94 protein-coding genes and 5 pseudogenes (2 of these 99 running past the window's edge) are annotated in these 115,343 nt (G+C 72.4%); 47 read left to right on the top strand and 52 right to left on the bottom strand.

Annotation, left to right across the window (positions count from 1 at the left end; translation table 11 throughout):
- The 3 genes from zwf to AB0K02_RS10450 all read right to left on the bottom strand — a co-directional run.
- Positions 1-976, bottom strand: partial view of a glucose-6-phosphate dehydrogenase gene (gene zwf, locus AB0K02_RS10460; RefSeq protein WP_365991955.1) — the 5' portion only. It extends 425 nt beyond the left edge of the window; the window shows 976 of its 1,401 coding nt (coding positions 1-976); it begins with the start codon at positions 974-976; its stop codon lies beyond the left edge, outside the window.
- 37 nt (positions 977-1,013) lie between these two features.
- Complete coding sequence (locus tag AB0K02_RS10455) at positions 1,014-2,585, bottom strand: GMC family oxidoreductase (protein WP_365991954.1); 1,572 nt, start codon at positions 2,583-2,585, stop codon at positions 1,014-1,016.
- A 79-nt stretch (positions 2,586-2,664) separates the two neighbouring features.
- Entirely contained in the window at positions 2,665-4,590 is a 1,926-nt protein-coding gene (locus tag AB0K02_RS10450; protein WP_365991989.1) for a glycoside hydrolase family 15 protein, read from the bottom strand.
- 237 nt (positions 4,591-4,827) lie between these two features.
- Here AB0K02_RS10450 and AB0K02_RS10445 point away from each other — a divergent pair, with 237 nt between their 5' ends.
- Positions 4,828-6,939, top strand: a complete 2,112-nt coding sequence (locus AB0K02_RS10445; protein ID WP_365991953.1) for an FUSC family protein — start codon at positions 4,828-4,830, stop codon at positions 6,937-6,939.
- A gap of 204 nt (positions 6,940-7,143) precedes the next feature.
- Here AB0K02_RS10445 and AB0K02_RS10440 read toward each other — a convergent pair whose 3' ends face one another.
- Positions 7,144-9,987, bottom strand: a complete 2,844-nt coding sequence (locus AB0K02_RS10440; protein ID WP_365991952.1) for a LuxR C-terminal-related transcriptional regulator — start codon at positions 9,985-9,987, stop codon at positions 7,144-7,146.
- Positions 9,988-10,281: 294 nt separating this feature from the next.
- Between AB0K02_RS10440 and AB0K02_RS10435 the strand changes: the two genes are divergently transcribed.
- Positions 10,282-10,827, top strand: coding sequence for an ATP-binding protein (locus AB0K02_RS10435; protein WP_365991988.1), 546 nt, complete (start codon positions 10,282-10,284; stop codon positions 10,825-10,827).
- Positions 10,828-10,973: 146 nt separating this feature from the next.
- Here the strand turns inward: AB0K02_RS10435 and xylB are convergent, their stop codons facing one another.
- On the bottom strand, positions 10,974-12,455 hold the full coding sequence (xylB, locus tag AB0K02_RS10430) for a xylulokinase (RefSeq protein ID WP_365991951.1): 1,482 nt from the start codon (positions 12,453-12,455) through the stop codon (positions 10,974-10,976).
- Positions 12,456-12,623: 168 nt separating this feature from the next.
- On the opposite strand from xylB, the gene xylA reads away from it, so the two are divergent.
- On the top strand, positions 12,624-13,793 hold the full coding sequence (gene xylA / locus AB0K02_RS10425) for a xylose isomerase (protein ID WP_365991950.1): 1,170 nt from the start codon (positions 12,624-12,626) through the stop codon (positions 13,791-13,793).
- A gap of 188 nt (positions 13,794-13,981) precedes the next feature.
- Positions 13,982-15,484 carry an APC family permease gene (locus AB0K02_RS10420; protein WP_365991949.1) on the top strand — a complete coding sequence of 501 codons (1,503 nt, stop codon included), beginning with the start codon at positions 13,982-13,984 and terminating at the stop codon, positions 15,482-15,484.
- Between the two features lie 34 nt (positions 15,485-15,518).
- Here the strand turns inward: AB0K02_RS10420 and AB0K02_RS10415 are convergent, their stop codons facing one another.
- Positions 15,519-17,189 (bottom strand): helix-turn-helix domain-containing protein, encoded by a 1,671-nt coding sequence (locus AB0K02_RS10415; protein ID WP_365991948.1) that lies wholly within the window; start codon positions 17,187-17,189, stop codon positions 15,519-15,521.
- 93 nt (positions 17,190-17,282) lie between these two features.
- Here AB0K02_RS10415 and lysA point away from each other — a divergent pair, with 93 nt between their 5' ends.
- The 5 genes from lysA to AB0K02_RS10390 all read left to right on the top strand — a co-directional run bounded on the left by lysA (position 17,283) and on the right by AB0K02_RS10390 (position 22,414).
- A complete protein-coding gene (gene lysA, locus AB0K02_RS10410) occupies positions 17,283-18,587 on the top strand; it encodes a diaminopimelate decarboxylase (RefSeq protein WP_365991947.1) in 1,305 nt (434 codons plus the stop codon).
- Between the two features lie 353 nt (positions 18,588-18,940).
- Positions 18,941-19,279 carry an antibiotic biosynthesis monooxygenase family protein gene (locus AB0K02_RS10405; protein ID WP_365991946.1) on the top strand — a complete coding sequence of 113 codons (339 nt, stop codon included), beginning with the start codon at positions 18,941-18,943 and terminating at the stop codon, positions 19,277-19,279.
- Positions 19,276-20,178 carry an NAD(P)-dependent oxidoreductase gene (locus AB0K02_RS10400; protein ID WP_365991945.1) on the top strand — a complete coding sequence of 301 codons (903 nt, stop codon included), beginning with the start codon at positions 19,276-19,278 and terminating at the stop codon, positions 20,176-20,178. The genes AB0K02_RS10405 and AB0K02_RS10400 overlap by 4 nt, the downstream gene beginning before the upstream one ends.
- Positions 20,175-21,179: an amidohydrolase family protein gene (locus tag AB0K02_RS10395; protein ID WP_365991944.1), complete on the top strand. Its 1,005-nt coding sequence runs from the start codon at positions 20,175-20,177 to the stop codon at positions 21,177-21,179. Before AB0K02_RS10400 ends, AB0K02_RS10395 begins: the two co-directional genes overlap by 4 nt.
- Positions 21,176-22,414: a cytochrome P450 gene (locus AB0K02_RS10390; protein WP_365991943.1), complete on the top strand. Its 1,239-nt coding sequence runs from the start codon at positions 21,176-21,178 to the stop codon at positions 22,412-22,414. The genes AB0K02_RS10395 and AB0K02_RS10390 overlap by 4 nt, the downstream gene beginning before the upstream one ends.
- A gap of 171 nt (positions 22,415-22,585) precedes the next feature.
- Here AB0K02_RS10390 and AB0K02_RS10385 read toward each other — a convergent pair whose 3' ends face one another.
- The 5 genes from AB0K02_RS10385 to AB0K02_RS10365 form a co-directional block, all read right to left on the bottom strand.
- Positions 22,586-23,881 (bottom strand): ROK family protein, encoded by a 1,296-nt coding sequence (locus tag AB0K02_RS10385; protein ID WP_365991942.1) that lies wholly within the window; start codon positions 23,879-23,881, stop codon positions 22,586-22,588.
- 200 nt (positions 23,882-24,081) lie between these two features.
- Positions 24,082-25,524 (bottom strand): FAD-dependent monooxygenase, encoded by a 1,443-nt coding sequence (locus tag AB0K02_RS10380; protein ID WP_365991941.1) that lies wholly within the window; start codon positions 25,522-25,524, stop codon positions 24,082-24,084.
- On the bottom strand, positions 25,521-26,705 hold the full coding sequence (locus tag AB0K02_RS10375) for an MAB_1171c family putative transporter (protein WP_365991940.1): 1,185 nt from the start codon (positions 26,703-26,705) through the stop codon (positions 25,521-25,523). Before AB0K02_RS10375 ends, AB0K02_RS10380 begins: the two co-directional genes overlap by 4 nt.
- 3 nt (positions 26,706-26,708) lie before the next feature.
- Positions 26,709-27,239 (bottom strand): toxin-antitoxin system, toxin component, encoded by a 531-nt coding sequence (locus AB0K02_RS10370; protein WP_365991987.1) that lies wholly within the window; start codon positions 27,237-27,239, stop codon positions 26,709-26,711.
- A 79-nt stretch (positions 27,240-27,318) separates the two neighbouring features.
- Positions 27,319-27,951, bottom strand: a complete 633-nt coding sequence (locus tag AB0K02_RS10365; protein WP_365991939.1) for a helix-turn-helix transcriptional regulator — start codon at positions 27,949-27,951, stop codon at positions 27,319-27,321.
- A 255-nt stretch (positions 27,952-28,206) separates the two neighbouring features.
- Between AB0K02_RS10365 and AB0K02_RS10360 the strand changes: the two genes are divergently transcribed.
- On the top strand, positions 28,207-29,142 hold the full coding sequence (locus tag AB0K02_RS10360; protein WP_365991938.1) for a transcriptional regulator: 936 nt from the start codon (positions 28,207-28,209) through the stop codon (positions 29,140-29,142).
- A gap of 53 nt (positions 29,143-29,195) precedes the next feature.
- On the opposite strand, the gene AB0K02_RS10355 is transcribed toward AB0K02_RS10360, so the two are convergent.
- From AB0K02_RS10355 to AB0K02_RS10345, 3 genes are all read right to left on the bottom strand, one after another.
- A complete protein-coding gene (locus AB0K02_RS10355; protein WP_365991937.1) occupies positions 29,196-29,498 on the bottom strand; it encodes a hypothetical protein in 303 nt (100 codons plus the stop codon).
- A gap of 42 nt (positions 29,499-29,540) precedes the next feature.
- The gene (locus tag AB0K02_RS10350) at positions 29,541-29,927 is read right to left on the bottom strand and encodes a hypothetical protein (RefSeq protein ID WP_365991986.1); all 387 of its coding nucleotides are present in this window, start codon (positions 29,925-29,927) and stop codon (positions 29,541-29,543) included.
- Positions 29,928-30,010: 83 nt separating this feature from the next.
- The gene (locus AB0K02_RS10345) at positions 30,011-30,481 is read right to left on the bottom strand and encodes an ATP-binding protein (protein WP_365991936.1); all 471 of its coding nucleotides are present in this window, start codon (positions 30,479-30,481) and stop codon (positions 30,011-30,013) included.
- Between the two features lie 124 nt (positions 30,482-30,605).
- Here AB0K02_RS10345 and AB0K02_RS10340 point away from each other — a divergent pair, with 124 nt between their 5' ends.
- On the top strand, positions 30,606-31,466 hold the full coding sequence (locus AB0K02_RS10340; protein ID WP_365991935.1) for a helix-turn-helix transcriptional regulator: 861 nt from the start codon (positions 30,606-30,608) through the stop codon (positions 31,464-31,466).
- Entirely contained in the window at positions 31,467-31,703 is a 237-nt protein-coding gene (locus AB0K02_RS10335) for a DUF397 domain-containing protein (protein ID WP_365991934.1), read from the top strand.
- Here AB0K02_RS10335 and AB0K02_RS10330 read toward each other — a convergent pair.
- The 3 genes and pseudogenes from AB0K02_RS10330 to AB0K02_RS10320 form a co-directional block, all read right to left on the bottom strand.
- Entirely contained in the window at positions 31,696-33,615 is a 1,920-nt protein-coding gene (locus AB0K02_RS10330) for a M64 family metallopeptidase (protein WP_365991933.1), read from the bottom strand. The two genes, AB0K02_RS10335 and AB0K02_RS10330, sit on opposite strands and share 8 nt — an antisense overlap.
- 23 nt (positions 33,616-33,638) lie before the next feature.
- Positions 33,639-33,785: pseudogene (locus tag AB0K02_RS10325) on the bottom strand (anhydro-N-acetylmuramic acid kinase); the annotation flags it as partial.
- 104 nt (positions 33,786-33,889) lie between these two features.
- On the bottom strand, positions 33,890-34,492 hold the full coding sequence (locus tag AB0K02_RS10320; protein ID WP_365991932.1) for an NAD(P)H-dependent oxidoreductase: 603 nt from the start codon (positions 34,490-34,492) through the stop codon (positions 33,890-33,892).
- A 145-nt stretch (positions 34,493-34,637) separates the two neighbouring features.
- Between AB0K02_RS10320 and AB0K02_RS10315 the strand changes: the two genes are divergently transcribed.
- Positions 34,638-35,498 (top strand): helix-turn-helix transcriptional regulator, encoded by an 861-nt coding sequence (locus AB0K02_RS10315; protein WP_365991931.1) that lies wholly within the window; start codon positions 34,638-34,640, stop codon positions 35,496-35,498.
- A 94-nt stretch (positions 35,499-35,592) separates the two neighbouring features.
- Here AB0K02_RS10315 and AB0K02_RS10310 read toward each other — a convergent pair whose 3' ends face one another.
- Entirely contained in the window at positions 35,593-36,258 is a 666-nt protein-coding gene (locus AB0K02_RS10310; protein WP_365991930.1) for a metalloregulator ArsR/SmtB family transcription factor, read from the bottom strand.
- Positions 36,259-36,328: 70 nt separating this feature from the next.
- Here AB0K02_RS10310 and AB0K02_RS10305 point away from each other — a divergent pair, with 70 nt between their 5' ends.
- Both AB0K02_RS10305 and AB0K02_RS10300 read left to right on the top strand, forming a co-directional pair.
- Entirely contained in the window at positions 36,329-37,708 is a 1,380-nt protein-coding gene (locus AB0K02_RS10305; RefSeq protein WP_365991929.1) for an MBL fold metallo-hydrolase, read from the top strand.
- Positions 37,705-38,985, top strand: coding sequence for an MFS transporter (locus AB0K02_RS10300; RefSeq protein WP_365991928.1), 1,281 nt, complete (start codon positions 37,705-37,707; stop codon positions 38,983-38,985). Before AB0K02_RS10305 ends, AB0K02_RS10300 begins: the two co-directional genes overlap by 4 nt.
- A gap of 176 nt (positions 38,986-39,161) precedes the next feature.
- On the opposite strand, the gene AB0K02_RS10295 is transcribed toward AB0K02_RS10300, so the two are convergent.
- The gene (locus AB0K02_RS10295) at positions 39,162-40,508 is read right to left on the bottom strand and encodes a 6-phospho-beta-glucosidase (RefSeq protein WP_365991927.1); all 1,347 of its coding nucleotides are present in this window, start codon (positions 40,506-40,508) and stop codon (positions 39,162-39,164) included.
- Between the two features lie 208 nt (positions 40,509-40,716).
- On the opposite strand from AB0K02_RS10295, the gene AB0K02_RS10290 reads away from it, so the two are divergent.
- Positions 40,717-42,081 (top strand): MFS transporter, encoded by a 1,365-nt coding sequence (locus tag AB0K02_RS10290; protein ID WP_365991926.1) that lies wholly within the window; start codon positions 40,717-40,719, stop codon positions 42,079-42,081.
- Positions 41,984-43,243 carry an ATP-grasp domain-containing protein gene (locus AB0K02_RS10285; RefSeq protein ID WP_365991985.1) on the top strand — a complete coding sequence of 420 codons (1,260 nt, stop codon included), beginning with the start codon at positions 41,984-41,986 and terminating at the stop codon, positions 43,241-43,243. The genes AB0K02_RS10290 and AB0K02_RS10285 overlap by 98 nt, the downstream gene beginning before the upstream one ends.
- 3 nt (positions 43,244-43,246) lie before the next feature.
- Here AB0K02_RS10285 and AB0K02_RS10280 read toward each other — a convergent pair whose 3' ends face one another.
- Positions 43,247-44,983, bottom strand: a complete 1,737-nt coding sequence (locus AB0K02_RS10280; protein WP_365991925.1) for an FAD-dependent oxidoreductase — start codon at positions 44,981-44,983, stop codon at positions 43,247-43,249.
- A 161-nt stretch (positions 44,984-45,144) separates the two neighbouring features.
- Between AB0K02_RS10280 and AB0K02_RS10275 the strand changes: the two genes are divergently transcribed.
- A complete protein-coding gene (locus AB0K02_RS10275; RefSeq protein WP_365991924.1) occupies positions 45,145-45,579 on the top strand; it encodes a YchJ family metal-binding protein in 435 nt (144 codons plus the stop codon).
- 111 nt (positions 45,580-45,690) lie between these two features.
- Here AB0K02_RS10275 and AB0K02_RS10270 read toward each other — a convergent pair whose 3' ends face one another.
- Positions 45,691-45,948, bottom strand: a complete 258-nt coding sequence (locus tag AB0K02_RS10270; RefSeq protein WP_365991923.1) for a hypothetical protein — start codon at positions 45,946-45,948, stop codon at positions 45,691-45,693.
- 233 nt (positions 45,949-46,181) lie between these two features.
- Here AB0K02_RS10270 and AB0K02_RS10265 point away from each other — a divergent pair.
- A pseudogene (locus AB0K02_RS10265) lies at positions 46,182-47,253 on the top strand (AMP-binding protein); the annotation flags it as partial.
- Positions 47,254-47,360: 107 nt separating this feature from the next.
- On the opposite strand, the gene AB0K02_RS10260 reads toward AB0K02_RS10265, so the two are convergent.
- Positions 47,361-48,431, bottom strand: a complete 1,071-nt coding sequence (locus tag AB0K02_RS10260) for an ATP-dependent DNA ligase (protein ID WP_365991922.1) — start codon at positions 48,429-48,431, stop codon at positions 47,361-47,363.
- Between the two features lie 52 nt (positions 48,432-48,483).
- On the opposite strand from AB0K02_RS10260, the gene ligD reads away from it, so the two are divergent.
- A complete protein-coding gene (gene ligD, locus AB0K02_RS10255) occupies positions 48,484-49,497 on the top strand; it encodes a non-homologous end-joining DNA ligase (RefSeq protein WP_365991921.1) in 1,014 nt (337 codons plus the stop codon).
- Between the two features lie 97 nt (positions 49,498-49,594).
- Here the strand turns inward: ligD and AB0K02_RS10250 are convergent.
- A pseudogene (locus AB0K02_RS10250) lies at positions 49,595-50,058 on the bottom strand (glycosyl hydrolase); the annotation flags it as partial.
- Between the two features lie 228 nt (positions 50,059-50,286).
- On the bottom strand, positions 50,287-51,027 hold the full coding sequence (locus tag AB0K02_RS10245) for a pentapeptide repeat-containing protein (protein ID WP_365991920.1): 741 nt from the start codon (positions 51,025-51,027) through the stop codon (positions 50,287-50,289).
- Positions 51,028-51,561: 534 nt separating this feature from the next.
- Between AB0K02_RS10245 and AB0K02_RS10240 the strand changes: the two genes are divergently transcribed.
- From AB0K02_RS10240 to AB0K02_RS10230, 3 genes are all read left to right on the top strand, one after another.
- Positions 51,562-52,356 carry a VOC family protein gene (locus AB0K02_RS10240; RefSeq protein WP_365991919.1) on the top strand — a complete coding sequence of 265 codons (795 nt, stop codon included), beginning with the start codon at positions 51,562-51,564 and terminating at the stop codon, positions 52,354-52,356.
- Positions 52,357-52,415: 59 nt separating this feature from the next.
- Positions 52,416-52,685 (top strand): WhiB family transcriptional regulator, encoded by a 270-nt coding sequence (locus tag AB0K02_RS10235; RefSeq protein ID WP_365991918.1) that lies wholly within the window; start codon positions 52,416-52,418, stop codon positions 52,683-52,685.
- A 367-nt stretch (positions 52,686-53,052) separates the two neighbouring features.
- The gene (locus AB0K02_RS10230) at positions 53,053-54,405 is read left to right on the top strand and encodes an SDR family NAD(P)-dependent oxidoreductase (protein ID WP_365991917.1); all 1,353 of its coding nucleotides are present in this window, start codon (positions 53,053-53,055) and stop codon (positions 54,403-54,405) included.
- Between the two features lie 37 nt (positions 54,406-54,442).
- Here the strand turns inward: AB0K02_RS10230 and AB0K02_RS10225 are convergent, their stop codons facing one another.
- Positions 54,443-55,417, bottom strand: a complete 975-nt coding sequence (locus AB0K02_RS10225) for an acyl-ACP desaturase (protein ID WP_365991916.1) — start codon at positions 55,415-55,417, stop codon at positions 54,443-54,445.
- A 194-nt stretch (positions 55,418-55,611) separates the two neighbouring features.
- Positions 55,612-57,258, bottom strand: coding sequence for an ABC-F family ATP-binding cassette domain-containing protein (locus AB0K02_RS10220; RefSeq protein ID WP_365991915.1), 1,647 nt, complete (start codon positions 57,256-57,258; stop codon positions 55,612-55,614).
- Between the two features lie 341 nt (positions 57,259-57,599).
- On the opposite strand from AB0K02_RS10220, the gene AB0K02_RS10215 reads away from it, so the two are divergent.
- The gene (locus AB0K02_RS10215) at positions 57,600-58,424 is read left to right on the top strand and encodes an isocitrate lyase/phosphoenolpyruvate mutase family protein (RefSeq protein ID WP_365991914.1); all 825 of its coding nucleotides are present in this window, start codon (positions 57,600-57,602) and stop codon (positions 58,422-58,424) included.
- A gap of 19 nt (positions 58,425-58,443) precedes the next feature.
- Here AB0K02_RS10215 and AB0K02_RS10210 read toward each other — a convergent pair whose 3' ends face one another.
- Positions 58,444-58,860 carry an SsgA family sporulation/cell division regulator gene (locus AB0K02_RS10210; RefSeq protein ID WP_365991913.1) on the bottom strand — a complete coding sequence of 139 codons (417 nt, stop codon included), beginning with the start codon at positions 58,858-58,860 and terminating at the stop codon, positions 58,444-58,446.
- 188 nt (positions 58,861-59,048) lie between these two features.
- Here AB0K02_RS10210 and AB0K02_RS10205 point away from each other — a divergent pair, with 188 nt between their 5' ends.
- The gene (locus tag AB0K02_RS10205) at positions 59,049-60,152 is read left to right on the top strand and encodes an oxidoreductase (protein WP_365991912.1); all 1,104 of its coding nucleotides are present in this window, start codon (positions 59,049-59,051) and stop codon (positions 60,150-60,152) included.
- A gap of 10 nt (positions 60,153-60,162) precedes the next feature.
- On the opposite strand, the gene AB0K02_RS10200 is transcribed toward AB0K02_RS10205, so the two are convergent.
- On the bottom strand, positions 60,163-60,462 hold the full coding sequence (locus tag AB0K02_RS10200; RefSeq protein WP_365991911.1) for a YciI family protein: 300 nt from the start codon (positions 60,460-60,462) through the stop codon (positions 60,163-60,165).
- A 383-nt stretch (positions 60,463-60,845) separates the two neighbouring features.
- Between AB0K02_RS10200 and AB0K02_RS10195 the strand changes: the two genes are divergently transcribed.
- A complete protein-coding gene (locus tag AB0K02_RS10195) occupies positions 60,846-61,349 on the top strand; it encodes a hypothetical protein (RefSeq protein WP_365991910.1) in 504 nt (167 codons plus the stop codon).
- A gap of 57 nt (positions 61,350-61,406) precedes the next feature.
- Positions 61,407-62,105 (top strand): endonuclease V, encoded by a 699-nt coding sequence (locus AB0K02_RS10190; RefSeq protein ID WP_365991909.1) that lies wholly within the window; start codon positions 61,407-61,409, stop codon positions 62,103-62,105.
- A 482-nt stretch (positions 62,106-62,587) separates the two neighbouring features.
- Here the strand turns inward: AB0K02_RS10190 and AB0K02_RS10185 are convergent, their stop codons facing one another.
- Entirely contained in the window at positions 62,588-63,787 is a 1,200-nt protein-coding gene (locus AB0K02_RS10185) for a saccharopine dehydrogenase NADP-binding domain-containing protein (protein ID WP_365991908.1), read from the bottom strand.
- 231 nt (positions 63,788-64,018) lie between these two features.
- Here AB0K02_RS10185 and AB0K02_RS10180 point away from each other — a divergent pair, with 231 nt between their 5' ends.
- The 4 genes from AB0K02_RS10180 to AB0K02_RS10165 are packed head-to-tail and all read left to right on the top strand — an operon-like array spanning position 64,019 to position 69,763.
- Entirely contained in the window at positions 64,019-65,152 is a 1,134-nt protein-coding gene (locus AB0K02_RS10180; RefSeq protein WP_365991907.1) for a CaiB/BaiF CoA-transferase family protein, read from the top strand.
- Positions 65,149-66,291 (top strand): acyl-CoA dehydrogenase family protein, encoded by a 1,143-nt coding sequence (locus AB0K02_RS10175; protein ID WP_365991906.1) that lies wholly within the window; start codon positions 65,149-65,151, stop codon positions 66,289-66,291. The genes AB0K02_RS10180 and AB0K02_RS10175 overlap by 4 nt, the downstream gene beginning before the upstream one ends.
- 45 nt (positions 66,292-66,336) lie before the next feature.
- A complete protein-coding gene (locus AB0K02_RS10170; protein WP_365991905.1) occupies positions 66,337-67,551 on the top strand; it encodes an acetyl-CoA C-acetyltransferase in 1,215 nt (404 codons plus the stop codon).
- A 37-nt stretch (positions 67,552-67,588) separates the two neighbouring features.
- Positions 67,589-69,763 carry a 3-hydroxyacyl-CoA dehydrogenase NAD-binding domain-containing protein gene (locus AB0K02_RS10165; RefSeq protein ID WP_365991904.1) on the top strand — a complete coding sequence of 725 codons (2,175 nt, stop codon included), beginning with the start codon at positions 67,589-67,591 and terminating at the stop codon, positions 69,761-69,763.
- Between the two features lie 126 nt (positions 69,764-69,889).
- On the opposite strand, the pseudogene AB0K02_RS10160 reads toward AB0K02_RS10165, so the two are convergent.
- The 3 genes and pseudogenes from AB0K02_RS10160 to AB0K02_RS10150 all read right to left on the bottom strand — a co-directional run.
- Positions 69,890-70,056: pseudogene (locus AB0K02_RS10160) on the bottom strand (type 1 glutamine amidotransferase domain-containing protein); the annotation flags it as partial.
- 114 nt (positions 70,057-70,170) lie between these two features.
- Positions 70,171-71,097, bottom strand: coding sequence for an NADP-dependent oxidoreductase (locus AB0K02_RS10155; RefSeq protein ID WP_365991903.1), 927 nt, complete (start codon positions 71,095-71,097; stop codon positions 70,171-70,173).
- A gap of 76 nt (positions 71,098-71,173) precedes the next feature.
- Positions 71,174-72,673 (bottom strand): MFS transporter, encoded by a 1,500-nt coding sequence (locus AB0K02_RS10150; RefSeq protein WP_365991902.1) that lies wholly within the window; start codon positions 72,671-72,673, stop codon positions 71,174-71,176.
- Between the two features lie 152 nt (positions 72,674-72,825).
- Between AB0K02_RS10150 and AB0K02_RS10145 the strand changes: the two genes are divergently transcribed.
- On the top strand, positions 72,826-73,296 hold the full coding sequence (locus AB0K02_RS10145) for a MarR family transcriptional regulator (RefSeq protein WP_365991901.1): 471 nt from the start codon (positions 72,826-72,828) through the stop codon (positions 73,294-73,296).
- Between the two features lie 199 nt (positions 73,297-73,495).
- Here the strand turns inward: AB0K02_RS10145 and AB0K02_RS10140 are convergent, their stop codons facing one another.
- Positions 73,496-74,245, bottom strand: a complete 750-nt coding sequence (locus AB0K02_RS10140; RefSeq protein ID WP_365991900.1) for a MerR family transcriptional regulator — start codon at positions 74,243-74,245, stop codon at positions 73,496-73,498.
- Positions 74,246-74,358: 113 nt separating this feature from the next.
- On the opposite strand from AB0K02_RS10140, the gene AB0K02_RS10135 reads away from it, so the two are divergent.
- Positions 74,359-74,835, top strand: coding sequence for a macro domain-containing protein (locus AB0K02_RS10135; RefSeq protein WP_365991899.1), 477 nt, complete (start codon positions 74,359-74,361; stop codon positions 74,833-74,835).
- Positions 74,836-75,135: 300 nt separating this feature from the next.
- On the opposite strand, the gene AB0K02_RS10130 is transcribed toward AB0K02_RS10135, so the two are convergent.
- Positions 75,136-76,215 carry a S1 family peptidase gene (locus AB0K02_RS10130; protein WP_365991898.1) on the bottom strand — a complete coding sequence of 360 codons (1,080 nt, stop codon included), beginning with the start codon at positions 76,213-76,215 and terminating at the stop codon, positions 75,136-75,138.
- Positions 76,216-76,349: 134 nt separating this feature from the next.
- Complete coding sequence (gene sph / locus AB0K02_RS10125) at positions 76,350-77,339, bottom strand: sphingomyelin phosphodiesterase (RefSeq protein ID WP_365991897.1); 990 nt, start codon at positions 77,337-77,339, stop codon at positions 76,350-76,352.
- Between the two features lie 242 nt (positions 77,340-77,581).
- On the opposite strand from sph, the gene AB0K02_RS10120 reads away from it, so the two are divergent.
- Positions 77,582-78,469, top strand: a complete 888-nt coding sequence (locus AB0K02_RS10120) for an oxygenase MpaB family protein (protein WP_365991896.1) — start codon at positions 77,582-77,584, stop codon at positions 78,467-78,469.
- Here the strand turns inward: AB0K02_RS10120 and AB0K02_RS10115 are convergent.
- The 4 genes from AB0K02_RS10115 to AB0K02_RS10100 all read right to left on the bottom strand — a co-directional run bounded on the left by AB0K02_RS10115 (position 78,441) and on the right by AB0K02_RS10100 (position 83,142).
- The gene (locus AB0K02_RS10115) at positions 78,441-79,841 is read right to left on the bottom strand and encodes a GH1 family beta-glucosidase (protein WP_365991895.1); all 1,401 of its coding nucleotides are present in this window, start codon (positions 79,839-79,841) and stop codon (positions 78,441-78,443) included. The genes AB0K02_RS10120 and AB0K02_RS10115 overlap by 29 nt on opposite strands.
- 51 nt (positions 79,842-79,892) lie before the next feature.
- On the bottom strand, positions 79,893-80,705 hold the full coding sequence (locus tag AB0K02_RS10110; protein ID WP_365991984.1) for a carbohydrate ABC transporter permease: 813 nt from the start codon (positions 80,703-80,705) through the stop codon (positions 79,893-79,895).
- A 92-nt stretch (positions 80,706-80,797) separates the two neighbouring features.
- Entirely contained in the window at positions 80,798-81,745 is a 948-nt protein-coding gene (locus AB0K02_RS10105) for a sugar ABC transporter permease (RefSeq protein ID WP_365991894.1), read from the bottom strand.
- Positions 81,746-81,840: 95 nt separating this feature from the next.
- Positions 81,841-83,142, bottom strand: a complete 1,302-nt coding sequence (locus AB0K02_RS10100) for an extracellular solute-binding protein (protein WP_365991893.1) — start codon at positions 83,140-83,142, stop codon at positions 81,841-81,843.
- A gap of 256 nt (positions 83,143-83,398) precedes the next feature.
- Here AB0K02_RS10100 and AB0K02_RS10095 point away from each other — a divergent pair, with 256 nt between their 5' ends.
- On the top strand, positions 83,399-86,167 hold the full coding sequence (locus tag AB0K02_RS10095) for a glycosyl hydrolase (protein ID WP_365991892.1): 2,769 nt from the start codon (positions 83,399-83,401) through the stop codon (positions 86,165-86,167).
- 32 nt (positions 86,168-86,199) lie between these two features.
- Here the strand turns inward: AB0K02_RS10095 and AB0K02_RS10090 are convergent, their stop codons facing one another.
- From AB0K02_RS10090 to AB0K02_RS10075, 4 genes are all read right to left on the bottom strand, one after another.
- A complete protein-coding gene (locus tag AB0K02_RS10090) occupies positions 86,200-87,225 on the bottom strand; it encodes a LacI family DNA-binding transcriptional regulator (protein ID WP_365991891.1) in 1,026 nt (341 codons plus the stop codon).
- 498 nt (positions 87,226-87,723) lie between these two features.
- Positions 87,724-89,262 carry a M1 family metallopeptidase gene (locus AB0K02_RS10085; protein ID WP_365991890.1) on the bottom strand — a complete coding sequence of 513 codons (1,539 nt, stop codon included), beginning with the start codon at positions 89,260-89,262 and terminating at the stop codon, positions 87,724-87,726.
- A 475-nt stretch (positions 89,263-89,737) separates the two neighbouring features.
- Positions 89,738-90,088: a PRC-barrel domain containing protein gene (locus AB0K02_RS10080; protein ID WP_365991889.1), complete on the bottom strand. Its 351-nt coding sequence runs from the start codon at positions 90,086-90,088 to the stop codon at positions 89,738-89,740.
- 81 nt (positions 90,089-90,169) lie between these two features.
- Positions 90,170-90,349, bottom strand: a complete 180-nt coding sequence (locus AB0K02_RS10075; protein WP_365991888.1) for a hydrophobic protein — start codon at positions 90,347-90,349, stop codon at positions 90,170-90,172.
- Between the two features lie 331 nt (positions 90,350-90,680).
- On the opposite strand from AB0K02_RS10075, the gene AB0K02_RS10070 reads away from it, so the two are divergent.
- The 3 genes from AB0K02_RS10070 (at position 90,681) to AB0K02_RS10060 (ending at position 95,841) form a co-directional block, all read left to right on the top strand.
- Positions 90,681-92,657: a Xaa-Pro dipeptidyl-peptidase gene (locus tag AB0K02_RS10070; RefSeq protein WP_365991887.1), complete on the top strand. Its 1,977-nt coding sequence runs from the start codon at positions 90,681-90,683 to the stop codon at positions 92,655-92,657.
- A complete protein-coding gene (locus tag AB0K02_RS10065) occupies positions 92,654-93,961 on the top strand; it encodes a M14 family metallocarboxypeptidase (RefSeq protein ID WP_365991886.1) in 1,308 nt (435 codons plus the stop codon). The genes AB0K02_RS10070 and AB0K02_RS10065 overlap by 4 nt, the downstream gene beginning before the upstream one ends.
- Before the next feature lie 137 nt (positions 93,962-94,098).
- Positions 94,099-95,841 carry a BCCT family transporter gene (locus tag AB0K02_RS10060; RefSeq protein ID WP_365991983.1) on the top strand — a complete coding sequence of 581 codons (1,743 nt, stop codon included), beginning with the start codon at positions 94,099-94,101 and terminating at the stop codon, positions 95,839-95,841.
- Between the two features lie 180 nt (positions 95,842-96,021).
- Here the strand turns inward: AB0K02_RS10060 and AB0K02_RS10055 are convergent, their stop codons facing one another.
- A complete protein-coding gene (locus AB0K02_RS10055; RefSeq protein WP_365991885.1) occupies positions 96,022-96,981 on the bottom strand; it encodes an FAD-dependent oxidoreductase in 960 nt (319 codons plus the stop codon).
- Between the two features lie 97 nt (positions 96,982-97,078).
- Between AB0K02_RS10055 and AB0K02_RS10050 the strand changes: the two genes are divergently transcribed.
- Together AB0K02_RS10050 and AB0K02_RS10045 are read left to right on the top strand one after the other, a co-directional pair.
- The gene (locus tag AB0K02_RS10050; RefSeq protein WP_365991884.1) at positions 97,079-98,716 is read left to right on the top strand and encodes an ABC-F family ATP-binding cassette domain-containing protein; all 1,638 of its coding nucleotides are present in this window, start codon (positions 97,079-97,081) and stop codon (positions 98,714-98,716) included.
- A 603-nt stretch (positions 98,717-99,319) separates the two neighbouring features.
- Complete coding sequence (locus AB0K02_RS10045; RefSeq protein ID WP_365991883.1) at positions 99,320-99,976, top strand: DUF1326 domain-containing protein; 657 nt, start codon at positions 99,320-99,322, stop codon at positions 99,974-99,976.
- Between the two features lie 52 nt (positions 99,977-100,028).
- Here AB0K02_RS10045 and AB0K02_RS10040 read toward each other — a convergent pair whose 3' ends face one another.
- Both AB0K02_RS10040 and AB0K02_RS10035 read right to left on the bottom strand, forming a co-directional pair.
- Positions 100,029-100,865 carry a DUF2182 domain-containing protein gene (locus AB0K02_RS10040; protein WP_365991982.1) on the bottom strand — a complete coding sequence of 279 codons (837 nt, stop codon included), beginning with the start codon at positions 100,863-100,865 and terminating at the stop codon, positions 100,029-100,031.
- A 470-nt stretch (positions 100,866-101,335) separates the two neighbouring features.
- A complete protein-coding gene (locus AB0K02_RS10035) occupies positions 101,336-103,723 on the bottom strand; it encodes a Tex family protein (protein WP_365991882.1) in 2,388 nt (795 codons plus the stop codon).
- 224 nt (positions 103,724-103,947) lie between these two features.
- Here AB0K02_RS10035 and AB0K02_RS10030 point away from each other — a divergent pair, with 224 nt between their 5' ends.
- Positions 103,948-104,436: a hypothetical protein gene (locus AB0K02_RS10030; RefSeq protein WP_365991881.1), complete on the top strand. Its 489-nt coding sequence runs from the start codon at positions 103,948-103,950 to the stop codon at positions 104,434-104,436.
- 176 nt (positions 104,437-104,612) lie between these two features.
- On the opposite strand, the gene AB0K02_RS10025 is transcribed toward AB0K02_RS10030, so the two are convergent.
- A complete protein-coding gene (locus AB0K02_RS10025) occupies positions 104,613-105,479 on the bottom strand; it encodes a hypothetical protein (RefSeq protein ID WP_365991880.1) in 867 nt (288 codons plus the stop codon).
- Between the two features lie 123 nt (positions 105,480-105,602).
- On the opposite strand from AB0K02_RS10025, the gene AB0K02_RS10020 reads away from it, so the two are divergent.
- Positions 105,603-106,574: a GlxA family transcriptional regulator gene (locus AB0K02_RS10020; protein WP_365991879.1), complete on the top strand. Its 972-nt coding sequence runs from the start codon at positions 105,603-105,605 to the stop codon at positions 106,572-106,574.
- Positions 106,575-106,696: 122 nt separating this feature from the next.
- Positions 106,697-107,332 (top strand): DJ-1/PfpI family protein, encoded by a 636-nt coding sequence (locus tag AB0K02_RS10015; protein WP_365991878.1) that lies wholly within the window; start codon positions 106,697-106,699, stop codon positions 107,330-107,332.
- Here AB0K02_RS10015 and AB0K02_RS10010 read toward each other — a convergent pair.
- Complete coding sequence (locus AB0K02_RS10010; protein WP_365991877.1) at positions 107,319-108,095, bottom strand: enoyl-CoA hydratase/isomerase family protein; 777 nt, start codon at positions 108,093-108,095, stop codon at positions 107,319-107,321. The genes AB0K02_RS10015 and AB0K02_RS10010 overlap by 14 nt on opposite strands.
- 250 nt (positions 108,096-108,345) lie before the next feature.
- On the opposite strand from AB0K02_RS10010, the gene AB0K02_RS10005 reads away from it, so the two are divergent.
- Entirely contained in the window at positions 108,346-108,822 is a 477-nt protein-coding gene (locus AB0K02_RS10005) for an ATP-binding protein (RefSeq protein WP_365991876.1), read from the top strand.
- 83 nt (positions 108,823-108,905) lie between these two features.
- On the opposite strand, the gene idi is transcribed toward AB0K02_RS10005, so the two are convergent.
- The 4 genes and pseudogenes from idi to AB0K02_RS09985 all read right to left on the bottom strand — a co-directional run.
- A complete protein-coding gene (gene idi, locus AB0K02_RS10000) occupies positions 108,906-109,499 on the bottom strand; it encodes an isopentenyl-diphosphate Delta-isomerase (protein WP_365991874.1) in 594 nt (197 codons plus the stop codon).
- A 131-nt stretch (positions 109,500-109,630) separates the two neighbouring features.
- Positions 109,631-110,902: a bifunctional class I SAM-dependent methyltransferase/N-acetyltransferase gene (locus AB0K02_RS09995; RefSeq protein WP_365991873.1), complete on the bottom strand. Its 1,272-nt coding sequence runs from the start codon at positions 110,900-110,902 to the stop codon at positions 109,631-109,633.
- 218 nt (positions 110,903-111,120) lie between these two features.
- Positions 111,121-112,062 carry a cation diffusion facilitator family transporter gene (locus tag AB0K02_RS09990; RefSeq protein ID WP_365991871.1) on the bottom strand — a complete coding sequence of 314 codons (942 nt, stop codon included), beginning with the start codon at positions 112,060-112,062 and terminating at the stop codon, positions 111,121-111,123.
- Between the two features lie 142 nt (positions 112,063-112,204).
- Positions 112,205-112,473: pseudogene (locus tag AB0K02_RS09985) on the bottom strand (UDP-glucose 4-epimerase GalE); the annotation flags it as partial.
- Between the two features lie 286 nt (positions 112,474-112,759).
- On the opposite strand from AB0K02_RS09985, the gene AB0K02_RS09980 reads away from it, so the two are divergent.
- The 3 genes in view from AB0K02_RS09980 to AB0K02_RS09970 are tightly spaced (each overlapping or abutting the next) and all read left to right on the top strand, a layout consistent with a single transcriptional unit that may run on beyond the window.
- Positions 112,760-114,574, top strand: a complete 1,815-nt coding sequence (locus AB0K02_RS09980) for a DUF5941 domain-containing protein (RefSeq protein ID WP_365991981.1) — start codon at positions 112,760-112,762, stop codon at positions 114,572-114,574.
- Positions 114,571-115,308, top strand: a complete 738-nt coding sequence (locus tag AB0K02_RS09975; RefSeq protein ID WP_365991870.1) for a phosphocholine cytidylyltransferase family protein — start codon at positions 114,571-114,573, stop codon at positions 115,306-115,308. Before AB0K02_RS09980 ends, AB0K02_RS09975 begins: the two co-directional genes overlap by 4 nt.
- Positions 115,296-115,343 carry the 5' end (the start) of an iron-containing alcohol dehydrogenase family protein gene (locus AB0K02_RS09970; RefSeq protein WP_365991869.1) on the top strand. Its footprint extends 1,014 nt past the window's final position, so 48 of the gene's 1,062 nt are visible here — the first part of the coding sequence; it begins with the start codon at positions 115,296-115,298; the stop codon falls past the right edge of the window. The genes AB0K02_RS09975 and AB0K02_RS09970 overlap by 13 nt, the downstream gene beginning before the upstream one ends.

Here is a 115,343-nt window from a genome sequence, read left to right as displayed (position 1 = left end):
CCGTGGCCGTCATCGGCAGTTTCTTCCCCGCCCGGATGTACACGGGAACCCCGGACCAGCGCCACGAGTCCACCGCGAACCGCGCCGCCACGAACGTCTCGGTGCGGGAGCCCGCGGCCACGCCCTCGACGTCGTCGTACCCGTCGTACTGGCCGAACACGGTGTCGTGCGGGTCGAGCGGCCGCAGGGCCTCGATGACGCGTGCCCGGGAGTTCTGCCAGTCGGCGAGGCCCGGCCCCTCCGGCGGGTCCGCGGCCACGGTGGCGAGCACCTGCAGCAGATGGTTCTGCAGGACGTCCCGCACGGCTCCGGTACGGTCGTAGAAGCGGCCCCGGTCGTCCACGCCGAACGCCTCGGCCATCGTGATCTGGATGCTCTCGACGTAGGTGCGGTTGAGCAGTGGCTCGAGAACGGAATTCGCGAAGCGGACGAACATAAGGTTTTCGATCTGCTCCAGACCGAGCCAGTGGTCCACGCGGAAGACCGCGTCCTCGGGGAACACCTCGTGGACGGTCGCGTTGAGCTCGCGGGCGCTGCGCAGGTCCGTCCCGAAGGGCTTCTCGATCATCACGCGGGCCCCTTCGGCATGCCCCGTGGTCGCGATGCCCTGGGTGATGCGGCCGAACAGCGCCGGCGGGACCTCCAGGTAGAAGAGTGCGCGCCGGGAGCCTTGGAGTTCGCGGGCCAGGGTGTCGTATGTCGCCGGGTCGGTGAGGTCGCCGTCGATGTAGCGCAGTGCGTCGAGCACCCGGCCGGCCGGGGCGCCGGACGGGTCGATGCCGTTGTGGCGGAAGGAGGCGGTCGCGTAGTCCCGGAACTGGTCCGGTCCCCAGCCGCTCTTCGCCACACCGATCACGGGCACGTTCAGCAGCCCCCGCCCCGCCAGTCCGGCGAGCGCCGGGAACGTCTCCAGTTTGGCGAGGTCTCCAGTGGCGCCGAAGACGACGAGGGCGTCGACGCTTTCCGTTGTTGCCATGGTCTCTCCCGTGCGGTGGCGCTGGGGGCCGGGGTCATCAGAGCCGTTGGACGAGGTGGTCGCCGACACGCAGGGCGTTGGCCATCACCGTCAGGGACGGGTTCACCGCGCCGATGCTCGGGAGGAATCCGGCGTCGACGACGTACAGGTTGTCCAGGTCGTGAGCACGGCAGTTGACGTCCAGGGCCGAGGAGTTTGGATCGTCCCCGAAGCGGACGGTGCCCGCCTGATGGGCCGTGGCGCCGATCGGCATGTCCTTGTGCAGATAGACCATGTGGGGCAGCAGGCGGTGGGGGTGCATGCCCAGGTCGTCCAGCATGCCCGCCAACTTGTGGCGCAGGCGCCGCAGGCCCTCCGTGTTGGTGTCCCTGAGCGTGAGACGCACGCTGCCGTCCGGGCCCACGGTGACCCGGTTGTCGGGGTCGGGCAGGTCCTCTGCGCAGAGCCAGAAGTCCACCGAGTGGTGGGCCAGCACCTCCAGGGGCATGTCCGGGGGTGAGACGCCCGCCCAGTGCGGGGCGTCGGCGCGGATCTGCTCCGCGTCCGACTTGCCGAGCATCTGGATGCCGCCCAGTGGGTAGTCCCAGTCGTCCGCGCCGAGGTACCAGTCGTTCACGGCCAGGGTCTTCTGGAAGCGTGTGGGATTGGGTTCCCGCGACACCGCCATGAGTGCCTCGTTGTTGTGCCGGAGGTAGTGTCTGCCCACCACGTCCGAGCTGTTGGCGAGGCCGCGGGGGTGGAGCGCGGAGGCCGACTTCAGGAGCAGGACGGCTGAGTTCACCGCGCCGCAGGCAACGGCGAAGACGTCCGCCCGGAAGCGGACGGTCGTGCCGTCCTCCAGGGTGGTCACCGCCTCGGTGACGGTCCGGCCGGTGGGATCCGTCTCCAGCCGGTCGACCCTGGCGTGCGTGAGCAGCGAGACGTTCCCGTGGCGCAGGGCCGGGGTGACGCAGACGACTTCGGCGTCCGACTTCGCGAGCAGGAGGCAGGGGAAGCCGTCGACCCGGTCGCACCGGACGCAGGCGCTGTCACGGGTGGGCAGTCCGTCGGGGCCCTCGGAGAGGTCGACGCCGATGGGCAGCGGAAAGGGGTGGAGTCCCAGCCCGCCGAGCCGGTCGGCGAGTTGCTGGATGCGCGGCTCGTGGGTCACCGGCGGATGCGGGTAGGCAAGGCTCGCCGGACCTTCGGTGGGGTCCGTGCCGTGCCGGCCGTGCACCCGGTAGAGCTGTTCCGCCTGTGAGTAGTAGGGCTCCAGGTCCGTGTAGTCCAGCGGCCACCCCGGCGACAGCCCGCCGTGGTGCCGTATCTCGTGGAAGTCCTCGGGCCGCAGCCGGAACAGGGCCGCGCCGTAGAACTTGGTGTTGCCGCCGACGTAGTAGTTGACCTCGGGCGCGAAGGGCCGGCCCTCCTGGTCGTACCAGATGTCGTCGGCGCGGTAGCGCGACTCGACGAACACGGCACGGGACTGCCAGTTGTCGCGCTCCCTCGGCAGGTAGCCGCCCCGTTCGATGATGAGGACCCGCTTGCCCGAAGGGGCGAGGCGGTGGGCGAGCGTGCCGCCACCGGCTCCGCTGCCGACGATGACGACGTCGTAGTGCTGATCGTCCACAAGACCCTCCGTGGCGTTTGCCCCGGACACAGGACGGACTCCTTCAGGCTAGTTCCGCGCCGCTCGGACCGCATCCGCGTCACAACAGGTGGGGCGGCACGCTGCGACGGCGTTTCGGCGCCCGGTCCAGCACCAGCCGGTCGATGGCGTCGTCGAGCGTCGTCGCGGCCATGATGAGCGCCAGGTGGGTGAAGGCCTGCGGGAAGTTGCCCAACTGCTCGCCTGACGGGCCGATTTCCTCGGCGAAGAGCCCGACGTGGTTGGCGTAGGTGAGCATCTTCTCGAAGGCGAACCGGGCCTGTTCCAGGCGCCCCGCGCGCGCGACGGCGTCGACCCAGAGGAAGCTGCAGAGGCTGAAGGTGCCCTCGTTGCCGCGCAGCCCGTCGGGCGAGGCGTGGGGGTCGTAGCGGTAGACCAGACTGTCCGACACCAGGGAGCGCTCCACGGCGTCCAGCGTGCTCAGCCAGTCGGGGTCGGTGGGGGAGGCGAAACCGACGCGCGGGACCAGCAGCAGCGAGGAGTCGAGGACATCGTCCCCGTAGTGCTGCACGAAGGCACGGCGGCTGTCGCACCATCCCTTCTCCATGACTTGGGCGAAGACGGTGTCGCGCGCCGTCCTCCACCGTGCCACGTCGGCCGGCCAGGACAGCCGGTCCGCGAGCCGCAGGCCCCGGTCGAAGGCGACCCAGGACATGACCCGGCTGAACGTGAAGTCCTTGCGGCCGCCCCGCGTCTCCCAGATGCCGTCGTCGGGCTGGTCCCACAGTGTGGTGAGCTCGTCCAGGACGCGGGCGACGGCCTTCCATTCGCGGGCGGACAGACCGCGGCCGTCGTCCGGGCCGTGCGCGCCCCTCCCCTGTGCGAGGGCGTAGAGGGCTTCGCCGTATATGTCCAGCTGCAGCTGGTCCTTGGCCGCGTTGCCGACCCGCACGGGAGCCGAGCGCCGGTAGCCCTCCAGGTGCCCGAGCACCTCCTCCGGCAGGTCGGGGTCGCCGTCGACGCGGTACATGATCTGCAGGGGAGTTCCGTCAGGCCCGTGCGGCAGGTCCGCCCTCTGCGAGAGCCGCCGCATCAGCCAGTCGGTGAAGGCGGTCGCCTCCTCCACGAAGCCCAGGTCGAGCAGGGCCCGTACGGACAGGGAACCGTCCCGTATCCAGGTGTAGCGGTAGTCCCAGTTGCGCTCCCCGCCGACCTGCTCCGGCAGCCCCATGGTGGCGGCGGCGATCGGCGCGCCCGTCGGCAGGTATGTCAGCAGTTTGAGCGTGATCGCCGCGCGGTGCACCATGTCCGGCCAGCGGCCGGTGTAGTGCGTGGTCCGCAACCAGCCCTGCCAGAACCGGATCGCCTGCCACAGCCGGTCGGTGAGAGCGCCGACGGCGACGGGCTCGGGCGCTTCGCCGCCCGCGTCGCAGACGGTGAGGGCGACGCCCGCCGTCTCACCGGCGTTCAGGACGACCGTGCCGTCGACGTCGTCGCCCTGCCGGCGAAGGGGGAACGTGGCCTGCAGATGGGCGTCGAGACGCGCACCGCGGAACACGGCCCGCCACTCGCCCGTCGAGCCCGGCCCCTCGTCCGTGGAGAGCATGTGGCGGTCGCGTCCGAAGTCGAAACGGGGCGCGCACTCCAGACGGAAGCGTATGGTGCCGCGCATGCACCGCAGGACTCGGATCAGGGTGTGCCGGTCGGAGGGCGTGGGGGAGAGCAGGGGAGGCATCCAGTCCATGAGTTCCCCGACCCCGTCCGGCGACATGAACCGCGTCACCAGGACCGCCGTGCCGGGGTAGTACAACTGCTTGCTCGTCCCTCGCTCGCTTGTCCCGTCGGGAGCGTCGGGCCCCAGACTGAAGTGCCCTCCGACGTCATGGTCGAGGAGGGCGGAGAAGATGCCGGGCGAGTCGAACCGCGGGGCGGCGTACCAGTCGACGACGCCCTCGGACGAAATCACGGCCGCCGTCTGCAGATCGCCCACCAGCCCGTGGTCCGCGATGAGGGGGTATCGCTGCACGAGACACTCCAGGTGGTCCGTCAGTGTCATTATCCGACTCCCGACCGGATCCGTCGCCCTGGCGGCCCCGCCCCTCGCCTCCGCGCAGTCGCCCCGCGCCGGGGACGCCGCGGGGGCCTACGCTGGAAGACGGGCCCGCCGCCGACGGCGTGGCCCGCCGATTCGCCGGCTCGTCGGAGGTGGTGTTGGCCTTGCACCGCACACGCGCGGCTTGTGGTACGCGAACGCCTTCCCGCCGTGCCTGACGACCGGCCACTGGACGCACCGCGACGCCGTGACGCCCTGCGTTCGGCGGTCAGGGTGACCGTCGCGGTCTGCGCCGGCTTCTACACCTGCCGGTACGGCCTGCAACGTCCGGTCATGTCGGTCTACGCGCTCTTCGGCGTCATCGCCTTCGGGGTGCTGTCCCGGATGACGGGGTCGGGTCGCGCCCGGTCGGCCGGTGTGGTGAGGGCACTGCCGGCGGCGCTCACGCTCACCGCCGTCGGCACCCTCCTCGCGGTGCACACCTCGACGGCGGTGCTGGGCATGGCCGTCGTCGGTTTCACCCTCACGTTCAGCGCCGTCGCGGGACCGCGCGTCGCCGGGCCGTCCAGCGGCCTCCAACTGTGCTACATCCTGGCCTGCTTCCCGCCCTACGCTCCGCAGCAGACCGGCAACCGGCTCGCCGGACTGGCCCTCGGGATGGCCCTGCTCGCCGCGGCGGAACGATGGCTCCTGCCCGAGAAGCCCACCCGCGGATACCGGGCCCGGCTGGCCCTCGCCTCCGCCACGGCCGCGCGGCTCGCCGCCGGACTCGCCGCCGGCGGCCGGACCGGGGACGGCGCCGACGACCGCACGGTGGACGCCATCGCCGACGACCTCAGTCCCGCGAGGCTGCCGCAGGGCGAGCGGCCCGCGGCGCCGTCCCGGACCAGCCGTGCCTGTGCCCAGGCCGGGGCGTCCGCCCGGACGTTGCTGCACCAGCTGAGGGGCCTCACCCGCATCCGGCCCGACTGCCCCGACGCGCTCGCCGCGGCCCTGCTGGAGGCGGTCGCGGACACGTGCCGGAACAGTGCCGAAGCCCTGGGCGACCGGGCACCGCCGCGACCGGGCGCCGTGCACGAGGCCATCGTCCGGTTCCAGGCGGCGCGACGCCGAGCCGTCCACGAGCGGCCCGAGCCCGACCCGCGCTTCCGGGCGGCCGTGCTCGCCGCGGCCGAGTCGGCCCGCAACCTCGAACTCGCCGCACGGGTGGCCCTGGGCGGCCGACGTATCGGCCGCGTGGAACCGCGGTCCCTGTTCTGGTACGCCGACGCACCCACCTGGTGGCTGTGGGCCCGGCGCGTACGCGCCCACCTGACCCCCCGGTCGGTCCTCTTCCAGAACGCCGTCCGGGTCGCCCTCGGGCTCGGCGCCGCACGACTGGTGGCGGGGCTGCTGGACCTCTCCCACGGCTTCTGGGTCCTCCTGGCCGTCCTCACCCTCGTACGCACGACCGTGGTGCAGACCCGTCAGGCGGTGGCGCGCGCCCTCGTGGGCACGCTCGCCGGCGCTCTGTGCGCAGCCGCGCTGCTCACGGTGTTCGGCCCCGACAGCGTGGTGTACGCGGTCCTTCTCGCGCCCGTCATGGTCGCGGCGTTCACCCTGGGACCGCTGTGGGGCATCGCCTGGGCCCAGGCGATGTTCACGGTCCTGGTGTCCGTCGTCTTCGCCCAACTCGCGCCCGCGACATGGCAGCTGGACGAGGTCAGACTCCTGGACGTCCTCATCGGCAGCACGATGGGCCTGTTGTGCGGACTGGTCGCGTGGCCCAGGGGCGCGCGGCGCGAACTGCTCAACGCGATGGCCCGGCTCCTGCGGGAGTGCGCCGGCCTGGTCTCGTCCGTGACGGCGGCGATCCTCACCGGCCCGGGCCGGCGCACCCCCGTCGACGGCGAGCCGGCCTCCCACGCCCTGGTCCTCGCGCAGACCGCCTACGCCCAGTACCTGAGCGAGCCGGGCCCACCGGAACAGGACGGCGACGCCACGGACTGGCACGTGGCCCTCATGGTCGGCCAGCACGCCCTGGCCGGCAGCTACTGGATCCCCCTCTACGACCGGCCGGACCGCGCCGTCCTCACCGAGCGGGAAGGGCACGAGGCACGGCGGCAGGCCGGCGCGCTGTCACGCGCGCTGACCGCCACGGCGGCCGCCGCCGACGGGAGCGGCCCGTCGTACGGCCCCGCCGAACCGCTCGCCCCCGTCGGCCCACCGGCCGCCGACGCACCCGAACTGGCCGACCTGCAGCAGTGGTTGGCCGTCCTGCGCAACGACGTGCACCTGCTGCGTGATTCCGCGCGCCGGCCGCACGCCGCAGGCCCGTCCTGACCCACCGCACCGGCCGGCGCCGCGGCGACGTGCGCCGCTTCGACGCCCGCCCGCCCGCGAGCGCGCGCGCCGACCGCGGCGACGCCCGCCCACCGCCTGCCTCCGCACGCCTGTGCCGGGCCTTGCGAGGCGGACATCTGCAAGGGGCGCGACACCCCGCCGATTCCCGGATACGCAAAAAAGGCCGGCGCACCGGCTCCCGCGTCACTCCGGGCGCTGGGACCGCGCACGAGAGAGCGTCTGCCGGGACTGCGACTCCAGCTTGCGGCGGGCCCGGGCCACATGCTGTTCGACCGTGCGGGGCGACAGGTGCAGTGTCGCCGCGATCTCCCGGTTCGTCAGCCCGGTCGCCGCCAGGTCGGCCACCTCCTGCTCGCGCGGGGACAACTGGTCCCCGTAGCTGGGGCGCCCCCGCGGACGCTGGCCGTCGGCGGGCTGGTGCGCGCGCAGTGTCGCCCGGATGCGGGCGGCGTCCCACACCGCCCCGAGCCCGGTCAACCGCTCCACGCACGACGCCAGTTCGGCGACCGCCGTCTGCGTGTCCCGGCCCGAGGCCAGCAGGCAGCGGGCGGCGCCCTCGGTGGCGAGCACGGCGGAGTAGGGACGGGGCAGTCCCGCGTACACGAGCGCCGCCTGTCCGAACAGCTCCGCCGCAGCGTCCTGTTCGCCCTCCGCCTCGGCGAGCAGCGCACGGCACCACTGCAACGCCGCGTCGGACGCGGGCGCCTGGCTTCCTTCGAGGCCCTCGGCGTACTCGGCGACCATGCTCCGGGCCGTCGTCCGCCGGCCCGCGCGCACGGTCGCCTCCACGGCCCACGGAGCCAGCTCCGCGCCCCACACCCAGACACCCTTGTCCCGCAACCGGTCCCACGCCAACGCCGCCTCGTCCACCGCGGTGTCGACGTCGTCGCGTACCAGCGCCATACGGATCAGGGCACCGGAGGCGGTCGCCATGTGCGGCACCGCCGTCGCGTCGCCCGCCCGCGGCCCCTCCTCGGCCAGCCACGCCGTCGCCTGCTGCCACTCGCCCTTCGACAGCGCGAGCAGCCCCAGCACCGTGCGCCCGTCCACGGCCATGCCCGGCATGGCCTCGGCCTCGGCCACGAACGCGCGGGCGCGGGCGGTGAGATCGCACCAGTCGCCCGCCGCCCAGTCGATCAGCAGCGAGGTGCCGCGCGCGCCCTGCGCGACGTACGCGGCGCCGCTGCGCGCGGCGAGCCCGACGCCCTCGGCGAGCAGTTCGCGGGCGGGGGAGAGGTGGCCGAGCCACAGCGCGCCGTCGGCAGCGTTGCACAGGCCGCGGGCCACATGCTGCTGGCACGCCGCGTCGTCGGTGTCCCTCGGCAGCAGCTCCAGCGCCTGCCAGGCCGACGGGTCGCCCACGTACATCAGCGTGCCCACGCGGTTGGCCGCCACCGCCGTGCGCGCCTCCTCGTCGCCGCTGTCGGCGCCCGCCTTCTCCGCCCGCTCCAGCCAGTACATGTTCCGTTCCAGCGGGACCGTCGACAGCAGGGGCATGGCCAGCGCGGCCATCGCCCGGGCCGCGAGCACCGGTCGCTCCCGCAACTCCTCCACCGCCTGCTGGAGTTCGAGCCAGCCCTGGGTCCCGGCCACCGCCTGGTTGCACAGCAGCAGGCCGAGGTCGAGGCGGATCTCGCCACGGACCGCGGGCGGCAGCGTCTGCTCGTCGAGGATCTGCCGCAGCACGGTCACCGTCTGCTCGGAACGCAGCCCGAGCACGGCGCTGTGGGCGAGCAGCGGCGCGAGCCGCGCCCGGGCCTCGGGCGGAACCGTCGGCAGCGACAGCGCCTCCTCCAGCACGTCGACCGCCGCCTGGTGGTCGCCCGCCGCCGCCCGCTCCTGCGCTGCCCGTTCCACCGCGCGCAGCCAGCCGCCCGCCTCGCCGGCGTGGCGCCGGTGCCGGGCCAGCGGGACCCAGGGGACCGGCTGGCGGCGGGCGAGGACCGCGGCCGCGCGGCGGTGCATCTGGCGCCGGACCGGGCCCGGCACCTCGGCGTACACGGCCCGGCCCGCCAGCGGAACGAAGAAGCCGTACCGGCCGAGTTCGTCCTCGGTCAGCACGGCCGCACGCAGTGCGCCCACGAGCGCCGCGGTGCCCTGGTCACCCGCGAGCCCGGCCACCGCAGTGAGTTCATCGGCCCCGGCGGGCTCGCCGAGCACGGCGGCGGCCCAGGCGAGGGGGCGCATCGGGGGTTCGAGCGCGGCGGTCCGGCTGAGGGCGAGCGCCGCGAGGCGGGGCGGGACGCCGACGGTGTCCAGGTCCCGGGGCGAGTACCGTTCGCGCGGCTCGCCGGTCTCGCGCAGCAGTCGCACCAGATCCGCGACGACCTGGGGGACGCCGCCGGAACGCCGGCGGATCCGTGCGAACAGCTCCGCCGGCCCGCAGTCCGCCCCGAGCCCCTCCTCCACGAGGCGGCGCACCCGTTCCCCGTCGAGCGGCTCCAGACGTATGTGCCGCACGGCGAGTTCGGCGGGATAGGAGGCGCCGCGCCCCAGGGGGAGGCCGGCGTCGGGCAGTTCCTCGGGCCGGTAGGTCACGGCGAGCGCCAGACCGCGGGGAGGGCGCGCGACGAGACGGCGCAGCAGGTCGAGGGAGGAGCGGTCGGCGAGATGGACGTCCTCGGCGACGACGAGCGCGGGAGCGGGGCCCCGCACGGCCGCGGTTGTGGGGCGGCCGTCCGGTGCCCGGCCGCTCGCGTCGAGCAGCGGCGCCAGGGCGGCCGACAGATCCGGGGCCGGTTCCGGTGCGGCGGGACGGCCGGGCAGGCCCGCGGGGGGAGCCGGGCGGGCCGGGCGCTCGGTCACGGACGGCGCTGTCACCAGGACGCCGAAGGGGGAGAACGCAACGGTGACCGTCCGTGCCTGCGTGGCTTCGGTGAGCCGCCGCGCCAGCCGTGACTTGCCCGTGCCGGCCGCGCCCTCGATCAGCAGCAGAGCCGGCTCACCGGGGTCGTCGGCCTCGCTGCCGCCGTCCGCGAGCACACGCGTCAGCCAGCGGTCCGCCGCGGCGTCACTGGGCGTGTCCACCGCATCACTCTCCTGGGAGGTTCCGGGTCAATTCGATTCTTTACGTATACGGGTTTCAGTGTCCCTGATTGTTCCGTTCGCGCACGGCCACCAGTGTTGAGCTGCCGCAGAAGATCTGCATGGCTTTCGACGGCCCGGTGAGGCGCGATCCGACCTCCCGGCCGCTGGACCTTGGTCAGGGCGACGCAGCCCGACCGAACAGGAGCCCAAGTGATCGCCACAGAACGTGCACCGGACCCGGATCCGGAAGGGGTCGGACCCACCTCTGCTCTGAAGAGCCTCGCCCACTGCGCGATGCCGTCCTCACCACGGGCCGCGTGGGCGCTACGGCGCTTCGTCCGGGCGGTGGCACGTCGATGGCGGCTGGCCGAGCACGTCGACGAGGCGTTGTCGCTCATCGTCACCGAACTCGTCACCAATGTGGTGATGCACAGCGGCAGTCCGTGGGTGTCCACGGCGATCAGTGTCCGCGGTGAGGTGCTGTTGGTCGAGGTGATGGACGCCGGCTGCTGGAAACAGCGCCCCAACCCGCGCCAGGAGCCGCTGGACGCCGATGTGCCCTGCGGGCGCGGTCTGCGCCTCGTCGACGCGTACGCGACCCGCACAGTCGCGCACCGCACCGAGACGGGCAGCATGGTCCGGGCCGAGATCGCCCTGAGCGGCGGCCCCCGTCCCGCGGCCGCCCCCGCCCTCGACCTCGACCCGGTCGACGAACTCGACCTGGACGAGGGCCTGGGACTGGACCAGGACCTCGGGCTGGGGGACGACGACCTCGACCTGGACGTGGACGCGGAACTGGAGCTGGAGGACCTGGACATGGACCTCGACCTGCGGCCGTGACCGTGGCGCCGGGCACCGGGCGGCCCGCGCGGTCAGGTCGGCAGCGAGGAGGCCGCCCGGTCCAGGGCGGTCAGGTCAGCAGCGACGGCGTCGCCCGGTTTAGGGCGGTCAGGTCGGCAGCGAGGGCGTCGCCCGGTTTAGGGCGGTCAGGTCGGCAGCGAGGAGGCCGCCCGGTCCAGGACCGAGGAGACCCGCTCCCACGCCTCCATGTCCCGCTCCAGCGGCGGCAGTTCCCTGCCGCCCGTTCCCCAGCCCGCCGCCACCGACACCGCGTCCTCGCCGGTCGCCGCCGACGCCGCCAGCGCCGCGGCCCCCAGCGCCACCAGTTCGGTGCTGTCCGGGATCAGCAGGGGGCGGCCCGACAGACGGCGGACCGTCTCGATCCAGTGGCGGCCCCGGGCGCCGCCGCCGACCAGACGCAGGGGGCGGGACGCCGCCTCCGGCGAGGCCGGGTCCTCGCCGCAGGCGCGCAGCACCTCGTCGAGGGCGCGCAGCACCGTGACCACCGCTCCCTCGTAGGCCGCGCCGAGGATCTGCTGGCGGGTGGTGGTGTGCCGCAGGCCGGTGAGCAGACCGGCGGCGGCCGGCAGGTCCGGGGTGCGTTCCCCGTCCAGGTAGGGCAGGACCACCAGCTCGCCGCCCGCCTCGGCCGCCTCGCGGTCCAGGCCGAGCAGGGCCGCGACCTTGTCCACCGCCAGCGTGCAGTTGAGCGTGCAGGCGAGCGGGAGGTACGTGCCGTCCGTCCCGGCGAAACCCGCAAGCAGGGGTGACGCGGGGCGGGTGCGGCTCGCGGCGAACACCGTGCCCGACGTCCCCAGACTCAGCACCGGGTGGTTCAGCAGCCCCTCTCCGCCGAGGCCGAGACCGACCGCCGCCGCCATGTTGTCGCCGGTGCCGGCGGCCACGGCGATACCGGCCGGGAGGCCGAGTGCGGACGCGGACGCGGGGGTGAGCGTGCCGACGCGGGTGCCGCCCGTAGCCGCGACCTGCGGGAGCAGGGCGGCGTCGAGGCCGACGAGGCCGAGGAGTTCGGGGTCGTAGGAGCCCGTGGCCGTGGAGTACCAGCAGGTGCCCGACGCGTCGCCCGGGTCGGTGGCCGCGACGCCCGCCAGGCGCTCGGTCAGGAAGTCGTGGGGGAGCCGTACGGCCGCGGCGGCGTCGGCGTGGGCGGGCTCGTTCTCCCGCAGCCACTGCCACTTCGCCGCGGTCATCGACGCGACCGGCACCGATCCGGTGCGCGCCGTCCAGGCGTCCGGGCCGCCGAGTGCCTCGGTCAGGGCCGCCGCCTGGGGCGCGGAGCGGGTGTCGTTCCACAGCAGCGCGGGGCGCAGCGGTGTGCCGGCCCGGTCGAGGACGACGAGGCCGTGCTGCTGGCCGGCGACAGCGATGCCGGTGACGGCGGATGCGTCGACGCCCGCGGCGCCCAGCTCCTTGAGGCCGGTGGCGACCGCCTCGCGCAGCGCGTGCCACCAGACCTCCGGATCGGTCTCGCGTGCGCCGCCCTCGCCGTCGACGCGGTGCGGCGCGCGGCCCACGGCGAGCGGCCGGCCCGTGGCGGCGTCGGTGAACACCGCCTTCGTGGACTGGGTCGAGCTGTCCACCCCGATCACGACCGCGTTCGCCGGCATGGCTCCCACCTTTCGTTCCTCGTGGCCCACCTATTCGGCCGAGCAGCGAACAAATTACGCCACGGCCGGTCGGGTGCACCAGATGTCGTGGGTCTTCTGTGATTCGGGCCGGGTGTGCATTATTAGTAAGGTAAGAAAACAAAACCGAACGCGAAGGCGGTCACGGCCATGACGGAACGCTTCACCCCCACCCCCGGCGACAAGTTCAGCTTCGGTCTGTGGACCGTCGGCTGGCAGGGCCGGGACCCCTTCGGCGACGCGACGCGGGCCCCGCTCGACCCCGCCGAGTCGGTCCGCAGGCTCGCCGGACTCGGCGCCTACGGTGTGACCTTCCACGACGACGACCTGATCCCGTTCGGCTCGAGCGACAGCGAGCGGGCCGAGCACGTCAAGCGCTTCCGGCAGGCCCTGGACGAGACGGGCATGGTCGTGCCGATGGCCACCACGAACCTGTTCACGCACCCCGTCTTCAAGGACGGCGGCTTCACGGCGAACGACCGCGACGTGCGCCGGTACGCGCTGCGCAAGACGCTGCGCAACATCGACCTCGCGGCCGAGCTCGGCGCGCGGACCTACGTGGCGTGGGGCGGTCGCGAGGGCGCCGAGTCGGGTGCGGCCAAGGACGTGCGCGTCGCGCTGGACCGGATGAAGGAAGCCTTCGACCTGCTCGGCCAGTACGTCACCGAGCAGGGCTACGACCTGCGCTTCGCCATCGAGCCCAAGCCCAACGAGCCCCGCGGCGACATCCTGCTGCCGACGGTCGGTCACGCGCTCGCCTTCATCGAACGCCTGGATCGGCCCGAGCTGTACGGCGTGAACCCGGAGGTCGGCCACGAGCAGATGGCGGGGCTGAACTTCCCGCACTCCATCGCGCAGGCACTGTGGGCGGGCAAGCTGTTCCACATCGACCTGAACGGCCAGGACGGCATCAAGTACGACCAGGACCTGCGCTTCGGCGCCGGTGATCTGCGGGCGGCCTTCTGGCTCGTCGACCTGCTGGAGACGGCCGGGTACGACGGCCCGCGCCACTTCGACTTCAAGCCGCCGAGGACCGAGGACGGCGACGGGGTGTGGGCGTCTGCGGCCGGGTGCATGCGCAACTACCTGATCCTCAAGGAGCGTGCCGCTGCCTTCCGTGCCGATCCTCAGGTCGCGGAGGCTCTGCGCGCCGCGCGCCTGGACGAACTGGCCCGTCCCACGGCGGACGACGGCCTCGCGGGACTGCTGGCCGACCGGGGCGCCTACGAGGAGTTCGACGTCGACGCGGCCGCCGAGCGCGGGATGGCGTTCGAGCGCCTGGACCAGCTGGCGATGGACCACCTGCTGGGTGCCCGCTGACGCCCCAGGGCCAACACGCCGGGGGCCCCTAGGGGTTGAGGTGCGGAGGGTCCACGTGCGAACTGGACAACCGGCGAAGAGTTTTTGTACAGAGCCATGCCTTGCGAAGATTTTTTGCGGCGGCGCACGATCACCGGCAGTCCCCGCGGCAACGCCGCAGTGGGGACCACGGATCTCCAGGAGGAGTCATGAGCCGCGTGATGAGTCAGCTGTGCCGCCGTAAATCGCTGGACCGCTTGATGGCCGAGGGCGAGACCGCGGCGGACGGCTCCGCCCTGCGCCGCACCATCGGCCTGGGCCAGTTGACTCTGATCGGCATCAGCTCGGTCGTCGGCACCGGCATCTTCTTCGTCCTCGGCACCACGGTGCCCAAGGCCGGACCGGGCGTCGTCCTGTCCTTCGTCGTCGCCGCCGTCGTCGCCGGCCTCGCCGCGCTGTGCTACGTGGAACTGGCCGGTGTGCTGCCGGTGGCGGGCAGCACCTACTCGTACGCGTACGCCTCCCTCGGCGAGGGCGCCGCCTATCTCGTCGCCTGGTGCCTGATCCTCGAGTACGGGGTGGCGGTCTCGACCGTCGCCGTCAGCTGGGCCCAATACCTCAACGAACTCACCGGAGCCCTCTTCGGGTTCACCCTCCCCGACGCGATCAGCCAGCCGCCCGGGGCCGGCGGCTACGTGAACGTCCCCGCCCTCGTCGTCGTCCTGCTCTGCTCGCTGCTCCTCGCCCGCGGCACCCGCGAGTCCGCCGCCGTCAACGCGGTCATGGTCGTCGTCAAGATCGGCGTCCTCGTCGTCTTCGTCGCCGTCGCCCTCACCGCCTTCCGCGCCGAGAACTTCAGCGACTTCGCGCCGCACGGCATCGCGGGCATCGGCGTCGCCGCCTCCGGCGTGTTCTTCTCGTACGTCGGCTTCGACACCGTCGCCACCGCGGGCGAGGAGGTCCGCAACCCCCGCCGAACGATCCCGCTGGCCCTGCTCCTCACTCTGGGCGCGGTCACGCTGCTGTACATCCTGGTCTCCGTCGCGGCCGTCGGCGCCCAGCCCACCGGCCGGTTCGGTGAGCAGGCCGACGCCGGCGAGGCCGTCCTCGCCCAGATCCTGCGGGACGTCACCGGGGCCGGCTGGCCCGCCGTGCTGCTGTCCGCCGGCGCGGTCGTGTCCATCTTCAGCGTCGTGCTCGTCACCCTCTTCGGACAGACCCGCATCCTGTTCTCCATGGCACGCGACGGCCTGGTGCCGCAGATCTTCCGCCGCGTCGACCGCAAGCGGCACACGCCCGTGCACAACACCTGGATCGTCGGCGTTCTCGTCGGCGGGCTCGCCGCCCTCGTACCGCTGCAGTACCTGGCGGACCTCACGTCCATGGGCACCCTCGTCGCGTTCGTCGCCGTGGCGGCCGCGGTCGTCGTCCTGCGGCGCGTCGCCCCCGAGGCCCCGCGCTCCTACCGGGTGCCGCTGTACCCCCTCGTCCCCGTACTCGCCGCGGTGTCCTGCCTGTACCTGGCGTACCTCCTGCCCGGCATCACCTGGACCCTGTTCGGCGCCTGGCTGCTCCTCGCCGCCGCGCTCTACCTCGGCTTCGGACGGCGCCATTCGGCCCTGCGGGCCGACGAGGAGCGGGAGGGCACCGCTGTGACGCCGCACGCCGAGACCGTTCCGGAGGCGGGGGCCGTCGACAGGCCGCGCGTCTGAACCCTCCCGCCCGGCGCCGCGGGCGCCCTGCCGGTCACTCCCGGCGGGGCACCCGCGGCGTCCGTCCGACCCGGCCGGACGGGTCCGGTTCACCCGCTGCCAGCGCCAGTTCCAGCCAGGCGGCCAGCACCACGTCCGGGTCGTCGAGGTCGAGACCGAACAGCTCGCGGGCCCGGCGCAGCCGGTAGCGCAGCGTGTTGGGATGCACCGTCAGGACGGCCGCCGCCTTCGCGACGTCGCCGACCGCCGCCAACCAGGCCCTGAGAGAGGCCGCGTAGTCCGTCCCGTGCTCGGCGTCGTGCGCCAGCAGCAGGGCCACCGCGGGCAGCCGCAGCCACGGCTCACGCCGCAACTCACCGCCCAGCCGGTCGAGCAGGACGAGATGGCGTACGTCCTCGGCCGTCGCGGGGCCACCGGTCTCCCCGCGGCGCGACACGGCCCGCAGCACGTCGTCCGCCTCCGCGCGCAGCGCCGCCGGCCGCAGCAGATCGGTGTGCGGGCGGGTCACGGCGGCCCGCAGGGGCCCGCCGACCGACGACCGCAGCGCGGTCAGCGCCCCGTCCGCGAACCGCCGCACGGCAGCGGTGCCGCCCGGGACCAGCGCGTAGACGGCCCCGGACGTCGCCGCGACCGTCGCCTCCGGCCGGTGTGCCGCGCAATGGCGCACCAGGGCCGACTCGAGATGCGGGACGAGCGCGTGCGCTGCCGCCCCCGTGTCCGGCCCCGGCGTGAACCCGGCGAGGCACACCGCCGTCCCGGGCTCCAGCCCCAGCACAGAACCGGCCTCGTCGGCGCCGGGACCGTACCCCTCCAGCAGCGACCGCAACGTGTCCTGACGCAGGCGCTGTTCCGCCTCCTGGACGTTCAGGGCGCGCAGCAGGTGAGGGGCGGCGAGCCGGGCACCGTCGGCCAGTGAGGCGACGGCCCGCGGCGACAGCCCGTCCTCCGGCTCGATCGCCCACAGGGTGCCGAGCGGCAGGGTCCCCGCCCGCACCGCCACGGCGGCGCGCGCCAGCTCCTCGCCCTGGGCGGGGAACCGCACCACACCCGAGGCGGCCAGCACCTCGCGGTACTGCCGCCGCTGCTCGGGCTGGTCGGGCACCCGCCGCTGCAGAATGCCCTGTTCGCGCAGGGTGTCGATGCGCTGCCCGGGAACGTTCGAGTACGCGACGACGTGCTGGTCCAGGTCCTCGACCGCGACCGAACCGCCCACCACGGCGGCCAGGTTGTCCGCCAGCGCGAACAGCTGCTCGCCGCCGACCGGGGCCGACACCGCCGCCCCGCCCACGCCGTACGCGGCGAGGGCGCAGCTGAGCGCCGCGTCGATCTGCTGCCAGGGGACGCCGTCGTCCGCCCGGAGCACGGCGATCCCGCAGCGGTCGGCCTCGTCGACGAGCCGGGCCGGGTCCTGGCCCCGGCACTTGACGACCACCGCGGCGAACCGCCGCCCGGCCGCCCGGCGCACCGCCTCCCGCGCCCGGGGGTCGGCCACCTCGCCGCCCACGAGCAGCAGCAGAGCGGCGGGGGCGGCGGGCAGCGGCTCGTTCGGGTCGTGGACCACGGTTCCGCGCACCGGGACGTCGAGCCCGGCGGGCGCCGTGAGCACGCGCACGGGCACGCTCCCCGGGGCGTCCAGCAGCAGCCGCAGCGAGCCCGCGACCCGCTCGTCGGGGAACGGGGCCGGCGGTCCTGTCGGATCGGACAAAGGAGGGCTCATTTCCTGAGGGGATCGGCAGGGGCGGCGACCGGGGCCGCTCGCCAGGATAGGGCCGCCCCTTCGAGAACAGGAGTCGCCCCCATGACCGTGGCCCCCGCCGCCCCCACCCCCACCGACCTGGTCGGACTGTTCCCACCCGGCTCCCACCTGGCGGAAGACGGCGAACTCGTCGTCGGCGGCTGCCGTGTCGGTGAACTGGCCGAGCGGCACGGCACCCCGGCCGTCGTCGTCGACGAGAACGCCCTGCGGGCGACGGCCCGGCGGTATGTACGGGCCCTCGCCGAGCATTGGCCGAACGGACAAGTGGTCTTCGCCTCGAAGTCCTTCCCCTGCACGGCCGTCGTCCGCACCATGGCCGAGGAGGGCCTAGGCGTCGACGTCGCGGGAGGCGGCGAGCTGGCGGTGGCGCTCGCCGCCGGCACCGATCCTCGGCGCATCGTCGTGCACGGCAACGCCAAGACCGACGAGGAACTCGCGACGGCCCTGCGCGCGGGCGCCGGCACCGTCGTCGTGGACAACTTCGACGACATCGACCGTCTCGAACACCTCCTGGAACACGACCGCGAGGCCCGCGGGAGGGCCCCGCAGCGCGTACTGATACGGGTCATCCCCGAGGTCGACGCCGACACCCACGAGGCGATGGCGACCGGTCACCGCCACTCCAAGTTCGGCCTCGCCGTGCCCGACGCCGTCCGCGCGGCGGCCCGGCTGCGGAACAACGAGCGACTGCTGCTGGAGGGACTCCATGTACACGTGGGCTCCCAGCTGCTGGACACCGCGCCGTTCGCCCGCGCCGTCGAGGCGATCGCGGCGATCGGGGAACTCGGCGAGCACGCGGTGTACGACCTCGGGGGCGGCCTCGGCGTCCGCTACACGTACGCCGACCACCCGCCGACGATCGAGGAGTACGTCCGCACCCTGACCGACGCCGCCCGCAGGCACCTTCCGGCGACGGCCCGCCTGCTCATCGAGCCCGGCCGCTCCCTGGTCGCCGGGGCGGCCACCACGCTCTACCGCGCGGTCACCGTCAAACACGGGCCGCGCACGCTCGTGGCCGTGGACGGGGGAATGGGCGACAACCTTGAACCGATGTTGTACGGACAGAGGTTCGAGGCGACGGTCGGCACACGGGTCGGCGGCGGCAGCAGCTGCGATCTGGTCGGGCGGCACTGCGAGTCGGGGGACACGCTGATCCGCGACGTACAGCTGCGGGACCCGCGCGTGGGCGACGTCATCGCGGTGCCGGTCACGGGCGCGTACTGCCTCTCACTCGCGAACAACTACAACGGCGCCCGCCGCCCGCCGGTGGTCTTCTGCGCGGACGGCACGTCGCGGGAGGTGGTCCGTCGCGAGACGTACGAGGACCTGCTGCGCCGCGACGTCTGAGGCGGGCAGTGACCCGCGCCTCGCCGGGGCCCGCCCCGAGCCGCGAGCCGCGAGCCGCGAGCCCCGAGCCGCGAGCCCCGAGCCCCGAGCCCCGCGCCTCGTCGGGGTCCCGCCGCGCGGCCCGCGCCCGGAAGCCGTGCTGCGGGGCCCTTCAGGCGTCACCTGTTCGCGGCCGTCCGGCAGGGTGATCGAACCCGTCCCGGCGAGGCCCCTCGGGGATCACCCGGTCGGGCTAGCGGGGACCGGAAAGCCCTTGTGGCGACTGGGGAGTCCCCCATGTGGAGTTGCGTCGCCACGGAGCCCATGAGTCCTTGGGAAGCGTGTCCTGGCGGATCTCACCATCAGGAGGAGACATGGGCACTTCGCACAACGGCCAAACGGCCGAACGGCTCTCTGTGGTCTTCGCGGTCCGTGTGATCGAGGGCGGCGAAGAAGGATTCCTGGAGATGTACGAGCAGATGCGCAAGTCCGTCGCTCGTACTCCCGGACACATCGTCGAACGCCTGGGACAACCGGTGGACGACTCCCGGCAGTGGGTGATCACCAGCGAATGGGAGACTCCCGAACACTTCTTCGCCTGGCAGCAGAGCGAGGAGCACCAGGCTCTGGTGGCTCCGCTGCGCAAGTGGGTCGACTCGACGCAGTCGATGCGGTTCCGGGTCGTCAAGGAGACCGTGGAGGAGAAGTCATGACGCGCACCACGAACCCCCACACCCGCCATGGTCCCGTCGCCGTACTGGGACTCGGAACGATGGGCTCGGGACTGGCCACGCGACTGCTCGCGCAAGGAGTGCAGGTGCGGGTCTGGAACCGCACTCCGGAGCGGACCGAGCCGCTCGCCCGGGCAGGCGCCGTCGCCGCCGGCCGTCCCAGCGAAGCCGTCGAAGGAACGACCGCCGCCATCTGCACCGTCGCCGACGGCGACGCCCTCGGCGCCGTGCTGCACGGCCCGGACGGTGTCCTGGCCCGAGGCGACTACCCGGGCTCCCTGATCTGCGCCAGCACCGTCGCACCCGACGAGGTCGTGCGGCTCGCCGGGGACGTGCCGTCCGTCATGGACGTCGGCATGCTCGGCAACCGCGACCACGCCCGCGACGGCGAACTGCGCCTGTTCGTCGGCGGCGAGGAGCGCGTCTTCACCGCCGGCCGGCCCCTGCTGGACATGCTGGGCAAGGAGGTCGTCCATCTGGGCGCACTCGGCTCCGGCATGCGGATGAAACTGCTCCTCAATCTCCTCATGGGAATAGAGGTGCAGGCGATGGCCGAGGCCGCCGAACTGGCGGCCGCCACCGGCCTCGACAAACAGCTGGTTCTCAAGACGATCGCGGGCAGCGGCTTCGCCTCGCCGGTCATGTCCTTCAAGTCGCGGCGCCTGGCAACCGGGCGCTTCGACGAACCGGACTTCCGGCTGCGCCTCATGGCGAAGGACCTCATGCTCGCTACCGAGCAGGCGTCCGCGGCGGGCCTGAGCCTTCCGCTCACCGCCGCAGCCGCGACGACCCACGTCCGCGCCACCGAGCAAGGTCTCGGCGACAAGGACTGCGCCGCGGTCACCCGCGCAGTCACACCGGAACCGGGAACCCACACATGATCATCGACATCCACGGACATCTGTCCCCACCGGAGGCGGCCAGACGCTTCCCGATGCCCCCCAGCCTGACCGACGTCGACGGAATGCTCGCGGCGCGCGCCGAGGCCGGGATCGACCTCACCATCATCGGCAGCCCGGTGGGCGCCGGGGCGATGGCACGGGTCCCGGGCGTGGACAACTACAAGCAGCCGCGCGACCGGCTGCGTGGCTTCCACGCCTGGATGTCGGGTCTGGTCTCCTCCTTCCCGGACCAGCTCCGCGGGTACGTCTACGCCAACCCGTTCGGTGACGACGATCATCTGGAAGGTGTGCGGGAGACGCTGGCGGACCCCGCCTTCGTCGGCCTGATCACCACGTCCAGCGTTCGCGGCGAGCTGCTCGGCTCGCCGCGGGCGGACTCCTTCTTCGCGCTGGCCGCGGAGGCGGGAGTCCCGGTCCTGGTGCACGCCCCGGCCGAACCGATCGGCACGGAGCACGTGGACGACATGGGCTTCGTCGAACAGATCGGCCGGTTCGGCGACGTCACGGCGGGCATGGCCATGATCGCGTTCGCGGGATGGCTGGACAAGTACCCCGGTCTGCGGCTGATCGGCGCGACCGGCGGCGGCGCCATGGCGCTGCTGCCGGAGCGCCTGCAGACGGCGGCGCGCCCCCGGCACTGGGGCGGGGGCCCGCCGTCCTCCGCCCCGCCGTCCTCCGCCCCGCCGTCCGACCGGCAGGCACCGGACCGGCCGGCGCCCCAGGCGGCGTCGGCCGACCCGGCCGCCGCCCTCCGGCGCATGTACGTCGACACCAGCCCGTTCAGCCCGGCGCACCTGAGCCTCAACGCAGAGGTGCTCGGACCCGAACGGATGCTGTTCGGCAGCGACTCACCGCCGCTGTCCGCGCCGCTGGAGGACCTCATCCGAATGATCGAGAAGCTGCCGGTCGACAAGGCGTCCCAGCAGCTCATCCTCGGCGGCAATGCCGAGGCCCTCTTCGACCTCAGGAGCCGTCCGTGACCACTACGAGCGACCCCGTCACCAGTGCCGAGAAGTGCACCGCCGACTTCCGGCGCAACCCGCACCCGGTGTACGCCGCCCTCCGCGACACGGCGCCCGTGTGCCCGATGACTCCCCCGCACGGCATCGAGACGTACCTGATCACGCGGTACGAGGACGCGCGGGCAGCCCTGTCCGACCCTCGGCTGAGCAAGGACATGTACGGGGCCATGGACGCCTACCGGAGGATCTTCGGTGACTCGTCGGTCTCGCTGGACGACAACATGCTCAACGCCGACGCGCCCAAGCACACCCGGCTGCGCAGACTCGTCAGCTCCGAGTTCACCCCGCGCCGCGTCGATGCCCTGCGGCCGAAGATCCAGGGCCTCGTCGACGAGCTGCTCGACGCCTGTCCCACCCGTGAACCGGTGGACCTGCTGCCCGCGTTCGCGTTCCCGCTGCCCATCACCGTGATCTGCGAACTGCTGGGCGTGCCGCCCGAGGAGCGGGCCGACATGCACCGGCTGTCCACCACGGTGGCGCAGACGGGCTTCAGCAAGGAGTCCAAGCAGGCCCAGCAGAAGGCGGAGGAGGACCTCCACGCCTACTTCACGCGGCTCATCGCGCGCAAGCGGGAGCGCCCCGGCGAGGATCTGCTCAGCGCGCTCACCGCGGTCCAGGACAACGACGGCGGCCTCACGGAGAACGAGCTGGTCTCGACGGCGTTCCTGCTGATGTTCGCCGGCCACAAGACGACCGCGTACCTCATCGGGAACGCCGTGTACCACCTCCTGGTCAATCCGGCGCAGCTGCGTGCCGTGCAGGAGAACCCGGACCTGGCCGGCCCTGCCGTGGAAGAGCTGCTGCGTTATGACGGCTCGGTGGAGAGCGCGACGTTCCGGTTCGCGACCGAGGACGTGGAGATCGGCGGAACGCTGATCCCCAAGGGCGCTCTGGTGCAGATCTCGCTCCTCTCGGCGAATCGCGATCCGCTGAAGTTCGCGTCCCCGGAGGTGCTCGACGTGACCCGGCAGGGCGCGCAGAACGCCCACCTGGGATTCGGCCACGGCAGCCACTACTGCCTGGGCGCACCGCTGGCACGGCTGGAGATGCAGTTGGCCCTCACCAGCCTGTTCGGCCGGTTCCCGGGGATCGTTCTGGCCGACCCCGCGGCTGGGGCGAAGTGGATGGAGGTCCCCTTCCCCGCGTTCCGCGGCCTCGCGGAACTGCCGGTCGTGCTCGACCCGGAGCCCTGACCGGCGGCCACGGCGTCCCGGCGTGGCCTGCGATCCGGTTCATCGCCCCGATGTGCCCCGGCAGGCCGACGCACCGAGGAATCACGTCCCGGTGAAGACGAGGACACCGCGCATCGCGCGGTGTCCTCGGTCTGTTCCGGGCACCGGGGCGGGGGAGCGGAGCCCTCGCCCTCAGCGGCCGCGACCCCCGTACCCCATCGGATCCGCCAGGGCGTCGTCGACCGTCAGCGCCGCCGCACCCCGCGCCGCGTCCGCCGCCGGGGACGAGGCGCGCAGGCGTGTGCTGCCCGGCGGCCAGAGGCCCGAGACCACCCGCGTCGACAGCTCCGTGCCCGCAGACGGCCCGAGCCAGCGCAGCAGCGGGCGGTAGATCCCGCCCAGGACCACCGCGTCCGGGTCGAAGAGATTCACCGCTCCGGACAGCACCCGCCCCAGCATCGTGCCCGCCCGCGTCAGCGCCGCCACCGCACGCGGCTCCCCCGCGCGGGCGCGCCGCTCCAGTTCGGCCACGCCCGCCGCGCCGGCACGCTCGTCGATACCCGCCGCCCTCAGCAGCGCGGACTGGCCCGCGTACTGCTCCAGGCAGCCACGTGAGCCGCAGCGGCACAACGGCCCGTCGTCCGCGACCGACACATGTCCGATCTCGCCCGCGAAACCGTGTGCGCCCCGCAGCAGTTCGCCGTTCAGGACCAGTGCGCCGCCCACCCCGATCTCGCCCGTGAGGTAGAGGAAGCTGCGCACGTCACCGAGGCCGCCGAACCACAGCTCGGCCAGCGCCGCGAGGTTCGCCTCGTTCTCCGAACGCACCGGCAGGGGCGCCGGACCCGGCCGCTGTGCGGCGAGCGCCTCGGCGAACGGCGCCTCGGCCGCGACCGACGTCCAGCCCAGGTTGGGGGCCTGGCGGACGGACCCGGCCGCGACGAGGCCAGGCAGGGCCAGCGCCGCGCCCACGGGCCTGAGGTCCTGCTCGGCGGCGGAGGCCAGCGCCCGCGCCGCGATACCCGCCGCGCGGCCGAGGACGCGGTCGGGCGGGGCACCCCGGTTGTCGAGGTGCTCCACGAGCCGTACGCGGTCGGTGCCCGCGAGGTCGACCACGCATACGGCCACGTAGTCGACGTTGATCTCGACGCCGAGGCCCGCGACCCCCGTGCGGGCGAGCTTCAGCACGGTGCCCGGCCGGCCCGCCTGTCCGCTGAACGTCTTGCCCGACTCGGACAGGAAGCCGCTCTCCAGCAGCTGTTCGACCAGGGACGACACCGCGGCGCGCGTGAGCCCGACCCGTGCCGCGACACCGGCGCGGGTCGTCTCGCCCTCGGCGCGCACGGCACGCAGGACGAGGCTCAGATTGTGCCGCCGGACCGTCTCCCTGTCGGCCTTCGGCTCCAGCGGCGTCGGGGCGTGACGCCCCGGCCGGCCTCCTCTGCCTCCGCCCGGCGCCGGTGCCGCGTCTGTGTGATTGGCGTTCATCGTGCGGCAGAGCCTAGGCGATGCCGCACCGCCGCAGTGCCCTGAGGATCCGGCCGAGACCCGCCCGCCCCCCGGGCGCGTACCCAAGCCGGCGCACCGACCCGCGAGCGCGCGGCGCCCGTCGCCGTCCGGTGGACCGTCCGCCGGCCGGCGTCCGCGTTCCGCGCGCGCCCGGTCCGCTCAGCGGCCGCACCCGGGCTTCACGCGTCCGCCGCGTCCGGCTCCCGTTCCTCCCGGGGCTCCTTCGCGATCCGCAGTTCCCCGGCCGTCAGCGGCGGGGCCGGCAGTCGGGGCAGCCGGGGGCCGCGCAGCACGGCCAGCGCGATCTCCGGTCGCAGCAGCGAGGTGATCGGCGCGGACAGGGTCATGACGTCGAACAGGGCCTTGGCGACGAGAGGCCGCCCGGTCGCGGTCAGCATCAGGCGGTCGACGTAGTGCCGCAACACCCGCGAACCCGCGCCCGGCTCCCTTCCGATCGCGCCCGGATAGAGGATGTCCTGCCCGGTGGCCAGATCCCAGGCCATGGAGACCGGGCCGGCGACCGCACGCTGCACGGCGCGGGCGAGCCCCGGAGCCGCCACGCCCCGGGCCGCGACCGCCTCGCGCAGGGCCAGCACGCCCTGCGCGGCCACCGACATGCCGTGCCCGTAGACGGGGTTGTACGTGGCGACCGCGTCGCCGATCGCGACGAAGCCCTCAGGCAGGTCGTCGACCTTCTCGTAGTACCGGCGCCGGTTGACCGTGCTGCGGTTGACGACGACGTCGGTGAGCGGCTCGGCGTCGGCGATCAGCTCGCCGACGACGGGATGGCGTACCGAGCGGGCGAAGTTCTCGAACTCGTCGGCTGCGCTGGTGGGTTGGCCCCCGCGGGTACCGGACAGGGTCACCAGCCAGCGCTCGCCCTCGATGGGCACGATGGTCGCGGTCTGCCCCGGTCGCGGCTCGCGCGCGTCCGCCTGCACGTTGACGACGGGGAAGTCGCCGGAGCCGGCGGGCGCGCGGAACAGGCGGCTGGCGTAGGCGAGGCCCGAGTCGACCTTCTCCTCCCGCACCTCGCCGGCCCCGAGCCTCCTCAGCCAGTCGGGCGCCCGCGAGCCGCGGCCGCTCGCGTCCACGACCAGGTCGGCCCCAAGCACCCGCTCGGTGCCGTCGGCTCCGCGCACCCGTACGCCCGTGACGCGCGTCGCACCGCCCTCCAGACCCAGCAGTTCGGTGCGTTGCAGCACGGTGACCCCGGGACCGGCGGTGACCTGTTCGCGGACCACCCAGTCGAGCAGGTCTCGGCTGCAGGCGATGAGGAACTGCATCTCCGGCCAGCGGCGGAACCAGCCCAGCGCCGACAGGGACACCAGTCCCGTCGGCAGCGGGATGCGCCGGGCACCCGCCGCGAGCCAGCGCTCGGTGGTCCCCGGCAGCAGGGTCTCGACGGCCCGGGCGCCGCCCGACCACAGCAGGTGGGCGTGGTGCGCCTGCGGCAGGCTCCGGCGGGCGTGCGGCCCGTCGGGCAGGGCGTCCCGTTCGACGACGAGGACCTCGTCGACGTGGGGACGCAGGACGCCGGCCGCCAGCATGCCGGCCAGTCCGCCGCCGATCACGACCGCTGTGCGCGGCGCGCTCCGGCTGGTTCTCAAGGGATCGCTCATCGGGTGCCGCTCTCTGACCGGGCCGCGCGCACGCCCACTGCCGCGACGACGGGGGAATGACGCAGCGCCAGGGACATGCGCACCAGATCGCGCGGTCCCTGCGCTTCGGACGTGTAGGTCTGGGCCGAGCTGATGATCTCGCCTTCCGGGTCGGCGGCGCGGGAGCGCAGCGCGGCGGCGACCATCGCGGCGTCGGCGACGGCCTGCGCCTCGCGCGGCTCGGCGCCGTCCGCGACCGCCTCCTCGTACGCCCTCGCCCGCAGCCCGCGGTCGAAGTACGGGTCGAGCTGCAGCAGACCGTCGTGGATGTCGGACTCGCGCTGGGTGACCCGTAGTTCGACCGGCGAGAAGAAGGAGATGCGCACGGTGGGCGTGCCGGGCACGGACGCGGCGCGCAGCTCCCGCCACAGCGTCCCGAGCCGCCGGTAGGCCGCCCAGTCGTGCCAGGTGTCGGACAGCCGCTGCCCGACGAGCGGCAGGACGAAGCCGATCGCGCTGAGCAGGGCCCCGACGGAGGCGAGGGGCGGCGCGGCCAGGGTGCTCAGCGCGTCCCAGTCGTGACCGGCCCAGCGCGCGAAGACGGCCGAGAACTTGCTCACCCCGTACGCCAGGTTGAACAACGACCCGAACACGATGATCACCAGGCCGCCGCGCAGCCAGCCGCGCACCTGGAGCGACCACCGCCAGCACAGCGCCGTCATACCGATGGCCGCCACGCTGTGCGCGATCAGGTACAGCACGATCATCTCGCGGATGTACGGAGTCGTGGCGTAGTGCGTGTCGAGGTCCCGCAGCCGCTCCTCGGGCGCCTCCCCGAGCAGGAACAGGACGATCAGGAGCACGACGACGACGCCGTACCCGACGACCCAGCGGACGGAGACGCGCCGTGTCTCCTCCGGCGGGCCGCCGCGCCAGTTGACCAGCAGGATCAGGCAGGAGGCGCTGAAGGCGGTCAGGATGCAGTAGACCAGCGGGGCCGAGAAGTTGGCGACGCCGGTGAGGCGGTTGACCGCGGCGATGGTGGGCGGCGCGGCGAAGAAGAAGGTGCAGGCCGCGAGGACCAGCAGGGCGCAGACCGAGCGGAGCAGCGGGTCACGCCAGTCGCGCAGCATCCCCGGCAGCTTGAACGCCAGTGCGACGCCCAGGGCGGCCGCGGGTATGTAGTAGTCGGGACCGTCCACGCATCAGCCCTGTGGCCCGCGGTATCCCAGGGAGGCTTCGATACGTCCTGCGACACATTCCCTGTGCACCGGGCCGCGCCCGGTCGAACCGGTGAGCCACGCACGGCACTTGCTGCCGAGCAGCAGGCCGAAGCTCTCCGCCTCGCGCTCCTCGGCCTGGTCGGACCGGGACCGTGCGGCGACCTTCAGCACGGTCGCCTGCAGATCGGCCTCGTCGGTGAGCAGGCGTGCAGCCACGGCGGCGCCCTCGACGTGGTGGCTGCAGTGCCCGGCCTTCATGTGCCACAGCTCATGGCCGAGGATGACCAGCTGGTGGTCGGGTGCGGTGCGCTCCTCGATGACGATCAGATCCTGCTCCGCCATGTCGAGCCACAGGCCGCTCGCGGTGCCGGGCGGGAACGAGGCCATGCGGTAACGGACCGGCCTGCCGCGGTGTCTGCTCATCCCGTCGCACAGCGCGCGGTAGAGATCGGCGGGGGCGGCCGGCGCCGGCAGGTCGATTCCGGCGATCAGCTCGCCGCACAGCCGACGCATCTCCTTGCCTATGCTCACCGCTCTCCTCTCCCCGTGCGCACCCGTCGGGACACGTCCTGACTCCGAGCCTGTCCGGAAATCAGGGGCGCGTCGGCCTGACGCTCTCGAGGAGCATGTCGAGCCACTCCGTGACCTTGTCCCGGTGCTTGTCGGTGGGCAGCTGGGCAGCCCGCCAGGCGATGCCCCGCACACCATGGTCCTGCAACAGCCGTTCCAGCGGGTCGCCTTCTCCCACGAAGTCCTGAAGCAGACTCTGCTCGGTGCGGTGCAGGGCACCGGCGAGAGCGTCGGAGTCGTCAGCGGTCAGGAACCCCGCGTGGACCTTGAAGAACCGCTGGATCGCGTCACAGTGTTCCATGGTGGGCCGGCGGTCGCCGTTGATCAGCGCCCCGGCCTGCTGGCGCGACATCCCGGCGCCGTCGGCGATCTCCTGCTGCGTGTACCGGCGGCCGTTGGGCTTGAGCCGGGTCCTGCGCAGCAGGTCGAAGCGCTGCAGGAAGCGCGCCTGGAGGTCCGTCTCGCCGGCCGGGCGCCCGTCGAGCAGGGCGCGGACCACGTCCGCCGGCACGCCCGAGGCTTCGGAGAGCGTGTCGACGTCGAAGACCTCGTCGTGGCTGATTCCGAGCTTGTCCGCGAGGTCGGCCACCCGGGCGACGGATGCCGCCAGAGGGTCGTCCGCGGCCGGACCCGGAACCGAGAAGCCGTCCGTCACCAGTAGGTCTCCTAGATCACGCGAGGCAGCCCCGCACTCAAGGGGCTGCCGGGAGATTAACCGCTTCGAGTGAATGCAACCAGGTCTTGCCACAGCTGTGGCGGAAATCGAGCGTTCAACGGCGCTGAATGCCACGATAGTTGACATAGTTGCCTCGGCGGTAAGAGGATCGCCAGGCAGCATGAAGATCCAAAGGGGGCTGCCACAGCGGGACTTGGCAGGACTTCGAGAAGCTTCGGAAAGGCGGCGTTCTCGATGACGTACGAGGCGGGCGTCGAGCGCCCCGGAGCCAAGGGACGACCCGGCCGCGTCACGTCCGCCCGCGGCAGCGCCCGTACGAAGCGAATCGGTGACGCCCTGGACATGGAGACCACGCAGCGCGGCCGGCTGCGCCGGATCGGCGGCGACCGCGACAGCTTCCGCGAGTCGGCCGCCCCGCTGCGGCCGTCCGGCCCCGTTCCGCCGTCCGGCCCCGTTCCGCCGTCCGGACCGGTCCGCAGACCCGCCCCCGCGCGCCCCTCCGGACCGCCCCACCCGCCCGTTCCCGTGCATCCTCCGGTGCCCACGTCGCCCACCCGGCCGGCGGAGCCGGCCGACCCGGCCACCGAGGCGTACCTGCGCGACTACGCGTCCCTGATGGACGCGGTGCCGCTGCCCTCCCTGCTGTTCGACCGGCGCTGGGACGTGGTCCACACGAACCCCGCCTTCGACGCCCTGTTCCGCGACATGGGCCCGCACCCCACGGCCATGCCCCACCAGAACTTCCTGCGCTTCGCCCTCTTCCACCCCGACGCGCCCACGGTGCTCGCCGAGCACGAGACCAGCTGGTGCCTGCCGCTGATGGCCCAGCTCGCGGACGCTCTCGAGGGCGACGGCGAAGACGACCGCCTTTCGGCCATTCGTGACGACATCGCGCTCGACCCGATCATGGACGCGGCCTACCGGTGCGGACTGCCGCACTGGATGCGGGCGGTGGGCGCGGCGGCGGTCCGTCACGACGGAGCCGTGCGGCCGGTGAACCACCCCGACCCCCGGTGGGGGCGCACCGACTGCCGGATCGTGGACGAGACCCCCGTCCGCCTGCAGGACAAGGGGTACACCCGCCTCACGCTTGTGCTCCGCGAGAGCCGCTCGGCGGTGCCGGGAGTGCCGCGCGGCAGGGCGCACCTGCGCGCGGTCTCCGGGGGCTGAGCGGCCGGCCGCCTCTCCCGCTCCGACGCCTGACCCCGCTCCCGGGCGCAGTCTCAGCGCATCGCGGCCACGGCCCACTCCGCGACGATCGCCACCGCCACACCGACGCCCAGCACCAGCGTGGCCCAGCGGGTGCGCCCCGCACGGCTGAGGACGAGCGCGCTGCCGGAGAGGATCAGTGCCATGCCGTAGAAACCGAGGGTCAGCACCGAGTGCGTACTGCCGAGCCGCAGGACCAGGACGGCGCCTACGGCGATCATGATGCCCGCCGAGAGAGCTATGCGGACATGGCGCGCCTGGCGCGGGGTGAGCCCCTGCCGTTCCGGGCTCGTACGGGCTTCTGACACTTCTGACATGCCAGAAGCCTATCCGCAGCCACACGGGCGCCGTCCGGCGGCTCACGTACCTCGTGCGCTGGGGATGCGCGCCGGCCACCTCGGTGCCGCGCCCGTCAGCTGGCAGGCCATCAGGTACAGGGGGAGAGGCGGGGTGTAGGGGCTCAGGCCGTCCGGACCGCGGATCAGCCGGGGTCTGTCGCCGGGCACCCAGGCGCCCCTGGCGTAGTGCGCGGGCAGCGGCCACAGCAGGTCGAGATCCGACCCCGCCGGAACGATCCACCACCACCACCGGCTGTCGGCGAACACGCACCCGGGGCGCGGCGTGCGGCCGAGGAGGCGGAACCCGAAGCGGGCGGGTACGCCCACGGCGTCGCCGCCGAGTGCCGCCGGCAGGGAATCGGGCAGGACGAGGCGGGTGAGCCCGGCCTCCCGGTCGCAGCGGTCCACGAGCCGCGGCCGCGGGAGCCGCTGGGGCGTCGGTGGGACCGGTTCATGGCGTACGCCCCGGGCGAGGAGCGTCGCCAGGCTCTTCAGCACGGACCGCCGGACGCGAACGGCCCTGTCCTAGAGGGGAGTTCGGCCCATACGACACGACCCGTGCCGTGCTCGCAGTCGTGCGTCCCCCACGCGGTGCTGACCGCTTCGACGAGCAGCAGCCCGCGGCCGCGTTCCTCCTCGAGGCCGTGGCAGACCCGGGGGCCGGTCGCCGTGGAGCCCTGGTCCTGCACGGTGACGCGCAACCGCCCCTCGGAGCGGTGCAGTTGCAAGGAGACGAGATGGCCGCCGGTGTGCACCACCGCGTTGGTGACCAGTTCGGAGACGATCAGGAGGGCCGTGTCGTGGGTGTCGCCGCCGATGTCCCAGACGTCGAGCCGCTCGCTCACCAGTCGTCTCGCGCGGGAGACGGATTCGACGCGCGCCGGCACTTCGAAGCCGTAGCGGGAGGTGGAGGTGTCCGGACTCGCGTCCAGGAAGGGCGTGGTGAGCGCGTCACGGTTCACACCGTCAGTCTCCCGCTGTAACAGTCACGTTGGCAAGGCCCACTCTGAAAAATGCAGAGTGGGCATATTCATCGTTGAACCGCCATGGCACACTGCTCGCAACAGCACGTGGGGAGGTCTCGAAGTGAGTGAACCGCGGTCCGCCCCCACCGTGGGCCAGGTCGTCCTCGGCAAGCGCCTGCAGGACCTGCGGGAGCGCGCCGGCCTCAAACGCGAGGAAGCGGCAAAGATCCTCCGCGTCGCCGCGGGCACCATCCGCAGGATGGAGACCGCCGAGGTGGCGCTGAAGATTCCATATGTCCAGCTGCTTCTCGGCGCATACGGGATCGGCGACGAGGAGGCCCGCGGATTTGTGGAGCTGGCCGAAGAAGCCAACAAACCGGGCTGGTGGCAGCGTTTCCACGACGTCCTGCCGGGCTGGTTCAGCATGTACGTCAGCCTGGAGGGTGCCGCGAGCCTCATCCGTGCGTATGAACCGCAGTTCGTGCCCGGGCTGCTGCAGACGGAGGACTACGCACGGGCGATCATGCTCGGCGGAGCCATCGGTCACACCGATCCGGAGGACATCGAGAGGCACGTGGCGCTGCGGATGGAGCGTCAGGCACTGCTCAGCCGTCCCGACGCGCCCCGACTGTGGGTGATCATGGACGAGACGGTGCTGCGCCGCCCCGTCGGCGCGCCCGGCGTGATGAAGAAGCAGATCGACAAGCTGCTCGAGAGCGCCGGGCTGCCCCATGTGACGCTGCAGATCGCCGAATTCGCGAGCGGCCACCATCCGGGTACCTACGGGCCCTTCGTCCTCTTCCGGTTCGCCATGCCCGAGCTCCCGGACATGGTCTACAGCGAATACCTGACCGGTGCCGTCTATCTCGACGCGCGCCCCGAGGTCGCCACGCATCTGGAGGTCATGGACCGCATGGCGGCGCAGGCCGCGACGGCACAACGCACGAAGGAGATTCTGGATGCTCTCCGCAAGGAGCTGTGAATGAAGCGCATATACAACGGCATGCCCGCTGGTGAGCTGGGCGAGGACGGCTGGCACAAACCCTGGAGCGGGGGGAACGGAGGCAACTGCGTCGAGACCATGAAGCTGGCCGACGGCCGGGTCGCGGTCCGCCAGTCCGCCGATCCCGACGGTCCGGCACTCATCTACACCACCAACGAGATCGCCGCCTTCATCCAGGGGGCGAAGTCGGGCAAGGCCGATTTCCTGGTCAGTTGACCTGCTGCCGCGGGGGCAGCAGCGTCACCAGGAACCGCTGCACGGGCGAGATGTTGCCGGCCGCGTCGACGGTGCGGTACTCGATGGTGTGGGTGCCGTAGTCGGGTGTGGCGTCGTCCCAGGGCACCACGCGGGGAGTGCCCAGCTTTCCGTACACGAGATCGTCGATCACGGTGCCCTGCGGGGTGAACCGGTAGGGGGCGGCGGCGTCGGTGGGCCAGCCGTAGTACGTCTGCCAGCCGTCGCCGTCGACCCTGAACTCCCGTACCACGTAACCGTCCTGGTCGTCCCGGGCGGTCAGCCCCATCGTGAAGGGGCCGTCGTAGACGTACTCCACCGGCCTGCCGGGCCGGTGGACCGTCCGCAGCGGCTCCGACAGTTCGAAGGAGGCCGTGGCCGGGTACGCGTCCACGGTCCAGGTCAGTTCCTCGCCGGTGCCCGCGATGCGGGCCGTCAGCTCGTGGGTGCCCGGCCGCAGCCGCAGGGCGCCCAGGTCCAGGTCCCGGTCGTTGCCGGGGTTGGCCACGAGACGGCCGTCGAGCGTCCAGCGGACCGCGAGCGGGCGGCCGGCGGGGTGCGTGGTCTCCGCGTACACCACCGAAGACGCCCCGACGGGCGCCCCGGTCGCGGTGTGGTCGGTGAACGCCGCCGCCACCTCGTCCGGCGCGGTGTCCACCGACGTGTCCACCGTCCAGCGCACCGTACGCGTCAGCGCCGTGGACGCGCGCACGGCCGGATCCCGTACGAACGGCGTGGGATCCGTGACGGTCGCCGTGAGCGTATGCGTGCCGGGCGGAAGGCGCAGACGGCGCAGGTCGACCGTACGTGCGTCACCCACCGCCCGCAGCCGCTCGCCGTCCAGCCGCCATACGACGTCGAGTTCACCACCGACCGGGTGCATTGTGTCCACCCACACCGTCCGGTCGTCGCCGATCGGGGCGGTGTCGGGCGTGTGGCCCTGCACGAGGTTCACCTTGGCCGAGATCTTCTGCACCATCACCTCGCGCTCGACCTGGTCGAAGGCGTACCCGAGGGTCTTCATGATCGAGTGCTTGCTGGGCCGCCACACGCCCTTCGTGCTGTACATCCCGCCTTCGTGGCGTCCGATGACCCCGCCCGCCTCGCTCTCCTCGCCGAGCCAGCGCCACCACTTCGCCCGCTGCTCGCGCATCTGCTCCTCGGTCAGCAGCGTGTGGTGCGCCGACGCCGGCTCACCGCCGCTGTAGGTGCCGCCGGGCACTCCGCGTGCGTAGTAGTCGTACTCGTCCTGGAGCTTGCCGAGCGAGTGGCCGAGTTCGTGCGGCGTGATGAGCGAGGACAGGGCGTTGCCGCCCGACGCGGTGGCGTAGGTGCCGCCCGCACCGCCGTAGGTGTCGCTGTTGGCGAGCGCCACGATCTGCCGGTTGGCGGCCGACGTGCCCGGCACGAGATCGGCCAGCGCCGTCGCCGCGCCGCTGTCCACGCTGAGCAGCCGCTGCACGCTGTTCGGGTTGCAGCCGCCCCAGAAGCCCATGCCGAGCGCGGTGTCCCGGCGGGCGGAGTCGAGGCCCGGATCGCAGTCGACGCCGGAGTCGGCGGACGCGGTCTCCACGGCCCACACGTTGATGTACGAACGGTAGGAGGCGAACGGCTCGGTCGACCACAGCACGTTGAGGTGTGTCTCGACGTGTGCGCGGAACTCCGGCAGCTGCGCCGCCGTGTAGCCGTCGCCGAGCACCACCAGGTTGAAGCGCTTGTCGGCGGGGCCCGTGGTCTGCACCGGCACGACCTTCGCCGCGTCCGTCACCTCGTCCGTCACCGCGGCGTCCGCCGCCGACGCGGGGGCACCCGAACCGAACAGCAATGCGGCGAGGACGGCGCCAGCGGTCGCGAACAGCGCCGCCCCGCGCACCCGTGTGACGGATGTGGTCATGGTGATGCAGCGTACGCGTGGGATCAACGGACAGTAAAGACGAGGGAATTGACGAAATCCTTCGCCGGTGGCGGCAGACGCAGCGGCCCGCTCCCCGGTGTGACGGAGCCGAGCACCCGTGCCGCCCGCGCTCCCGTGCACGAGGGCAGGCTTCCGGGCAGTCCGTGCACGCCTTTGTCTGCCCGCCGCGACCGGACCGAACGCCTCGCCGCCCCGGCCCGGTCCGGAGCCGGAACGACGTGCACGCCGGGCCGGTGACGGGCGACCGTCCGCCTCAGGCGGTGAACAGCGGTCGTGCCCGCCGCGCCTCGTTCAGGGCCGTCGCCCACCACTCCAGCTGGTCCAGCAGCACCTTCGCGGCACCGCCCGGGCCCTCGGGTTCGCGCAGCGTGCCGTCGGGGGCGAAGAGCTCGTAGTAGCGCGGGAAGCTGACGTAGTCGCGGACCGTGTGCGCGTGCAGCTCGTTGAACACCTGCCGCAGCTGCTCGATGGCCAGCAGTCCGCCGCTCGCGCCGCTGTACCCGACGAAGCCGATCGCCTTGGCCTGCCACTCCGTGTAGTGCCAGTCGATGGCCGCCTTCAGCGACGCGGGGAAGCTGCGGTTGTAGTCCGGCGTCACGACGACGACCGCGTCGGCCGCCGCCAGCCGCCGCGTCAGCTCCGCCATCCCGGCCGGCCGGTCCATCCCGGGCTGCAGGGCGGGCGGCACGGGCGGCAGCTCCAGCGGCAGCGGGGTGTCCGCCAGGTCCACGAGGTCGACGGTGAACCGGCCGTGCTGGTCGGCCTGTTCGGCGAACCACTTGGCGACCACCGGGCCGAAGCGGCCCTCCCGGACGCTGCCGACGAGCACGGCGAGACGCAGGGTGTTCTCGGACATGGTGATGCTCCTCACGAGGTCGGAATCGGCGCCGGAGGCGGCGCGGACACCACGCTGCCGGGCCGGCGGGGGAGCAGGAAGGCCGGGCCGAGACTGGTAGTGGCAGGGCCACGATCCGCGGCCGCCCGGCTGTTACGTTCGAGGGGTGAGCGACAACGAGCTGGGACTGTTCCTGCGCAACCGCCGTGAGGCCCTCGCACCGGCCGACGCCGGGCTCCCCGCGGGCCCCCGCCGCCGCACCCCGGGCCTGCGCCGCTCGGAGCTGGCGACCCTCGCCGGGGTCAGCGTCGAGTACGTGACCCGGCTGGAGCAGGGACGCGACCGCAGGCCGTCCCCGGCGGTGCTGTCCGCACTGGCCGACGCGCTGCGCCTCGCCCCCGCCGAGCGGGTCCATCTGCACCGGCTCTCCAAGGGCGCGGACGGGAACTTCAGCTGCATGGGCGGCGCCCTGCCCAACCGGGAGGTGCGCCCACCGGTCCGCGCGCTGCTCGACCGCCTCGAACCGGCCCCGGCCGTCGTGCTCAACCGCCTGAGCGAACTGCTCGCCTGGACCGAGGGCTACGAGCGGCTCGCCCGCCCGCTGGGCCTGCTGGACGGCGCCCCGCCGAACCTGGCGCAGTGGGTGTTCACCGATCCGCGGGCGCAGGAGGCGCACCCGGACTGGGACCGGGTGGCCGACGAGCAGGTGGCGGCGCTGAAGCAGGGGCCGTTCCGGGCGGACCGCCATGTGGCGGCGCTGGTGGACGAGTTGACGGTGACGGCGGGGCCCGTGTTCGCGGACCGGCTCGGGACGGTGCCGGGTCTGCCGCGCGCCAACGGCATCACACGCCTGACGCACCCCGGGGCAGGCGCGCTGCGGCTGTCCTACGAGACGCTGGAACTGCCCGCGGACGACGACCAGCGCCTGCTGGTCCACCTGCCGGCGGACGCGGCGACAGCGCGCGCCCTCGACGCCCTGACGGGGCGTCACCCGGGTGCCCTGCGGGCACTCCCCACCGGCGCGTAAGGCCGCGGGGCGGGAACATCTGGGCGCTGCCCCGGCCGGGGCCGGTGGCCGCCGCGGCCCCCGAGCGGCTCGTCGGGGGGCGTGTGCCCGGTGGTTACGCGGCCCCGGCTTCCACCGGCAGGTCGTTCAGGCGCCATTCGAGCATGCCGTCGACGAGGCGGGCGGCGCGGCGCCCCTGAGCTGTGAGCAGGCGGACGGCGTCGTGGGACAGGACGCAGTTGGCGCCGCGGCAGTAGGCGACGATCCCGGCGTTGTCCGGCAGCTCGGCGAGCCGCGCTTCGAGCTGGTCGAGGGGGATGGACAGGGCGCCGGGGATGTGTCCGGCGGCGTACTCCTCGGCGGGGCGCACATCGATGACGGTGACCGTGCCCGCCCTCACCCGTTCCAGCAGCTCCTCGCGGGTGAGCCGGTCGGTGTCGTCGGGGCCGAGGTAGGCGGCGCGGGCATGCCCGGCTGCGGCCAGGTGGGAGTGGGCGACCTGCTGCAGCAGCGAGTAGAGGGCGGCGACATCGTCGCCGGCGAGCCGGTAATGGATGCGCACCCCCTCGCGGCGGGTGACGACCAGACCGGCCTGCCTGAGGACCTGCAGATGCGCGGAGGCGGTGGTCAGGCCGAGCCCCGCGGCCCTGGCGAGGGCGTCGACGCTGCGCTCGCCCTGGGCGAGCAGGTCGAGCAGCTCCAGGCGCTTGCCGTTGGACAGCGCCTTGCCCGTCCGGGCGAGTGCCTCGAACAGCGCGGCCTTGCGAGCGGGATCTCCCATGGCATCCTCCATAAATCCATGGAATATTGTAGAGCGGAAGGGGGAGACAGGACCACCCCATACCTCAGTCATGCGGGAGGACGCCGTGAACTTCGCCGACGAACACCTGGTGCCTTTGGTGGACGCGGGGTTGGGCAACAGCTCCTACCTGGTCGACCTCGGCGACGGCCGGGCCCTGGCGGTGGACGCCAGTCGTGACATCCGCTCCCTGCGAGCCGCCGCCGCCAGGCGTGGCCTGAGAGTGGCATTCGCGGCCGACACCCACCTGCACGCCGATTTCCTCACGGGCGCGCTCCAGCTAGCCGCCGACGACCGGGCCACTGTGCTCGCCTCCGCCGCCGGCCGCCGCGCCTTCCCGCACACCGCGCTCGGCGACGGCGACGAGGTGGACCTCGGCGGGCTGACGCTGCGGGCGCTCGCCACCCCGGGCCACACCGACGAGCACCTGGCCTTCCTGCTCCTGGACGGCACCCGCGCACTCGGGGTGTTCACCGGGGGCTCGCTCATCGTCGGCTCCGCCGCCCGCACCGACCTGCAGGGGGCGGACCGGGCCGAGGAGCTGGCCCGCGCCCAGTACCGGTCGCTGCGACGGCTGACGGAGCTCCCCGACGACACGCCGGTGTGGCCCACACACGGCGCGGGCTCGTTCTGCTCGGCGCCGCCCGGTGCGGAGCGGACCACCACCATCGGCGCGCAGAAGGCCGCCAACGAGCTGCTCGCCGCACCGGACGAGGACACGTTCGTGGCCCGCCTGCTCGGCTCCCTCGGCTCCTACCCCGCGTATTTCGACCGACTCGCCGAGATCAACCGCCAAGGCCCGGCCCTCCTCGTCACCGCCCCGGGCCTGAAGCCGCTCGGCCCGGCCGTCGTCCGTTCCCTGCTCGCCTCCGGCGCGCACCTCGTCGATGCCCGCCCCGTGGAGGAGTTCGCCGCCGGGCACATCCCCGGTGCCGTCTCCAACCCGCTGCGGCCGGCGTTCGCGACCTGGCTGGGCTGGCTGCTGCCGGACGACGCCCCGCTGGTCTTCGTCCTCGGCCCCGGCCAGGACCAGCACGAACTCGCCTGGCAGGCGGCGAAGATCGGGTACGACCGGCCCGCCGGACAGCTGGCCGGCGGCATGGACGCCTGGATCGCCGACGGCGGCACGGTGGACACGATCAGCCTCGTCACGGCTGAGCAGATCGGCGATCGCCCGGTCCTCGACGTGCGGCAGGCCGCCGAGTTCGCCGGCGGTCACATCCCCGGCGCCGCCCACGCCGAACTCGGCGCCATCCCCGCCGGTGCGCCCACCACCGTCGACGGCACCGTGGTGATGTGCGGGCACGGCGAACGCGCCACGACCGCCGCCAGCCTCCTCGCCCGCGCCGGTTCCCGTGATCTCGCCGTCCTGGTCGGCGGTGCCGCCGACTGGGCAAGGGCCACCGGCCGTGCCCTCGAGGACGGCTCGTGAACGCCCCCGCCGAGCCGGCGCCCGCACCCGGGCGTCCAGGCGCGATCCGGCTCGGCCTGCGCGCCAACATCGCCCAGTTCACGCTCCTCGTCGCCGTCAACGCCCTGGTGGGCGGCATGCTGGGGCAGGAACGCACCGTCCTTCCGCTGCTCGCCGAGCAGACGTTCCACCTGTCCGCCTACACCGCCGCACTCACCTACATCGTGGCGTTCGGGGTGGTCAAGGCGGCCACCAACTTCTTCGCCGGGACGCTCTCCGACCGCTTCGGCCGCAAGCCCGTCCTCGTGGCGGGCTGGCTGTTCGCCCTGCCCGTGCCGCTGCTGCTCATCTGGGCGCCCTCCTGGGGGTGGGTGGTCTTCGCCAACGTGCTGCTCGGCGTCAACCAGGGGCTCACCTGGTCCACCACCGTCATCATGAAGATCGACCTGGTGGGACCGGCCCGCCGCGGCCTCGCCATGGGGCTGAACGAGGCCGCAGGCTACGGCGCGCTCGCCGCCACCGCCATGGCCACCGGTGCCATCGCCGCCCACAGCGGACTGCGTCCGCAGCCGTTCCTCCTCGGCATCGCCTACGCCGCACTCGGCCTCGGCCTCTCCGTCCTCGCGGTGCGCGAGACCCGCGACCACGCCCGCGCCGAAGCCGCCCTCCACCCCGCCCCGGACAATCCCGGCCATCACGCGGACCTGACCACGGCCCAGATCGTCCGCACCACCAGCTACGGCGACAAGGCCCTGTCCTCGGCCAGCTGGGCGGGCATGGTCAACAACCTCAACGACGCCCTCGCCTGGGGCCTGTTCCCCCTCCTCTACGCCGCCCACGGCCTGTCCGTCGCCCGGATCGGTCTGCTCGCCGCCCTCTACCCCGCCGTCTGGGGCCTGGGCCAGATCCTGACCGGCTGGTGGTCCGACCGCGTCGGCCGCAAACACCTCGTCACCGCGGGCATGCTGCTGCAGGGCGCCGCCATCGGCATGGTCGCCGCCGGCACGTCCTTCCCGGTATGGGCCGGCGCCCAGATCCTGCTGGGGGCGGGCACCGCCCTGGTCTACCCCGTCCTTCTCGCGGTGATCGGCGACGTCGCCCATCCCGCCTGGCGTGCCCGCGCCGTGGGCGTCTACCGCCTGTGGCGGGACGGCGGCTTCGCCGTCGGCGCCCTCCTCGCCGGAGCCCTCGCCGACGCCTACGGCCTCACCACAGCCATCTGGGCCGTCGCAGCCCTGACCGCGGCCACCGGGCTCCTCGTCGCGGTCCGCATGTACGAAACCCACCCGCGGGTCTGAACCACCCGCAGGCTCCGGAGAGGCGAGCCCGGTGCGCGCGCGGCCGGCGTGTCGGGCCCCGACGCCCCGCCCGGGCCGCGTGCCGGGCCCTGACGTCCCGCCCGGCCCGCGTGCCGGGCCCTGACGTCCCGCCCGGCCCGCGTGTCGGGCCCCGAATCCCCTCCCGGGCCGGGGCGTCACGGCAGGCGCAGATACGCGAGCCCGGCGTGTTCGGCGCGGTAGCCGTCGACGAGGCGGCGCGCGACGCTCACCGAGTCGACGAGCGGATGCAGGGCGAAGGCCGTGACCGCGTGCGACCGCGATCCGCTGCCGGCCGCGGCCAGCACCTCGCGCTCGACCGCTTTCACGGCGGTCACCAGACCCGTCGCATAGGGAGGCAGCGGGTCGACGGCGACCGGATGCGCCCCGTTCGCGTCCACCAGGCAGGGCACCTCGACGACGGCGTCCGCGTCGAGGACGGACAGCGCGCCCCGGTTGCGGACGTTGAGGATCAGCGTCGTCCGCTCGTCGCGCGCGACGGCCCGCATCAGCGCGAGGGCCACCTGCTCGTAGCCGCCGGGCTGCAGGTCCTCCGCCTCCCGCTCGCCGGCCCCGGCGGCCTCCCGGTTGGCCGCCATGTAGGTGGCCTCGCGCTCGGCGAGAGTGCGCCGCCAGGTGGTCAGCGCCGGCGTGCCGGGCCGCTTCATCTCCTCGTAGAAACCGGCCTGCTGGGCCCGCAGGAACGCACCCCGCGTCTGCTTCGCCTCCTGGTAGGCGCGCACGGTCTCCCGGTTGAAGTAGTAGTAGTGCAGGTACTCGTTGGGGATCGCGCCGAGCGAGCGAAGCCAGTCGGGGCCGAAGAGCCTGCCCTCCTCGAAGGAGCCCAGGGCCTCGCTGTCGGCGAGCAGTTCCGGCAGCCGGTCGCGCCCGCCGACGCGCAGCCCGCGCAGCCACCCGAGGTGGTTGAGCCCGACGTAGTCGGTCCACGCGGTCGCGGGGTCGGCGCCGAGGACCTTCGCGACCCGGCGGCCGAGTCCGACGGGTGAGTCGCAGATGCCGATGACCCGGTCGCCGAGGATCCGGCTCATCGCCTCCGTGACCAGACCGGCCGGGTTGGTGAAGTTGATGACCCAGGCGTCGGGGGCCAGCTCCGCGATCCGCCGGGCGATGCCGGTCGCCACCGGTACCGTGCGCAGCCCGTACGCGATACCGCCCGCGCCCACCGTCTCCTGCCCGAGCACCCCCTCGGCCAGCGCGACCCGCTCGTCGGCCGCGCGCCCTTCCAGGCCGCCGACGCGGATCGCGGAGAAGACGAAGTCGGCGCCGCGCACGGCCTCGTCGAGGTCGCGGGTCACCGAGACGCGCGGGGGGTCCGGCTGTCCGGCGGCCTGCTCGGCGAGCACCCGCGAGACGGCGTCCAGCCGCTCGGAGTCCACGTCGTACAGCGTGACGGCGGTGACCCGGCCCTCGGCCTGATCGCCGAGGAGCGCCCCGTACACGAGAGGCACCCGGAATCCGCCGCCGCCGAGAATCGTGAGCTTCATGCCCGTACGGTACGTCGCGCGCCGACGGCCGCGGCGAAGCCCCCGCACGGGCGCGGGCCCGAAATCCCGGCACGGGCGCGCGACCTGACGGATCCGCGCGGGGGAACTGATGAAGTCCCGCATCGCCCGTTCTCCCGCCCGCGGGGCGCTGCTTACGGTCGTGCGCGTCCCCGGCCCCGTCACGAGGCCCCCATCAAGGAGCGCCCCTATGCGCGTCTACCTCGACCGCAACTTCCTGCTGACGTACGCGGCGTCGTTCATCTCGCTGTTCGGCTCGAAGCTGCTGATGATCTCCTACGTGGCCTTCGTCTACGGCGAGACCGGCAGCGCCACCCTGGCCTCCGCGGTGTTCGCCGCGGACTGGGTCGCCAATCTCTTCGTCGGACTGTTCACCACGCACTACATCGACCGTGCGGACGCCAGGAGGCTGCTGCTGCGGCTCAACCTGGCGGCCGCCGCCGTGACGCTGCTGTTCCTGGCCTGTCTGGCACCGGACCAGTTCCCCGTGGCCGTGGCGGTGATCTTCGTCCGCGCCCTGCTCAACAGCGCTGTGAACGCGGCGCGGGTCAAGGCGCTGGTGCAGTTCTTCGACAAGCGGCAGACCGACCTGTACTCCGCCGTGCTCAACTCCAGCCTCTTCATCGCGATAGCCGTCGCCGGTGCGGCCGGCACCGTCATCCTCCGGTTCGTCGGGATGAGCACGGTCGTGCTCATCGACGTCGCCACCTTCCTGGCATCCGCCGCACTGTTCGCGCTCGTGCGGCCGAACCGCGCCCGTATCGAGGAGGCGCGCCGCGCGGCGGGTGACGAGCGGGAGGGCGTCGCGGCGCACGTCCGTTCGGCCGCCCGCATCATCGTGCGCACCCCGGTGGTCTCCACCGCCGTCTTCTACATCGTGCTGACGGTGACGGCCTTCCAGGCCACCTACCTGGTGCTGATCACGGCCGTTCCCGACCTCTGGTTCTCGCTCGGCGAGCCGGGCACCGCGATGTTCTTCACCGCCGAGTCCCTGGCCGTGATCGCCGGTCTGTTCCTGTACCAGTACCTCAGCCGCCGGGAGCTGGTGCCCGAGACGCGCCAGCGGCTCCTGAACGCCGCCGTGACCGCTTTCGCCGTCTTCATGTACGCCGCGCTGCCCGCGGCGCGCTCCAGCCTGGTCCTGGCGCTGGCCGCGTTCGTCGCGATGGTCCTCGCGGTGGAGATGGTCTGGGCGCACCAGTACAAGCGGCTGATCGCCCACACCCCCGAGGCGAAGGTCTCGGCCGTGGTGGGCCTGCTGTCGGCCCTGGGCTACAGCCTGATGGCCGTCTTCGGATCCGTCTTCTCCTGGGTGATGGACACCCTCGGCGCCGAGTGGGCCGTCACTCTCGATCTCGTTCTCATCGCCCTGCTGGTCACCGGCTGGGAGGCGCGCGCACACCGACTTGGGAGTCGCCATGCGAAAAGCATTCGTCCTGCTCGAACTCGTCAACCACGTGGCACTGGTGGCCAAGGCGGCGAAGGCCCGCGGCCTGACGGTGGTGGTCGTGGGGCAGAACCCGCTGCCGCGGCAGGGCCCGTTCGCCGTTCCTGACGGCGTGGTCGACGAGCTGATCCCCCTCGCCTCCTGGTCCGACGCGGACGCCGTACGGGCCGTGCTCGACGACCTGTACGAGCGGTACGAGATAGCCGGCACCTACGCGGCGTTCGAGGCGGCCCTGCCGTACGACGCGGAGCTGCGCGCCCGCGCGGGCCTGCCCACGAGCGGCGCGGACGCCCTGCGCACGGCGCTCGACAAGGGCGAGGTGCGCGACCGGCTGCGCGCCGAGGGACTGTCCCGCCTGCGGTCGACGACCCTGGCCGGCGCGCTGCGCTGGGACACCTGGGGCTTCGACGGCCCGGCGATCCTCAAGCCGGCGCACGGCACCGGCAGCGCCATGTGCTTCACCGTCGGCTCCCTGGACGAACTGCGCGCGGCGGCCGCCGAGATCGAGCGCACACCGCTGGCCGCGGGGATGACCCGCGACTACGTCCTGAGCGGCGGGTTCGTGCTGGAGCAGAAGGCCCAGGGCGAGCTGCTGTCCGTCGAATCGCTGGTGCACGACGGCGAGGTGAAGGTCGTGGGGCTGCTGGGCCGGTACCTGCTGGCCGACGACCCGGTCGTCGAGCAGGCGGCCGTCTTCCCGTACCAGCACCCGCGGTACGCCGAGATCGCCGAAGCGGCGGTGGCCTTCCACCGGTGCCTGGGCATCACGCACGGGCCGACGCACCTGGAGGTGATGGTCCCGGACGACGGCCCGGTGGAGCTGATCGACTTCAATCTGCGGGTGGCGGGCGCGGGCGCCGTACTGCTCTTCGGGCTGGTCCTCGGGACGCCGTACGAGGAACTGCTGACGGATCTCGGCTGCGGGGCGAGCCCCGACCTCGACTCCCTGAACCCCACCCGGGGATGGGCCGCGGAGTGCCTGACGCTGCCGCGCCCCGGCACCACCGAGCTGCGCGACCTGTCCGTCCCGGAGACCGCGCGGTTCGTGCGCCCGACGAAGGAAACGGGGCAGCGGCTCACCGGACGCTCCGACCAGCTGGACACCGTCGTCCTGTTCGTCGTGACGGCCGCGTCCCCGGAGGAACTGCACGAGGTGCTGCTGGACGCCCGCCGGCGGACCGTCGTCAACGGCGAACCGCTCGGCGACAACCCCAACAACCGCCTCATCGCGCCCCGGTACCTGCGCACGCTGGCGGACCTGGCGGTCTGAGGTCTACCCGAGGTCGAAGGCGTTCGGCAGGCCCCAGCGGAAACGGGTGCGGTCGTGCCGTTTGAGCGCCTCGAACTCGGGGGCCCGGTACAGCGGTGTCACCGTGCACCGGGGCGCGGCCGAACCGGTCCGGTCCAGCAGGGCGTTGACCGCCTGACGGGCCGAGGCGTTGGCGCCCTCCATCGTCGCCAGGTCGATGTCGACGCTGACGTAGTCGCCGGCGAGGTAGAAGTTGGGAATCGCGGTGGCGGCCGTGGGGCGGAGGTGGAAGGTGCCGACGGGGTGGATGAGGAGTTCGTCCTCGTTGGTGGGGTTCGGGGTGCCGAGGCCGTCGACGCCCGGGTCGAGGAACCAGGAGTGCAGGGCGCTGTCCTTGAGGACCGTCCGGCCCGTGTCGTTGAGCGCGGCCTTCAGCTGCGCCCACACCTCCCTGGCCACCTCGGCCCGGGTGCACTGCTTGGCGGTCCTGCCGTACAGGATCCCGGGCCGGTCCCACTCGGAGATGTCGACGGACAGGCAGTCCACGGCCGTCCCGTCGCCGTAGTCGGCGGGGAAGTCGCGGTCCGGCCAGTGTCCGGCCTGCTGAATGGCGGTCAGCGACCATGGCGAGTCGACGCAGTTGAGATGACCGTGCAGCAGGGGCGCCCGCTCGTACAGATAGAACTGGATGCCCGTCATCCAGTCGGTGCGCAGCCTGTCGCAGCGGGCGAGCTGCGGGTCGGCGGCCCGCAGGGCCGGTCCCCAGGTGCGCCGCGCGTGCTCGACGGGCATCGCGCACACGTAGTGGTCGGCGGTCACCGCCCGGCGCGCCCCCTGCGCGTCCTCGACGACGGCGGCCGTGATCCTTCCACCGCCGTACGCCGTCTCCCGTACGGTCCAGCCGACGCGGAACCGGACACCGAGCGACGTCAGGTGCGCCACCCAGGGGTCGATCCACGCCTCGTTGGTGGGCGCGTCGAGGATGCGGTCGAGGGGGCCGTCGGCGCCGCGGCCCAGCGCGTTGAGGACGAACGCCTCCAGCAGGGTGGCGACCGTGCGCGTGCTCGCCTCCTCGGCCTTGGTGGCCACGATGTTGCGGGTGACCCCGATCGCGAGGATGCGCTGGTAGTCGTGGCTCATCCGCTCCGCCCGGACGAAGTCCCACCAGGGCGTGCGCTCCCAGACCTCGTCGCGCCGCTCGTCGCAGCTGGTGAGGAAGACGAGCACGCGGCCTACGAAGTAGGCCGTCTCGTGGGCGGGGATGCCGAGAGCGGTGTCCAGCATCGCCGTGAGCGCGCGGCGGATCTCATCGAGCGTCAGCTCGGCGGGCCGGTGGCCCGGCCAGGGGAGCGGGATGCGCAGGTCCTCGCGGCCGGTGCGGGCGAAGGACATCTCGGAGGGCGCGACCAGGTTGTCCCACACCCCGTTCGCGTTCCCTGGGAAGGGGATGCGCCGCATGGTGTCGGGGAGGTTGTGGTAGATGCCGGGGATGAAGCGGAAGCCGTGCTCCGCGGGTAACGGTCTGCGCCCGCCCCGGCCACTGCCGGGCACGTCCATGCTGCGGGCCTTGCCGCCGAGCGCCCGGCGTTCGTAGACGGTGACCGCGAAGCCGCGCTCGGCCAGTTCGTGCGCGGCGGTCAGCCCCGCCACACCGCCGCCGAGCACGGCGACCGATCCGGGCGCCGGGGCCGCGGCGGCGGCGGTGACGCCTGCGGCCGATGCGAGTGCCGCGGTGCCGCCGACCGCGGCGGCCCCCGCCATGAACGTGCGCCGTGAAGTGCCTCGTAAAGTGCCCGACCGGTCCATCCGATCCCCCTTTACCCGACGGTAACGACCGCGTCCGGCGCAGGAGCATACGGAGAGTCCTCATGACCCGGAAGCCACGCGTGGGCCCATTCCCGCAATGGCTGGAAAATGGAGCCATGGCACGACGCATCAAACGCCCCGGGCGCACCGCACAGCCCGCCCTCACCGCCGCATCCCCCTGTCCCTGCGGCCTGCCGGCCACGTACGGGGAGTGCTGCGGCCGCTTCCACAGCGGTGAGGAGACGGCGCCCACCGCCGAGCTGCTGATGCGCTCCCGCTACAGCGCCTTCGCCGCGCACGACGCGCAGTACCTGCTGCGCACCTGGCACTCCTCGACCAGGCCCCGCCACCTGGATCTCGACCCCGGGATGCAGTGGTCCAGCCTGGAGATCACCGACGTCACCGACGGCAGCCCCTTCCACACCGAGGGCACGGTCACCTTCCGGGCCCGCTACCGCCACCACGGCAAGCGCGGCGAGCTGCACGAGCGCAGCAACTTCACCCGGCAGGACGGCGCATGGGTCTACGTGGACGGCACCTTCATCGAGTGAGCCGCGCCCCCCGCCGCCCCCAGGCCGCATCTCGGCCACCCCTCCGCCGTCTCCCGGCCGTTCCGGCGGCCGGGGGGCGCGGCCGCGACGGAGGGCTCGGGGCGGGGAGCGTCAGTGGGCGCGGGCCGGCCTGACGGTGAGCCGCGGGTCGTACGCGGCGAGCACCTTGTTCGCCCGTGCCAGCGCGGACAGCGCGTGCTCGCGGTCGGCCCGGTCCTCGGCGCACAGCGGGCCGCGGAAGCGGTACACCTCGCGCGCGGCGCACTCGGCCTCGATCTCCGCGTGCAGGACATGGGCCGGCATGCAGGAGCCGATCATCACGGCCACGCGGTCGGGGATCGGTACCGGCACGAGGTTGGAGGCGGTCACGTCAAGTCCTTGTCTGCTTTTCCGTCGGGAGGCCGTCGGTCGGTCGGCCTCCCACCCCTCCATGACTACCGGAGCGGTTTCCGGGTTCCGCGGCGGGGGTGTCTTTGTGCGGCAACGGTCGTCGGTCGCCCCGTTGCTTTGTGGATACGCGGGAGTAGGTTGCACCCGAGCAAGTGCCGAGGTCCCGTCAACTCCCGCCCGCGTCACGCGCGAACCGCGAACTGGAGCCGACCATGGGCGTACGCAAGGATCTGAAGAGGGCGAGAAAGCGAAGCGATCTCGCCGGTCGCGTCCCGGTCGAACTGGTCAGGGAGGACGGCGTCGTACGAGAGGCGCGCACCGCACCGCTCACCCGGCCGTCCGTCTCCGGCAGCACCGCCGACATACCTTACGCGAACGCCACGGCAGCACCCGCATCGGTGGTCCTGCGACACAAGGACGACGACGGCCGGTGGCGTCCCGTGACCGCCGCCGACTTCACCCGCCAAGTCAGCGAGACTGCCAAGGGGTTGATCGCCGCCGGGCTCGAGCCGGGCGGACGGGTGGCCGTGATGTCCCGCACCCGCTACGAGTGGACCGTGATCGACTTCGCGATCTGGGCCGCCGGGGGGGGCAGAGCGTCCCTGTCCACGCCACCTCTTCGGCCGAACAGGTCGCCTGGATCCTCCAGGACAGCGGCGCGCGGCACGTGGTCACCGAATCCGCCGAGCACGCGTGAACGGTGGCCGACGCGGCGCGGGAACTGGGTGCCGGACCCCGGGCGTGGACACTCGACGACGGCGCGATGGAGACACTCGTCACACTCGGCGGGACATCCCCGAGGAGGAGATCACCAAGAGGCGCGCCGCCCTGACGCCGGACAGCGTCGCCACCCTGTGCTACACCTCCGGCACCATCGGTAAGCCGAAGGGCTGCGTCCTGACCCACGCGAACCTGCACCCCGAGGCCGCCGACACCGTGGAACTGCTGCACCCCGTCTTCCGTGCGGTGACCGGGCAGACGGCCTCCACGCTCCTGTTCCTGCCGCTCGCCCACATCCTGGGCCGGACCCTCCAGATCGCCTGCCCGACGGCCTGTATCGAGCTCGGCCACTGCCCGAGCGTCAAGCCCGACGAACTCCGGCCCGAGCCGGGCGGTCTCCGGCCCACCTTCCTCGTCGGCGTCCCCTACCTCTTCGAGAAGATCCACCACACCGGCAGGGCCACGGCCGAGAAGATCGGCCGCGGCGCCTCCTTCGACCGCGCGCACCGCATCGGCGTGCGCTTCGCCGAGGCGTATCTCGCCGCGTTCCTCGGCACCGGCAAGCACGCGGTCGCGGCGGCGTACGCGGCCGAGATCGAGGCGCTCTACGCCTGACGGCACGTCGAGCGAGGCGCGGGCCGCGCCTCGCGCCCCGGGCGGAGGACCTGAGGTCACCGCCCGGGGGCCGACAGCACCTCGTCCAGGTCGTACCGCACCGGCTCCTCCAGCTGCTCGTACGTGCACCCGGCGGGTTCCCGGTCGGGCCGCCACCGCCGGAACTGCGCCGTGTGGCGGAAACGGTCGCCCTCCATGTGGTCGTACGCCACCTCCACCACCCGCTCGGGCCGCAGCGCCACCCAGGACAGGTCCTTCTTGCCCGACCAGCGGCTCGGCGCGCCCGGCAGCCGCGCGCTCTCGTGCGCCGCCTCCTCCGCCCAGCGTGCCCACGGATGCTCCGAGACGTCCTCCAGCCGCAGCGGCTCCAGCTCCTCGACCAGCTCCTCGCGCTTCCTCATCGAGAACGCGGCGCAGACGCCGACGTGCTGGAGCGCCCCCGCGTCGTCGTACAGCCCGAGCAGGAGCGAGCCGACGACCGGGCCGCTCTTGTGGAAGCGGTAGCCGGCCACCACCACGTCCGCGGTCCGCTCGTGCTTGATCTTGTACATCAGACGGGTGTCCGGCCGGTACGGCAGATCCAGCGGCTTGGCGACGATCCCGTCGAGCCCGGCGCCCTCGTACTGCTCGAACCACTCCCGCGCCACCGCCATGTCCGTCGTGGACGGCGCCAGGTGCACGGGCGGCCGGACCCCCCTGAGCGCCTCCTCCAGCTTCTCGCGGCGCGCCTTGAGCGGTGCGTCGAGCAGCGACTCGTCACCGAGGGCGAGCACGTCGAAGGCCACGAAGCTCGCGGGGGTGCGCTCGGCGAGCATGCGGACCCGGGAGTCGGCCGGATGGATGCGCTCGGTGAGACGGTCGAAGTCGAGGCGGCCCCCGTGGGCGATGACGATCTCGCCGTCGACGACGCAGCGCTCCGGCAGCAGCTCGCGGAACCGGTCGGCCAACTCCGGGAAGTACCGCGTCAGCGGTTTGCCGGTGCGCGAGCCGATGACGACCTCGTCGCCGTCGCGGTGCACGATCGCCCGGAAACCGTCCCACTTCGCCTCGTAGTGCATTCCGGGCGGAATCGTCTTCACGGACTTGGCCAGCATGGGCTTCACCGGCGGCATCACGGGCAGGTCCATGGCCCGATTCTCCGGCATGCAGCCCCACTCGGCACGGCCTACGCTGGCGGGCATGGCTGGAGCGGTGGAACTTCAAGTGGGGGAGCGCACCGTCCGGGTGTCCAACCCCGACAAGGTGTACTTCCCCGAGCGCGGCTGGACCAAGCTGGACATGGTCACCTACTACCTCGCCGTCGGCGAGGGCATCACCCGGGCCCTGCGCAGCCGTCCCACGACGCTGGAGCGCTACCCCGACGGGGTGACGGGCGAATCGTTCTTCCAAAAGCGCGTCCCCAAGTACCTGCCCGACTGGATCCCCACCGCCCACATCACCTTCCCGTCCGGACGCTCCGCGGACGAGATGTGCCCGGACGAACCGGCCGCCGTCATCTGGGCCGCCAACCTGGGCGCCGTCACCTTCCACCCGTGGCCCGTGCGGCGCGACGACACCGACCACCCCGACGAGCTGCGCATCGACCTCGACCCGCAGCCCGGCACCGACTACGACGACGCCGTACGCGCCGCCCACGAGCTGCGTGCCGTGCTCGACGAGGCCGGTCTGCGGGGCTGGCCCAAGACCTCCGGCGGCCGCGGCGTGCACGTCTTCGTGCCGATCGAGCCGCGCTGGAACTTCACGCAGGTGCGGCGCGCCGCGATCGCCTGCGGCCGGCAGCTGGAGCGCCGCATGCCGGACCGGGTGACGATCAAGTGGTGGAAGGAGGAGCGCGGCCGGCGCATCTTCGTCGACTACAACCAGACGGCCCGCGACCGCACCATCGCCTCCGCCTACTCGGTGCGTCCCCGCCCCCACGCTCCCGTCTCCGCCCCGCTGCGCTGGGAGGAGCTCGACGACGCGCGCCCCGAGGACTTCGACATCAAGACGATGCCCGGCCGCTACGCCGAGGTCGGTGACGTCCACGCGGACATGGACGACCACCGGTTCAGCCTGGAGACCCTGCTGGAACTCGCCCGCAAGGACGAGGCCGACCACGGGCTCGGCGATCTGCCCTACCCGCCGGAGTACCCGAAGATGCCGGGGGAGCCGAAGCGGGTCCAGCCCAGCCGGGCCAAGAAGGCGGCGGACTGACCCGGCCCGGCGCACGAGCGACGGCGGCCCTCCTCCCGGTGTCTGGAAGGAGGGCCGCCGCTCACTGGCCGGCGAGGGTCGTCCGCACACCGCCGACCTCGGCCACGGAGAACGCGACGCTCTTCGCCTCGGAGGTGTTGCCCGCCTTGTCCGTGGCCCGGTACAGCACCGTGTGGTAGCCGACCCGGTCGACGACGAGGGGGTGGTGTACGCGAGGTAGCGGCCGCTGTCGAGCGAGTACTCGATCCGCTCCACACTCGAGCCGGCGTCCGTCGCCGACACCTTCACCTCGGCCCGCCCGATGTACGCGCCGTCCGAGTTCTTCTCGCCGCTGACGGTCGCCGAGGTCTGTGGCGGGGTGGTGTCGTCGGTCGGCGGGGCGACGACGGTGAAGTCGACGGCCTTCTCGGCGGCCGCGTTGCCTGCTTTGTCGGTCGCCCGGTAGCGGACCGTGTGGGTGCCCACCCGGTCGACGACCACGGGGACGGTGTACGGCTGCCACGGGCCGTCGGCACCGAGGGCGTACTCGATGCGCTCCACGCCCGAACCCGCGTCGGTCGCGCCCTGCACGGCCTCGACGCTCGCCGCGCCAGGCTGGACGCTGACCGCGCCGCCCGTCCCGACCAACGGGAACGTGGCGCCCGTCGGCGTGACGGGGACCGAGCCGAGGAAACGGTGACTGCCCGAGACGACGCCGTGCGCGACGCCGCCGGGCATCTGGCGCGGTGTGAGTGCGAAGTGGTCAGCGCTCCGCGCACGCTCAGCCCGCCGGGCTGGCTTGCACGTCGATCAGCGAATCTCTTCGCCGCCCTTCCACAATGTGCACCTCGGAGCTTGCTCTCCCCCTATTATGCCGTCCCGCTTGTCTTCCTGACGCCCCAGCACCTTTCCAGTCACTTCGTCATGGTGTTCCCTCACGTCCACTTTCGCTAGCACCTGCTTGGGTACGCCCTTCGGCCAACATGTGTAGAGGTTTACCTTGACGTCCCTGAAGGACTCGGCGTCACCCAACTCGGTATGAGTGAGGTTCGCACTGTGCAACGAGGCTCCCTCAAGGTCTGCGTCCAGCAGGGTCGCCTGGTACAGATTGGCGCCGACCAGTTCCGCCCCTTGGAGCTCAGCTCCCTGGAGATTCGCTCCTCTGAGGTCGGCCTCCCTGAACCTGAAGCCCTGCAGAGAGGCTTCGTGAAGGTCGGCGTTGTGGAGTTCCTTACCACTGAAATTGATGTCGCCGATATCCCGGTCCCCAGGGGTGAAGCCTGGTATCGACTGGGCTATCTCGATGTTCGCTCTCCACGCCGCGTACTTCTGCGACTCTCCGATGGACTGTTCCAGAAACAGCGCCGACAACCCAATGGCGATACCGGTGACCAGGCCCCCACCGATTCCAGCGAGTACCTCGATCCGGGGTTCGGCCTCCGGCTCTCTGGCAGCCATCCTCCAGGCAAAAATCGCCCCAACTGCGCCGATGGCTCCAAGGAGGAGCAGCACACCAATCAAAGCCAACGACAACGGACCTGTCTCGGGCACGGGGATCATCCCCAATACACGTGGACAAGATGAGGGATACCTCTCTTCCTCTCTACTGCCGTTGCCAGGTGATCGCAACCAGACCAAACCAAGATGGGGAGCCGGACAGGTAAACGATTTCATGGGCCGCGATTTCTGCCCACAGTCATTCGGCTCTCGCCGCGAACTCTGGGCGGCCGCAACATGATGCGCCCGGGCTGCACGACGGCCCTTCGCCCCGGACGGCTCCGCCTGACCCAAAAGGTACGCCCTCCCGCACGGCGATCGCGCTGGCACCGTGGGGACTCCTCGGCAGGGGACGTAGTCGATGCGCGTCGGCCGGTGGAGCGGGTGGCGGGCGACTACGCGCCATGGGCCTTTCTGGAGTTCACGACGGCGATCCTGCCCCAGCGCCGGGCGCACCCGCAACGCACCTGTGCCACGCGCGAATCGCCGTGGGCACTCAACTGCGTGCGTCCGGGCCGGGTCGGTAGCAGACTCGGCACGGACCGCGGTCGCAGGACAGTCGCCCGGGGGGCCGATGAAGGAGGGACCATGCTCAGCACCGCCTACGTCACCGGCTCGCCGAACTGGATCGACCTCGGCACCCCCGACCTCGATGCCGCCGGCTTCTTCTACGGCAGGCTCTTCGGCTGGGAGTTCGCGTCCGCCGGTCCCGAAGCGGGCGGCTACGGTATGTTCCGCCTCGACGGCAGGACCGTCGCCGCGGGCATGACCGTCCCCGCCGACCGGGCACCCGCCGGCTGGAGCGTCTACTTCCAGACACCGGACATCGACGCGACGGCCGAGGCGGTCGAACGCAACGGCGGCACGGTGCTGTACCAGCCGATGGACGTCTTCGACCAGGGCCGCATGGCGGTCTTCACGGACCCGGCGGGCGCGGGCTTCTCCGCCTGGCAGCCGCGGAAGAACACGGGACTCGACGTCGTGGGCGACCCCGGCACGCTGTGCTGGCTGGAGCTGTACACACCCGAGCCGGACTCCGTGCTCTCCTTCTACTCCACCGTCCTCGGCTGGGAGTCGTCCACGATGCCGCTCCCGGACGGCAGCGGCGCCTACACCCTGATCCGCCCGGGCGGCTCGGACCCCGAGGCGGCGTTCGCCGGAGCCGTCCCGCTGACGGCCGACCCGTCGGAGAGGGACCTGGGAGCGTTCTGGCTGCCGTACTTCGCGGTCACCGACTGCGACGCGGCCGTGACCACGGCCCAGGAACTCGGCGGCGAGATCAGGATGCCCCCCACCACGATGGAGGGCGTGGGCCGCTTCGCCCGCCTCGCGGACCCGGCGGGAGCGCGGTTCGCGGTGCTGCGAGGCGTGGAACAGCGGTAGCGGGAGCCGTTGACGCGTCATTGATCGACTGTTTATCGCCACGGGGCAGGCTGTTGTGCATGTCGATCAACACCATCACCGACCCGGAACTGGCCTGGCAGGAGACGGCCCTGTGCGCCCAGGCGGGCCCCGAGTTCTTCTTCCCGGCCCCCGGCTCCTCCACCCGCGAGGCGAAGCAACTGTGCGGCGCGTGCGAGGGGAGGGTGGCGTGCCTGGAGTACGCGCTGACGCACGACGAGCGATTCGGCGTATGGGGCGGCCTCTCGGAGAAGGAGCGGCTGCGGCTGAAGCGGGGGCGTGAGCGCGCGGGGCGCGCCGGCTCTGCTTAGTGCGGGCACCGCGTGCGCGGCCCGACGCCGACGCTGCGGCCGTCGAGCCGCTCGGCGCCGTGCCTCCAGCGCTTGCGGAAGCCGTCGCACGCCTCGTCGAGCGCGGCGTGCCCAGCCGGTCCGCCCGTACGCGTTCCAGCACTCGGCGCACCTCGCCCAGCGACGTGGGGGACTCGTCCACGGCCCGGCAGCACCGGGCCGGCTGGCGGCCCCTCCTCCCGCGACCGGGAACGACCGGCGATCACCTCGCAGACCGTCCGCCGCGGAGGACAACTGCCGTACGCCTGGGGAGCGGTGGGATATCCGGATGCTCCGGCCGACGGGCTGTCGTTAGGATCACCGGACTCGGCAGGGGTGGGACGACGACATGAACGACCAGGTCACGGACGACGAGTTGGACGCCTTCGCGCTCATGACACGCAGGTTGCGCGCTCTGCCGCTGGGCGATGCCCGGCGGATGAAGGGCGAGTCGATCGCCGCGTCGTTCGCGCGCGAGAGCCGCAATCTGCGGCGCAAGGCCGCGCGGCGCGCGCGGTCGCAGGCCGATGCCGCCCTCGCGGCCGGGACCGCCACGGGTGCCCTCGACCGGCGGGAGGACGCACCGCTCGTGGCCGTGGCGCCGGGCCGGGACGTCGGGCACTACGAGCGACCCCGGCATTGCTATGTCTGCAAGGCGCTCTACCGACAGGTCGACAATTTCTACCACCGGCTCTGCCCGCCCTGCGCCGCTGACAACACCGCCCGGCGATCGCTGAGCACGGACCTGCGCGGGCGGCGCGTCCTGCTCACGGGCGGCCGGGTGAAGATCGGATTCCAGCTGGCGCTGATGATGCTGCGGGACGGTGCCGAGCTGCTGGTCACGAGCCGGTTCCCGGACGACACCCTGCGCAGGTTCGGGGCCGTGCCCGGCAGCCGCGAGTGGCTCGACCGGCTGACGGTCGTCGCCGTCGACCTGCGCGACCCACGGCAGGTGCTGGGCCTGTGCGAGCGACTGCGCGACATGGGTGAGCCGTTGGACGTCCTGGTCAACAACGCCGCGCAGACGATCCGCCGCCAGCCCGAGGCGTACGCGGTCCTGGCCGCGGGGGAGAGCGGCGCCGCGGGGCCCGGCGTGCTCATGGCACCCGGCTACGCCCCGATGGCGGCCGTCGGGGCACCGGACGGCGCCCTCTCGCTCGTCCTGCCGGACGCGCAGGCGCACCCGGCCGACGAGACGGGTCTGCTGCCCGACCTCGCGCCGGAGAACTCGTGGTCGGCCCGGCTCGGCGGTCTCGACCCCGCCGAGTTGCTGGAGACCCAGCTGGTCAACGCCCTTGCGCCGGCCCTGCTCGCCGACCGTCTGCTGCCGCTGCTGCTGGCCTCGCCCCGCCCCCGGCGGTACATCGTCAATGTGACGGCCGTGGAGGGCCGGTTCGCGGTGCGCAACAAGACGGCCCGCCACCCGCACACCAACATGGCCAAGGCGGCACTGAACATGCTCACGCGCACGAGCGCGGCGCAGCTCGCCGCCGAGGGCGTGCACATGTGCAGCGTCGACACCGGGTGGATCACCGACGAGAACCCCGCGCCGCGCAAGGCGCGGATCGCCGCCTTCGGCACCCGCACGCCGCTCGACGTCGTGGACGGCGCGGCGCGGATCTACGACCCGATCGTGCGGGGTGAGGCGGGCGACCCGGTCGCGGGCGTGTTCCTCAAGGACTACCAGGAGGCCGCGTGGTGAGACCGGGCCCGCACAGCGGGGCCGTCCGGCACCGGCGTCACTTCCCGGCGCGGGCCGCCATACGGGCCTTGCGGGCGGCGAGCTTCTCGTCGAACTTCCTCGCCTCGGAGTCCAGCCCGCCCATGTACAGGCCGAGCTCCTCCTGAGCCTTGAGGCCCTCGGGTCCCAGGCCGTCGATCTCCATGATCTTCAGGAAGCGGAGCACCGGCTGGAGGACGTCGTCGTGGTGGATGCGCAGGTTGTAGATCTCGCCGATCGCCATCTGCGCGGCCGCGCGCTCGAAGCCGGGCATGCCGTGTCCGGGCATCCGGAAGTTGACCACGACGTCGCGGACGGCCTGCATGGTCAGGTCGGGGGCGAGCTCGAAGGCCGCGCTCAGCAGGTTGCGGTAGAAGACCATGTGCAGGTTCTCGTCGGTCGCGATGCGCGCCAGCATCCGGTCGCAGACGGGGTCGCCCGACTGGTGGCCGGTGTTGCGGTGCGAGACGCGGGTCGCGAGCTCCTGGAACGCGACGTACGCGACGGAGTGCAGCATCGAGTGGCGGTTGTCCGACTCGAAGCCCTCCGCCATGTGCGCCATGCGGAACTGCTCCAGCTTGTCCGGGTCGACCGCGCGCGAGGTGAGCAGGTAGTCGCGCATGACGATGCCGTGCCGGCCCTCCTCCGCGGTCCAGCGGTGCACCCAGGTGCCCCACGCGCCGTCGCGGCCGAAGAGGGTGGCGATCTCGTGGTGGTAGCTCGGGAGGTTGTCCTCGGTCAGCAGGTTCACCACGAGGGCGATCCGGCCGATGTCGGTGACCTTGGACTGGTCCGGCTCCCAGGCCTCCCCGTCCTCGAAGAAGCCCGGGAAGTTCCGGCCGTCGCCGAAGGGCACGTACTCGTGCGGCATCCAGTCCTTGGCGACCTTGAGATGGCGATTGAGCTCCTTCTCCACGACCTCTTCGAGTGCGTACAGCAGCCGCGCGTCGGTCCACGCTTCCGAACTGCCGAGGTGGGGAGAGGTGATCGTCACGAGTGCTCCTGGGGACGGGAGGGTACTTACGGGTTCGTAGGTTACGAGACCGTAGGTTAAGCGCGCGATAAGGCCCCGACCAAGCCCGGATCCGCAATGACCGTTTACGTTCGGTTATGTGGCCAGGTGGCGCGATGCCAAGGGAGAGGCAGGTCACGTTCCGGTTCCGCCGGTCCCTTCGCATCGCGCCCTCCTCAGCCCTCCGGGAACGCCTCCGCACCCAGCTCGTGGGCCGAGATGTCCCGCAGCCCCTCGCCGTCCAGGAGCAGCCGACGGGTGACGCCGATCGACTCCAGGAACGCCACGTCGTGGCTCGCCACGATCAGCGCGCCCTCGTAGGACTCCAGCGCCGCCGTCAGCCGCCGCACGCTCGCCATGTCGAGGTTGTTCGTCGGCTCGTCCAGCATGAGCAGCTGCGGCGCGGGCTCGGCCAGCATCAGGGCGGCGAGGGCGGCCCTGAAGCGCTCACCGCCCGACAGTGTCCCCGCGGGCTGGTCGGCGAGCGCCCCGCGGAACAGGAAGCGCGCGAGTTTGGCCCGGATCGCGTTGTTCGTCGCGCCCGGCGCGAAGCGGGCCACGTTCTCGACCACGCTCAGGCCGTCGTCGAGCAGATCGAGGCGCTGGGGCAGGAAGCGCAGCGGAACCTCCGCTACCGCCTCGCCGGCGACCGGCGCGAGCTCCCCGGTGATGGTGCGCAGCAGCGTCGTCTTGCCCGCGCCGTTGCGCCCGACCAGGGCGATGCGCTCGGGCCCGCGCACCTCCAGCTCGCCCGGGATCTCGGCGCCGTACCGCAGGCGCAGTCCGCTCAGCCGCAGCACCCCGCGCCCGGGGTGGACGGTGGTGTGCGGCAGCTCGATGCGGATCTCGTCGTCGTCCCGCACGGCCACCGCGGCCTCGTCGAGGCGTTCCCGTGCCTCCGCGAGCCGTTCCGTGTGCATGATGCGGTGCTTGCCGGCCGACTCCTGCGCGGCCCGCTTGCGGGCCCCCATCACGATCTTGGGCTCCCGCTTGCTGTCCCACATCTTCTGCCCGTACCGCTTGCGGCGCGCCAACTTCACCTGCGCTTCGGCCAGTTCGCGCTTCTGTCGCTGAACGTCTGCCTCCGCCACGCGCACCATCCGCTCCGCCGCCTCCTGTTCGACGGCGAGCGCCTGCTCGTACGCGGTGAAGTTGCCGCCGTACCAGCTCACCTCGCCGTCGCGCAGGTCGGCGATCTGGTCGACGCGCTCGAGGAGTTCGCGGTCGTGGCTGACGACCACCATGACCCCGGACCAGGCGGTGACCGCGTCGTAGAGCCTGCGGCGCGCGTACAGGTCGAGGTTGTTGGTCGGTTCGTCGAGCAGCAGCACGTCCGGCCGGGCCAGCAGCAGGGCCGCCAGCCGCAGCAGGACGCCCTCGCCGCCGGACACCTCGCCGATGGTGCGGTCCAGGCCGATGTGCCCGAGGCCGAGCTGGTCGAGCGCCGCGCGGGCGCGCTCCTCGACGTCCCAGTCGTCGCCGACCGCGGTGAAGTGCTCCTCGCTCGGATCACCGCCCTCGATGGCGTGCAGCGCCGCGCGGGTGGCGGCGATGCCGAGCACCTCGTCGACGCGCAGGCCCGTGTGGAGGACCAGGTTCTGCGGCAGGTACCCGACCTCGCCGGCAACCCGGACCGTGCCGGACACGGGGACGAGGTCGCCGGCGATCAGCTTCAACAGGGTGGACTTGCCCGATCCGTTGAGGCCGATCAGGCCCGTACGGCCGGGGCCGACGGCGAGCTGGAAGTCGTCGAACACCTGCGTGCCGTCCGGCCAGGCGAAGCCGAGGGAGGAACAGGTGAGGAAGGTCGGGGTGAGTGGCATACGGGTCTCCGGTCGCGTGGAAGGGGCGGGGCAACGGTGGAGACACCGGGACACGTGGCGACGGAGCCGTACGGGAACGAGAAGGAGGTCCCGGTCGGGCGGAAAGACGGACGGCAGAGCGTCGAGGTCGCACACGCGCACGCCGGCACAGGCCGGGCCGCACGGTGTCTCGTGACCTCAGACGAGCAACGTCCTACTCCGATCGACGACAACAGAACCGTCGCACACGCTAGAGACCGGCCCGCCGGGCTGTCAAAGCATTTACCGGCCGCCGGGCCCGCCCGCGTTGATGTCGGAAAACTGCCAGCCACGGCCGGGGGCCCACTGATTGGGTGGGGGGCATGACGAACCTTCGTGACCTCGCCCGCCGCTTCCACGCCCTGCACACCACCGGCCGCCCGCTGCTGCTCCCCAACGCCTGGGACACGGCGAGCGCCCGGATCATCGAGGACGCGGGCGCCGCGGCGATCGCCACCACCAGCGCCGGCGTCGCCTGGGACCTCGGCACCGCCGACGGCGACCGGCTGGCGGGGACCGAGGCCCTCGCCCAGGTGGCGCGTATCGCCTCGGCCGTCGGCGTGCCGGTCACGGCGGACATCGAAGGAGGTTACGCGGCCGACGCCGACGGCGTCGCCGCCACCGTGCGCGCCGTGCTGGACGCGGGCGCCGTGGGCGTCAACATCGAGGACGGTTCGCGCCCGGCCGACGAGCACGTCCGCCGGATCGCGGCGGCGCGGGCCGCTGCCGACGCGGCGGACGTCCCGCTCTTCGTCAACGCCCGCATCGACGTCTACCTCGCGGGGATCGGCGCGGAGGCGGACCGGCTGGACGAGACGCTCCGGCGGGCCGCGGCCTGCGTCGCCGCCGGAGCGGACGGGATCTTCGTACCGGGCGTGGTCGACCCGGGCACCGTGGAGGCGCTGGCCAAGGGGATCGACGCGCCGCTGAACGTGATGGCCGGTCCGGGCGCGCCCGACGCCGCCGAGCTGGGCCGGCTCGGAGCGGCGCGTGTCAGCGTCGGGTCGGGGATCGCCCAGGCGGCTCACGCCGTGGTGCGCCGTGCCGCCGCCGAGCTGCTGGAGACGGGCACGTACACGGCGCTGGCCGACGGTGAGGACTACGGGCGGCTCAACGCCCTGATGGGGGAGCGCCGGAGCGACCGATAGGCGTCTGGCAGGGGGAGGGTCAGCGGGCGTCGCCCAGCAGCTCGGCGAGGTCGTGGTCGAGGTCCAGGTACAGATGCTCGCTGCCCGCCGGCACCAGGGTCAGTGCCCGGTCGAGGAAGCGGAGCAGCTCACCGGTGCCGATGTGCACCACCGCGGTCCCCTCGGCGGCGTGGAACTCCAGCACCGTGCGGTGGTAGCCGTACGGCCGCACGCGGACGTCGCCCACGCCGGCCGCGGTGCGCACGCCCTTCGCCAGCAGCTCGCGCGAGAAGGTCCACGAGATGTCGGCGCCCTCCAGCGTCGCCGGAGCCGGGAAGTCGATACGCACGGCGAAGGGGTCCCGGCGGTCGTAGTGCAGCGTCGCCGGAACCGACTCCAAGCGGGGTGCGGAGGCGACGAGGCGGACCTGGACGGCCTGTTCGATGACGGTGGACAAGGCCCGCTCCTTCGTGTGCGGCTCGGTGGAATCGTCCGGCCCGGGGCTCCCGGGCACCACCGAAGACGCCGGCGCAACGGAATCCGTGCATCCGGGTGTTGAGTGAGCTGTGTCACCGCCCCGGCCCCGTCCCGCGGCGCGTCTCGCACTCTGGACGGCAGGGGGCGCGTGGGCTAGCTTCCGGCGCCATGACGTCCAAGGGGAAGACGAGACGAACGGTGTCGGTGGGGCTGTGCGCGGCTGCGGTTTCCGCGGTGCTCGCCGTACCGGCACAGGCGGCCCGGCCGGCCGCGGAGGCGGACACGCGCGTGGCCGTGGCGACGCCCGCCTGGAAGCTGAAGGAGACCGGGAGCGAGGTGCGTTTCCGGGGCCTCGCGCCCGTCAGCCGCGAGGTGGCGTGGGTGGCGGGATCCAAGGGGACGGTGCTGCGCACGGCTGACGGCGGCCGTAGCTGGCTGAACGTCTCGCCGCCGGGGGCGGGGGAGCTGGAGTTCCGCGACATCGAGGCGTTCGACGCCCGCCGGGCCGTCGTTCTCGCCATCGGAGAAGGGGAGGCGTCGCGGGTCCTGCGCACCCACGACGGCGGTGAGACCTGGGCCGAGTCGTTCCGCAACACCGATCCGCGCGCCTTCTACGACTGCGTCACCTTCTTCGACCACCGCCACGGGCTGGCCATGAGCGACCCCGTCGACGGCAAGTACCGGATCCTGTCCACCGGAGACGGGGGCCGGTCCTGGAAGGTGCTGCCGAGCGACGGCATGCCGGCCGCCCTGCCGGGCGAGGCGGGCTTCGCCGCGAGCGGCCAGTGCCTGGTCTCCGCCGGCCCCAAGGACGTGTGGCTGGCCACCGGGGGAGGCGCCACGGCCAGGGTCCTGCACTCCGCCGACCGCGGACTGAACTGGAGCGTCGCCGAGTCGACCGTGCCGGCCGGTAATCCGGCGCGCGGGGTCTTCGCCCTCGCCTTCCGCGACCGCGAGCACGGCATCGCCGTCGGCGGCGACTACCGCAGCGGCGAGGCATCCCCCCGGGCCGCGGCCGTCACGGCGGACGGCGGGCGCAGCTGGCGCCAGGCGGCGGCACCGCCGCCCGCGTACCGCTCGGGCGTCGCGTGGCTGCCGCACCTGAAGTCGGCCGCCCTCGCCGTCGGCCCGACCGGTACGGACCTCACCGTCGACGGCGGCCGCACCTGGCGCACCGTGGACAGCGGGTCCTTCGACACCGTCGACTGCACCCCGGACTTCGGGTGCTGGGCGTCGGGCGAGAAGGGCAGGGTCGCGCGCCTGGAGTTCTGACCGGGCGGGGCTACGACGGCAACTGCTGCCGGTACGCGGCGAGTCCGGGAGCGGTCTTGGTCGCGATGAACTCCGTGATCCGGTACGTGCACACCTCGCCCATGACGAAGGGGTCGGCCGCCGCGATCCGCTCGATCCGCGCGCGGTCGTCCCCGACGGCGAGGATCACACCGCCGTCGCGCGGGTTCTTGCGGCCGGAGGCGATGAACACGCCCTCCTCGTAGAGCGCGTCCAGCCACTCGACGTGCGCGTCGAGGAGCTCCTCGACGCGCTCGATCGGCGCCGTGTAGGTCAGTTCCATCACAAACATGATCGTCAGGTTACCGGGCGTGCCCTGCCGGCGGGATCACGCTCTCTCGCGCCGCGCCACCGCTGGTCCCCGCGCGTCGGGAACCGGCCCGGCGGGCGTCCGCGTCCGCGATCCATGAGAGTGCGGCCGTCGCACACGCGGACAGGGCGATAGTCAGCGCCGCGCGGCGGGAAGTGCTCTGTGCCCGGCAGAGCCAGGTGAAGAAGAGGGCGGGGAAGAGGTTCATGCCGCGCCGGTTGATGAAGACTGTGCCGGCAGCCACCGGTGCCGCCGCCCTGGCCGTCACGCCGCTCACCGCCCAGGCCCCCTGCGCGACGGTGAGGCGGTTCCCGCAGGAGCCTCGTGGCCTGCGACGCGTTCCGGCCGCTTGAGAGACTGTGACCATGACGGACATCCCCCTCTGGCGTCGGCCGACCCGCAGCGGTTGGCGCATCGAGGCCGACGAAGCACGCACGCGCGTCGACGTGATCGATCACGCCGGGCGAGTCCACGGCTCGGTGGCGACGGCGCCCGTGGAGCAATCCGGGGGCCTCGGGCCGTCTCTGCCCGGCAGCGAACGCGCCCCCATCGCGCTGGAACCGCACGACGAGCAGGCCTTCGTCAGCGACGGCAAGGGCCACGGTCACCGCCGTCGGAAGAAGACCGGTCATGCGCTTGTCCACGGTCGGCGCTACGCGTTCGTCCACACCGGGTCCTCCCGCGCCGACGCGATGCGGGACGGCACCCGGATCGCGTCCTTCCGCCGCCGCCGCGGCACCGTCAGCCGCGACGAGCACGGTGTCCTGGACGAGACCGACGAACTGGTCCTGACCGTCTTCGAGAAGCTCCTGAAGCCCGGACGCCCCGGTGCCGTCTCCGACTTCTTCGACGGCCTCACCTCGCTGTGAGCACCCTTCGAAGGGCGTCCGCGCAGCAGCACCGGAGGCCCTAGGGTGGGCGGCACCATGAAGATCGTCGAAGCGCCCGCCGGCTGGCCCGTGAACGAAGAAGAGGCCCTGGCCGTCCAGGACGAACTGCGCACGCGCGTCGTCCTGGACGAGCCGGGCCCACCGGTCGGCACCGGTCCGGTGACCGGCGTCGACGTGGCGTACGACGACGAACGCGACGTCGTCGCCGCGGCGGCGGTCGTGCTGGACGCGGCGACGCTGACCGTGGTGGAGGAGGCCACCGCGATCGGCCGGGTCTCCTTCCCGTACGTTCCCGGGCTCCTCGCCTTCCGCGAGCTCCCGACGGTGCTGGCCGCGCTCGCCTCCCTCACGTCCGACCCCGGTCTGGTCGTCTGCGACGGCTACGGCCGTGCGCATCCCCGGAGGTTCGGGCTCGCGAGCCACCTGGGGGTGCTGACCGGGCTGCCGGTGCTCGGCGTCGCCAAGAACCCGTTCGTCTTCACCTACGCCGAACCGGGCCCGTCGCGCGGTGACTTCACGCCGCTCGTGGCGGACGACGGGGAGGAGGTGGGCAGGGCGCTGCGTACGCGGGACGGCGTGAAGCCCGTCTTCGTCTCGGCGGGACACCGGGTGACTCTGGAATCGGCGTGCGCGCATGCGCTGCATCTGGCGCGTGACTTCCGCATACCCGAATCGACGCGGCGTGCGGATGCTCTGTGCAGGCGGGCGCTGAGGGAGGTCTCGGGCGGTTCCTGAGGGGACCACTGCGCGGAGCCGCCCCCTCCCGATACCGGTGCAGGCCCCGACGCCCCGGGGCCGTTGGCCGGGCCCGGCGGACTCCGTTCGGTTCGCTGGTACTCGGCCCCGGGCGCCTTTCGGGCGTTGGCCGGGTCCGCCCCGGCCGGGCTCCGCCGCCGGCAGGTACTGGCGCTCGCGCGGAAACCGTCCGGCTCCGCCCGCCCCGGACGCCCCTCGGGCTCCGCCCGCGGCCTCCGGGACCACGGGCACGCGCCGCGCCTGGCAGGCAACTCCAGCCCCGCCGGCGTTCGAGGCGTGGCTGGCGCCGGGCGCGCGGGCCGTCTCCGGCGCCGCGCTCAGCGCCGGCGTCGTCGGGGCGACCCGGCCGTGGCGTCCGACGCGAGCGGCCGCCGGTGCCCCCGCGCGGGGTATTCGGGGACGGGCGGAGCCCGGGGCGGGAAGGGACGGGGGGGACACGCAGCGGACACCCCGCCGCACTCCTACCGCGCGTGCGCCACCCGGAACCGGATCCCCGCCCCCTCCAGGCGTTTCAGCAACGCCTCACCCATCGCCACCACCGGCGTCACCTGACCCGAAGTCCTCGGCAGCGCGTCGGACACCAGGGACATCGCCGACTCCGCGAGAATCTTCGCCGTCTCGTCGTAGCCCGGGTCGCCGCCCGTCACCTCCGTGAACACGCGGCGTCCGCCGCCCTCGCCGACGAAGCGGATCGAGAACCAGCTCTCGGCGCGGCGCTCGGCGCTCGGGCCGTCGCCGGGGGCGTAACGCCGCATCAGCGCCTGCCGGGCGGCCGGGAGCTGGGCGAGGGCGAAGCCCGCGCCCACGGCCGCCGGGCCGGCGAGTGCCATCGGGAGCGTCTTGACCGCCGCGTAGTGGCGGTAGCGGAAGTCGGGGCCGTAACGCTCCAGCGCGCGCGCAGAACGCGCCACGATCTGCCGGTCGATCGTCGGCAGCGGCAGCGCCCACGTGCCCGTCTCCCGGTTGAAGTGCGGCGCTCCCAGCGGTGCGCGGGCGCGCCGCCCGACCAGGCGCGGCTCGTGCAGCCGGCGCTCGCGCGCGGCGCGCAGCGTCTCGCGGCCGCGCGCCATCGCGGTGAGCGCCGAGGCCATGGTCCCGCCGGAGAACATCGCGTGGGAGCTGACGAACCCGTCGACCGTCAGCGGCACCCCCTCGGGCAGCTGCCGCACCGTGAAGAAGGCGCCCAGGTCGTGCGGGACGGAATCGAAGCCGCAGGCGTGGACGAGGCGCGCGCCGGTCTCGCGGGCGCGCGCGTCGTGGCGTACGAACATCGCGTCCACGAACTCGGGCTCGCCCGTGAGGTCCGCGTAGTCCGTCCCGGCGTCGGCGCACGCCGCCACCAGAGGCTCGCCGTACAGCACGTAGGGGCCGACCGTCGTCGCGACGACACGTGCGGAGGCGGCCATTTCCCGCAGTGCGCGGGGAGCGTCGGCGTCGGCCTCGACCAGGGGGAGGTCCGCGCACGAGGGCTCGATGACGGCGAGGCGCTCGCGCAGCCGCTCCAGCTTCGCCCGGCTGCGGCCGGCGATCGCCCACCGGCAGCCGGCCGGCGCGTTCCGTGCCAGGTACTCGGCGGTGAGCTGTCCGACGAACCCGGTCGCCCCGTAGAGCACGATGTCGTACGGGCGCTGCGCGCGGCCGGTCCCGTTCTGGCTGTCCAATGGCTCCTCCGCCCTCGGGGCTGTCCGGCGGATCAGGGCCCGGGGCCAGAACGCCGATGTCGGTGGCTGAGGCTAGCGCGCCGCGCGGCCCCGCAGAAGAAGCGTTTCCCATCGGTAACCTGGGTTGTCCGCACTTCTAAGCGCTTGCTCTCCCGAAACCCTTGTGCGGAGTGGGACACGTTCTTACCATCACTGGTGTTACATCAGTTGTGTCACACTGCTGGGGGCTGGATGGCAGCGTCAATGAACGGCCCGCTGGCCGGGGTTCGCGTGGTGGAACTGGCGGGCATCGGCCCCGGCCCGTTCGCCGCCATGCTCCTGGCCGACCTCGGGGCCGACGTCGTGCGGATCGACCGCCCCGGCGGTGCGGGACTCGGTATCGATCCGGCCTACGACCTCACCAACCGCAACAAGCGCTCGGTGCTGATCGACCTCAAGGCCGAGGACGGGCCCGGCCGGGTCCTCGACCTGGTCGAGCGGGCGGACGTGCTGATCGAGGGCTACCGCCCCGGCGTCGCCGAACGGCTCGGCGTCGGCCCGGACGTGTGCCTGGCCCGTAATCCGCGGCTGGTCTACGGGCGGATGACCGGCTGGGGACAGGAGGGACCGCTCGCCCACCGGGCCGGCCACGACATCGGCTACATCGCCCTCACCGGCACGCTCTCCATGATCGGCAAGGACGGCGAGCCGCCCGTCGTCCCCGCCAACCTGGTCGGCGACTACGCGGGCGGCTCGCTCTACCTCGTCATCGGCGTGCTCGCCGCCCTCCAGCACGCGCGCACCGAGGGCGGCACCGGCCAGGTCGTGGACGCGGCCATCGTCGACGGCGCCGCCCACCTGGCCACGATGATCCACGGCATGATGGCGGCCGGCGGCTGGCAGGACCGGCGCGGCGCCAACCTGCTCGACGGCGGATGCCCCTTCTACGGCGCCTACGAGACGGCCGACGGCGAGTACATGGCGGTCGGCGCGCTGGAGCAGCGGTTCTACGACGAGTTCACCGAGCTGCTCGGCATCAGGGACGAGATCCCGGCCCGCAAGGACTTCGACCGCTGGGGCGAGCTGCGCGAGGCGATCGCCGCCCGCTTCCGGACCCGTACCCGCGCCGAGTGGACCGCGGTCTTCGAGGGCTCGGACGCCTGCGTCGCGCCCGTCCTCTCGCTGCGCGAAGCGCCCGCGCACCCCCACATCGCCGCCCGCGGCACCTTCACCGACCACGGAGGCATCACCCAGCCCGCGCCCGCGCCGCGGTTCTCCGCCACGCCCGGGGCCGTGACCCGGCCGCCGGCGATGCCCGGCGCGCACACGGCGGAGGTCGCCCGCGACTGGGGCGTGACCCTGACCGATCCGCAGGAGGACCGTTGAAGCGCCAGATCTTCACCGCCGAGCACGAGGCTTTCCGCGAGACCGTCCGCACCTTCCTCGCCAAGGAGGTGCTGCCGCACTACGAGCAGTGGGAGAAGGACGGCATCGTCAGCCGGGACGCCTGGCGCGCGGCGGGCCGGCAGGGCCTCCTCGGCCTCGCCGTGCCGGAGGAGTACGGAGGCGGCGGCAACGACGACTTCCGTTACGCCGCCGTGCTGCACGAGGAGTTCACCCGCGCCGGCGCGCCCGGACTGGCGATCGGGCTGCACAACGACATCATCGGCCCGTACCTGACCTCCCTCGCCACGGACGAGCAGAAGCGCCGCTGGCTGCCCGGATTCTGCACCGGCGAGACCATCACGGCCATCGCCATGACCGAACCGGGCGCGGGCTCCGACCTCCAGGGCATCCGCACCGCCGCCGAGGACCGGGGCGACCACTGGATCCTCAACGGCTCCAAGACCTTCATCTCCAACGGGATCCTCGCCGACCTGGTCGTCGTCGTCGCCAAGACCACCCCGGAGGGAGGCGCGCACGGCCTGTCGCTGCTCGTCGTCGAGCGCGGCATGGAGGGCTTCGAACGCGGCCGGAACCTCGACAAGATCGGCCAGAAGTCCCAGGACACCGCCGAGCTGTTCTTCCACGACGTGCGGGTCCCCAAGGAGAACCTCCTCGGCGAACTGAACGGCGCCTTCGTCCATCTGATGACCAATCTGGCGCAGGAGCGGATGGCGATAGCCGTCGCCGGGATCGCCGCAGCCGAGCACCTGCTGGAGATCACGACCGCGTACGTGAAGGAGCGCGAGGCGTTCGGACGGCCGCTCGCCAGGCTCCAGCACATCCGCTTCGAGATCGCCGAACTCGCGACCGAGTGCGCCGTCACCCGCGCCTTCCTCGACCGCTGCATCGCCGACCACGCGGCCGGCGAGCTGGACGCCGTGCACGCGTCCATGGCCAAGTGGTGGGCGACCGAGCTGCAGAAGCGCGCCGCCGACCGGTGCCTCCAGCTCCACGGCGGGTACGGCTACATGAACGAGTACCGCGTCGCCAAGGCGTTCACCGACGGCCGCATCCAGACCATCTACGGCGGGACGACCGAGATCATGAAGGAGATCATCGGCCGCTCGCTGCTCAGCTGACTCCACCTCCGCACACGGCCCACCCTCGTCGAAAGGCTCCAGACAGTGAGCACCGAAGCGTATGTGTACGACGCCGTCCGTACCCCCCGGGGGCGCGGAAAGGCCAACGGCGCCCTGCACGGCACCAAGCCGATCGACCTCGTCGTCGGCCTGATCCACGAGATCGAGCGCCGCTTCCCCGGTCTCGACCCGGCCGCGATCGACGACATCGTCCTCGGCGTCGTCGGCCCGGTCGGCGACCAGGGTTCCGACATCGCCCGCATCGCGGCGATCGCCGCCGGACTGCCCGACACGGTCGCGGGCGTCCAGGAGAACCGCTTCTGCGCCTCCGGCCTCGAAGCCGTCAACATGGCCGCGATGAAGGTCCGTTCCGGCTGGGAGGACCTCGTCCTCGCCGGCGGCGTCGAGTCGATGTCGCGCGTCCCCATGGCCTCGGACGGCGGAGCCTGGTTCGCGGACCCGATGACCAACTACGACACCGGCTTCGTCCCCCAGGGCATCGGCGCCGACCTGATCGCCACCCTCGGCGGCTGGTCGCGCCGCGACGTCGACGAGTACGCGGCGCTGTCGCAGGAGCGCGCCGCCGCCGCGTGGAAGGACGGCCGTTTCGAGCGCTCGGTCGTCCCGGTCCGCGACCGCAACGGCCTCGTCGTCCTCGACCACGACGAGCACATGCGCCCCGGAACGACCGCCGACTCCCTCGCCGCGCTGAAGCCGTCCTTCGCGGACATCGGCGAGCTCGGCGGCTTCGACGCCGTCGCGCTGCAGAAGTACCACTGGGTGGAGAAGATCGACCACGTCCACCACGCGGGCAACTCCTCGGGCATCGTCGACGGCGCCGCCCTCGTCGCCATCGGCAACAAGGCGGTCGGCGAGCGCTACGGCCTCACGCCGCGTGCCCGGATCGTCTCCGCCGCCGTCTCCGGCTCCGAGCCGACCATCATGCTCACCGGCCCCGCCCCCGCCACCCGCAAGGCGCTCGGCCGGGCCGGACTGACCATCGACGACATCGACCTCGTCGAGATCAACGAGGCCTTCGCCGGCGTCGTCCTGCGCTTCGCCCAGGACATGGGCCTCTCGCTCGACAAGGTCAACGTCAACGGCGGCGCGATCGCCATGGGCCACCCGCTCGGCGCGACCGGCGCGATGATCCTCGGCACCCTCGTCGACGAACTGGAGCGCCAGGACAAGCGGTACGGCCTCGCCACCCTGTGCGTGGGCGGCGGCATGGGCATCGCCACCGTCGTCGAGCGTCTTTGACCACCCGTCCTTCCCGCCTTACGGAGCAGCCACCACCATGAGCGAGTCGACCACCATCCGCTGGGAACAGGACGAGACCGGCGTCGTCACCCTCGTCCTCGACGACCCCGACCAGTCCGCCAACACCATGAACGAGGCCTTCCGGGCCTCCGTCACCGCGATCGCCGACCGCGTGGAGGCCGAGCAGGACTCCATCCGCGGCATCATCGTCACCTCCGCCAAGAAGACCTTCTTCGCCGGCGGTGACCTGAGGCTGATGATCCAGGCAGGACCCGACGACGCGCAGTCCGTGTTCGAGGGCGGCATGGCCATCAAGCGTGCCCTGCGCCGGATCGAGACCATCGGCAAGCCCGTCGTCGCCGCCATCAACGGCGCCGCGCTCGGCGGCGGTTACGAGATCGCCCTCGCCTGCCACCACCGCATCGCGCTCGACGTCTCCGGCTCCAAGATCGGCCTCCCCGAGGTCACGCTGGGCCTGCTGCCCGGCGGCGGCGGTGTCACCCGCACCGTACGGCTCATGGGCATCGCCGACGCCCTGCTGAAGGTGCTCGTCCAGGGCACCCAGTACTCGCCGAAGCGCGCGCTGGAGAACGGCCTGGTCCACGAACTGGCCGCCACGCCGGAGGAGATGCTGGCCAAGGCCCGCGCCTTCATCGACGCCAACCCGGTCTCCCAGCAGCCGTGGGACGTCAAGGGTTACAAGATCCCCGGCGGTACCCCGTCGAACCCGAGGTTCGCCGCCAACCTGCCCGCCTTCCCCGCGAACCTGAAGAAGCAGACCGCGGGCGCCCCCTACCCCGCGCCGCGCAACATCCTCGCGGCCGCCGTCGAGGGCTCCCAGGTCGACTTCGAGACCGCGCAGGTCATCGAGTCCCGGTACTTCACGGAGCTGGTCACCGGCCAGACGTCGAAGAACATGACACAGGCGTTCTTCTTCGACCTGCAGGCCGTCAACGCGGGCCGCAGCCGTCCCGACGGCATCGAGCCGCGCACCGTCCGCAAGGTCGCCGTCCTCGGCGCCGGGATGATGGGCGCGGGCATCGCCTACTCCTGCGCCCTCGCCGGCATCGAGGTGGTCCTCAAGGACGTGTCGGCCGAGGCCGCCGCGAAGGGCAAGGGCTACTCGGAGAAGCTGTGCGCCAAGGCGGTGGCGAGGGGACGTACCACCCAGGAGAAGGCGGACGCACTCCTCGCCCGCATCACGCCGACCGCGGAGGCGGCCGACCTCGCGGGCTGCGACGCCGTCATCGAGGCGGTGTTCGAGGACACGGCGCTCAAGCACAAGGTGTTCCAGGAGATCCAGGACGTCGTCGAGCCCGACGCCCTCCTGTGCTCCAACACCTCCACGCTGCCCATCACGGTGCTCGCCGAAGGTGTCTCGCGTCCGGACGACTTCATCGGCCTGCACTTCTTCTCGCCGGTCGACAAGATGCCGCTCGTGGAGATCATCAAGGGCGAGCGCACCGGCGACGAGGCTCTGGCCCGTGCGTTCGACCTGGTCCGCCGGATCAACAAGACGCCGATCGTCGTCAACGACTCCCGCGGCTTCTTCACCTCACGGGTCATCGGCCAGTTCATCAACGAGGGCGTGGCGATGGTCGGAGAGGGCGTCGACCCCGTCTCCGTCGAGCAGGCCGCGGCCCAGGCCGGCTACCCGGCCAAGGTGCTCTCCCTGATGGACGAGCTGACCCTCACGCTGCCGCGCAAGATCCGCAACGAGACCAGGCGCGCGATCGAGGAGGCGGGCGGAACCTGGACGGAGCACCCGGCCGAAGCGGTGATCGACCGGATGGTCGACGAGTTCGGCCGCACCGGCCGCAGCGGCGGCGCCGGTTTCTACGACTACGACGCGGACGGCGGGCGCGCCGGGCTGTGGCCGGGCCTGCGCGAGCACTTCACCCGCGAGGACGCCGGGATCCCGTTCGAGGACATGCAGGAACGCATGCTCTTCTCCGAGGCGCTGGACTCCGTCCGCTGCCTCGAGGAGAACGTGCTCACCTCGGTCGCCGACGCCAACATCGGCTCCATCATGGGCATCGGCTTCCCGGCCTGGACCGGCGGGGTGCTGCAGTACATCAACGGCTACGAGGGCGGACTCACGGGCTTCGTGGCACGCGCCCGCGAGCTGGCCGACCGGTACGGCGAGCGCTTCCAGCCGCCCGCGCTGCTGCTGGAGAAGGCGGAGCGGGGCGAGGTCTTCACCGACGCCTGACGCGCCCGCCCTGCCTCGATGAGGGCGGTGGAGACCCACGCCCGGCGGATCGCGCCCACGGCCGCGATCCGCCGGGCAACAGCTCCGGAGCCGTCTCCCTCGTCGATCCCGCGGAAGCCGGAAATGCGTCGGAGCCACGCCGCCGGGTGTGGCGAGGGTGACGTCGAACCCGGCTCGCGGAACAGCCGGTGTGGTGCGGCGAGTTCCTCAGCCCAGCAGCCGGTCGGGCGCTGGGTGCCGCCGGCGAGCGTCCAGTGGTCGGAGCCGGTGACGACGAACAGAACTGTGGTCACGACAGAACTGTGGTCACGGCTGTCTCCTTCACAGTGCGCACGGGTCGCGCGGCAGTGGAGGGCTTCTCGTCCGGCAGGGGGCGTGCCGGTGCCGGCGTGCGCGGGGTGGGCGGCTCAGGCGACGGTGACGATCACCTTTCCGCGGGTGTGGCCCTCCTGGTTGAGCCGCTGTGCGTCGGCGGCCTGCTCGAGCGGGAATGTGGCGGCCACTTCCACGCTCAGCTGCCCGCGCTCCGCGAGGACGGTGAGCGCCTCGAGGTCCTGGGTGTCGGGTCGGACGAACACGTACCGGCCTCCGAGGCCGAGGACGGCGCCGTCCGCGACGGAGGCCAGCCGGCCGCCCGCGGCGAGCAGCCCGGGGGAGATCTTCAGGGCCTCGCCGCCGATGAGATCGAGCACGGCGTCGACCCCCTGCGGCGCCAGGGCGTTGACGCGGTCGGTGAGGCCCTCGCCGTAGGCGACCGGCTCGGCGCCGAGCCCGCGCAGGTAGTCGTGGTTGTGCTCGCTCGCCGTGCCGATGACGCGGGCGCCGAGCGCTCGGGCGATCTGTACGGCCAGGGAGCCGACACCACCCGCCGCGGCGTGCACCAGCACGGTGTCGCCGCTGCCCACGTTCAGGGCGCGGGTCAGCGACTGGTAGGCGGTGAGACCTGCCAGCGGGATGCCGGCGGCCTCCTCGAAGGAGAGGTTGGCGGGCTTGCGGGCGAGCGTACGGATCGGGGCGGCGACGTATTCGGCGAAGGTGCCGCGGGAGACGAAGTCCTCACGGACGTAGCCGATCACCTCGTCGCCCGGGGCGAACTCGGTGACCCCGACGCCGGTCTCCTCGACGACGCCCGCCACGTCCCAGCCGGGGATGACGGGGAAGACGGTGTCCATGACGCCGTCCAGGTATCCGGCCTGGATCTTCCAGTCGACCGGGTTGACGGAGGCGGCCTTCACACGGATCAGTACGGTGTCCGGGCCGAGCTTCGGGTTGGGGACGTCGCCGTATTCCAGGACGCCCGGGCCGCCGTAGGTGTGGTAGGTGATGGCCTTCATGGTGGTGCTCCTTGGTGCGGTGGTGCGGTGGTGCGGTCGTGCCGATCGCAGTGGTGCGGATCGGGTGGGTGGGGCGTCAGGCAGCCGCAGTGGCGGCAGCCGGCTCGGGGGCCGTCTCGACGGCGGGCAGGTGCTTCGCTCGGGGCGCCTGCCGCTGCCGCTTCAGGCCGACCAGTGCGATGGCCAGGACAAAGGCGAAGGCGACACCGGCGATGGTGAAGCTCAGGGTGAACTGGCTCTCGGCGGGCAGCGGGGGCACTCCGGCCGGAAGGTGCTCGATGGTCCGGGAGGCGAGCAGCGTCGTGATCAGCGCACTGCCGATCGAGCTTCCGACCGAACGGGAGATGGAGTTGATGCCGTTGGCGACGCCGGTCTGGTGGGGCGGCACCCCGGCGACGATCAGTGCGGGCATCGCGGCGTAGCCGAGGCTGATGGCCGTTCCGACAGCCATTCCGGCGCCGATGACCGAGGGGGTCGAGGAGTGTGCGGCGGCCAGCCACGCGAAGCCGGCGATGCCGGTCACGGCGCTCAGGGCGAGCGTGAGACGGGGGCCGATCCTGCGGATCAGCAGGCCGCCGAACTGGGCGGCGACGAGGGAGGCGATCGTACTGGGCAGCAGGTACGCGACGGAGGCGCGGAGCACGGATGCGCCGAAGCCGTAGCCTGCGACGTCCTGTGGTATCTGCGCCAGGTAGGAGACGCCGAGGAACTGGGCGAACATCCCGAATCCGACGAAGAGGCCCGCGAGATTGCTGAAGAGCACCGGGCGGTGGAGGAACATCCTCATGTCGACCATCGGTTCGCGCACGCGGCTCTCGGTGAAGGCCCAGACCCCGGCCATGACGACCGCTCCGGCGAAGCTGCCGAGGGTGCGGGCGGACGTCCATCCCCACTCGTGGCCCTGGGAGATCGGCAGCAGAAGCAGGACGAGGAAGAGCGCGAGGGTGAGCGCGCCGAGGAGGTCGGTGCGCCCGCCGGTCCTGGTGCGGCTTGCCGGGACGAGGAGCACGACGGCGAGGAGCGTGACCAGGGCCAGCCCGGCGGCCAGCCAGAAGACGGGGTGGTAGTCGGCGTTGTCGCCGCGGGTCAGCAGGCCGGTGGTGACCAGGGCGAAGCCGCTGCCGAACGCCAGGGTGCCGCTGACCAGTGACATCGCTCCGGGCAGACGGTGGGCGGGGACCTCCTCGCGGAGTACCGACAGCGCGAGCGGGAAGATCGCTGTGGCGGCGCCCTGGAGAACCCGGCCCACGATCAGCCAGAGGAGCGAGTCGGTGGTGGCGGCCAGGACCGAGCCCGCGATCATCACCACCAGGACGCCGATCAGGGTCGGCTTCTTCCCGTGCTGGTCGCCGAAGCGGCCGAGCAGGGGGGTGAAGACGGCTGCGGAGAGCAGGGTCGCGGTGGTGACCCAGCTGACCTCGGCCGCGGTGCTGCCGAGGCTGCTCCCGATCAGGCCGAGGATCGGAATCACCAGTGTCTGCATCATCGACACGACCATGGCGGCGAGGCTCAGGACCAGGACGACTGCTGTCTCACGTCGGCGTCGGCCGGGCGGCGGGGCAAGGGTGTGGGACACGGGCGCTCTCTTCGGGCGGGGCGAGGGGCCGGAGCCGGGTGGAGGGGCTCAGCTCGAAACAAGTAGATGCTTGATGCACTCAAGCGATGAGATCGACGGTAAAGGTCAATGGTTGAGGATGTCAAACTTTGATTCTCACCTAGACTGGATCCATGTCCCGCACCCCCGCCGCGCACCCGGCCTCCGCGACCCCAGTCCCGCAGGGCGGCGACCCCACCTATGTCGAGCTCCTGGAGCGCCTGGCACGCGCCGCCGCCGGCTACTACCGCGACCTCACCGCGGCGGCCGCGGTACAGGGGCTCACCATGACGCAGGCCAAGATGCTCATCCATCTGCGGCAACCCACGCCCATGCGTGCTCTCGCCGGGTTGCTCTCCTGTGACGCCTCCAACATCACGGGGCTCGTCGACCGGCTGGAGGCCCATGGACTGGTCTCCCGGCAGCTCGACCCGGCCGACAGGCGGGTCAAGAACGTGGTCGCCACGGAGGAGGGCAGGGAGGCCGTCCGGCGGATCCGCGCCGATATGCGGGGCACGTCGGCGGCCTTCGCCCGCCTCGACGACGAGGGCCGCCGCAGCCTCTACGAGCTGCTGGGACGCCTGCACCCCGACGAGACGGCCTGATCACGGCCTGACGTGCCGGGCCTTGCCGGCCGGCGGTCCGCGGGATTGTCGGCCGGTTCAGCCGACGGCGACCCAGGCGGCGAAGAGGACGGTCGCGGCGACGACGCCTGCGACGCCTGTCGTGATCAACAGGAATCACGAGGCTGCTGATCCAGACGGTGCTGGGCGGAGACGGAGTCCGGCGAGGTGGCGACAGACCCTAGCGGCCCCGCCGGTGGCCGGGCCCGCCCGTGCCGAACGCCTCGCGCAGTTCCTCCCGCAGTGAGCGCTGGAACGCCGTCACCAGCGCCTGGATCACCATCGGCTGCATGTGCGCGGACAGCGACTTCATCGCCGCCACATGGTCCGGGTCCGACTCGCGCTCGCGGTAGGGGCCCCAGACCTCGTCGCGGAACAGGCGCGTCAGGTCCTGTGCCGCGGCCCGGGCGTGCTCCAGCAGGACGGTGCGGGACGCGAGGATCGTCTCGTGCGCGATGGGGACGTCCAGCAGTTCGACGCCGAGGCGCAGCAGCGAGCCGTCGAGCCGGAACGCCTCCCCGCCGGTACGGTCCAGCACGCCCATCGCGGCGAGCCGGTCCACGTCCTGGTCCGACAGCGGCCGGCCGGCCCGCCGCTCCAGCTCCTGCCGGGTCACCTCCTCGGCCGACTCCGGCGCCCATGAGGCCACCAGGGCCCGGTGGATGGCGAGGTCCTGGGCGCTCAGGTCCGCGGGCAGCTGCTCCAGGTAGCGTTCGATGGCCGCCAGCGTCATGCCCTGGTGCTGCAACTCCTCGATGAGGGCCAGCCGGGACAGGTGGTCCGAGCCGTAGTGGCCCACGCGCCGGGGGCCGATCACGGGCGGCGGCAGCAGACCGCGTGTGCTGTAGAACCGGATGGTGCGCACGGTGACCCCGGCGCGCGCGGCCAGTTCGTCGACGGTGAGCGTCGGCTCATCGGTCTCGGTCGCCATGACCCTCCTTCTGCTGAACCGCACCGGTCCAACAGTATTGCTGTCTCACCACTGTTGTGAAAGCCGGGCGCCCGGAGGACGGCGATGTCAGTGCCGCATCGTACGGTTGTGCCATGTCCGAGATCAGATACGTCCGGGGGGACGCCACCGCGCCGCAGGGCAAAGGCGTCAAACTGATCGCGCACGTGTGCAACGACATGGGGGGCTGGGGCAAGGGCTTCGTGCTCGCCCTCTCCCGCCGCTGGCCGGAGCCCGAGGCGGCCTACCGCCGCTGGCACCGGCAGCGCGCGGGAAACGACTTCGGGCTGGGCGCGGCCCAGTTCGTCCAGGTCGGCCCGTACCTCTGGGTGGCCAACATGGTGGGGCAGCGGGGCACACGCACCGGCAGCAAGGGCGTTCCCGTGCGCTACGAGGCCATCGACACGGCGCTCGCCTCCGTCGCCGAGCAGGCCCTGGAGCTGGGCGCATCGGTCCACATGCCGCGCATCGGCTGCGGACTGGCGGGCGGCACGTGGTCGAGGATCGAGCCGCTCATAGCCACCCGGCTCACGTCGCGGGGCATCGACGTCACGGTCTACGACCACGACTGACCGGCGGCGTCGGCCCCGGGCGGCGATCCCGGTGACCTGCCCCCGGCGGCTGACCCTGCGCGACGGGGCGGGCCGGGCTCCGCTGGTGTACCGGGGACGCTCGACGAGTACCGGGCGGCGGCCGGCGTCTGGGACCCGCGGCTGGTGGCGGCCCTGGTGGGCATCCACCTGATCTGCACCTCGGCCGCCGCCGGCGACGACACCGACTGGTACGCCGAGGGCTGACCGGCGCGACCCGCTCCGGACGCGACGCGGGGCGTGCCCACGGCCGTGGGGACGCCCCGCTCTGAAGGACCGGGGTCAGTAGACCGCGACCCCGTACGCGCTCAGCGCCTCGCGCACCGGCTGGTGCAGGGCCGATCCGCTGGTGCCGGTGCAGCCGGAGCTGCCCGAGTGGATGCCGAGCGCCGTCGAGCCGGCGAAGTGGGCGCCACCGCTGTCACCGCCCGCGGAACAGGCCGTGGTGCGGACCAGGTTGTAGACCGGACCGGCGCTGTAGTTCACGGTGACGTTGACGGCGGTCACGGTGCCGCTGGTCACCTTCGTGGTGGAGCCGGACTTGCGCAGCGACTGGCCCACGATCGCGTCGGCCGCGGAGCTGATGTCCTGGTAGCCGCCGTTGTACAGGTTGACGTTCCCGGCGGGTGCCGAGCCGTCCGTGTAGCGGACGATGCCGTAGTCGTTGGTCGGGAAGCTCGTCCCCTCACGGGTGCCGATGGACGGCCCGCCGGAGGTGGCCGACCAGCTGCTCGCGGAGTTGGTGCAGTGTCCGGCGGTCAGGAAGTAACGGGTCGTGCCCTTCGAGACGTTGAAGGCAGCCGAGCAGCGGTAACCGCCGCCGTAGATCGCGTCCCCGCCCGCCACCTCCTCGGTGAAGACGCCGGGCACGCGCGTGATCCGCACGCTGTCGCCGAGCGCCGCGGCGACCGTCCTCAGGCGGACCATGTCGCGAGCCGAGACCGACGAGTCGGCCTCGACCGCGACCTGGTTCGTCCGGGGGTCGATGCCCCACGACGTGCCGGTGATCCGGGCCTTGGCCTGCAGTGTGGCGATCGCGGACCGCAGCTGTGCCGCGCTGCGCGAGACGAGCTCGGCGCGCGCGCCGGCCGCCCGTACCTGCTCGGCGGCCTCGGCGTCCGTCACCGTGACCACCAGTTCGCCGCTCGCGGCGTCGAGGTAGGAGCCGGCGGTGCGGTCGCCGAGGGCGCGTTCGAGCGAGCTGTGCTGGGCGTACTGGACGGCGGTCGCCGCAACGCCCGGGGCCGGGCCGGCGGCCGGTACCGGGTGCTCGGCGGCCCCGGCCGTGGCGGATCCGAGTCCGACGGCGGTGAGGGCCAGAAGGGCGGGAAGGCAGATGCGCGCGCGGAGCGTGCGTCTCATCAGGGCTTCTCCTTCTACGAGTCCGTGGGGGGCTTGCCGTGGGGAACGGCAATGTGGACTGGACCAGTCCGAACTGCGGACTCAATGTGGCATGACCCTGACATCGATACAAGGGTGCCGCCGCGCGCTTGCGCCTACTGGCCCGAGGCAATCACCGGATAGTGGTCGGACAGGTTGGTGTACGTGTAGGTGGTGCCCCAACTGGAGACCGACCAGGGCGCACTCTGCTCCTTGATCACCTCATTGGTCCAGCCCGCCGGCCGCGCGTGCCCCGCCCGGTGCAGCACGTAGTCCAGGTCCTCGCGCGGGTCGTCGGGGTAGCGATCGGCCGCGATCGAGTTCTCCTGCGTGTCGAACGAGTACGGGTGCCCGGTCCGCGCGTCCGCCCCCGCGAAACCGCCGTCGGCGAGCATCCGTGCGTACTCCGGCGTACGGGAGTCGACGTTGAAGTCGCCCGCCACGATCACCTGTTCGGACGCCGGGATGTTCTTGGCGTCCAGGAACGCGTCCATCGCGCGGAATTGACGGCTGCGCGTCATGGCCGCCTCGCCCGCCTCGCACCCCGGGTCCGTCGACTGCGCGTGCGTACCCACGACATGGACCCTCGTGTCGTTCACGTCGAGGACCGTGTAGACGAACCCCTTGTTGGAGTACCAGTCCGCGCCGCAGGCGTCCTTGTAGACGTACTGCTCCTTGCGCACGATCGGCCACTTGCTCAGGACCGTGACACCGCCGTCCTCGGGCGTCGTCGCCGAGTAGGCGCCGCTCGTCGCGTCCCAGCCGTCCCTGCTGCGGCCCATCACCGGCGTCTGGTGCGGATACCGGTCCGCCGCCCTGCTCCTGAGCGCGTCGGACGAGGAGTTGTCGAACGCCTCCTGGAGCACGACCACGTCGTGCCCCTGGAAGAAGGATGCCGCGGGGATGGCGGCCGCCCGGTGGTCCTGGCCCCAGTTGGGGTAGAGCGACTTGCTGAACAGGAACGCGTTGTACGTCAGCACCTTCAGTCGCGGGGTGTCCGCGGTGGGTGCGGCGACTGCCGACGGTGCGGTCGCCGCCAGGGTGGAGGCGGCGAGCACGGCGGTCAGGGCTGCGCCGGGGATGCGGCGGAGCGCGGAATTCAGCACAGGATCTCCTGTTTCCGGGTGGGGGGTTCGAAGCCGGCCGTGCGACCGGCGCCGCACATCCAACCAGCAGAAGTTACTTCCAGGTAATAGGCGGGAGCCCACTTTCTTGCCCCCGGCGCAACAGTGGGTTTCCTCCTGCGCCCCGTCCCGGGGGGCAGGCACCGGGTGCGGCGGCCGCCGTCATACTGGGAGGTGACCGTCACACCGGGAAACCGGACCAAGGCACCACCTGGAGAACCCCCATGAGCAGGGCCGCAGCACCTGTCGACCCGCCCCCGCCCGGCGGCGTGCTGTGGAGCCTCGCCGGGGACGTCCGGGCCCTGCTGATGCTCCCCGCCGCGCTCACGCTCCAGGTCGCTCACCCGGCCGTCGGCGCGGGCGTCGACGAGCACTCCGTCTTCCGCACCGACCCCTGGGGCCGCGGCGAACGCTCCCTGCGCTCGCTCCAGCTGTGGATCTACGGCGGCGAGGAAGCGGCCGCCGAGGGCCGGCGGCTGCGCGTGCTGCACCGCACCATCCAGGGCACCGACGCCCACGGCCGCCGCTACCACGCCCTCGACCCCGCCCACTACTCCTGGGTCCACGCCACCGGCTTCCCCGTCTACCGGCACGCCGCCCGCTACCTGGTGCGCCCGCTCACCGAGGCCGAGGAGCGACAGCTGTACGCCGAGTGGCTCCAGGTCGGCCGCGTCCTCGGCATCCAGGACCGGGACATGCCGCAGAGCATCGAGGAGTTCTGGCCCTACTTCCACGCGATGCTCGCCGACGAGATCGAGCCGACCGTCGTCGTACGCGAACTCCTCGACGTCCACGCGCAGGTGCCGCCTCCGGACCGGGGCCCGCTGCTCCCGCGGCTCGTCCTGCGGACCCTGTGGCCCATGCTGCTGCCCCCGCTCGCCCGCTTCCGCCGCTTCATGACCGTGGGACTGATGCCACCCGAAGCCCGCGAGGCCATCGGCCTGGACTGGACGGCCGAACAGGAGCGCGCACTGCGCCGGTTCGGCCGCGTCGTCCGGATCGCGGTGCCCCTGCTCCCCGAGCGGCTGCGCTACCTGCCCCTCGCCCGGCGGGCCCGGCGCGAGGTCCGCTTGGCCCGCCGGCTCAGGAGCTCAGCCCACCGCGCGCGATGACGTCCGCGTACCAGTGCGCACTGTCCTTGAGCGTGCGCCGCTGGGTCGCGAAGTCCACGTGCACGATGCCGAACCGCTTGCTGTAGCCGTAGGCCCATTCGAAGTTGTCCAGCAGCGACCACAGGAAATAGCCCCGGACGTCGGCGCCGGCCTCGATCGCCCGGTGCACCGCCGCGAGGTGCGCGCGCAGGTAGGCCACCCGCTCGGGGTCCTTGACCGCGCCCGACGGGTCGGCGTAGTCGTCGTACGCGGCCCCGTTCTCGGTGATCACCAGCGGCACGCCCGGCAGGTCGTCGCGCAACCGGGTCAGCAGCTCGTACAGGCCTTCCGCGTCCACGGGCCAGTCCATCGCGGTGCGCGGGCCGGGCGCCGGCAGGAAGCGCACGTGCTCCTCGGCGCCCGCCCACGGCGACGGCGCCGGGGACGAACCGGCGGCGACGACGGTGGGGGAGTAGTAGTTGATGCCCAGCGAGTCGATCGGCGCCGACGCCGCCTCCAGATCCCCGTCCCGCACGAACGACCAGTCGGTGACGGGGGCGGTGTCGCGGACCAGGTCCTGCGGGAGCCGGCCGTGGAACACCGGGTCGAGGAAGATCCGGTTGCCGACCGCGTCGATCCGGCGCGCCGCGTCGACGTCGGCGGCCGAGTCCGAAAGGGGCCGTACCGCGTGGAGGTTGAGCGTGAGCGACACCTCGCACTGCGCGGGAAGCCGGGAGCGGAGCTCCCGGACCGCCCACCCGTGCGCGAGATTGAAGTGGTGGGCGGCGCGCAGCGAGGCGAGCGGGCTGGTGCGGCCGGGAGCGTGCACCCCGTTGCCGTATCCGAGGAAGGCGGCGCACCAGGGCTCGTTGAGCGTCGTCCAGGTCGCCACCCGGTCACCGAGCGCCCCGGCCATGATCCCCGCGTACTCGCCGAAACGCTGCGCCGTCTCGCGCTGCGGCCAGCCGCCGGCGTCCTCGAGCTCCTGTGGCAGGTCCCAGTGGTAGAGCGTGGCCACCGGCCGGATGCCGGCGGCGAGCAGCTCGTCGACGAGCCTGCGGTAGAAGTCCAGTCCCTTCTGCACGGCCGGCCCGCGGCCGGTGGGCTGCACCCGCGGCCAGGCGACCGAGAAGCGGTAGTCCGTCACGCCGAGCTGCCGCATGAGCGCGATGTCCTCGCTCACGCGGTGGTAGTGGTCGGCGGCGATGTCGCCGGTGTCGCCGTTGCGGACCTTGCCCGGGATGCGGCTGAACGTGTCCCAGATGGACGGGGTGCGCCCGTCCTCGGCAGCCGCACCCTCGATCTGGTACGCCGCTGTGGCGGTGCCCCAGCGGAAGCCCGCCGGGAACCGGAGCGTCGCCGTCGTGTCGGGGCGTGCGTCGAGCGCGGTCATGAGGATGGAACTCCAGGAGTGAGACGTCGTACGAGAGGGGAAGGCACGGGGTCAGCCCTTGACCGCGCCCTGCATGATGCCGCCGACGATCTGGCGGCCCAGCAGGCCGAAGACCAGCAGCACCGGAAGCGTGCCGAGCAGGGTGCCCGCCATGATCACGGACTGGTCGTGGACATAGCCGCCGCCGAGCTGGCGCAGCGCGACCTGGACGGTCGGCTCCTGCGAGGAGAGGGCGACGATCGGCCAGAAGAAGTCGTTCCAGGCGGCCATGAAGGTCAGCATGCCGAGCACGGCCATTCCCGGCCGGGCGACGGGCACCACGATCGACCAGAAGATCCTGGCCGTGGAGGCCCCGTCCACCCGGGCGGCCTCGATCAGCTCGTCCGGCAGGGACTGGACGAGGAACTGCCGCATGAAGAACACGCCGAAGGCGGAGACGAGTCCGGGCAGGATCACGGCCTGCAGCTGGTTCACCCACTGCAGTTCGGCGATCAGCATGAACAGCGGGATGACGCCGAGCTGCGGCGGGATCATCATCGTGCCGACCGTGACGGCGAGCAGCGCGCCCCGGCCCCGGAAGCGCAGTTTGGCGAAGGCGAACCCGGCGAGCGTGCAGCACAGGACCGTGCCGACGGTGATCGAGGAGGACACGACGAAGGAGTTGAGCAGCGCCTTGCCGATGTCGGCCTCCTCCATCACCGCCTCGAAGTTGTGGATCAGCCGCGAGCCGGGCAGCAGCGTCGGCGGCACCCCGGCCAGGTCGGCGTTGGACCGGCTGGCCGCGACGATCGTCCAGTAGAACGGGAAGGCGGAGACGAGGACCGCGAGGATCAGGATCGCGTGGGCGAGCTTTCCGCCGTGCATCGTGCGGCCGGCGCCGGACCGGCCCCGTCGGCGCCTCGGCTGCCCGGGCGTCGCGGTGGCCGGCTGCTGCACCGGCGGCTCTGCCAGCGCGGTCATCGGCCGGCCTCCTTGCGGGAACGGCGGCGCGCGACCAGGGCGTTGACCCCGACCAGCACCAGGATCAGCAGGAACATCACCCAGGCGACGGCGGCGGCCCGGCCCAGGTGGAAGAAGCCCCAGCCCTGCTCGTACATGTACAGGCCGAGCGTCTGGTACTGGTGCGAGATGCCGCCCGACACGGAGCCCTCGAACAGCAGGGGCTCGCCGAAGAGCTGGGTGGCGCCGATGGTGGAGACGATGACGGTGAAGACGATCGTGGGCCGCAGGCCCGGCAGCGTCACGTGGAAGAACTGCCGCCAGCGCGACGCCCCGTCCATCTCGGCCGCCTCGTACAGCTCGCCCGGGATGGACTGCATGCCCGCCAGGTAGATCAGTGCGTTGTAGCCCGTCCAGCGCCAGATGACGATGGTGGAGACGGCGATCTGCGAGGCGAGGGTCCCGGTCTGCCAGTCGACGGGGGAGATGCCGACGAGTTTCAGGACGTAGTTGACGAGGCCGAAGTCGCGGCCGAAGAGCTGGGCGAAGACGAGCGTGGCCGCGGCCACCGAGGTGGCGTACGGCAGGAGCATCGCCGTGCGCAGGAACGTCCGTCCGCGCAGCCGGTAGTTGAGCAGATGCGCCAGGCCCAGGGCCATCACCAGCTGCGGCACCGTGGACAGCACCCCGATGGTGAACGTGTTGCGCAGCGCGGTCCAGAAGAACTCGTCGCCCAGCAGCGCGGTGTAGTTGCCGAGCCCGCGCCACTCCATCTCGCCGGGGGTCTGGAGCTCCACCCGGTAGAGGGACACGAACGCCGTGTAGAGGAGCGGGAAGAGGCCGAAGGCGGCGAAGAGCGTGAAGAAGGGGGCGATGTAGGCGTACGGGGAGACCTTGCGCCAGGCGCGCCGCACGGCCGGGGGCCCGGGCGGCGCGAACGGTTTCGCGGGAGCGGTGAGGGTCACGGTGCGGCCCTTCGGAAGGAGTCGGTTCGGGGCGGGGGCCTCCGGCCCGGTCCGGGGCGGGGGGAGGTCAGGGACCAGGCCGGAGGCTGCGGGTGTCAGCCGATGGTGTTGTCGACGCCCTTCTTCGCGTTCGACCACGCCTTGTCGGGTGAGGTGCCCTTGCGCTCGACCTCGCTCAGCGCGTTGGTGATCTGCTGGTTGACGTTCTGGTCGTGGACTCCGAGCACCTGGACAGGTGCGGCCTTCGCGGCGTCACCGAAGATCCGCCCGATGGGGGCGTCCGAGAAGTACGGGTCCTTCGCGTCGGCGACCTGGTCGATGGCGCCCGTCGCCGAGGGGAAGTTGCCCTGCTTGCGGAAGAGCTTCGCCTGCTGTTCGGGGGCGGTGAGCCACGCGATCAGCTCGTACGCCTCCTTCTTGTGCTTCGCGGCGCGCGGGATCGAGAGGTAGGAGCCGCCCCAGTTGCCTGCGCCGCCGGGCAGCTTCGCGATGTCCCACTTGCCCTTGCCGCCGTCACCGGCCTGACCCTTGATGTAGCCGAGCATCCAGGCGGGGCACGGAATCGTGGCGAACGAACCGGCGGCGAACGCCTGGTTCCACTGCGGGGACCACTGGTCGAGCTCGGCGCTCAGTCCGTCCTGCGCGGCCTCGACCGAGGTGTCCCAGGCGGCCTTGACGGCGGGGTTGGTCTCCCAGATCAGCTTTCCGGAGGCGTCGTAGTAACGCTCCCTCTCCTGGCCGATCATGATGGAGAACAGGCTGCCGACGCTGTCCAGCCAGGCGCTCTTGGCCGGGGCCTTCTCCTTGTACTGCCGGCCCAGCTCCAGGTAGCCGTCCCACGTCGACCACTTCTTCGCGAGCTCTTCGCGGTCCGTGGGGAGTCCGGCCTCGGCGAACAGGTCGGTGCGGTAGCACATCGCTTCCGGGCCCACGTCCGTGCCGAGCCCCAGCACCTGGCCGTCCTTGCCGGTCGCGGCCGCCCACTTGGCCTCGGCGAACCGGCTTCTGAGCTTGTCCGCGCCGTACGTCCGCAGGTCCTCGAACGTGCCGGCCTGCTGCTGGGTCACCGACGCGATCCGCCCCACCTCGATGCCCTGGACGTCGGCGAGACCGCCACCGCCGGCCAGCCGGGTCTGCAGCGACTTCCAGTAGTCGGCCTCGTCCTCGGTGTCCGTCTGCTTGATCGTGACGTCCGGGTGGAGCTTCTCGTATTCGGCGTAGAGCCCGGCCTCCTTGTAGCCGAAGGATCCGAACAGGTCGACGGTGAGCGTGACCTTTCCGCCCGCACTGTCGGCGGCGCCGTCGGACGAACCTCCGCAGGCGGCGAGCAGTGCCCCGGCGAGCGCGACCGCCCCCAGGCGGACGGCGGCCCTCTTGGCGGCTCGGGCTATGGGCATGGGAAGCCTCCCTTGGCTTCGGGGTGGAGCGAGAGCGCAGGTGGTCGACGCTGCGTGAGAGCGCTCTCAGATGTGGCGACTGGAGCGTGCCCGCTCCGCGCTCGCCCCGTCAATAGTCGAAGGCATAACGGCTTGGACTCGGGCCCAACTCCCGTCTGTGTCTCATCTATTGACACGTGCGTTTCAGGAGTTTTACGTTGCGGCCGTCTGAGAGCGCTCTCCGGCCCCCAATCCACGATGACGTGAGGTGCCGTCCATGCCAGCCCCCCGCACCGGACCAGCTGCCGCGCTGGTCCTGGCCACCACCCTGGCCGCCGTCGGACTCGGCCCAGCCGCCGCACCCGCGGCCGCCGCCACCGTCCCCGTAGGCTCCGGCAGTTACTCCGACGCCCGCCCCGCCGGCACGTCCGGCCCCACCACCAACACCGGCACGCCGGTCACGCCCAAGGTCACCGCCGCTGCCTCGGCCCGGCCGGTGCCCACCAACGACTGGTGGTCCTCCCTCGCCTTCCAGCGCTACGGCGACAACCCGTACTCCACGCCCATGTACGGCCACCCGCTCACCTATCAGGCCGGCGCCGGCGGCCTCGACGTCGGCTACCCCACCACCGCCGCGATCGTCGGCGACGGCCGCCAGTACGAGTTCGCCCACAAGCGGGACCTGACCATCGGTCTCACCGGCCTCAACTCGCGCGACACCAAGGCCGACGACTGGTCCGACTGGACCGTGACCCCCTACTGGTCCGACGGCACCCGCACACTGCGCACCACCATCGGGCACGGACTGCCCTTCGTGTACGCCAAGGGCACCGGTGGGAACGCCCAGATCACCACGGCCGCCGCCCCCACCGTCTTCGCCGACCAGGGCAACGTCCTCGGCATCACCGTCGCCGGCCACCACTACGCCCTGTTCGCGCCCAGCGGCAGCGACTGGAACGTCTCCGGCTCCACGATCAGCACGGGCCTCGGCGGCAAGGACTACTTCTCCCTCGCCGTCCTGCCCTCCACCGACGCTCTCGCGACGTACCGGAGGTACGCCTACAGCTTCGTCACCGGATCGAAGGTCGCCTGGAGCTCCACGGGCGGCACGGTGCGAGCCACGTATACGCTCACCACCGAGGCGAAGGAGGGCAGCGAGCGCGGCACGCTCCAGGCCCTGTACCGCCACCAGTGGCTCCACACCACCGACCCGCTCACCCCGTACACGTACGTCTCGCCGCGCGGCACCATGAAGGTCCGCGAGGGCGCGTCGTTCACCACGTCCCAGAAGGCGTCCGGGGTGCTGCCCGCCCTGCCGAAGTCCAACGGCGTGGACACGGCACGCCTGCGCGGATATCTGAACGAGGTCGTGAACGCCTCGGACCCGCTGCAAGGGGCCACCGACACGTACTGGACCGGCAAGGCGCTCGGCCGTCTCGCCCAGCTCGTGCCCATCGCCGACCAGATCGGCGACAGCGCCGCCCGCGACCGGCTCCTCGGTCTGATCAAGGGCAGGCTCCAGGAGTGGTTCACCACGGGCGGCGCGTCGGAGTTCTCGTACGACAGGAACTGGCGGACGCTGACCGGCTACCCGGCCTCCTACGGCAGCGACACCGAGCTCAACGACCACCACTTCCACTACGGCTACTACGTCTACGCGGCGGCCGTCGTCGCCCAGTACGACCCGGGGTGGGCGGCCGACTCCGCATGGGGCGGCATGGTGAAGACGCTGGTCAGGGACACCGCCAACCCCAGCCGCACCGACACCGCCTTCCCGTTCCTGCGCGGCTTCGACGTGTACGCGGGGCACAGCTGGGCGTCCGGCCATCAGGGCTTCGCCGCGGGAAACAACCAGGAGTCCTCGTCGGAGTCCACCAACCTCAGCGCGGCACTCGTCCTGTGGGGCTCGGCGACCGGCGACACCGCGCTGCGCGACCTCGGCACGTACCTGCTGACGACGGAGTCGGAGTCGATCGCGCAGTACTGGTTCGACGCCGACGAGCAGGTCTTCCCCGCCTCGTTCGGCCATGACACGGCCGGCATGGTGTGGGGCAGCGGCGCCGCGTACGCCACCTGGTGGACCGCGAACCCCGAGGAGATCCACGGCATCAACGTGCTGCCCGTGACCGGCGGTTCACTGCACCTGGGCGGCGAGAAGGCGGCCATCCGGCGCAACATCGCGGAGATGGAACGGGAGAACGGCGGCCCGGCCGTCGAATGGCGCGACATCCTCTGGGAGTTCCAGTCGCTCGCCGACCCGGCGGCCGCCCGGTCGAAGTGGGACGCGGGCCACGCCGGCTACACGCCCGAGCAGGGCGAGTCCAAGGCCCACACGTACCACTGGATCAGCACGCTGGACGCCCTCGGCGCACCGGACGCCACCGTGACCGGTGACATCCCGACGTCGGCCGTCTTCACCAAGGGAACGGTACGGACGTACGCGGCGCACAACCACGGGGCGACGGCCCGCACCGTGACGTTCTCCGACGGCAGGACCCTGTCCGTACCGGCCCGGTCGACCGCGACCGCCACCGGCAGCGGCGGCGACCCGGATCCCCAGCCGCCCACGGGCAACACGTTCCAGCTGCGCAGCGGGGGTGTCCTGACCACGGCGACCGGCGGCACGCCGGGCAGCGACACGATCGCGTCCGCGGACGGCGCCAACCACGACGGCACCCCGTACCGTCCGCTGGTCTACGAGGTCCGAGGCGTGACCGGCACGCTTCGGCCCGGTGCCTCGACCGCCTTCCGGCTCCCGGTGGACGCGGGCGCCACAGTGGGCCTCGGCCAGCAGGCCCGCGTCAGCTACGACCTCACCGGTGACGGCACCTTCGAGCGGACCGAGACGTACCACTACTTCGCCACCGACCCCGTCACCGGCTGGGAGGAGTACGCGCAGTCGCGCGGGCTCAAGTCGGCGACGGGCACGCTCGGCAATCTCGCCGGCGGCACCGTACGGCTGGAGGTGTGGAGCGCGATCGGCAACGGCACGTCCGTGCTCCGGACCGGGACGGACACCTCCGTGCTGGTGATCCCCTACGGCTGACGGACCAGGCGACAGGCGGCGGGCGCCGGAGATCAGGCCGACGCCCGCCGCACCAGTGTGGTCGGCGTGATGACGGACGCGGGCGTGTCGCCGCCGCTGTCGTCCAGCAGCCGCATCAGGAGCCGGACCATCAGCCGGCCCATGCCCTCGATATCCTGGCGCACGGTGGTCAGCGCCGGGCGGGTCGTCACGACGACGGACTCCATGTCGTCGAAGCCGACCACCGCCACGTCCTCGGGCACCCGCACCCCCCGCTCGCGCAGCGTCCGCAGGGCCCCCGACGCCATCAGGTCGTTGGCGACGAACACGCCGTCCACGTCCGGGCGGCTGTCCAGCAGTTCGGCCATCGCGCGTGCCCCGCTCGCCTCGGTGAAGTCGCCCTGGCGGATCAGGTCCGGATCCGCGTCGACCAGCACGTCCCGGTACCCGTCGACACGGTCGAGCGCGGAGGTCTGGTCGCGGGGGCCCGCGATGTGGGCGATGGACGTGCGCCCGAGAGAGACGAGATGGCGCACGGCCTCGCGCGCCCCGCCGCGGTTGTCGCAGTCGACGTACGGCACCCCGGGAGAGGACCCGACGACGGGCCGGCCGCCGAAGACGGCGGGGATCCTGGCACGGCCGATCACGGCGGGCAGCTCGTCGTCGTTGTGCAGCGAGAACGCGAGCGCGCCGTCGACATGGCCGCCGTCGAGGTAGCGGGCGATGCGGTCGTGATCTCCGGGGCCCTCCACCCACAGCAGCACGAGCTGCGAGTCGTGCGCGGTCAGCTCGCGGCTGATCCCGCGCACCTGCTGCTCGAAGAAGGGGTCGGAGAAGATCCGGAACTCCGGCTCCGCGATGATCACGGCCACCGCGCCGTTGCGGCGGGTGACCAGGGTGCGGGCCGCGTGGTTGGGTACGTAGCCCAGCTCCTCGACCGCCCGGCGCACCTTGTCGACCAGGGGAGCCCGCACTCCGGCACCGCCGTTGACGACCCGGGAGGCCGTGGCCCGTGAGACCCCGGCGCGCGCGGCGACGGCTTCCAGCGTGGGACGGGACCCTGCGGTCTGCTCGGGCACGGCGGGCGCTCCTTGTGTCTGCTCCGTAGGCTGCGAGCCCTGTCGCCGCTCAGGATAACTCCTGGCCGGACCGCCTGAGAGCGCTCCCACCGGGTGCGGTCCGGACGGGAGCCGTGCCGGCGGCCCGGCCGCGCTCGACGCTGCCGTGGGGTGCGCCGGCCCGGGGGATGACCGCCCCCGTAGCCCGGTCCTGCCGACGGTGCGTCAGGTCCGGGCGTCGGCCGGTCTCCCGCCGATGCGGCCGGGACGGGGGCGGCCGGTCGGTGTCACCGGCCGCCCCGCAAGCGCCGGCCCCGCCTGGACTCCGGCTGTCGGCTCGGGCGCCCCCGGCACGCGCCGGGACCCGCGGACTCAGGCCGCCGGGTTCGGCGTCACCGGCCGGACTGTACGCGCCGGTGCTGCCAGGCCTCCGGCCGTCGGGTCGGGCGTCACCGGTCGGCCCGCCCGCACGCGCCGGTGCCCCGCTGTCCTCGGGCAGCGGGGCACCGAGCCGCCACCTCAGTGGTCGTGACCGTGCCCCTTCGTCCCCTTCGGGCGCTCGTGCTCGTGCTCGTGGATCGTGTTCGTCTCCGCGATCTTCTTCCAGGACCTCGGCTGCGCCGGGCCCGCGGCGTCGGCCTGAGCGATCCCCACCCCGGCCGCCGTCGGCGCGGCCGGCTTCGCGGGCTCGTACAGCCACGTGTCGAACAGGGCGCCCAGCGGCCTGCCCGCGATGCGCTCCGCGTACGCGACGAAGTCGCCCACCTTGGCGTTGCCGTACGCACGCTCCGCGGGCCAGCCCTTGAGGATCGTGAAGAAGTCCTCGTCGCCGATCTCGTTGCGCAGCGCCTGCAGCGCCAGCGCGCCCCGGTCGTAGACGGCGATGTGGAACTGGTTGTCCGGGCCCGGGTCGCCCGGCTTCACCGTCCAGAACGGGTCGTCGGCCGCCCGCGTCGCGTAGACGTAGTCCGCCAGCTCCTGTGCCGTGCCCTCGCCCTCCTTCTCGGACCACAGCCACTGGCTGTAGCGGGCGAAGCCCTCGTTGACCCAGATGTCCTTCCAGCCGTCCACCGACACACTGTCGCCGTACCACTGGTGCGCCATCTCGTGCACGACCACGGAGACGTTGGCGCCGTTCGCGAACTGCCGCGGACTGTAGAACGGGCGGGTCTGCGTCTCCAGCGCGTAGCCGCTCTTCACGTTCGGCACGTAACCGCCGATCGCGTTGAACGGGTAGGGGCCGAAGACCTCGGTCAGCCACTCGGTGACCTCGGCCGTCCGCTCGATGCTGGCCCGTGCGGCCCCCGCGTTGGCGCCGAGGTCCCTGCTGTACGCGTTGAGGACCGGCAGTCCGTCCGCGGTCTTGTCGGTCGTGATGTCGAACTTGCCGACGGCGAGGGTCGCCAGGTACGACGCCTGCGGCTTGTCGGAGCGCCAGGAGAAACGCGTCCAGCCCAGCCGTGAACTCTGCGAGACGAGAACGCCGTTGCTGATGGCCTGGGTGCCGTCCGGGACGGCGACAGAGATGTCGTACGTCGCCTTGTCCAGCGGATGGTCGTTGCTCGGGAACCACCACACCGCCGAATCCGGCTCCTGCGCGGCGACTCCGCCGTCCGGGGTGCGGTGCCAGGCGGTGTACCCGCCGATGCTGAGCTCGGACGGCTTGCCGGCGTACCGGACGACGACGGAGACCGGCCGTCCCTTCTCCAGCGGCGTCACCGGAGTGACCTCCAGCTCGTGGTCGCCGCTCGCCGTGAACGCCGCCTTCCTGCCGTTCACGCGCACCTCGTGGACGGACAGCCCGAAATCGAGGTTGAAGCGGCTCAGGCGCTGCGTGCTCGTGGCGAGGATCGTCGCCGTCCCCTCCAGCAGGTCCGTCTGCGGCTGGTACCTGAGCCTCAGGTCGTAGTGGGAGACGTCGTAGCCGCCGTTCCCGGCTGCCGGGTAATAGGGGTCGCCGATGCCCGGGGCCCCGATCGACGTGTTTGCGGCCGATGCCGGGATCGCCAGCAAGAGCGTGGCCGCGAGCGCGCTCGGGACGATGATTCTGCGGTGCACGAGAGCTCCAAGTCGTAGGGACGAACGATCTCCTGGACTCTACGCACGGCAGGAGCCACCGGTCAGGAGCGAAGCTCGGCCTTTCACGGGAATGCCATCCGGTCATGCGATTGTCATCCGGTCGGCACACGGCGGCCCGGCACACACCGTGCCGCCGGGACCGCGGACGCGCTCCCGGCGGCACGTCACGGTACCGCCGGCACATCAAGTCCCTGCACCGACCCGGGCAACACATAAGGTCAAAATTCTTCTTCGTCTGATGAATGCGGGCTCTTTTGGGAGCGCCCAGGAATTATCGTTGTGCGATGGAGCGTCAATTCTCGAACTCATGAGAAGTGCCTGGCTCACCCGTCCGGCGGCATCTCGCCCGACAAGCCCGGACCGGCAGCGTCCAATGGCCTGAAGTGCGCTGGAACAAGGCGGGGGCGGACCGGAAACGAGTCCCGGTCCGCCCCCGCCCTCGGGGGTTCGGACGTCAGCCCATGAGGCCGCCGTAGTAGCCGCCGAGCTTGTCCCGGTATCCCGGGTCGTCGGCGTGCGAATCCGTCCCGAATTCGGGTGCGTTCTTGATCTCTTCCTTCGTGCGGGAGACATGAACGGTCTCCGCCGCGATGTCGATGCTCGAAACGACTCCGGCGGGCAGCACGACATGCTTGCCGAAGATCCACGGACCGGTGTCGACGACGATGTGTGCGGAACCCACCTCGTCGGAGTGCTTGTCGACCTTCCCGATGCTGCCGTCGGTCGCCTCGACCTTGAAGCCGAGCAGACTGGCGCCGGTCGTACGGCCGGAAGCGGGGGTGCAGGCCCAGAGGTTCGGGTCCATGGGAGTCCTCTCAACTGTGGGTCGTACGGGGATGGGTTGTCGGCGACGGCCGAGGGCCGCCTGCACGTCAGGGCCGCATCCCTACCAGCGGTACCAGCGGTACCAGCGGCCCCGGCGGCCGCCTGAAGCCGCGGGCCGGACCACGAATCCCAGCAACCACACCACCAGCACGATGACGGCGATCCACCAGAGCGCCTTGAGGGCGAAACCGGCACCGAAAAGTATGAGCGCCAGCAATAGGACGAGAAGCAGGGGAATCAATTCTCATCACCTCCGAAATTCCGTGTGCCCCGCGCCCGAACCGGCATGCGCGCACTGACGCGCGTTTCTCGGAGCCCTTCCCGGGTACAGGCGGCGTCCGCAGAACAGTGCCGCCGGCCACTTCACAGTGGTCGGCGGCACATGGCACTTGCGTCGCCGCTGCCCGCAACGTCGCGACGCGAAGCGGAAATGCGGCGCGCCTTCGGCTTCATCCGCCACCGCCTCGAGCCCGCTCGGTGCGCCCGCCGCGCCTCCGCTTCGGCCTCGGGTCCGGCTGAGCCACTCGATTGCCCCCTGTCGCACGCGAGTTGACCGGAGTACCTTCCGGCCCATGCCGATTCGTGTGCGGGCCACCCGCCTGACGTACAGATCGCTGGTCCTCGCGGCCTTAGCCGCCCTGCTCGCCGTGGGCATCCCCGCGGGCGCGCAGGGCGCGCCGCCCCCGCGTGAGAGCAGACCCGTCTACTCCTACGAGAACGCGATCCGCGAGTCGGTGTGGGTCGACACCCGGCTCGACGGCGACGGCGACGGACGTACCGACCGGGTCGCCGTCGACATCGTCCGCCCCCGCGAGACAGCCCGTCAGGGGCGGAAGATCCCCGTGATCATGGATGCCAGCCCGTACTACTCCTGCTGCGGGCGCGGCAACGAGAGCCAGCGCAAGACGTACGACGAGCACGGCGACCCCGTCCAGTTCCCGCTCTACTACGACAACTACTTCGTCCCGCGCGGCTACGCCTTCGTCGCCGTCGACCTGGCCGGAACCAATCGGTCGGACGGCTGCGTCGACGTCGGCGGCCGCTCGGACATCCAGTCGGCCAAGGCGGTCGTCGACTGGCTGAACGGCCGCGCCCAGGGCTGGACCGCCCGCACCGGCGGCGAACGCACCCGGGCCGACTGGACCACGGGCGCCACCGGAATGATCGGCAAGAGCTACGACGGCACCATCGCCAACGGCGTCGCCGCCACCGGCGTACGGGGACTGCGGACCATCGTTCCGATCGGCGCCATCTCCTCCTGGTACGACTACTACTTCGCCAAGGGAGCACCTCTGTACGACTCCGGCCCGGACTGGCTCTCCGGTTACGTCGAGAGCCCCGAGGCCCGGGCGCGCTGCCAGGCCGTCCAGCAGCGCCTGGTCGACGGCGCCCCGCGCAGCGGCGACCTGACACCGATGTGGGCCGAACGCGACTACGTGCCGGACGCGGACGAGGTGCGGGCCAGCGTGTTCGCCGTGCACGGCATGCAGGACCTCAACGTCCGCGCCAAGCACGTCGGACAGTGGTGGGACGCGCTCGCCGCCAACGGCGTCGAGCGCAAGATCTGGCTCTCCCAGACCGGCCACGTCGACCCGTTCGACTTCCGGCGGGGTGCGTGGGTCTCCACCCTGCACCGCTGGTTCGACCACTACCTGCTCGGCTTCGACAACGGCATCGACCGCGAACCGATGGCCGACATCGAGCACGCTCCCGACCAGTGGTCCACCGACCGGGTCTGGCCCCCGCGCGGCACCGCCACGACCTCCCTGCGTCCGGGCAACGGCAGCGCTCCCGGCGTCGGCACGCTGTCGCTGCGCCCCGCGCCCCCCGGCGCGACCGAGACGTTCACCGACGACCCGGCGCTGGACGAAGGCGACTGGGCCGCCGCCGTGGACACCACCACGGCCGCCAAGGCCGGGTTCGTCACCCGCCCCCTCGCCCGCGATCTGCGGCTGTCCGGCACCGGCCGGGTCACCGTCACCGCCACCCCCTCGACGACGAGCGCCCATCTGACGGCCGTGCTCGTCGACCTCGGGCCCGCCGCCATCCGCGACTACGCGGCCCCCGGCGAAGGCATCACCACCCTTGCCGCACGCACCTGCTGGGGCGCGAGCACCGCCGGCGACAGCTCCTGCTTCAAGGAGACGACGGCGGACACCGCCGACGTCGGCCACACGATCTTCAGCCGCGGCTGGGCCGACCTCGGCAACCACGCGTCCGATGCCGAAGGACGGCCGCTGACCCCCGGCACGCCGTACACCATCACCCTCGACCTGCACGCGAGCGACCACGTCGTCCCGGCCGGGCACCGGCTCGCCCTCATCGTGGCAGGCACGGACCGGAACCTGATCGACCCGCCGGCGAGCACCCCCCGGCTCACCCTCGACCTCGCCCGCACCTCGGCGGACCTGCCCCTCGTCGGCGGAGCCGCAGCCTTCGCCCGCGCCACCGCCCCGACCGCCGACCGTCCCGGCGCGCGCGATCGGAGCTCCGCAGGCGTCGCGGGCCCGCGTCCGGTCCTTCCGATCCCCGGAGGCAGCGCCCGATGACATCCCGCACCCGTACCGTGCTCCGGACGCCCCGCCTGCAGGCCCTGTTGCTGACAGGTGTGGCGGCGGTGCTGGCCGCACCGCTGGTCACCGCGCCCGCCCAGGCCGCGCCCGGAGTGCCGCGCACCGGCTTCGAGACGAGCGACGGCGCCCGCTGGACCACCCAGCCCGAGGAGCAGACGCTGCTCGCCACCGTGGCCCGCGACAACCGTGCCGTGTCCGTCGAGAGGATCGGCGCCACCCAGCAGGGCCGTCCCCTCCGACTGGTCCACCTCGGCAACCGCGAAGCCGCACACACCGTGCTGCTGATCTGCAGTCAGCACGGCGACGAACCGTCCGGCCGCGAGGCATGTCTGACCACCGTCCGCGACCTCGCGTACGGCAGGGACGAGGCGACCCGCCGGCTGCTGTCCCGCACCCACCTCCTCGTCGTGCCCACGGCGAACCCCGACGGCCGGGCCGCCGACACGCGCGGCAACTCCGACGGCGTCGACGTCAACCGCGACCACATCGCCCTGAGGACCGCCGAGGGACGTGCCATCGCCGCCGTGATCCGCGACCGGCGCCCGGACGTGGTCTACGACCTGCACGAGTACGGAGCCACGCCTCCCTACTACGACAAGGACCTGTTCGACCTCTGGCCCCGCAACCTCAACACCGACGACGCCGTCCACCACGAGGCGCAGACGCTGTCCGAGCGCTACGTCCGCCCGGCCGCAGGGCACGAGGGCTATTCGACCGGCACGTACGGCATATGGACCGACCCGGTCACCGGGGAACCGATCAGGCAGACCGCGGGCGACGGCCAGGAGCGCATCCTGCGCAACGCGACCGGCGTCAAGAACGCGGTCGGCCTGCTGATCGAGAGCCGCGTCGACGCGCTGACGCCCGAGGAGCAGGCGGACGCGGCGGTCAACAACCGCCGGCGCGTGCACAGCCAACTCGCCGCGCTGAAGGGCCTGTTCGCCTTCAGTGACGAGCGGCGGGGGCAGATCGAGGCGGCGACCGGCGCCGCACGGCGGGCCGGTCTCGCGGACCGGGGACCGGTGTACCTGGGCGGCGCCGACAACGACCCGGCCACACCCGAGGAGACCCTCCAGGACCCGCCCTGCGCGTACCGCCTCGACACCGCCCAGTACACGGAGGTGAAGGACGAACTGGCGCTGCACGGCGTCGCGGTCAGGCCCGTCGACGGCGGCGCCGTCGTGCCGCTGCGGCAGTCCCAGCGCAAGCTGGTGCCGCTGCTGCTCGACACCCGCGCGGCCTATCACCTCACGGAGGGCGAACCTGTCGACGCCTGTTGATCCCGGGAGCTGATTGCCCGGTGTGGTAGGGGGTAGCGGGGAGTGCAATCGGACTCCGTGAAGACGTGAAAGGTGCCCCCGTGTCGCACGAGGAACAGAAGCCGGGCAAACGGCTGTGGTACCCGGTCAAGGCGGCGCTGCCGGGCCGTCACCCGCACGAGGACAGGCCGCCCGTCACCGACTGGGTCGTGTTCGGCGTGACGGCCGTCCTCACGCTCGCCTTCGTGGTCTGGGGGTCGGCGTTCACCGAAGCACTGGAGAGCGCGTCCGACACTCTGCTGAGCGGCCTGATGCACAACGGCGGCTGGGCATTCGTCCTGGCCGCCTCGGGCTTCGTCGTCTTCGCGCTGTGGCTGGCGATCAGCCGTTACGGCAGGATTCCGCTCGGCCAGGAGCACGAGGGGCCCGAGTTCCGGACGGTGTCGTGGGTGGCGATGATGTTCAGCGCCGGCATGGGCATCGGCCTGATGTTCTACGGGGTCAGCGAACCGCTCGCGCACTACACCGATCCGCCGCCGGGCACCGATCCGGTCGACTCGGCGGACGCCATGTCGACGGCCCTGGCCACCACCCTCTTCCACTGGACCCTGCACCCGTGGGCGATCTACGCGGTGGTCGGCCTCGCCATCGCGTACAGCACCTTCCGGCGACGCAGGCGGCAGAACATCAGCGCCGTCTTCGAGCCGTTGATGGGCAAGGACAGGGCCAACGGCGCGCCGGGCCGCGTGATCGACGTCCTCGCGATCTTCGCCACCCTCTTCGGCTCGGCGACGTCCCTGGGCCTCGGCGCCCTGCAGATCGGCAGCGGATTCCGGGAACTGGGCTGGATGGAGCGGGCCGGGACCGGGCTGCTCATCTCCGTCATCGCGGTGCTGACGGTGTGTTTCGTGTTCTCGGCGGTCTCCGGCGTCGAGCGGGGCATCCAGTGGCTGTCCAACACCAACATGGTGCTCGCGGTGGTGCTCGCGGCGTTCGTCTTCATCGCCGGGCCCACCATCCTCGTCCTCGACCTCGTCCCCACCTCACTGGCCTCCTACATCGGCGACCTGCCGCAACTGGCCGGCCGGACGGAGGCGGCGACCGGCGGCGGTGACGTCGCGGACTGGCTGAGCAGCTGGACGGTCTTCTACTGGGCCTGGTGGATCTCCTGGACGCCGTTCGTCGGCATGTTCATCGCCCGCATCAGCCGTGGCCGTACGATCCGCCAGTTCGTCGGCGGCGTCATCCTCGTGCCGAGCACGGTCAGCCTGGTCTGGTTCGCCGTCTTCGGCGGCACGGCGATGCGGCTCCAGGAGGAGGGGCGGATGGGGGAAGAGACGACGCCGGAGGGCCAGCTCTTCGGCGTGCTGCAGCAGTTCCCGATCGCGGGTGCGATGAGCCTGCTCGTGATGATCCTCGTCGGCATCTTCTTCATCTCGGGTGCGGACGCCGCCTCGATCGTGATGGGCACGCTCTCCCAGAAGGGCACCTTCGAACCGGCGCGGCTCGTCGTCGTCTTCTGGGGCGTCGTGACCGGGGCCGTGGCGGCGGTGATGCTGCTCGTCGGCGAGGGCAAGGGCGACGCGCTCGCGGGCCTGCAGCACCTGACGATTCTCGTGGCGGCCCCCTTCGTGCTGGTGATGATCGGCATGTGCGTGGCCCTCATGCGTGACCTGCGCCAGGACCCCCTGATCGTCCGCGGCGAGATCGCCGAGGAGGCGGTGGAGTCGGCGGTGATCGCGGGCCACGAGAAGTACGCGGGCGAGTTCGAGATCCGCATCGGGCCGGGCACGGGCCCGGAGGCCGGCCGGATCCCCCCGGAGGAGGCGCAGAGCGGCCCCGGAACGCCGGACACGGACACGCCCCCGGACCAGGACAAGGACCGCCCCGGCGGGAGCTGACGGGCCGGTCCCCGGGCAGGCGGAGCCCGGTGGCCGGGGTCCGGCGGGCCACGACGAGGCCGGGACCGAGACGATTGACCGGTCCCGTCGAACCCATGGCCGCCCGTCCGCCCGGCTCGGGCGTGGGGCGGTCCCGGGCGCGGTGCGGTGCCGGTCCGGACCCCGCCCACGGCGAGGCGCTCAGCCCGCCAGCGCCGCCGCCGCTCGTGCGCAGCCCCAGGCCACCGTCACGCCCGCGCCGCCGTGGCCGTAGTTGTGGATCAGGAGACCGCCGTCCGGCAGGCGTTCGGAAGCGAGGCGGACACCGCCCGTGCGGGCCGGGCGCAGGCCCACGCGGTGGCCGAGGACGCGGGCGTCCCCGATGGCCGGCAGGACACGGGCGCAGCGCGCGATGATCGCCGCGGCCGTGGCCGGGTCCGGCTCCCGTGACCAGACGTCCTCGTCCGCCGTGCCGCCGAGGACGAGCCGCCCCGGCTGAGGGAAGAAGTACGTCGTCTCCGCCGAAGCCGCGTCGGCGGCGGTGAACCACCGCGTCACACCCGGGTTCTCCACCAGCACCAACTGGCCCCGCACCGGCCGCAGCGCCGGGTCGGACGCCAGCTCCCGCGCACCGAGACCCGTGCAGTTCACGACCACCGCGGCCCCGCTCCGGGCCTGCGCCTGCCCGAAGGAGGTCACCACGTGCCGTTCGAGCGTGCCGCCCGCCCCGGCCAGCCGTTTCTCCAGCCACCGCAGGTGAACCGGCATGTCGATCAGCGGAATCCGGGCCCGCAGCCCCGTCGGACACCCCACGGGCAGCTCGCCCGGCTCCGCCGTGCGCAGCCCGTCGACCTTGGCCGCCCACGCCCCGAGCCCCGCCATCCGCAGGTCCGCGTGGACTCCGGGCACCATCCGCACGCCGGTCTCCTCGGGGCGGGCCGCCAGCTCCCCGTACACCCGCAGCGAGTCGAGCGCCCAGGTCCCCGCCAGGGCCTCCGGCTCAATGCGGTACGGCCACCACAGCGCCCCCGCCACCGCGGACGTGGTGTCCTCGGCCGGCTCCCGGGACCAGACCCGCACCCGCCTGCCGCTCTCGGCGAGCACCACGGCCGTCGTCAGCCCGATGACCCCACCGCCCAGCACCAGCACGTCAGCGTTCATGCCGGGACCGTAGCCCATGGCCCGAGGGTGTGCGCCGCCGTCCCCGTCGGGGACACCTACGGCCCTCCTCCCGGGCTGGCCTAGGATCGGCCTCCTGATGACTGCCACTCTCGTCGCGAAGGACCTCGCCGCCGGCCACGGCGAGCGTTCGCTCTTCTCCGGCCTCGATCTCGTCGTCGCACCGGGCGACGTCATCGGCCTCGTCGGTGTCAACGGCGCGGGCAAGTCCACGCTCCTGCGCCTGCTCGCCGGACTCGACCGCCCCGAGCAGGGCGAGCTGCGGCTCTCACCGCCCACCGCGACCGTCGGCCACCTCCCGCAGGAGCCCGATCGCCGCGAGGGCGAGTCCGTACGGGACTTCCTCGCCCGCCGCACCGGCGTCGCCGCAGCGCAGGCCGCGATGGACGAGGCCACCCAGGGCCTCGTCGACGGGGTGCCCGGCGCGGACGACGCGTATGCCGTGAGCCTGGAGCGCTGGCTCGGCCTCGGCGGCGCCGATCTCGACGAGCGTGCCGAGGAGGTCGCCGACTCGCTCGGGCTCGCCGTCGGACTCGACCAGCCGATGACCGCGCTCTCCGGCGGCCAGGCCGCCCGCGCCGGACTGGCGTCCCTGCTGTTGTCCCGCTACGACGTGTTCCTGCTCGACGAGCCCACCAACGACCTCGACCTGGACGGACTGGAGCGACTGGAGCGCTTCGTCCAGGGCCTGCGCGCGGGCACCGTGGTCGTGAGCCACGACCGCGAGTTCCTGACCCGCACGGTCACCAAGGTCCTCGAACTCGACCTGGCGCAGCAGCAGATCACCCTCTACGGCGGCGGTTACGCGGCCTACCTGGAGGAGCGCGAGACGGCCCGCCGCCACGCGCGCGAGGACTACGAGGAGTACGCCGACAAGAGGGCCGCCCTGGAGAGCCGCGCCCATATGCAGCGCTCCTGGATGGACAAGGGCGTGAAGAACGCCCGCCGCAAGGCGACCGACAACGACAAGACCAGCCGCAAGACGCGCAGCGAGGCGAGCGAGAAGCAGGCGGCGAAGGCGCGGCAGACGCAGCGCATGATCGAGCGGCTCGACGTGGTCGAGGAGCCCCGCAAGGAGTGGGAGCTGCGGATGGAGATCGCCGCCGCGCCGCGCTCCGGTTCCGTCGTCGCGACACTGCGCGATGCCGAGGTCCGGCGCGGCGACTTCCGCTTCGGTCCGGCGTCCCTCCAGATCGACTGGGCCGACCGGGTCGCGATCACCGGCGCGAACGGCGCGGGCAAGTCGACACTGCTCGCCGCGCTCCTCGGCCGTCTCGACCTCGACGCCGGGCACGCCTCGCTCGGCTCGGGTGTCGTCGTCGGCGAGGTCGACCAGGCGCGGAAGCTGTTCCACGGGACACAGTCGCTGCTGGACGCGTTCTGCGCGGCCGTCCCCGACACGGAACCGGCCGACGTCCGCACGCTGCTGGCCAAGTTCGGGCTCAAGGCCGGACACGTGCTGCGCCCGGCGACCTCTCTCTCCCCGGGAGAACGCACCCGCGCTGCCCTGGCCCTGCTCCAGGGCCGCGGGGTCAATCTGCTGGTCCTGGACGAGCCGACGAACCACCTCGACCTGCCCGCCATCGAGCAGTTGGAGTCGGCCCTCGATTCCTACACGGGCACGCTGCTGCTGGTCACGCACGACCGGCGCATGCTGGACGCCGTCCGCACCACGCGCCGCGTCGAGGTGGCCGACGGGAAGGTGACCGAGCAGTGACCCCGGCGGCCGCGCAGGCCCACAGCCCGGCCGCCGCCCACCGGAGCACCGGAATTCGGCCGCGTCAGCCCACGGACCCCGCGCCGTGCCCTCCGGATCCTCGCGCAGCGCGGCCACCGCGCCCTCCGCGCCCGCAGACGTGGTCCGCAGGGGTGTGAACTGCCGCGTCAGGCAGGGCCACACCCCGCCTCCCGAACAGATCGACGGCTGACCGGAGCGACCGGCTGCGACGCTGCACCGGGCCGCACACGCTGATTTTCACGTTGCGATGAGCCGGATCCGGCAGAAGCTGGGTTACTCAGTGGTGGAGAGCGGCAGCAGCCTGTGTGGCATGCCTTCTCGTGAAGGCATTCGGACGCGCGCGTGAAGGGATCGCAGCCCGGGCGGCTGGGCCCGCAGCATCCGCGCCGCCCGCGCCACCGGATCGCCACCTGCAGCGGAACGAAACGTCGCAGGTGAGCGCCGCGACCGCCGGGTTTCCCCTACCGGGACGTGAGGTGCAAGCTGGAATGGAGGCCGCCTCGCCATCTCGGGAGCCGGCTCGGGACACGCGGTCTCGCCGCTCCGAGTGAGCTTGCCCGGGCTCGGCAGGAGGGAAGCGAGATGACAGAGCAGGTCACCACCGGTGCGCGTTGGCGCCTGACCGGTGATTGGTTCGATGTGTGCAAGTGCGCCATACCGTGCCCCTGCACGTTCGCGCAGCCCCCGACCTACGGCGACTGCGAAGGCGTGCTGGTCTGGCACATCCGGGAAGGCAGCTTCGGCGACGTGCGGCTCGATGATCTCAACGTCCTGATGCTCGGCTCCTTCGTCGGCAACGTCTGGGCCGGGGCGCACACCGACGCGTACGCCGCGGTCTTCCTCGACGAGCGCGCCGACGAGCAGCAGCGCGGTGCACTCGGGGCCATCTTCGGCGGTGAGGCGGGCGGATGGCCGGCGCAGTTCGGGGAGATGTTCCACCCCGAAATGCGTGGCATGGACATCGCTCCCATCCACGTGAAGATCGACGAGGACCTCGCCACCTGGCGAGCCGAGATTCCCGGCCGGGTCACGGCTGTCGCCGAGGCGCTCACCGGCCCGACGACGCCAGACGGCACACGCGTCCAGGTCCACAACGCTCCGGGCGCCGAGGTCGGGCCGGGCCAGGTCGCCACCTGGGGACGGGCAACCGCCGATCGCGCCGACGCATTCGGCTTCTCCTGGGAACGTTCGGGAAAGTCGAGCAAACACTTCAGCTTCGACTGGAGCGGTCCTGGCTGAGGAGCTGGGCGCGGGAGCGGCGCCACGTTCGTCTGCTCCATCGGCCGACCGGTCACATGCCGTCCATCGACGGCGTCGAACCCTCCAGCCCCGGCAACAACCAGTCCTGGAAGGGCGCGAGCACGGCCAGTACGAGGAACGCGACACCCACGACCCGGGCGAGCAGCGGGCCGCGGGACCACAGCTTCTCGACGAAGACGACCACGGCCAGCCCGGCCATCGCAGCGACGTTCATCACGCCGAGCGGGATCAGGACGACCATCAGTCCCGCGCAGCAGCCGACACAGTAGGCGCCGTGATGGACGCCCACCCTCAGATCGCGGGCCGGCTGCCGGAACCCCGCGTAGCGCACCAGGTGGCTCATGGGGTCACGACAGTGCCGCAGACAGACGTACTTGAGGGGGCCGAGCTGATAGAGACCCGCGAGCAGGAAGGCCACCGCGCCGATCCAGCGTCCGGCGGCCGGATGGTCGTCCACCAGGCCGCCGGTGAGGGCCAGAGCCGCGTAGGCGAGGAGTCCGAAGGCGGCCCACACCAGCAGATATCCGCCCACGAACTCGACGGTGCGCACGGTCCGCATCCAGCCGGAGGACTGCCGGCCGATCCCCCGCACCCACGTGATGGCCACCGGCGCCATGGACGGCAGCATCATGGCCGCCATCATCGTCACCCACAGCAGCAGGAACAGCGGCAGCGCCATCCCCATCGTGCCGGGCTCGACCCCCATGTCCCGGGCCTGCCCGACCGTCAGCGCCCAGGCGGGTGCCGCGATCAGGACCACGAGGAACCAGGCGGCCGCGAGATCCCGCGCCGGCAGCAACCCGCCGCCCGCTCCGGTCGGCGCGGGCGACTGCGTGGGTGCGAAGACGGAGGTCCGGGTGAAGCGCATCGGCGTGCCCTTCCACAGATGCATCCAGCAGACCACGCCTCAGCGCGGAGCGCGACCTCACCCGAACTCACGTGCAGCGACGGGGCCGAGGACACCGACGACGCGAGGCGGAAGAACTCCACGCCGACAAGGGCTGCCTGCGGCGATGGTTGAACGGGCGCGGTGTCACGCACCGCATCGCCTGCACACGCATCTGCTACCGCAGACTCGGCACACGAGAGGGCGTCCATGCACCGCCCCACCTCTCCACAGGGGTGAGGCGGCGCGAAGCTGCCGCCGACGGGAGCGGCCTCCACGCAGCGCCGCCATCGCCCCGGGGGGGGGCGGGGGGCCGCGGCCGAAGCTGCCGTCTTAGGGGTGTCGGGGCCCTGGCCCCACCTACCGCCCGCTCCCCCCGGCGAGGGGGCGCAGCCCCAGTGACGGGAAGGGCGGGGCGGGGAAAGTCCCGCCCCGCCCCGCCGAGTCGTGCCTCAGCCGCGCCGGCCGCCCCCGCCCTTCGGGTCCAGCAGCCCCGCCTTGCGCAGGGCGTCGGCCATCGCGCTGTTCGCCGGGGCGGGAGCCTGACGGGCGCCGCCACCGCCGTTGCCGCCCGCACCGCGGCGGTCGCGCCCGCCACCGCCCTGCCGCTGCTGCGGCGGACGCCCACCGCGCTCCCGCCTCGGGGCTCCGGACCCGCCCGACGGAGCCGACGCGTCGTCGTCCAGCCGCAGGGTCAGCGAGATCCGCTTGCGCGGGATGTCGACGTCGAGGACCTTCACCTTGACCACGTCACCGGGCTTCACCACGTCCCGCGGGTCCTTGACGAACGTCTTCGACATCGCCGACACGTGGACCAGACCGTCCTGGTGGACGCCGATGTCCACGAACGCCCCGAACGCGGCGACATTCGTGACGACGCCCTCCAGCACCATGCCGGGGGCCAGGTCGCCGATCTTCTCCACGCCCTCCTTGAACGTCGCCGTCCTGAAGGCGGGCCGCGGGTCGCGCCCCGGCTTCTCCAGCTCGCGCAGGATGTCCGTCACCGTCGGCAGACCGAAGGTCTCGTCCACGAAGTCGTCCGCCCGCAGCGACCGCAGCACACCGGTGTTGCCGATCAGGGAGGCGACCTCGCCGCCCGCCGTCTTCACCATCCGCCGCACCACCGGATACGCCTCCGGGTGCACGCTGGACGCGTCCAGCGGGTCGTCACCGCCCCGGATCCGCAGGAAGCCCGCGCACTGCTCGTACGCCTTCGGGCCGAGCCGCGCCACGTCCTTGAGCGCCTTGCGGGAACGGAAGGGACCGTTGGCGTCCCGGTGGGCCACGATGTTCTCGGCGAGACCCGCGCCGATGCCCGAGACACGCGAAAGCAGCGGCGCGGACGCCGTGTTGACGTCGACGCCGACACCGTTCACACAGTCCTCGACCACCGCGTCCAGCGAACGCGACAGCTTCACCTCGGACAGGTCGTGCTGGTACTGGCCGACCCCGATCGACTTGGGGTCGATCTTCACCAGCTCGGCGAGCGGGTCCTGCAGCCGCCGCGCGATCGACACGGCCCCGCGCAGCGACACGTCCAGGCCGGGCAGTTCCTGGGAGGCGAACGCGGACGCCGAGTACACCGAGGCCCCGGCCTCGGAGACCATGACCTTGGTCAGGCCCAGCTCCGGGTGCCTGGCGATGAGTTCACCGGCGAGCTTGTCGGTCTCGCGGGAGGCCGTGCCGTTGCCGATCGCGACCAGTTCGACCGCGTGCTCCTTCGCCAGCCGGGCCAGCTTCGCCAGCGCCTCGTCCCACTTGTTCGCCGGGACGTGCGGGTAAATGGTGTCGGTCGCGACGACCTTGCCGGTCGCGTCCACGACGGCGACCTTCACGCCGGTACGGAAGCCCGGGTCGAGCCCCAGGGTGGCGCGCGTGCCGGCGGGCGCGGCCAGCAGCAGGTCCCGCAGGTTCGCCGCGAAGACCCGCACCGCCTCGTCCTCGGCGGCCGTGCGCAGGCGCAGCCGCAGGTCGATGCCGAGGTGGACGAGGATGCGGGTCCGCCAGGCCCAGCGCACGGTGTCGGCGAGCCACGGGTCACCGGGCCGTCCCCGCTGCGCGATGCCGAAGCGGGCGGCGACGATCCCTTCGTACGACGAGGGGCCGTCCACCGGCTCCTCGGGCTCCAGGACGAGGTCGAGGATCTCCTCCTTCTCGCCGCGGAACATGGCGAGGACGCGGTGCGAGGGGAGTTCGGTGAACGCCTCGGCGAAGTCGAAGTAGTCGGCGAACTTGGCGCCGGCTTCCTCCTTGCCCTCGCGGACCCTGGCCGCGAGCCGGCCCCGCGTCCACATCCGCTCGCGCAGCTCACCGATCAGGTCGGCGTCCTCGGAGAAACGCTCCGTCAGGATGGCCCGCGCCCCCTCCAGTGCCGCGGCCGGATCGGCGACGCCCTTGTCCGCGTCGACGAACGCGGCGGCAGCCGCGAGCGGCTCCACGGACGGGTCGCCGAGCAGGCCGTCCGCCAGCGGTTCGAGGCCGGCCTCACGGGCGATCTGCGCCTTGGTGCGCCGCTTGGGCTTGAAGGGGAGGTAGACGTCCTCCAGCCGCGCCTTCGTGTCGGCGGCCCGGATCTGCGCCTCGACCTCGTCGGTGAGCTTGCCCTGTTCCCGGACGGACTCCAGAATCGCGGTCCGGCGCTCCTCCAGCTCCCGCAGATACCGCAGCCGCTCCTCGAGCGTGCGCAGCTGCGCGTCGTCGAGCATCTCGGTCGCTTCCTTGCGGTAGCGCGCGATGAACGGCACGGTCGACCCGCCGTCGAGCAGCTCGACGGCCGCCTTCACCTGCCGCTCGCGTACGCCGAGCTCCTCGGCGATCCTGCCTTCGATGGACGTGGTCACGGTTTCCCGACTCGCCTTCTCGTGCTGGCTGTGCTTGAGCCTGCATTGTGCCGGGTGCCGCCCTGCCGTGTCGCGCGCCGCAGCGGCGAAGAAGCAGGGCCTTCGGGGCTTTCGTTTGCTTTGTCCGCTCGCTCGACCGGGGCGGACCGGCCGGTGTATACCCGAGCCGCCCTGTACCGCGTGCATGCGCCCAGCGCTGCGCGCCGACCGAAAGCCGGATTGTCATGACATCGACGCCAGTCAACGAGGAGCCCTCCTCCGTGGAGGACTCCGGGCCCACGACGGAGCCGGCCGCGAAGCCCGACCGGACGGCGCTCGTCATCGCCGCGGTCCTGATCCTCGTGTGCGGCGGACTCGTCGGCTACGGCCTGCTCGGCTCGGACGACAAGCCCGCGGCCAAGCCCGTTCCCACCGCCGAGGTCACGTACGAGGTGCAGGGCAGGGGGACGGTCGAGATCTCGTACCAGGCCCGCAGTGAGGACGGGGCGGCGACGGTCGAGAAGGAGGTGGAACTGCCGTGGAAGAAGACGGTGCGGGTGCCGCTCGGCAAGGACCCGTCCGTCGGCATCGTGCTGGACGAGAAGGGCGGCGAGGCGAGCTGCACGCTGGCGATCCGCGGCGAACACGTCCAGCGGGCCACCGCCTTCGGCGAGTTCGGGCGCGCGACGTGCACGGGCGCGCTCCCGGCGCCCGAGCCGTCCCCCACGGACTGATCCGCCCGGCGGGAGCGGCCTTGAGGCCCGCAGCGGACTGAGGGCTGTCGTCCCGCCTCGCGGGGCGACAGCCCTCCTTTGAACGGTCCCCGCCGGCAACCGCCGCGGCCGGGCCGCGCACCCCGGCCGCGCGGGCGCAGCCGCAGGGGCGTCGGCCTGGCACGGCCGGTGCGGCGTCAGGCCGGCCGGCCCGTCGCCTCCGCGGGGAACGCACCCGCCGCGAAGGCCGTCAGCAGGAAGCCGCGGCCCAGTTCGGTCAGGCGCTCGACGGCCTGCGCGCCCAGGTGTTCGTACGGTGCGAGGTCCATGCGGTCCGTGTGCTCCTCGACCTCGTCGCGCAGCGCCGTGCCCGCTTGCGTCAACTCCCCCTCGGCGTCCAGCAGTCCGCGCTCCCGCAGACGGTCCTGCGCCGACTCCCAGTCCGCGCGGCTCCAGCCGCGCGTCGCGAGGATCCAGCGCGGCGCCATGCCCTTGCCGGTCGCCGTGTGGCTCACCAGCGCCTCCAGCGGATCGAGGCCCGCGAGCAGCAGGGCGGCCAGATGGGCGTCGCCGCGGTGCTCGCGCAGCAGGGTCGCCGCGTGCCAGTACGCGAGGTGCGGTTCGGAGGGCACCGGCTGGTCGGCGTGCGCGGCGTACAGCGGCCGGGCGTACCGGGTGCACGCCTCCGTGGCGCGCAGGGCCAGTTCCGCCGCCTCGGCCAGTTCCTTCGACGCGATGACATCCTCGCCGAGCAGCCGCCGCAGCGTCGTGTCGGCGGCGCGCAGCCGGGCCGCGAGCACTGTCTCGGGGGAGGCGGTGTCCCACACCGCGGGCAGATACCGGGCGATCAGCTCCGGATTGAAGTTGTAGAAGGTCGCCGCGACCGTGCCCGGCCCGACCGCACCCAGCGCCGCCGAACGCGCCGCGAAGTAGGCCGCGCGGGCATCGTCGATGCCGACGCCGGAGAGTTCCGTGCCCAGGTCGGGCGAGAAGTACACCGTGGAGTGCAGCGGGTTCAGCGCGTTGTGGCAGTGGCGTCCCGCGCGCGGGAGAAGAGAGGTCATGGCCAAAGGTTACCGACTGGTTGGTACGTCCGTACAGAGAAGCCGCGCAGCAGCCCGCCCATGGCAGGAAGGGTGGGACATTCGTCATTGCGGCCATCCCTGGCCCAGGCGAAGGATGGGGGCATGGCAGAGCGATCCGTCCTGGTCGTCCTCTTCGACGACGTGCAGAGCCTCGACGTGACCGGGCCGGTGGAGGTCTTCGCCGGTGCGGGCAGGGCGACCGGCGACCCGGCGGCGTACCCGATCCGAACGGCGACCCTGGACGGAGCCCCCGTCCGCACCTCCAGCGGCCTCACCCTGGTCCCCGACCTCGCCCTCACCGACGCCCCGCGCCCCCACACCCTCCTCGTCCCCGGCGGCCAGGGCACCCGCCGTCCCGACACACGGGTGATCGACTGGCTCCGTGAGCACGGCGCACGCGCCGAACGGCTCGTCTCCGTGTGCACGGGCGCCCTGCTGCTCGCCGAGGCGGGACTGCTCGACGGGCGGCGTGCCACCACCCACTGGGCCGCCTGCGACCACTTCGCCCGCGCCCACCCGGCGGTCGAGGTCGACCCCGACCCGATCTTCGTCCGCGACGGCCGGGTGTCCACCTCCGCCGGTGTCACGGCGGGCATCGACCTGGCCCTCGCGCTCGTGGAGGAGGACCTCGGGCGGGAGGTGGCGCTCACCGTGGCCCGCCACCTCGTCGTGTTCCTGCGCCGGCCGGGCGGCCAGGCGCAGTTCAGCGCCCAGCTCGCCGCCCAGACCGCGCGGCGCGACCCGCTGCGGGAGGTCCAGCACTGGGTGAGCGAGCACCCCTCGGCCGACTTGTCCGTGGAGGCGCTCGCGGGCCGGGCCCGTCTGTCACCGCGCCACTTCGCCCGCGCCTTCCGGGCCGAGACCGGCATGACCCCCGGCCGCTACGTGGAACGCGTGCGCCTCGAACACGCCCGGCGGCTCCTGGAGGACACCGGGGACGGAGTCGCGCTCGTCTCACGCGCCAGCGGCTACGGCACCCCCGAGGCCATGCGCCGGGCCTTCCTCAAGGCGTTCGGCGTCGCGCCCGCCGAGTACCGCCGCCGCTTCCGCGCCTCGGGAGCCCCCGCCGCCTGACCCGTCGCGCCCCCTGAACCCGCCGGGCCCGCGTACCACCGGGCCCGTGCACCGGGCCCGTGCACCACCGGGCCGCGTACCCGCGCGCCATCGACCCGCCCCGCCCACCGAAGGGACCTTTCATGCAGATCGCCGTCCTGCTCTTCGACCGCTTCACGGCCCTCGACGCCGTCGGCCCCTACGAAATGCTCTGCCGCCTCCCCGGCGCGGAGGTCGTCTTCGTCGCCGAGCGCCCCGGCCCTGTGGCGAACGACTGTGGGCAGCTGTCCCTCGTCGCGACGAAGAGCCTCGACGAGGTGCCCCGCCCGGACGTCGTCCTCGTACCCGGCGGGCCGGGCCAGAGCGACCAGATGGAGAACGAGGCCCTGCTCGACTGGCTGCGCACCGCCGACGCGACCTCCACGTGGACCACCTCCGTGTGCACGGGCTCGCTGCTGCTGGCCGCGGCCGGGCTGCTGAAGGGACGCGAGGCGACCTCGCACTGGCTCGCACTCGACGTGCTCAGGTCGTTCGGCGCCGAGCCCACCGGCCGCCGTGTCGTGACCGACGGCAAGTACCTCACCGCCGCCGGAGTGTCCTCGGGCATCGACATGGGCCTGACCCTGGTCGGCCGGCTGGCCGGTGACGAGCACGCGCAGGCCGTGCAGCTGCTGACCGAGTACGATCCCCAGCCGCCCTACGACGCGGGATCGCCTCAGAAGGCGCCCGCCCACCTCGTGGCGGAGTTCCGCACCAAGAGCCGGTTCATCCTCCGGTAGGACCCGGCGTCCAGCCGAAGAGCGGCGCCCTGCGCTCCAGGAAGGCGGCGACGCCCTCGGCGGTGTCGCCGCTCCCGCGCGCCTGCTCCGCCCAGTAAGCGTCCCGGTCGGTGCGGCCGGCGATGAACTCCTTGGCCGCGCACTGTGTCAGCTGCGAACGCGAGGCGAGGACGCGGGTGAACCCGGCCGCACGCCGGCCCAGTTCGCCCTCGGGCAGCACCTCGTCCACCAGCCCGGTGCGCAGCGCCCGGTCCGCGTCGATCAACTCCCCGGAGAACAACAGGTACTTGGCGGCAGCCGGACCCACCAGCGAGGCCAGCCTGCGGGTGGAGGCCGCGGGGTAGACGATGCCGAGCTTCGCGGGCGTCACACCGAACTGCGCGTCGTCCGCGGCGAACCGCAGGTCGCAGGCGGCGGCGAGCTGGCAGCCGCCGCCCACGCAGTACCCGCGCACCACGGCGAGCGTCGGCTTGGGGAAGGCCGCGAGCGCCTCCTCCGCGCGGACCGCGAGCGCCTGCGGGTCCTCGCCGGGCTCGCGCAGCGAGGAGATGTCCGCGCCCGCGCAGAAAGTCTTGCCCTCTCCGGTCAGCACCAGCGTCCGCACCACGGGGTCACCGGCCAGCCCGTCGAGCAGCTCGGGCAGGGCGCGCCACATCCCGGCGGTCATCGCGTTGCGCTTGGCGGGATTGCTGATCACGACCGTGGCGACACCGTCCTCGACGGTGTGCGTCAGCTGCGGCTGCGGGGACTCGGGCGGCTCCATGCGCCGGATGGTATCCGCCCGGGTCGGCGAGGCTTCCGGCGGGGAAAAGACTGCTGAAACGATCGGCCTGGCGAACCGCGCAGAAGGAGCCCCCAACCAGTCGCACAACTGACGCTGTCATACGCAAACGGTCAGAAGACACTAAAAGGCGATCACTTCTGTTCAGCTGCTCGGCCCTTACCGACTGACCTCCAACACTTATTACTCGATGGACTCGATGGTCAGTGGCAAACGAGCCGAGGGTGAAACTATGGAGAGCCGCGGGAGCGTGCCCGCCCGGCCGCTGTCGTACGAGGGGGTCTGGCGCTTCACCGCTCCGGCGGTCGACGTCTCCGTCCCGCAGGCCCGGCGCGCGGTGCGGGACCTGCTGGCACGTCAGGGGGCGCCGGTCGCCGACGAGGTGGTGCAGGGACTCCTGCTGATCGTCTCCGAGCTGGTCACCAACGCCGTACGGCACGCGGCCCTGCTGTCCCCCGAGCTCGCCGTCGAGGTCGCCATCGGCGCCCGGTGGGTCCGGGTGTCCGTCGAGGACAATCACCCCTACCGGCCCAAGGCGCTGGAGACCGACTCCGCGCAGACGGGCGGCCGGGGTCTGCTGCTCGTACGGGAGATCACCCGTGAGGCGGGCGGCCTGTGCGACGTCGAGCACACCGCGAGCGGCGGCAAGATCATCTGGGCCGAACTGCCGCTGGTCCCGGTGCTGAACGGTGAGGCGACGCCCATCTAGTCCGCAAGTGCGCCCGTCCGCAAGTCCGCGTCGGACGGGTGGTGCGGACCGCACCGGACCGCACCCGCCCCCGCCCACACGTCTCACCAGCCCCTCGACGGCCCCGTCAGTTCCCTGACCGCCGGGCGCGCGGCGTCCAGCACCGTCATGAACCACGCCGAGAACGTGGCCCGGCTGTGCAACTCCCTCAGCTCGTCGGGCGTCACGAACGCCGTCTCGCCGACCTCCTCGGGGTCCGGCCGGAGCGCGGACTGCACCATGCCGACGAAGAGGTGGTTGTACTCCTGCTCCACCAGCCCCGACGCCGGGTCGGGGTGGTTGTAGCGCACCGTGCCGGCCTCCGCGAGCAGTGACGGGGAGACGCCGAGCTCCTCGTACGTACGCCGGGCGGCGGCCGCGAACGGCGACTCCCCGGGGTAGGGGTGGCCGCAGCAGGTGTTCGACCAGACGCCGGGGGAGTGGTACTTGTTCAGCGCGCGGCGCTGGAGGAGCAGCCGGCCCTGCTCGTCGAAGAGGAACACCGAGAACGCGCGGTGCAGCCGGCCGGGCGCCTGATGGGCGGAGAGCTTCTCCGCGGTGCCGATGGTATTGCCCTGTTCGTCGACCAGTTCGAGCAGGATCGCTGGTGATGTGCCGTTCGACGAACTGTTCGCCGCAGTGGCTGGTGTGATCGGCATGACCATCCTTCGCATCGTTGCTCGGCCCCGGGAGTCTGCCCAGTCTGCCGCAAAAACGGTGCTTGTCCGCACTTCGGCGGCCTGGCATGTCCGCCCCGCCGCGCGGTGCGCACGGCGGGGCGGAGGACGGGTCAGACCCCGAAGGCCGAGGGATAGCGGATCTCACCGCGCGGGACCGCGGCCGACCCGTCCAGCACCATGGCCATCATGGCCTCGTCCGGCACGTCGAAACCTGGCCTGATCCCGTACCGGGCCGCCCGCTCGAAACCGAACCGCGGGTAGTACTCCGGATGCCCGAGCACCACCACCAGACTCTCACCACGCGCCCGCGCCGCGTCCAGCACGGCCCGCACCACCGCCTGCCCCGCGCCCCGGCGCCAATACCGGGGCGCGGTCGCCACCGGGGCCAGCGCCAGCGCGGGCGCGTCGCCCACGCGGCACCGCGTGAGCAGCGCGTACGCCGCGGGGGAGCCTCCCCCACGGCCTTCGCGGGAGGTACCCCCAGCGGCCTCGGCGATGTACGACAGTCCCGGCAGCCACGCCTCGCCGTCCTCGCGGAGCGCGTCCACCAGGGCGGCCTCGGCCGGCGTGGGGAAGGCGGCCGTGATCAGCTCGCGGACCGCGTCGGCGTCGGCCGCCGTCTCGGGGCGGGTGCGCCAGCGGGGATCGGCGGGACGCACCACATAGCCGGTGCAGCCGTACTCCGCGCCGTGCTCACGGCGCATGGCGATCTCCTCCCGGGTGGCGGCGAGGGCCTCGGCCATGCCCGGCGCCGAGGGATCCGCGGCGTCGGCCCGCGCGGCCAGCGGGCCGTAGTACTCGTCCCAGTCGCTCTCCGGCTGGCGGAGCACCGAGAGGATCGCGTATCCGGCGGCCGACGCCGCCGCGCAGTTCTCGGCGGTCGTCCGCAGCGGGTAGTGCCGGTCCCAGAAGGCGCGGGCGGCGGCCGAGGGCTCGGCCGTCCACTCGCACTCGGTCAGGACGAGACAGCCGCCCGGGGCGAGCAGCCGCCGCCACGCGGCGAGTGCGGTGTCGAAGCCGATGGAGTAGGCGGAGCTCTCCGCCCAGACGAGATCGAACGACCCGTCCGGGAAGGGGAGGTCGCCCATGTCGGCGCTGACGGTACGGATGACGTCACCGAGCCCGCGTGCGTCGGCGGACTGCCGCAGTTCCTCGAGGAACGGCCGGTGCAGGTCGACCGCGGTCACCCGCGCGCCGGCCTCGGCGGCCAGCAGCAGTGCGGAACGGCCGGGGCCGCAGCCCAGGTCGAGCACCCGCGGACACGCGGGCAGCGGTCCCGCGGCGGCGAGCAGCCGCAGCGAGGTGATGTCGGAACCGGGGCCCTGCCGCGGCAGACCGTGGTGCAGGGCGAAGAAGGCGTCGTGCGATGCGTTGTCGGACAACGGGGAAACCCTTGTGTGAAAGGGCTCCGGCCGACGGCACGACCGGGTCCGGTGGACGGACCGGGTCGGATCAGTGGTGGCCGGGAGCCCGGAAGCGGATGACGGACCGGGCGCTGCGCAGGGCAGCGTTCATCGCCGCAGTCATTCGATCTCAGCTCCTTCGAAGGGTCGGCCGGGACGTGATGGCCCGGGCCGAACCCTAACAACAACGCGCCCGCTCAGTGGCAGAGCTTCGCCTCGTGCTCCGCGTGCCCGACGGGCTCCAGCTGGAACGTGCAGTGCTCGACGTCGAAGTGGTCGCCGATGCAGCCCTGGAGTTCGTGGAGGAGCTTCTCGTACCCCACCGCGTCCAGGACGTCCTGGGTCACCACCACATGGGCGGAGAGCACGGGCATGCCCGAGGTGATCGTCCAGGCGTGCAGGTCGTGCACGTCCTCCACGCCCGGCAGCGCCAGCATGTGCGCCCGGACCTCGCCCATGTCGACGCCCTTGGGCGCCGCCTCCAGCAGCACGTTGAGCGTCTCCCGCAGCAGCCGCAGCGTGCGCGGGACGATCATGAGGCCGATGACGAGGGACGCGATCGGGTCGGCGTACTGCCAGCCCGTGCCCAGGATGATGCCGGCCGACACCAGCACGGTGACCGAGCCGAGCGCGTCGGCGAGCACCTCCAGGTAGGCGCCGCGGACGTTCAGGCTCTCCTTCTGGCCGCGTACCAGCAGGGAGAGCGAGACCATGTTGGCGATCAGGCCGACGAGCGCGAACGTGATGGTCAGGCCGCCGCGGGTCTCGGCCGGTGTGATGAAGCGCTCGACCGCCTCGAACAGCAGGTAGCCGCCGACGCCGAGCAGCAGCAGGCAGTTCGCGAGCGCGGCGAGGATCTCCGCCCGCGCGAGGCCGAAGGTGCGGTTCAGCCCGGCCGGGCGGTTGGCGAAGTGGATGGCGAGCAGGGCCATGGCCAGTCCGACGGCGTCCGTCGCCATGTGGGCGGCGTCCGCGATCAGGGCGAGCGAGCCGGACAGCACACCACCGACGATCTCCAGAACCATCACGCCCAGCGTGATGGACAGGGCGATGCGAAGCCGTCCCTTGTAAGCGGCGGCGGCGGTCCCCGTCGGCGGCGGCCCGCCGTGGTGATGCCCGTGGTCGTGCCCAGCCCCCATGAGGATGCCTCCAAGCCGGTGTCGGCGGTGTCGTCCAGGCCCTCAGTGAACTACTGGTGGGGGGTATGGTCAACACGGCACTGAACACCGTTGTCATGTGCCCTGACCTGCGGAAATGCCCGCAGGTCAGACGCCTGTGCGATCAGTCGGGCGCGGCGTCCGGGTGCCGCCGGAGCCAGCCCTCCCAGGCGGAATCGACCCTCTCCCGCACCCCGGGGGAGGCCGCCGAACCGGGCTCCTCGGTACTCGGATCGACCGAGGAGACCGCCTTCGCGGCGTCCCCCGGGCCGGCGCTCCTCCACGACGGGGAGGAAGGGCCCACCGGTGACTTCTGCCACCGGATCGGCGAGCTCGCGCACCGAGACCCCCCGCGCCGCGTCCGACGTCCACCGTCAGATCGCCGGCGGCGTCCGGTTCGGCCGGCCGCCGGGGCCACGTCATGACGGCCACCTCAGGCAGCGCCCTCCGAGACCCTCCCGCCGCGTTGCGGGCCGCCCTCCCCCTGCCCGGCGTCCGGCCGCGGTTTGTCCGGCGCGGCGGTGATCGACCATGATGATCCCGGCGGGCCTCCGAGGCGTGAACGGCCGATGAATTCCCGCTCCCCTTCATCCGATAGCCTCAGCCGACGTGCCGCCGCCCGGGGGACCGGGCCGAGCCGCTGTGCCAGTGCATCGTCAGCTCCAAGGAGTGAGTTCGTCTGTCGACCGCCATCCTCACCGGTCCGCCGGTCCCCGGATCGCCGCTCGAAGGCGATCTGCGGTCGCTGGGCTTCAGCGTGCACGTCGCCAATGGTCCCGAGCACACCGCCGCCCTCGTCGCGGACGTGCCGGCGGCCGAGCGCGTCGCCCTGGTCGACCCCCGCTTCGTCGGCCACGTCCACGCCCTGCGGCTGGCCCTGACCGACCCCCGCTTCCCGGCCGCCGCCGTCACCGGGGCGCTGACCGCCCAGCCGGCCGCCCGTGCCGCGCTGACCGCGGCCGTGCGCACGGCCACGGCGACCGTGCCCGCCGGGGCGGCCGCCGTCACCGGCGCCGGACTGGTGGACGACGTCGCCGGCGCACTCGAAGCCGCGGGCACCGCCGTGCACCGCCCGGAGCTCGGCTCCCTGGTCGCCGAGGTGCCCGCGGAGGCGGAGCACAGGCACCGGGCCCGCGCGGCGGTGGAGGCCGTCGACGACGAGGCCGTCCGCCTGCGCTCCGCCGTCAAGGCGCGCGACGGCTTCTTCACGACGTTCTGCGTCAGCCCGTACTCCCGCTACATCGCCCGCTGGTGCGCCCGCCGCGGACTGACCCCCAACCAGGTCACCACCGCCTCGCTGCTCACCGCGCTGATCGCCGCCGGATGCGCCGCGACCGGCACCCGCGCGGGCTTCGTCGCGGCAGGACTGCTGCTGCTCGTCTCCTTCGTCCTGGACTGCACCGACGGCCAGCTCGCCCGCTACTCGCTGCAGTACTCGACGATGGGCGCCTGGCTGGACGCCACCTTCGACCGCGCCAAGGAATACGCCTACTACGCCGGTCTCGCCCTCGGCGCCGCACGCGGCGGTGACGACGTATGGGCTCTCGCGCTCGGCGCGATGGTCCTGCAGACCTGCCGGCACGTCGTCGACTTCTCGTTCAACGAGGCCAACCACGACGCCACCGGGAACACGAGTCCCACGGCCGCCCTCTCCAACAGACTCGACAGCGTCGGCTGGACGGTGTGGGTGCGCCGGATGATAGTGCTGCCGATCGGCGAGCGCTGGGCCATGATCGCGGTGCTCACGGCAGTCACCACCCCCCGGATCGTCTTCTGGGCCCTGCTGGTCGGCTGCTCCCTCGCCGCCTGCTACACCACCGCCGGCCGCGTGCTGCGCTCCCTCACCCGGAGAGCTCATCGCACCGACCGCGCCGCCCGGGCGCTCGCGGACCTCGCCGACTCCGGCCCGGTGGCCCAGGCTGTGGCGCGGGCCACCGCGAAGGGCGTGCGCGGCCTCCCCTGGTTCACACCGCTCGCGGCCGCCGTCACCGGCGCCGCCGCGGTCGTGGCCACAGCGGCCTTCACCGGCTTCGGCTCCATGTGGACCGTCGCGGCGGCCGCCGCCTACGCGGTCACCTCGGGAATCGCGGTCGCGCGGCCCCTCAAGGGCGCACTCGACTGGCTGGTGCCGCCGGTGTTCCGCGCCGCCGAGTACGGCACCGTCCTCGTCATCGCCGCTCGCGCCGAGGTGAACGGGGCGCTGCCGGCAGCTTTCGGGCTGGTGGCGGCAGTCGCCTACCATCACTACGACACGGTGTACCGCATACGCGGCGGTACGGGTGCGCCCCCGCACTGGCTGGTGCGGGTGATCGGCGGGCACGAGGGGCGGGTCCTGGCGGTCGCGCTGGCCGCCTTCCTGCTGAACGGCACGGACTTCACCATCGCGCTGGCGGTCATCGCCGTGGCTGTCGCGCTCGTGGTGCTGGCCGAGAGCATCCGCTTCTGGGTGTCCTCGAGCGCACCCGCAGTACATGACGAAGGAGAACCCGCATGATCGGCCTCGTACTGGCAGCCGGTGCCGGACGGCGTCTTCGCCCCTACACCGACACGCTCCCGAAGGCCCTCGTGCCTGTGGACGGCGACACCACCGTCCTCGACCTCACCCTCGGCAACTTCGCCGAGATCGGCCTCACCGAGGCCGCGATCGTCGTCGGCTACCGCAAGGAGGCCGTCTACGAGCGCAAGGCGGCGCTGGAGGCGAAGTACGGTCTGAAGCTCACCCTCGTCGACAACGACAAGGCCGAGGAGTGGAACAACGCCTACTCCCTGTGGTGCGCCCGTGACGTCCTCGCCGAGGGCGTCATCCTCGCCAACGGCGACACCGTGCACCCCGTGTCGGTCGAGAAGACGCTGCTCGCCGCCCGCGGAAACGGCAAGCGGATCATCCTCGCCCTCGACACGGTGAAGAACCTCGCCGACGAGGAGATGAAGGTCGTCACCGCCGACGGCAAGGGCGTCCGGCGGATCACCAAGCTCATGGACCCGGCCGAGGCCACCGGCGAGTACATCGGTGTCACCCTCATCGAGCCCGACGCCGCCGCCGACCTCGCCGACGCGCTGAAGGCCACCTTCGAGCGGGACCCGGACCTCTACTACGAGGACGGCTACCAGGAGCTCGTCCATCGCGGTTTCACGATCGACGTGGCCCCGATCGGGGACGTCAGGTGGGTCGAGATCGACAACCACGACGACCTCGCGAAGGGCCGTGAGATCGCGTGCCTGTACTGACCCGGCTCATCCCGTCGCCGGTCGTCGTCGACATC

The organism is Streptomyces sp. NPDC049597, from assembly GCF_040675505.1.
GTDB lineage: Bacteria > Actinomycetota > Actinomycetes > Streptomycetales > Streptomycetaceae > Streptomyces.
This window is presented reverse-complemented; position numbering and strand designations above follow the sequence as displayed.

Coding starts and splice junctions, on each gene's coding strand:
- AB0K02_RS10080 (WP_365991889.1), bottom strand. CDS start 90,088: ATGGACCCGAACCTCTGGGCCTGCACCCCCGCTTCCGGCCGTACGACC.
- ligD (WP_365991921.1), top strand. CDS start 48,484: ATGGCTGGAGCGGTGGAACTTCAAGTGGGGGAGCGCACCGTCCGGGTG.
- AB0K02_RS10435 (WP_365991988.1), top strand. CDS start 10,282: ATGCCGTCCTCACCACGGGCCGCGTGGGCGCTACGGCGCTTCGTCCGG.
- AB0K02_RS10260 (WP_365991922.1), bottom strand. CDS start 48,431: ATGGACCTGCCCGTGATGCCGCCGGTGAAGCCCATGCTGGCCAAGTCC.
- AB0K02_RS10380 (WP_365991941.1), bottom strand. CDS start 25,524: ATGAGCGATCCCTTGAGAACCAGCCGGAGCGCGCCGCGCACAGCGGTC.
- AB0K02_RS10095 (WP_365991892.1), top strand. CDS start 83,399: ATGCCAGCCCCCCGCACCGGACCAGCTGCCGCGCTGGTCCTGGCCACC.
- AB0K02_RS10110 (WP_365991984.1), bottom strand. CDS start 80,705: ATGCACGGCGGAAAGCTCGCCCACGCGATCCTGATCCTCGCGGTCCTC.
- AB0K02_RS10025 (WP_365991880.1), bottom strand. CDS start 105,479: ATGACCTCTCTTCTCCCGCGCGCGGGACGCCACTGCCACAACGCGCTG.
- AB0K02_RS10100 (WP_365991893.1), bottom strand. CDS start 83,142: ATGCCCATAGCCCGAGCCGCCAAGAGGGCCGCCGTCCGCCTGGGGGCG.
- AB0K02_RS10020 (WP_365991879.1), top strand. CDS start 105,603: ATGGCAGAGCGATCCGTCCTGGTCGTCCTCTTCGACGACGTGCAGAGC.
- AB0K02_RS10240 (WP_365991919.1), top strand. CDS start 51,562: ATGCTCAGCACCGCCTACGTCACCGGCTCGCCGAACTGGATCGACCTC.
- AB0K02_RS10065 (WP_365991886.1), top strand. CDS start 92,654: ATGACATCCCGCACCCGTACCGTGCTCCGGACGCCCCGCCTGCAGGCC.
- AB0K02_RS10215 (WP_365991914.1), top strand. CDS start 57,600: ATGACGAACCTTCGTGACCTCGCCCGCCGCTTCCACGCCCTGCACACC.
- AB0K02_RS10360 (WP_365991938.1), top strand. CDS start 28,207: ATGACGTACGAGGCGGGCGTCGAGCGCCCCGGAGCCAAGGGACGACCC.
- AB0K02_RS10395 (WP_365991944.1), top strand. CDS start 20,175: ATGATCATCGACATCCACGGACATCTGTCCCCACCGGAGGCGGCCAGA.
- AB0K02_RS10405 (WP_365991946.1), top strand. CDS start 18,941: ATGGGCACTTCGCACAACGGCCAAACGGCCGAACGGCTCTCTGTGGTC.
- AB0K02_RS10400 (WP_365991945.1), top strand. CDS start 19,276: ATGACGCGCACCACGAACCCCCACACCCGCCATGGTCCCGTCGCCGTA.
- AB0K02_RS10305 (WP_365991929.1), top strand. CDS start 36,329: ATGCGGGAGGACGCCGTGAACTTCGCCGACGAACACCTGGTGCCTTTG.
- xylB (WP_365991951.1), bottom strand. CDS start 12,455: ATGCCGGCGAACGCGGTCGTGATCGGGGTGGACAGCTCGACCCAGTCC.
- AB0K02_RS10295 (WP_365991927.1), bottom strand. CDS start 40,508: ATGAAGCTCACGATTCTCGGCGGCGGCGGATTCCGGGTGCCTCTCGTG.
- AB0K02_RS10145 (WP_365991901.1), top strand. CDS start 72,826: ATGTCCCGCACCCCCGCCGCGCACCCGGCCTCCGCGACCCCAGTCCCG.
- xylA (WP_365991950.1), top strand. CDS start 12,624: ATGACGGAACGCTTCACCCCCACCCCCGGCGACAAGTTCAGCTTCGGT.
- AB0K02_RS10290 (WP_365991926.1), top strand. CDS start 40,717: ATGCGCGTCTACCTCGACCGCAACTTCCTGCTGACGTACGCGGCGTCG.
- AB0K02_RS10015 (WP_365991878.1), top strand. CDS start 106,697: ATGCAGATCGCCGTCCTGCTCTTCGACCGCTTCACGGCCCTCGACGCC.
- AB0K02_RS10385 (WP_365991942.1), bottom strand. CDS start 23,881: ATGAACGCCAATCACACAGACGCGGCACCGGCGCCGGGCGGAGGCAGA.
- AB0K02_RS09990 (WP_365991871.1), bottom strand. CDS start 112,062: ATGGGGGCTGGGCACGACCACGGGCATCACCACGGCGGGCCGCCGCCG.
- AB0K02_RS10010 (WP_365991877.1), bottom strand. CDS start 108,095: ATGGAGCCGCCCGAGTCCCCGCAGCCGCAGCTGACGCACACCGTCGAG.
- AB0K02_RS10370 (WP_365991987.1), bottom strand. CDS start 27,239: ATGCGTCGGCTGTGCGGCGAGCTGATCGCCGGAATCGACCTGCCGGCG.
- AB0K02_RS09975 (WP_365991870.1), top strand. CDS start 114,571: ATGATCGGCCTCGTACTGGCAGCCGGTGCCGGACGGCGTCTTCGCCCC.
- idi (WP_365991874.1), bottom strand. CDS start 109,499: ATGCCGATCACACCAGCCACTGCGGCGAACAGTTCGTCGAACGGCACA.
- AB0K02_RS10055 (WP_365991885.1), bottom strand. CDS start 96,981: ATGAACGCTGACGTGCTGGTGCTGGGCGGTGGGGTCATCGGGCTGACG.
- AB0K02_RS10320 (WP_365991932.1), bottom strand. CDS start 34,492: ATGTCCGAGAACACCCTGCGTCTCGCCGTGCTCGTCGGCAGCGTCCGG.
- AB0K02_RS10335 (WP_365991934.1), top strand. CDS start 31,467: ATGAAGCGCATATACAACGGCATGCCCGCTGGTGAGCTGGGCGAGGAC.
- AB0K02_RS10180 (WP_365991907.1), top strand. CDS start 64,019: ATGGCAGCGTCAATGAACGGCCCGCTGGCCGGGGTTCGCGTGGTGGAA.
- AB0K02_RS10120 (WP_365991896.1), top strand. CDS start 77,582: ATGAGCAGGGCCGCAGCACCTGTCGACCCGCCCCCGCCCGGCGGCGTG.
- AB0K02_RS10115 (WP_365991895.1), bottom strand. CDS start 79,841: ATGACCGCGCTCGACGCACGCCCCGACACGACGGCGACGCTCCGGTTC.
- AB0K02_RS10130 (WP_365991898.1), bottom strand. CDS start 76,215: ATGAGACGCACGCTCCGCGCGCGCATCTGCCTTCCCGCCCTTCTGGCC.
- AB0K02_RS10155 (WP_365991903.1), bottom strand. CDS start 71,097: ATGAAGGCCATCACCTACCACACCTACGGCGGCCCGGGCGTCCTGGAA.
- AB0K02_RS10050 (WP_365991884.1), top strand. CDS start 97,079: ATGACTGCCACTCTCGTCGCGAAGGACCTCGCCGCCGGCCACGGCGAG.
- AB0K02_RS10355 (WP_365991937.1), bottom strand. CDS start 29,498: ATGTCAGAAGTGTCAGAAGCCCGTACGAGCCCGGAACGGCAGGGGCTC.
- AB0K02_RS10040 (WP_365991982.1), bottom strand. CDS start 100,865: ATGCGCTTCACCCGGACCTCCGTCTTCGCACCCACGCAGTCGCCCGCG.
- AB0K02_RS10070 (WP_365991887.1), top strand. CDS start 90,681: ATGCCGATTCGTGTGCGGGCCACCCGCCTGACGTACAGATCGCTGGTC.
- AB0K02_RS10045 (WP_365991883.1), top strand. CDS start 99,320: ATGACAGAGCAGGTCACCACCGGTGCGCGTTGGCGCCTGACCGGTGAT.
- AB0K02_RS10200 (WP_365991911.1), bottom strand. CDS start 60,462: ATGTTTGTGATGGAACTGACCTACACGGCGCCGATCGAGCGCGTCGAG.
- AB0K02_RS10420 (WP_365991949.1), top strand. CDS start 13,982: ATGAGCCGCGTGATGAGTCAGCTGTGCCGCCGTAAATCGCTGGACCGC.
- AB0K02_RS10230 (WP_365991917.1), top strand. CDS start 53,053: ATGAACGACCAGGTCACGGACGACGAGTTGGACGCCTTCGCGCTCATG.
- AB0K02_RS10330 (WP_365991933.1), bottom strand. CDS start 33,615: ATGACCACATCCGTCACACGGGTGCGCGGGGCGGCGCTGTTCGCGACC.
- AB0K02_RS10205 (WP_365991912.1), top strand. CDS start 59,049: ATGACGTCCAAGGGGAAGACGAGACGAACGGTGTCGGTGGGGCTGTGC.
- AB0K02_RS10195 (WP_365991910.1), top strand. CDS start 60,846: ATGACGGACATCCCCCTCTGGCGTCGGCCGACCCGCAGCGGTTGGCGC.
- AB0K02_RS10235 (WP_365991918.1), top strand. CDS start 52,416: ATGTCGATCAACACCATCACCGACCCGGAACTGGCCTGGCAGGAGACG.
- AB0K02_RS10165 (WP_365991904.1), top strand. CDS start 67,589: ATGAGCGAGTCGACCACCATCCGCTGGGAACAGGACGAGACCGGCGTC.
- AB0K02_RS10140 (WP_365991900.1), bottom strand. CDS start 74,245: ATGGCGACCGAGACCGATGAGCCGACGCTCACCGTCGACGAACTGGCC.
- lysA (WP_365991947.1), top strand. CDS start 17,283: ATGACCGTGGCCCCCGCCGCCCCCACCCCCACCGACCTGGTCGGACTG.
- AB0K02_RS10135 (WP_365991899.1), top strand. CDS start 74,359: ATGTCCGAGATCAGATACGTCCGGGGGGACGCCACCGCGCCGCAGGGC.
- AB0K02_RS10220 (WP_365991915.1), bottom strand. CDS start 57,258: ATGCCACTCACCCCGACCTTCCTCACCTGTTCCTCCCTCGGCTTCGCC.
- AB0K02_RS10005 (WP_365991876.1), top strand. CDS start 108,346: ATGGAGAGCCGCGGGAGCGTGCCCGCCCGGCCGCTGTCGTACGAGGGG.
- AB0K02_RS10275 (WP_365991924.1), top strand. CDS start 45,145: ATGGCACGACGCATCAAACGCCCCGGGCGCACCGCACAGCCCGCCCTC.
- AB0K02_RS10030 (WP_365991881.1), top strand. CDS start 103,948: ATGACATCGACGCCAGTCAACGAGGAGCCCTCCTCCGTGGAGGACTCC.
- AB0K02_RS10310 (WP_365991930.1), bottom strand. CDS start 36,258: ATGGGAGATCCCGCTCGCAAGGCCGCGCTGTTCGAGGCACTCGCCCGG.
- AB0K02_RS10190 (WP_365991909.1), top strand. CDS start 61,407: ATGAAGATCGTCGAAGCGCCCGCCGGCTGGCCCGTGAACGAAGAAGAG.
- AB0K02_RS10280 (WP_365991925.1), bottom strand. CDS start 44,983: ATGGCGGGGGCCGCCGCGGTCGGCGGCACCGCGGCACTCGCATCGGCC.